Source organism: Streptomyces sp. NRRL F-5650 (assembly GCF_000721365.1).
Classification (GTDB): domain Bacteria; phylum Actinomycetota; class Actinomycetes; order Streptomycetales; family Streptomycetaceae; genus Streptomyces; species Streptomyces ardesiacus.
This window is the reverse complement of sequence record NZ_JOGV01000035.1, coordinates 1-110,369: the sequence shown is the minus strand read 5'-3', so window position 1 is coordinate 110,369 and position 110,369 is coordinate 1. Positions and strand designations below refer to the sequence as shown.

At 74.0% G+C, this 110,369-nt stretch carries 111 protein-coding genes, 4 pseudogenes and 2 riboswitches (1 of these 117 running past the window's edge); of the genes and pseudogenes, 55 read left to right on the top strand and 60 right to left on the bottom strand.

The features are described 5' to 3' along the window. A protein-coding gene (locus IG88_RS0127250) for a glycoside hydrolase family 2 TIM barrel-domain containing protein (RefSeq protein WP_031046568.1) crosses the window boundary here: on the bottom strand, positions 1-680 show its start. Its footprint begins 2,407 nt before the window's first position; the window shows 680 of its 3,087 coding nt (coding positions 1-680); it begins with the start codon at positions 678-680; the stop codon falls past the left edge of the window. Between the two features lie 380 nt (positions 681-1,060). Between IG88_RS0127250 and IG88_RS0127245 the strand changes: the two genes are divergently transcribed. Both IG88_RS0127245 and IG88_RS0127240 read left to right on the top strand, forming a co-directional pair. After that, positions 1,061-3,442: a SpoIIE family protein phosphatase gene (locus IG88_RS0127245; RefSeq protein ID WP_031046566.1), complete on the top strand. Its 2,382-nt coding sequence runs from the start codon at positions 1,061-1,063 to the stop codon at positions 3,440-3,442. Positions 3,443-3,635: 193 nt separating this feature from the next. Continuing rightward, positions 3,636-4,301 (top strand): DUF4232 domain-containing protein, encoded by a 666-nt coding sequence (locus tag IG88_RS0127240; RefSeq protein ID WP_031046563.1) that lies wholly within the window; start codon positions 3,636-3,638, stop codon positions 4,299-4,301. Between the two features lie 48 nt (positions 4,302-4,349). On the opposite strand, the gene IG88_RS0127235 is transcribed toward IG88_RS0127240, so the two are convergent. The 4 genes and pseudogenes from IG88_RS0127235 to IG88_RS0127225 all read right to left on the bottom strand — a co-directional run bounded on the left by IG88_RS0127235 (position 4,350) and on the right by IG88_RS0127225 (position 7,309). After that, a complete protein-coding gene (locus IG88_RS0127235) occupies positions 4,350-5,318 on the bottom strand; it encodes an aldo/keto reductase (RefSeq protein ID WP_031046560.1) in 969 nt (322 codons plus the stop codon). Positions 5,319-5,403: 85 nt separating this feature from the next. Continuing rightward, a pseudogene (locus tag IG88_RS44505) lies at positions 5,404-5,688 on the bottom strand (hypothetical protein); the annotation flags it as partial. A gap of 145 nt (positions 5,689-5,833) precedes the next feature. Beyond that, complete coding sequence (locus IG88_RS0127230; RefSeq protein WP_031046557.1) at positions 5,834-6,034, bottom strand: ferredoxin; 201 nt, start codon at positions 6,032-6,034, stop codon at positions 5,834-5,836. Positions 6,035-6,046: 12 nt separating this feature from the next. Next, positions 6,047-7,309, bottom strand: coding sequence for a cytochrome P450 (locus tag IG88_RS0127225; RefSeq protein WP_051852079.1), 1,263 nt, complete (start codon positions 7,307-7,309; stop codon positions 6,047-6,049). Positions 7,310-7,686: 377 nt separating this feature from the next. Between IG88_RS0127225 and IG88_RS0127220 the strand changes: the two genes are divergently transcribed. Then, positions 7,687-8,136 carry a nitroreductase family deazaflavin-dependent oxidoreductase gene (locus IG88_RS0127220; protein ID WP_031046551.1) on the top strand — a complete coding sequence of 150 codons (450 nt, stop codon included), beginning with the start codon at positions 7,687-7,689 and terminating at the stop codon, positions 8,134-8,136. Positions 8,137-8,200: 64 nt separating this feature from the next. On the opposite strand, the gene IG88_RS0127215 is transcribed toward IG88_RS0127220, so the two are convergent. Next, a complete protein-coding gene (locus IG88_RS0127215) occupies positions 8,201-9,145 on the bottom strand; it encodes a cation diffusion facilitator family transporter (protein ID WP_031046549.1) in 945 nt (314 codons plus the stop codon). A gap of 217 nt (positions 9,146-9,362) precedes the next feature. Between IG88_RS0127215 and IG88_RS0127210 the strand changes: the two genes are divergently transcribed. Next, on the top strand, positions 9,363-10,388 hold the full coding sequence (locus IG88_RS0127210; protein ID WP_031046545.1) for a glutathione S-transferase family protein: 1,026 nt from the start codon (positions 9,363-9,365) through the stop codon (positions 10,386-10,388). 92 nt (positions 10,389-10,480) lie between these two features. Next, entirely contained in the window at positions 10,481-10,789 is a 309-nt protein-coding gene (locus IG88_RS0127205) for a DUF4235 domain-containing protein (protein ID WP_030399619.1), read from the top strand. A gap of 27 nt (positions 10,790-10,816) precedes the next feature. Here the strand turns inward: IG88_RS0127205 and IG88_RS0127200 are convergent, their stop codons facing one another. Then, complete coding sequence (locus IG88_RS0127200; protein WP_031046542.1) at positions 10,817-11,212, bottom strand: VOC family protein; 396 nt, start codon at positions 11,210-11,212, stop codon at positions 10,817-10,819. Between the two features lie 210 nt (positions 11,213-11,422). Here IG88_RS0127200 and IG88_RS0127195 point away from each other — a divergent pair, with 210 nt between their 5' ends. The 4 genes from IG88_RS0127195 to IG88_RS0127180 all read left to right on the top strand — a co-directional run bounded on the left by IG88_RS0127195 (position 11,423) and on the right by IG88_RS0127180 (position 15,982). Beyond that, positions 11,423-12,364, top strand: coding sequence for an NADP-dependent oxidoreductase (locus IG88_RS0127195; protein ID WP_031046538.1), 942 nt, complete (start codon positions 11,423-11,425; stop codon positions 12,362-12,364). A 130-nt stretch (positions 12,365-12,494) separates the two neighbouring features. Then, positions 12,495-12,881 (top strand): anti-sigma factor antagonist, encoded by a 387-nt coding sequence (locus tag IG88_RS0127190; RefSeq protein ID WP_031046535.1) that lies wholly within the window; start codon positions 12,495-12,497, stop codon positions 12,879-12,881. 422 nt (positions 12,882-13,303) lie between these two features. Then, entirely contained in the window at positions 13,304-15,169 is a 1,866-nt protein-coding gene (gene otr(A), locus IG88_RS0127185) for a tetracycline resistance ribosomal protection protein Otr(A) (protein WP_031046532.1), read from the top strand. 129 nt (positions 15,170-15,298) lie between these two features. After that, positions 15,299-15,982 carry a DUF4230 domain-containing protein gene (locus IG88_RS0127180; RefSeq protein ID WP_031046530.1) on the top strand — a complete coding sequence of 228 codons (684 nt, stop codon included), beginning with the start codon at positions 15,299-15,301 and terminating at the stop codon, positions 15,980-15,982. 22 nt (positions 15,983-16,004) lie between these two features. Here IG88_RS0127180 and IG88_RS0127175 read toward each other — a convergent pair whose 3' ends face one another. The 6 genes from IG88_RS0127175 to IG88_RS0127150 are packed head-to-tail and all read right to left on the bottom strand — an operon-like array spanning position 16,005 to position 19,927. Then, positions 16,005-17,786, bottom strand: coding sequence for a complex I subunit 5 family protein (locus tag IG88_RS0127175; RefSeq protein WP_031046529.1), 1,782 nt, complete (start codon positions 17,784-17,786; stop codon positions 16,005-16,007). Then, positions 17,786-18,145: a sodium:proton antiporter gene (locus IG88_RS0127170; RefSeq protein ID WP_031046527.1), complete on the bottom strand. Its 360-nt coding sequence runs from the start codon at positions 18,143-18,145 to the stop codon at positions 17,786-17,788. The genes IG88_RS0127175 and IG88_RS0127170 overlap by 1 nt, the downstream gene beginning before the upstream one ends. Positions 18,146-18,152: 7 nt before the next feature. Beyond that, the gene (locus tag IG88_RS0127165; RefSeq protein WP_078861627.1) at positions 18,153-19,019 is read right to left on the bottom strand and encodes an MnhB domain-containing protein; all 867 of its coding nucleotides are present in this window, start codon (positions 19,017-19,019) and stop codon (positions 18,153-18,155) included. Then, complete coding sequence (locus IG88_RS0127160) at positions 19,016-19,303, bottom strand: hydrogenase subunit MbhD domain-containing protein (protein ID WP_031046521.1); 288 nt, start codon at positions 19,301-19,303, stop codon at positions 19,016-19,018. The genes IG88_RS0127165 and IG88_RS0127160 overlap by 4 nt, the downstream gene beginning before the upstream one ends. Beyond that, entirely contained in the window at positions 19,296-19,748 is a 453-nt protein-coding gene (locus tag IG88_RS0127155) for a monovalent cation/H+ antiporter complex subunit F (RefSeq protein ID WP_031046511.1), read from the bottom strand. Before IG88_RS0127155 ends, IG88_RS0127160 begins: the two co-directional genes overlap by 8 nt. Next, positions 19,745-19,927, bottom strand: a complete 183-nt coding sequence (locus IG88_RS0127150) for a hypothetical protein (RefSeq protein WP_031046510.1) — start codon at positions 19,925-19,927, stop codon at positions 19,745-19,747. Before IG88_RS0127150 ends, IG88_RS0127155 begins: the two co-directional genes overlap by 4 nt. 350 nt (positions 19,928-20,277) lie before the next feature. Here IG88_RS0127150 and IG88_RS0127145 point away from each other — a divergent pair, with 350 nt between their 5' ends. Beyond that, positions 20,278-20,829, top strand: a complete 552-nt coding sequence (locus IG88_RS0127145) for a VanZ family protein (RefSeq protein WP_031046507.1) — start codon at positions 20,278-20,280, stop codon at positions 20,827-20,829. Positions 20,830-20,938: 109 nt separating this feature from the next. Here IG88_RS0127145 and IG88_RS0127140 read toward each other — a convergent pair whose 3' ends face one another. Beyond that, the gene (locus tag IG88_RS0127140; RefSeq protein WP_031046504.1) at positions 20,939-21,175 is read right to left on the bottom strand and encodes a hypothetical protein; all 237 of its coding nucleotides are present in this window, start codon (positions 21,173-21,175) and stop codon (positions 20,939-20,941) included. 167 nt (positions 21,176-21,342) lie between these two features. Between IG88_RS0127140 and IG88_RS0127135 the strand changes: the two genes are divergently transcribed. The 4 genes from IG88_RS0127135 to IG88_RS0127120 all read left to right on the top strand — a co-directional run bounded on the left by IG88_RS0127135 (position 21,343) and on the right by IG88_RS0127120 (position 25,689). After that, on the top strand, positions 21,343-22,374 hold the full coding sequence (locus IG88_RS0127135; protein ID WP_031046502.1) for a PHP domain-containing protein: 1,032 nt from the start codon (positions 21,343-21,345) through the stop codon (positions 22,372-22,374). A gap of 49 nt (positions 22,375-22,423) precedes the next feature. Next, positions 22,424-23,080, top strand: coding sequence for an HAD family hydrolase (locus IG88_RS0127130; RefSeq protein ID WP_031046499.1), 657 nt, complete (start codon positions 22,424-22,426; stop codon positions 23,078-23,080). Between the two features lie 34 nt (positions 23,081-23,114). After that, positions 23,115-24,323, top strand: a complete 1,209-nt coding sequence (locus tag IG88_RS0127125; protein WP_199807503.1) for an FUSC family protein — start codon at positions 23,115-23,117, stop codon at positions 24,321-24,323. 334 nt (positions 24,324-24,657) lie between these two features. Further along, positions 24,658-25,689, top strand: a complete 1,032-nt coding sequence (locus tag IG88_RS0127120) for an SDR family oxidoreductase (protein ID WP_031046495.1) — start codon at positions 24,658-24,660, stop codon at positions 25,687-25,689. A gap of 434 nt (positions 25,690-26,123) precedes the next feature. Here the strand turns inward: IG88_RS0127120 and IG88_RS0127115 are convergent, their stop codons facing one another. Beyond that, positions 26,124-26,432 (bottom strand): hypothetical protein, encoded by a 309-nt coding sequence (locus IG88_RS0127115; RefSeq protein ID WP_031046493.1) that lies wholly within the window; start codon positions 26,430-26,432, stop codon positions 26,124-26,126. Positions 26,433-26,660: 228 nt separating this feature from the next. Between IG88_RS0127115 and IG88_RS0127110 the strand changes: the two genes are divergently transcribed. The 3 genes from IG88_RS0127110 (at position 26,661) to IG88_RS0127100 (ending at position 29,611) form a co-directional block, all read left to right on the top strand. Continuing rightward, a complete protein-coding gene (locus IG88_RS0127110) occupies positions 26,661-27,155 on the top strand; it encodes an FBP domain-containing protein (RefSeq protein ID WP_031046491.1) in 495 nt (164 codons plus the stop codon). A gap of 106 nt (positions 27,156-27,261) precedes the next feature. Further along, a complete protein-coding gene (locus tag IG88_RS0127105) occupies positions 27,262-28,518 on the top strand; it encodes an FUSC family protein (protein WP_031046489.1) in 1,257 nt (418 codons plus the stop codon). Positions 28,519-28,558: 40 nt separating this feature from the next. Next, positions 28,559-29,611 (top strand): hypothetical protein, encoded by a 1,053-nt coding sequence (locus tag IG88_RS0127100; RefSeq protein ID WP_031046487.1) that lies wholly within the window; start codon positions 28,559-28,561, stop codon positions 29,609-29,611. A gap of 84 nt (positions 29,612-29,695) precedes the next feature. Here the strand turns inward: IG88_RS0127100 and IG88_RS0127095 are convergent, their stop codons facing one another. Continuing rightward, complete coding sequence (locus IG88_RS0127095) at positions 29,696-30,421, bottom strand: DUF2470 domain-containing protein (protein ID WP_031046485.1); 726 nt, start codon at positions 30,419-30,421, stop codon at positions 29,696-29,698. Between the two features lie 97 nt (positions 30,422-30,518). After that, positions 30,519-31,127, bottom strand: coding sequence for a TetR/AcrR family transcriptional regulator (locus IG88_RS0127090; protein ID WP_031046482.1), 609 nt, complete (start codon positions 31,125-31,127; stop codon positions 30,519-30,521). Between the two features lie 121 nt (positions 31,128-31,248). On the opposite strand from IG88_RS0127090, the gene IG88_RS0127085 reads away from it, so the two are divergent. Next, entirely contained in the window at positions 31,249-32,814 is a 1,566-nt protein-coding gene (locus tag IG88_RS0127085) for a cytochrome P450 (RefSeq protein ID WP_031046481.1), read from the top strand. Here the strand turns inward: IG88_RS0127085 and IG88_RS0127080 are convergent. From IG88_RS0127080 to IG88_RS0127035, 10 genes are all read right to left on the bottom strand, one after another. Next, positions 32,776-33,624 (bottom strand): pentapeptide repeat-containing protein, encoded by an 849-nt coding sequence (locus tag IG88_RS0127080; RefSeq protein WP_051852078.1) that lies wholly within the window; start codon positions 33,622-33,624, stop codon positions 32,776-32,778. The two genes, IG88_RS0127085 and IG88_RS0127080, sit on opposite strands and share 39 nt — an antisense overlap. Before the next feature lie 54 nt (positions 33,625-33,678). After that, positions 33,679-34,617 (bottom strand): RNA polymerase sigma factor SigJ, encoded by a 939-nt coding sequence (gene sigJ, locus IG88_RS0127075; protein ID WP_051852077.1) that lies wholly within the window; start codon positions 34,615-34,617, stop codon positions 33,679-33,681. Between the two features lie 25 nt (positions 34,618-34,642). Then, positions 34,643-35,386 carry a PIG-L deacetylase family protein gene (locus tag IG88_RS0127070; RefSeq protein ID WP_031046473.1) on the bottom strand — a complete coding sequence of 248 codons (744 nt, stop codon included), beginning with the start codon at positions 35,384-35,386 and terminating at the stop codon, positions 34,643-34,645. Between the two features lie 42 nt (positions 35,387-35,428). Continuing rightward, entirely contained in the window at positions 35,429-36,730 is a 1,302-nt protein-coding gene (locus tag IG88_RS0127065; RefSeq protein ID WP_031046469.1) for an alpha/beta fold hydrolase, read from the bottom strand. 126 nt (positions 36,731-36,856) lie between these two features. Next, on the bottom strand, positions 36,857-37,882 hold the full coding sequence (locus IG88_RS0127060; protein ID WP_031046466.1) for a LacI family DNA-binding transcriptional regulator: 1,026 nt from the start codon (positions 37,880-37,882) through the stop codon (positions 36,857-36,859). Between the two features lie 87 nt (positions 37,883-37,969). Beyond that, positions 37,970-38,290 (bottom strand): L-rhamnose mutarotase, encoded by a 321-nt coding sequence (locus tag IG88_RS0127055; protein ID WP_030185674.1) that lies wholly within the window; start codon positions 38,288-38,290, stop codon positions 37,970-37,972. Between the two features lie 66 nt (positions 38,291-38,356). After that, on the bottom strand, positions 38,357-39,439 hold the full coding sequence (gene rhaS, locus IG88_RS0127050; RefSeq protein WP_031046464.1) for a rhamnose ABC transporter substrate-binding protein: 1,083 nt from the start codon (positions 39,437-39,439) through the stop codon (positions 38,357-38,359). 41 nt (positions 39,440-39,480) lie between these two features. After that, on the bottom strand, positions 39,481-40,494 hold the full coding sequence (locus IG88_RS0127045) for an ABC transporter permease (protein WP_031046462.1): 1,014 nt from the start codon (positions 40,492-40,494) through the stop codon (positions 39,481-39,483). Continuing rightward, positions 40,487-41,527, bottom strand: coding sequence for an ABC transporter permease (locus tag IG88_RS0127040; protein ID WP_031046460.1), 1,041 nt, complete (start codon positions 41,525-41,527; stop codon positions 40,487-40,489). The genes IG88_RS0127045 and IG88_RS0127040 overlap by 8 nt, the downstream gene beginning before the upstream one ends. After that, the gene (locus IG88_RS0127035; protein ID WP_031046458.1) at positions 41,524-43,041 is read right to left on the bottom strand and encodes a sugar ABC transporter ATP-binding protein; all 1,518 of its coding nucleotides are present in this window, start codon (positions 43,039-43,041) and stop codon (positions 41,524-41,526) included. The genes IG88_RS0127040 and IG88_RS0127035 overlap by 4 nt, the downstream gene beginning before the upstream one ends. Before the next feature lie 277 nt (positions 43,042-43,318). Between IG88_RS0127035 and rhaI the strand changes: the two genes are divergently transcribed. From rhaI to IG88_RS0126995, 8 genes and pseudogenes are all read left to right on the top strand, one after another. Beyond that, complete coding sequence (gene rhaI / locus IG88_RS0127030) at positions 43,319-44,479, top strand: L-rhamnose isomerase (RefSeq protein ID WP_031046455.1); 1,161 nt, start codon at positions 43,319-43,321, stop codon at positions 44,477-44,479. Positions 44,480-44,612: 133 nt separating this feature from the next. After that, the gene (locus IG88_RS0127025; protein ID WP_031046452.1) at positions 44,613-46,652 is read left to right on the top strand and encodes a bifunctional rhamnulose-1-phosphate aldolase/short-chain dehydrogenase; all 2,040 of its coding nucleotides are present in this window, start codon (positions 44,613-44,615) and stop codon (positions 46,650-46,652) included. Beyond that, on the top strand, positions 46,649-48,103 hold the full coding sequence (locus IG88_RS0127020; RefSeq protein WP_031046450.1) for a rhamnulokinase: 1,455 nt from the start codon (positions 46,649-46,651) through the stop codon (positions 48,101-48,103). Before IG88_RS0127025 ends, IG88_RS0127020 begins: the two co-directional genes overlap by 4 nt. A gap of 77 nt (positions 48,104-48,180) precedes the next feature. After that, positions 48,181-48,936 carry a (Fe-S)-binding protein gene (locus tag IG88_RS0127015; RefSeq protein WP_031046447.1) on the top strand — a complete coding sequence of 252 codons (756 nt, stop codon included), beginning with the start codon at positions 48,181-48,183 and terminating at the stop codon, positions 48,934-48,936. Continuing rightward, a complete protein-coding gene (locus IG88_RS0127010) occupies positions 48,933-50,411 on the top strand; it encodes a LutB/LldF family L-lactate oxidation iron-sulfur protein (RefSeq protein ID WP_031046444.1) in 1,479 nt (492 codons plus the stop codon). Before IG88_RS0127015 ends, IG88_RS0127010 begins: the two co-directional genes overlap by 4 nt. Then, complete coding sequence (locus IG88_RS0127005) at positions 50,408-51,055, top strand: LutC/YkgG family protein (RefSeq protein ID WP_031046442.1); 648 nt, start codon at positions 50,408-50,410, stop codon at positions 51,053-51,055. Before IG88_RS0127010 ends, IG88_RS0127005 begins: the two co-directional genes overlap by 4 nt. A gap of 120 nt (positions 51,056-51,175) precedes the next feature. Then, positions 51,176-51,967 carry an ABC transporter ATP-binding protein gene (locus IG88_RS0127000; protein ID WP_037836774.1) on the top strand — a complete coding sequence of 264 codons (792 nt, stop codon included), beginning with the start codon at positions 51,176-51,178 and terminating at the stop codon, positions 51,965-51,967. A gap of 3 nt (positions 51,968-51,970) precedes the next feature. Next, positions 51,971-53,071 (top strand): annotated as a pseudogene (locus IG88_RS0126995) (FtsX-like permease family protein); the annotation flags it as partial. Positions 53,072-53,202: 131 nt separating this feature from the next. On the opposite strand, the gene IG88_RS0126990 reads toward IG88_RS0126995, so the two are convergent. From IG88_RS0126990 to IG88_RS0126980, 3 genes are read right to left on the bottom strand one after another with little or no spacing between them, the layout of a single operon-like run. Further along, complete coding sequence (locus IG88_RS0126990; RefSeq protein WP_031046435.1) at positions 53,203-53,562, bottom strand: cupin domain-containing protein; 360 nt, start codon at positions 53,560-53,562, stop codon at positions 53,203-53,205. 44 nt (positions 53,563-53,606) lie between these two features. Then, on the bottom strand, positions 53,607-54,614 hold the full coding sequence (locus IG88_RS0126985) for a pyridoxal-phosphate dependent enzyme (protein WP_051852076.1): 1,008 nt from the start codon (positions 54,612-54,614) through the stop codon (positions 53,607-53,609). An 8-nt stretch (positions 54,615-54,622) separates the two neighbouring features. Next, positions 54,623-55,303: a helix-turn-helix transcriptional regulator gene (locus IG88_RS0126980; protein WP_031046429.1), complete on the bottom strand. Its 681-nt coding sequence runs from the start codon at positions 55,301-55,303 to the stop codon at positions 54,623-54,625. A 130-nt stretch (positions 55,304-55,433) separates the two neighbouring features. On the opposite strand from IG88_RS0126980, the gene IG88_RS0126975 reads away from it, so the two are divergent. From IG88_RS0126975 to IG88_RS0126960, 4 genes are all read left to right on the top strand, one after another. Continuing rightward, on the top strand, positions 55,434-55,910 hold the full coding sequence (locus IG88_RS0126975) for a GntR family transcriptional regulator (protein ID WP_031046426.1): 477 nt from the start codon (positions 55,434-55,436) through the stop codon (positions 55,908-55,910). Next, positions 55,907-56,797, top strand: coding sequence for an ATP-binding cassette domain-containing protein (locus IG88_RS0126970; RefSeq protein WP_031046423.1), 891 nt, complete (start codon positions 55,907-55,909; stop codon positions 56,795-56,797). The genes IG88_RS0126975 and IG88_RS0126970 overlap by 4 nt, the downstream gene beginning before the upstream one ends. Next, on the top strand, positions 56,794-57,750 hold the full coding sequence (locus IG88_RS0126965) for a hypothetical protein (protein WP_031046421.1): 957 nt from the start codon (positions 56,794-56,796) through the stop codon (positions 57,748-57,750). The genes IG88_RS0126970 and IG88_RS0126965 overlap by 4 nt, the downstream gene beginning before the upstream one ends. A 69-nt stretch (positions 57,751-57,819) precedes the next feature. Continuing rightward, a complete protein-coding gene (locus IG88_RS0126960; RefSeq protein WP_031046418.1) occupies positions 57,820-58,617 on the top strand; it encodes a class I SAM-dependent methyltransferase in 798 nt (265 codons plus the stop codon). Between the two features lie 48 nt (positions 58,618-58,665). Here IG88_RS0126960 and IG88_RS0126955 read toward each other — a convergent pair whose 3' ends face one another. After that, positions 58,666-58,971, bottom strand: a complete 306-nt coding sequence (locus tag IG88_RS0126955; protein WP_031046416.1) for a hypothetical protein — start codon at positions 58,969-58,971, stop codon at positions 58,666-58,668. 145 nt (positions 58,972-59,116) lie between these two features. Between IG88_RS0126955 and IG88_RS0126950 the strand changes: the two genes are divergently transcribed. Next, positions 59,117-60,778 (top strand): alkaline phosphatase D family protein, encoded by a 1,662-nt coding sequence (locus IG88_RS0126950; protein ID WP_031046404.1) that lies wholly within the window; start codon positions 59,117-59,119, stop codon positions 60,776-60,778. A 199-nt stretch (positions 60,779-60,977) separates the two neighbouring features. Further along, positions 60,978-62,354: an alpha-lytic protease prodomain-containing protein gene (locus IG88_RS0126945; protein WP_031046402.1), complete on the top strand. Its 1,377-nt coding sequence runs from the start codon at positions 60,978-60,980 to the stop codon at positions 62,352-62,354. A gap of 133 nt (positions 62,355-62,487) precedes the next feature. Here IG88_RS0126945 and IG88_RS0126940 read toward each other — a convergent pair whose 3' ends face one another. The 7 genes from IG88_RS0126940 to IG88_RS0126910 all read right to left on the bottom strand — a co-directional run bounded on the left by IG88_RS0126940 (position 62,488) and on the right by IG88_RS0126910 (position 68,286). Further along, positions 62,488-63,582, bottom strand: coding sequence for a serine hydrolase domain-containing protein (locus tag IG88_RS0126940; protein ID WP_031046400.1), 1,095 nt, complete (start codon positions 63,580-63,582; stop codon positions 62,488-62,490). Beyond that, complete coding sequence (locus IG88_RS0126935) at positions 63,579-64,499, bottom strand: DUF6895 family protein (RefSeq protein WP_031046398.1); 921 nt, start codon at positions 64,497-64,499, stop codon at positions 63,579-63,581. The genes IG88_RS0126940 and IG88_RS0126935 overlap by 4 nt, the downstream gene beginning before the upstream one ends. Further along, entirely contained in the window at positions 64,496-65,473 is a 978-nt protein-coding gene (locus IG88_RS0126930) for a DUF6895 family protein (protein ID WP_031046396.1), read from the bottom strand. The genes IG88_RS0126935 and IG88_RS0126930 overlap by 4 nt, the downstream gene beginning before the upstream one ends. After that, positions 65,470-66,177 carry a hypothetical protein gene (locus IG88_RS0126925; RefSeq protein WP_031046394.1) on the bottom strand — a complete coding sequence of 236 codons (708 nt, stop codon included), beginning with the start codon at positions 66,175-66,177 and terminating at the stop codon, positions 65,470-65,472. The genes IG88_RS0126930 and IG88_RS0126925 overlap by 4 nt, the downstream gene beginning before the upstream one ends. A 20-nt stretch (positions 66,178-66,197) precedes the next feature. Then, entirely contained in the window at positions 66,198-66,386 is a 189-nt protein-coding gene (locus IG88_RS0126920) for a hypothetical protein (RefSeq protein ID WP_031046391.1), read from the bottom strand. Positions 66,387-66,495: 109 nt separating this feature from the next. Further along, positions 66,496-67,143 (bottom strand): class I SAM-dependent methyltransferase, encoded by a 648-nt coding sequence (locus IG88_RS0126915; RefSeq protein ID WP_031046388.1) that lies wholly within the window; start codon positions 67,141-67,143, stop codon positions 66,496-66,498. Positions 67,144-67,284: 141 nt separating this feature from the next. Next, positions 67,285-68,286, bottom strand: a complete 1,002-nt coding sequence (locus IG88_RS0126910; RefSeq protein ID WP_031046385.1) for a mechanosensitive ion channel family protein — start codon at positions 68,284-68,286, stop codon at positions 67,285-67,287. Positions 68,287-68,502: 216 nt separating this feature from the next. Between IG88_RS0126910 and IG88_RS0126905 the strand changes: the two genes are divergently transcribed. Together IG88_RS0126905 and IG88_RS0126900 are read left to right on the top strand one after the other, a co-directional pair. After that, positions 68,503-68,715, top strand: coding sequence for a hypothetical protein (locus tag IG88_RS0126905; protein ID WP_031046382.1), 213 nt, complete (start codon positions 68,503-68,505; stop codon positions 68,713-68,715). Positions 68,716-68,818: 103 nt separating this feature from the next. After that, entirely contained in the window at positions 68,819-69,244 is a 426-nt protein-coding gene (locus IG88_RS0126900; protein WP_031046379.1) for a PPOX class F420-dependent oxidoreductase, read from the top strand. 24 nt (positions 69,245-69,268) lie between these two features. Here the strand turns inward: IG88_RS0126900 and IG88_RS0126895 are convergent, their stop codons facing one another. Continuing rightward, positions 69,269-71,386, bottom strand: coding sequence for an MMPL family transporter (locus tag IG88_RS0126895; RefSeq protein ID WP_031046377.1), 2,118 nt, complete (start codon positions 71,384-71,386; stop codon positions 69,269-69,271). A 215-nt stretch (positions 71,387-71,601) separates the two neighbouring features. Continuing rightward, the gene (locus IG88_RS0126890) at positions 71,602-72,108 is read right to left on the bottom strand and encodes a MarR family winged helix-turn-helix transcriptional regulator (protein ID WP_031046371.1); all 507 of its coding nucleotides are present in this window, start codon (positions 72,106-72,108) and stop codon (positions 71,602-71,604) included. Between the two features lie 105 nt (positions 72,109-72,213). On the opposite strand from IG88_RS0126890, the gene IG88_RS0126885 reads away from it, so the two are divergent. Then, entirely contained in the window at positions 72,214-73,776 is a 1,563-nt protein-coding gene (locus IG88_RS0126885) for an SDR family oxidoreductase (protein WP_031046368.1), read from the top strand. A 488-nt stretch (positions 73,777-74,264) separates the two neighbouring features. Then, a complete protein-coding gene (locus tag IG88_RS0126880; RefSeq protein WP_031046366.1) occupies positions 74,265-75,641 on the top strand; it encodes a cryptochrome/photolyase family protein in 1,377 nt (458 codons plus the stop codon). 25 nt (positions 75,642-75,666) lie between these two features. Here the strand turns inward: IG88_RS0126880 and IG88_RS0126875 are convergent, their stop codons facing one another. Together IG88_RS0126875 and IG88_RS0126870 are read right to left on the bottom strand one after the other, a co-directional pair. Next, positions 75,667-76,098, bottom strand: a complete 432-nt coding sequence (locus IG88_RS0126875; protein WP_031046364.1) for a hypothetical protein — start codon at positions 76,096-76,098, stop codon at positions 75,667-75,669. After that, entirely contained in the window at positions 76,091-76,432 is a 342-nt protein-coding gene (locus tag IG88_RS0126870; protein ID WP_031046362.1) for a DUF3140 domain-containing protein, read from the bottom strand. Before IG88_RS0126870 ends, IG88_RS0126875 begins: the two co-directional genes overlap by 8 nt. A 179-nt stretch (positions 76,433-76,611) precedes the next feature. On the opposite strand from IG88_RS0126870, the gene IG88_RS0126865 reads away from it, so the two are divergent. Further along, positions 76,612-77,421, top strand: coding sequence for a thioesterase family protein (locus IG88_RS0126865; protein WP_031046360.1), 810 nt, complete (start codon positions 76,612-76,614; stop codon positions 77,419-77,421). On the opposite strand, the gene IG88_RS0126860 is transcribed toward IG88_RS0126865, so the two are convergent. Beyond that, positions 77,393-78,409 carry a zinc-binding dehydrogenase gene (locus IG88_RS0126860; protein WP_037836768.1) on the bottom strand — a complete coding sequence of 339 codons (1,017 nt, stop codon included), beginning with the start codon at positions 78,407-78,409 and terminating at the stop codon, positions 77,393-77,395. The two genes, IG88_RS0126865 and IG88_RS0126860, sit on opposite strands and share 29 nt — an antisense overlap. Positions 78,410-78,622: 213 nt before the next feature. Here IG88_RS0126860 and IG88_RS0126855 point away from each other — a divergent pair, with 213 nt between their 5' ends. After that, positions 78,623-79,048, top strand: coding sequence for a hypothetical protein (locus IG88_RS0126855; protein ID WP_031046357.1), 426 nt, complete (start codon positions 78,623-78,625; stop codon positions 79,046-79,048). Positions 79,049-79,097: 49 nt separating this feature from the next. On the opposite strand, the gene IG88_RS0126850 is transcribed toward IG88_RS0126855, so the two are convergent. After that, the gene (locus IG88_RS0126850; RefSeq protein ID WP_037836783.1) at positions 79,098-80,048 is read right to left on the bottom strand and encodes a sugar kinase; all 951 of its coding nucleotides are present in this window, start codon (positions 80,046-80,048) and stop codon (positions 79,098-79,100) included. A gap of 95 nt (positions 80,049-80,143) precedes the next feature. Further along, a complete protein-coding gene (locus IG88_RS0126845) occupies positions 80,144-80,776 on the bottom strand; it encodes a bifunctional 4-hydroxy-2-oxoglutarate aldolase/2-dehydro-3-deoxy-phosphogluconate aldolase (protein WP_031046353.1) in 633 nt (210 codons plus the stop codon). Positions 80,777-81,025: 249 nt separating this feature from the next. Here IG88_RS0126845 and IG88_RS0126840 point away from each other — a divergent pair, with 249 nt between their 5' ends. The 4 genes from IG88_RS0126840 (at position 81,026) to IG88_RS0126825 (ending at position 85,027) form a co-directional block, all read left to right on the top strand. Continuing rightward, entirely contained in the window at positions 81,026-81,427 is a 402-nt protein-coding gene (locus IG88_RS0126840; protein WP_031046352.1) for a hypothetical protein, read from the top strand. Positions 81,428-81,527: 100 nt separating this feature from the next. Next, positions 81,528-81,737, top strand: coding sequence for a DUF2945 domain-containing protein (locus tag IG88_RS0126835; RefSeq protein ID WP_031046350.1), 210 nt, complete (start codon positions 81,528-81,530; stop codon positions 81,735-81,737). A gap of 232 nt (positions 81,738-81,969) precedes the next feature. Further along, the gene (locus IG88_RS0126830) at positions 81,970-83,079 is read left to right on the top strand and encodes a PP2C family protein-serine/threonine phosphatase (RefSeq protein WP_234332317.1); all 1,110 of its coding nucleotides are present in this window, start codon (positions 81,970-81,972) and stop codon (positions 83,077-83,079) included. A gap of 55 nt (positions 83,080-83,134) precedes the next feature. Beyond that, positions 83,135-85,027 carry an alkyl/aryl-sulfatase gene (locus IG88_RS0126825; RefSeq protein ID WP_031046345.1) on the top strand — a complete coding sequence of 631 codons (1,893 nt, stop codon included), beginning with the start codon at positions 83,135-83,137 and terminating at the stop codon, positions 85,025-85,027. A 24-nt stretch (positions 85,028-85,051) separates the two neighbouring features. Here the strand turns inward: IG88_RS0126825 and IG88_RS0126820 are convergent, their stop codons facing one another. The 6 genes from IG88_RS0126820 to IG88_RS0126795 all read right to left on the bottom strand — a co-directional run bounded on the left by IG88_RS0126820 (position 85,052) and on the right by IG88_RS0126795 (position 91,681). Next, positions 85,052-86,131 carry a peptidase C39 family protein gene (locus IG88_RS0126820; RefSeq protein ID WP_031046343.1) on the bottom strand — a complete coding sequence of 360 codons (1,080 nt, stop codon included), beginning with the start codon at positions 86,129-86,131 and terminating at the stop codon, positions 85,052-85,054. A 61-nt stretch (positions 86,132-86,192) separates the two neighbouring features. Then, positions 86,193-88,313, bottom strand: a complete 2,121-nt coding sequence (locus tag IG88_RS0126815; RefSeq protein ID WP_420712103.1) for an iron ABC transporter permease — start codon at positions 88,311-88,313, stop codon at positions 86,193-86,195. 14 nt (positions 88,314-88,327) lie between these two features. After that, positions 88,328-89,392: an iron-siderophore ABC transporter substrate-binding protein gene (locus tag IG88_RS0126810; protein WP_031046339.1), complete on the bottom strand. Its 1,065-nt coding sequence runs from the start codon at positions 89,390-89,392 to the stop codon at positions 88,328-88,330. A 98-nt stretch (positions 89,393-89,490) separates the two neighbouring features. Further along, positions 89,491-90,153, bottom strand: coding sequence for an ABC transporter ATP-binding protein (locus IG88_RS0126805; protein WP_031046335.1), 663 nt, complete (start codon positions 90,151-90,153; stop codon positions 89,491-89,493). 161 nt (positions 90,154-90,314) lie between these two features. Then, positions 90,315-91,187: an AraC family transcriptional regulator gene (locus IG88_RS0126800; protein WP_063760647.1), complete on the bottom strand. Its 873-nt coding sequence runs from the start codon at positions 91,185-91,187 to the stop codon at positions 90,315-90,317. A gap of 80 nt (positions 91,188-91,267) precedes the next feature. After that, a complete protein-coding gene (locus IG88_RS0126795; RefSeq protein WP_031046315.1) occupies positions 91,268-91,681 on the bottom strand; it encodes a winged helix-turn-helix transcriptional regulator in 414 nt (137 codons plus the stop codon). Between the two features lie 122 nt (positions 91,682-91,803). Between IG88_RS0126795 and IG88_RS0126790 the strand changes: the two genes are divergently transcribed. Continuing rightward, entirely contained in the window at positions 91,804-92,655 is an 852-nt protein-coding gene (locus IG88_RS0126790; protein WP_031046312.1) for an alpha/beta fold hydrolase, read from the top strand. A 55-nt stretch (positions 92,656-92,710) separates the two neighbouring features. Here IG88_RS0126790 and IG88_RS0126785 read toward each other — a convergent pair whose 3' ends face one another. The 4 genes from IG88_RS0126785 to IG88_RS0126770 all read right to left on the bottom strand — a co-directional run bounded on the left by IG88_RS0126785 (position 92,711) and on the right by IG88_RS0126770 (position 96,439). Next, complete coding sequence (locus tag IG88_RS0126785; RefSeq protein WP_031046309.1) at positions 92,711-93,868, bottom strand: Cmx/CmrA family chloramphenicol efflux MFS transporter; 1,158 nt, start codon at positions 93,866-93,868, stop codon at positions 92,711-92,713. A gap of 240 nt (positions 93,869-94,108) precedes the next feature. Further along, positions 94,109-94,444 (bottom strand): MerR family transcriptional regulator, encoded by a 336-nt coding sequence (locus tag IG88_RS0126780; RefSeq protein ID WP_031046306.1) that lies wholly within the window; start codon positions 94,442-94,444, stop codon positions 94,109-94,111. Between the two features lie 779 nt (positions 94,445-95,223). Continuing rightward, complete coding sequence (locus IG88_RS44500) at positions 95,224-96,057, bottom strand: hypothetical protein (protein ID WP_234332315.1); 834 nt, start codon at positions 96,055-96,057, stop codon at positions 95,224-95,226. A gap of 211 nt (positions 96,058-96,268) precedes the next feature. Continuing rightward, complete coding sequence (locus IG88_RS0126770; RefSeq protein WP_030399537.1) at positions 96,269-96,439, bottom strand: hypothetical protein; 171 nt, start codon at positions 96,437-96,439, stop codon at positions 96,269-96,271. Positions 96,440-96,745: 306 nt separating this feature from the next. On the opposite strand from IG88_RS0126770, the gene uppS reads away from it, so the two are divergent. The 4 genes from uppS to IG88_RS0126750 all read left to right on the top strand — a co-directional run bounded on the left by uppS (position 96,746) and on the right by IG88_RS0126750 (position 99,726). After that, on the top strand, positions 96,746-97,492 hold the full coding sequence (gene uppS, locus IG88_RS0126765) for a polyprenyl diphosphate synthase (protein WP_267884670.1): 747 nt from the start codon (positions 96,746-96,748) through the stop codon (positions 97,490-97,492). Next, entirely contained in the window at positions 97,489-98,958 is a 1,470-nt protein-coding gene (locus tag IG88_RS0126760; RefSeq protein WP_031046303.1) for an oxygenase MpaB family protein, read from the top strand. The genes uppS and IG88_RS0126760 overlap by 4 nt, the downstream gene beginning before the upstream one ends. Positions 98,959-99,034: 76 nt before the next feature. Continuing rightward, the gene (locus IG88_RS0126755) at positions 99,035-99,337 is read left to right on the top strand and encodes an ArsR/SmtB family transcription factor (protein WP_031046300.1); all 303 of its coding nucleotides are present in this window, start codon (positions 99,035-99,037) and stop codon (positions 99,335-99,337) included. Beyond that, positions 99,334-99,726, top strand: a complete 393-nt coding sequence (locus IG88_RS0126750; protein ID WP_031046297.1) for a VOC family protein — start codon at positions 99,334-99,336, stop codon at positions 99,724-99,726. Before IG88_RS0126755 ends, IG88_RS0126750 begins: the two co-directional genes overlap by 4 nt. Positions 99,727-99,860: 134 nt before the next feature. Here IG88_RS0126750 and IG88_RS0126745 read toward each other — a convergent pair whose 3' ends face one another. Then, entirely contained in the window at positions 99,861-100,721 is an 861-nt protein-coding gene (locus IG88_RS0126745; protein WP_037836763.1) for a UbiA family prenyltransferase, read from the bottom strand. A 45-nt stretch (positions 100,722-100,766) separates the two neighbouring features. On the opposite strand from IG88_RS0126745, the gene IG88_RS0126740 reads away from it, so the two are divergent. From IG88_RS0126740 to IG88_RS0126710, 7 genes and pseudogenes are all read left to right on the top strand, one after another. Beyond that, positions 100,767-101,951: a type III polyketide synthase gene (locus tag IG88_RS0126740; protein WP_420712104.1), complete on the top strand. Its 1,185-nt coding sequence runs from the start codon at positions 100,767-100,769 to the stop codon at positions 101,949-101,951. 9 nt (positions 101,952-101,960) lie between these two features. Continuing rightward, on the top strand, positions 101,961-102,476 hold the full coding sequence (locus tag IG88_RS0126735; RefSeq protein ID WP_031046291.1) for an isoprenylcysteine carboxyl methyltransferase family protein: 516 nt from the start codon (positions 101,961-101,963) through the stop codon (positions 102,474-102,476). Then, entirely contained in the window at positions 102,473-103,504 is a 1,032-nt protein-coding gene (locus IG88_RS0126730) for an NAD(P)/FAD-dependent oxidoreductase (protein ID WP_031046289.1), read from the top strand. Before IG88_RS0126735 ends, IG88_RS0126730 begins: the two co-directional genes overlap by 4 nt. 82 nt (positions 103,505-103,586) lie before the next feature. Then, complete coding sequence (locus IG88_RS0126725) at positions 103,587-103,964, top strand: hypothetical protein (RefSeq protein ID WP_031046286.1); 378 nt, start codon at positions 103,587-103,589, stop codon at positions 103,962-103,964. An 836-nt stretch (positions 103,965-104,800) separates the two neighbouring features. Next, a complete protein-coding gene (locus IG88_RS45325; protein WP_051852074.1) occupies positions 104,801-105,043 on the top strand; it encodes a hypothetical protein in 243 nt (80 codons plus the stop codon). Continuing rightward, entirely contained in the window at positions 105,040-105,702 is a 663-nt protein-coding gene (locus IG88_RS0126715) for a precorrin-8X methylmutase (RefSeq protein WP_031046283.1), read from the top strand. The genes IG88_RS45325 and IG88_RS0126715 overlap by 4 nt, the downstream gene beginning before the upstream one ends. Positions 105,703-105,751: 49 nt before the next feature. Further along, a pseudogene (locus IG88_RS0126710) lies at positions 105,752-106,192 on the top strand (SAM-dependent methyltransferase); the annotation flags it as partial. Here the strand turns inward: IG88_RS0126710 and IG88_RS0126705 are convergent. Further along, positions 106,177-106,965 carry a cobalt-precorrin-6A reductase gene (locus IG88_RS0126705; RefSeq protein ID WP_031046276.1) on the bottom strand — a complete coding sequence of 263 codons (789 nt, stop codon included), beginning with the start codon at positions 106,963-106,965 and terminating at the stop codon, positions 106,177-106,179. The pseudogene IG88_RS0126710 and the gene IG88_RS0126705 sit on opposite strands and share 16 nt — an antisense overlap. A 44-nt stretch (positions 106,966-107,009) precedes the next feature. Between IG88_RS0126705 and IG88_RS0126700 the strand changes: the two genes are divergently transcribed. Beyond that, complete coding sequence (locus IG88_RS0126700) at positions 107,010-108,128, top strand: cobalt-precorrin-5B (C(1))-methyltransferase (protein ID WP_031046274.1); 1,119 nt, start codon at positions 107,010-107,012, stop codon at positions 108,126-108,128. A gap of 214 nt (positions 108,129-108,342) precedes the next feature. Here the strand turns inward: IG88_RS0126700 and IG88_RS0126695 are convergent, their stop codons facing one another. The 3 genes and pseudogenes from IG88_RS0126695 to IG88_RS39115 form a co-directional block, all read right to left on the bottom strand. Then, entirely contained in the window at positions 108,343-109,053 is a 711-nt protein-coding gene (locus IG88_RS0126695) for a (2Fe-2S)-binding protein (RefSeq protein ID WP_031046272.1), read from the bottom strand. 36 nt (positions 109,054-109,089) lie between these two features. After that, positions 109,090-109,494, bottom strand: coding sequence for a hypothetical protein (locus IG88_RS0126690; protein ID WP_063760646.1), 405 nt, complete (start codon positions 109,492-109,494; stop codon positions 109,090-109,092). Between the two features lie 62 nt (positions 109,495-109,556). After that, a riboswitch (cobalamin riboswitch) is annotated at positions 109,557-109,683 on the bottom strand. Between the two features lie 68 nt (positions 109,684-109,751). Then, a pseudogene (locus IG88_RS39115) lies at positions 109,752-110,150 on the bottom strand (hypothetical protein); the annotation flags it as partial. Positions 110,151-110,189: 39 nt separating this feature from the next. Next, a riboswitch (cobalamin riboswitch) is annotated at positions 110,190-110,311 on the top strand. The last annotated feature ends 58 nt before the right edge of the window (positions 110,312-110,369 follow it).

Here is a 110,369-nt window from a genome sequence, read left to right as displayed (position 1 = left end):
ACCCGGACGACGGCGCTGTCCTCGCCCACCCGGGGCGTGGTGACGTACGTGCCCCAGCGCCGTACGTGCACCGGCTCGGTGACGACGAGGCGGGCCTCGCGGTAGATGCCGCTGCCCGAGTACCAGCGGCTGCTGGGCAGGCGGTTGCGCACCTGGACCGCGAGGACGTTCCCGGTGCGGCCGTCGGTGTGCACCAGGTCGGTGAGGTCGAGGGCGAAACCCGTGTAGCCGTAGGGGTGGTGGCCCACCTCCCGGCCGTTGCAGTGGACGCGGGCGTCCATGTAGACGCCGTCGAACTCGACCGATATCCGCTTGCCCGCGTACTCGCGCGGCAGCGTGAAGGCGAGGCGGTACCAGCCGAGGCCGCCCGGCAGGAAGCCGGTGCCGCTGGTGGTGCCGTGCTCGGTGGTGGGCGTCTGCTCGATGCTCCAGTCGTGCGGGACGGCGACCTCGCGCCACGCCGAGTCGTCGTGGGCGGGATCGGCGGCGTCCGTGGTGTCCTCGGCGGCCCCGTCGGGGTCGACCAGCCGGAAGCGCCAGCCGTCGCGCAGGGCGAGGGTGCTGCGGCCCGCGGAGCCTCCGGTCGCCTCGGCGGCCCGCGCCGAGGGGGCGGCGAGCGCGATTCCGGCCGCCGGGGTGGCGGCGGAGGCGATCAGAACCGATCTACGCGTGACCGTCATGGCGGATCTCCCTCGTCTTTCCCTCATACAGGACTCATCGGATTCGTCAGCCTCGTCGGACTCGTCGGACTCGTCGGACTCGTCGGACTCGTCAGCAGGACTCATCAACGGGACTCATCAGGGCTCATGGAGGCACAGCAGAGCCCAGAAGTACTCACAAGTGATCGCGAACAAACAGATTCTGACGCCGGGGCCCGCGCACCCGTCAAGGGCACGGAAAGCACTTTCTGCCCTGTGCCGCCCGGAGGACCCCGGTCGGGAGCGCATCGGCCCGGGCCGATGCGCCCGCCGGGTCCGGGTCCGCGCGGAGCCCGGACCCACTAGGCTGGGAACAAGGTGACGCGCTGATCACTGTGGGTGTGCGCAATGGAGTGGCGACGATGAGTCCGGTCAACCCGTTCGACGATGCCGCCACGGCCCGCGCCGTCGTCGACGGCTCCGGCACCCTGCGCGAGTGGAACGAGGGCGCCCGCCTGCTGCTCGGCCACCCGGCCGCCGACGTCGTCGGACGCCCCGCCGCCGACCTGCTCGCGGACCGCGGTGACGGCACACCTCCCCATCACGAGGACGACCGCTGGAGCGGCACCCTGGCCCTGCGGCACCGCGACGGTCACACCGTGTCGGTGTGGGTGCTCGCCCACCGCCGGCCGGGGGCGGACGGCGCACCGGCCACGTGGCTCGCCGTCACCCCACTGGAATCCGGTCCCGAACCGGAGGACGACCCCCTCGTCAGAGCCGCCCTCACCCAGTCGCCCTGCGCCATGATGGTCTTCGACGACCGGCTCCTGCTGCGCGGGGCCAACGACGCCATGGCGCGGCTGATCGGCCTCCCGCCGGACCGGATGCGCGGTCTGCGGGCCACCGACTTCAGCGGCCGGCCCCAGAACGCGGAGCTGGAACGGCTGATGCGGCGCGTGCTCGCCACCGGCCGCCGGCACGACATGCAGAGCCGCTTCAAGGCCGTCGGCGAGAGCCGCGCCCACGCGTGGAACGCCCGGATCGCGCCGCTCACCGACACCGACGGCCGGGTGCTCGGCGTCTGCGTGAGCGCGCACGACTTCACGGAGCAGCACCGCGCCCGGGAGCGGCTGCAACTGGTCAACGAGGCCAGTGTCCGCATCGGCACCACCCTCGACGTCACCCGTACGGCGCAGGAGCTGGCCGACGTGTGCGTGCCCGCGCTCGCCGACTTCGTCAGCGTCGACCTGCTGGATCCGCGGGAGCACGGCGGCGAGCCCGCCACCGTGGCCGAGCCGCCGTTCGGCCTGCGCCGCACGGCGCACCAGTCGGTCACGGAGGAATGCCCGCAGACCGTGTCCGAACTCGGCCGCCTGGACGTCTACCCGGCCGGATCGCCCCAGGCCGCGTGCCTGCTCTCCGGGCAGGCGATCGTGGCCTCGGTGGCCTACGGCGACCTCGAACGCTGGCTGCGGTGGGACCCCGACCGCCTGCGCCGGGTGGCGGAGTACGGCATCCACTCCACGATGTCGGTGCCCTTGCAGGCCCGCGGCACCACCCTCGGTGTCGCCGTCTTCACCCGCTTCCGGCGCCCCGACCCCTTCACCCACGACGACGTGCTGCTGGCCGAGGAGGTCAGCGCCCGCGCCGCCGTCTGCATCGACAACGCCCGCCGCTACTCGCGCGAGCGCGAGGCCACCCTGACCCTGCAGCGCAGCCTGCTGCCGCGGTGGCTGCCGCCCACGGCCGCGGTGCAGGCGGCCTCCCGCTACCTTCCGGCGGCCCGTTCGGGCGTCGGCGGCGACTGGTTCGACGTCATCCCGCTGTCCGGGATGCGCGTCGCCATGGTCGCCGGGGACGTCGTCGGGCACGGCATCCCGGCCTCGGCCACCATGGGCCGGCTGCGCACCGCCGTACGCACCCTCGCCGACATCGACCTGACGCCGGAGGAACTGCTCACCCACCTCGACGACCTGGTGGTGCGGCTGTCCGAGGAGTCCGGCGACGACCGGGCGGGCGAGGTCGGCGCGACGTGCCTGTACGTGGTGTACGACCCGGTGTCGCGGCACTGCTCCATGGCCCGCGCCGGCCACCCGGCGCCCGTGCTGATCCCGCCGGACGGACCCCCCGAGCAGGTCGAACTGCCCTCCGGGCCGCCCCTGGGCGTGGGCGGGCTGCCGTTCGAGTCGGCCGAGATGGAGCTGCGCGAGGGCAGCGTGCTGGCCCTCTACACCGACGGCCTGGTCGAGAGCCGCGAGCGGGACACCGACGCGGGCCAGGCGCTGCTGCGCGAGGCGCTGGCCGCCCCCGCCGAGTCCCTGGACGCCGCCTGCGACCGGGTGCTGGCCACCCTCCTCCCCTCGGGCAACGCCGCCGACGACGTGGCCCTGCTGCTGGCCCGGACCCGTGGACTGCCCGCCGGACAGGTCGCCACCTGGGACATCCCCGCCGACCCGGCCCTGGTCGCGCCGGTGCGCAAGCAGGTCCTCGACCGGCTCGCCGACTGGGGCCTGATGGAGGCGACGTTCACCGCCGAGCTGGTCGTGAGCGAACTGGTCACCAACGCCATCCGGTACGGCTCCCCGCCGATCCGGCTCCGGCTGATCCACGACACGGCGACGCTGATCTGCGAGGTCTCCGACACCAGTCACACCGCGCCGCACCTGCGCCGGGCCAGGACCTGGGACGAGGGCGGGCGCGGTCTGCTGCTGGTCGCCCAGCTCACCCAGCGCTGGGGCAGCCGGCACACGGCCGAGGGCAAGACCATCTGGGCCGAACTGGGACTGCTCGACGACGCCGAGTGAGCGGGCGTGAGCGCCCCCGCGCGCACCTCGCCGCGGCACCCGGCTTCACCACCCCGCTCCGAATGCCACCTCCCCCGCGGAGTGCGCCCCCTCGTTTCCCGGGGCCCGCGGCGGGACACTCGACAGGACGGAGAACCCGGTTCCGGTCCGAAGGGGGCCGGGTGCCGGAACCTGACGGGAGTGTGGAGTAGCGATGGCTGACACGTCCCAGCCGGTACGCCGGGCGGCCCTGTTCGCGAGCGGGGTCGCGTTGCTCGGTCTGCTGACCGCCTGCGGCAGCGAGAGCGCCACCTCGAACGGCACGCCGGAGCCCGGCGAGACCGCCCGCAGCAGCAGCGCGGAGCCGGGCGGCGGCACCGCGGCGCCCGACGACACCACCACGGCGGCCGGTGCCGTGCCCAGCGACACGGCGGGCTCGGCCTCCGCCTCGGCCCGCACCGACGGCCGCTGCCACACCGGCGAACTGCGGGCCTCGGTGGGCCGCGTGGACCCGGGGGCGGGCCAGCGCAACTTCCCCGTCGTGCTGACCAACACCTCCGAGCGCACCTGCACGGTGTACGGCTATCCCGGCGCCGCCTTCGTGGACGCTTCCGGCAAGCAGCTCGGCCCGGATCCCGGGCGGGCCCCCGGCTCCCCCCGGACGGTCACGCTGACGCCGGGCGGGAGTGCGTGGGCCGGGCTGTCGTTCTCCAGCCCCGAGATCAGCGGTGCCCGTACGGCCACTCCGGCGGCGCTGCTCGTCACCCCGCCGGACGAGCGGCAGCCCCTGAAGGTGCCGTGGACGGCCGGCGAGGTGCCGGTAGGCGGCAACGCGTCGTCGATGTCCCTGACCACCCTGGAGGCGGGCACCGGCCCGTGAGGCACCGGTCCCCTGCCGCACCGGTGCCCCGCCGTACCGGTCCCCCGCTCAGTGACCGGCGATCGGGTGCGGGGCGTAGGGCCGCTCCAGTTCCTCGATCTCCTTCTCGCCGAGCGTCAGTTCCACCGCCGCCACGGCGTCCTGGAGGTGTCCCGGCCTGGAGGCGCCGACGATGGGCGCGGTCACGGTGCCCTGGTGCAGCAGCCAGGCCAGGGCCACCTGGGCGCGCGGGACGCCGCGCTCGGCGGCGATGCGGGTGACGGCCTCGACCACGGCGCGGTCGCCCTCCTGGTAGAGGGTGCTGCCGAAGTCGTCGGTGGCGCTGCGCCCGGTGGCGGTGTCCCAGTCGCGGGTGAGGCGGCCGCGGGCGAGCGGGCTCCAGGGCAGCACGCCGACGCCCTGGTCGGCGCAGAGGGGGAGCATCTCGCGCTCCTCCTCGCGGTAGAGGAGGTTGTAGTGGTTCTGCATGGACACGAACTTGGTCCAGCCGTGCCGCTCGGCGGTGTACTGCATCTTGGAGAACTGCCAGGCGTACATCGAACTGGCCCCGATGTAGCGGACCTTGCCCGCCTTCACCAGGTCGTGCAGCGCCTCCATCGTCTCCTCGACCGGGGTGTGCGGGTCGAAGCGGTGGATCTGGTAGAGGTCGACGTAGTCGGTGCCCAGGCGCCGCAGGCTGTGCTCGATCTCGGTCATGACCGCCTTGCGGGACAGTCCCCCGCCGTTCGGCCCGGGCCGCATCCGTCCGTGCACCTTGGTCGCCAGCACGATGTCGTCACGGCGGGCGAAGTCGGCCAGCGCCTTGCCGACGATCTCCTCGCTGGTGCCGTCGGAGTAGACGTTGGCCGTGTCGAAGAAGGTGATCCCGGCCTCCAGGGCCTGCCGGATCAGCGGGCGCGAGGCCTCCTCGTCGAGGGTCCACTCGTGCGTGCCGCGGTCGGGAACGCCGTAGGTCATGCAGCCCAGGCAGATCCGCGACACGTCCAGGCCCGTCGAACCGAGCTTCACGTACTGCATCGTTGCCGCTCCTGTCTTCGCCGGTCATCGGTACGAGGGCGAGCGTACGTCCTGGGGCGGTCCCGGACTCCGTGCGGGGTCGGTGCCGTTCGACCAGGTCCGGCGCCCGCTCCCGGCCGGACCGCGGACGCCTGCCGTCCTCCCCCGGGTCCCCGGTGTACCGGTCGCCGAAGCGCACGCCCATGCCACGCAGCCCGGCCAGGCTCTCCCGGTAGGCGGGGTGGCAGGCCGGCGCGTCGGAGACGCACGGCAGGACGGCCAGGGGGATGGGGACGCCCGGTCCGGACGCCTCGCACAGCGTGGCCACGGCCCCGGTGTCCCAGCCGCGTTCCCGCGCCGCGCCGATCGGTCCGCCCACGCCGTCGGCCACGCCCGCGGCGCAGACGACGACGTGGAGGAAGGGCCGTGCGGTCCTGTCGCTCCCGGTCTGTTCCCTCGTCCGCGAACCCCTGCCGGGCCGCCTCCGGACGCGGACCGACTCCGGCGGGTGCGGGTGCGGTGCGGGTGCCGGGCGGTCAGCCCGCCCGCTCCGGAACGGTGATCGCGCCCACCGGGCAGGCACGGGCCGCCTCCCGTACCAGCGCGCTGCCGCCGCCGTCCTCCCGGCCGGGCCGGAGCGTGCTGTAGCCGTCGTCGTCCTGGGTGAAGACGTCGGGGGCGGTCAGGGCGCACTGGCCCGCGCCGATGCAGGTGTCCTTGTCGATGCCGATCCGCATGTCCGCACCCTCCTACCAGGTCACGGGGAGTTCCAGCATCCCCTGGATCGTGTCGCCGGGCTTGAAGGGGATCTCCTCCGGCGGTGCGGCCAGGCTCAGCGTGGGCAGCCGGTCGAAGAGGGCGCGCAGGGCGATCTCCAGTTCGGCGCGGGCCAGGTTCTGGCCGAGGCACTGGTGGATGCCGAACCCGAAGGCGACGTGGTGGCGGGCGGGGCGGTGCCAGTCGAGGGCGTCCGGGTCGGGGTAGACGGACTCGTCGCGGTTGATGACCGAGGTCGAGAAGACGACCCCGTCGCCGGCCCGGATGGTCTGCCCGTCCACCTCGATGTCCTCGACGGCCAGGCGCAGCAGCCCGTCCGCGATCGACAGGACCCGCATCAGCTCCTCCACGGCGTCGGGCAGCAGCCCGGGGTCCGCGCGCAGTTCGGCCAGCCTGCCGGGGTTGGTCAGGAGGGTGTAGGTACCCAGCGAGATCATGTTGGCGGTGGTCTCGTGGCCGGCGACCAGCAGGACCACCGCGAAGGCGATGAGCTGTTCGCGGTCGGTCGTGCCCTCGCTGTGCTGCTGCCGCACCAGGTCGTCCAGCAGACCGTCGCCGGGCGCCCTGCGCTTGCGGTCGATCAGCTCCCCGAGATACGCCTCCAGTCGGTCCCGGGCGTCGACGGTGTCGGCGGGCAGCGGGCCGCGCAGCAGCCGGCGGGACTGCTCCTCGAAGAACTCGTGGTCGGCGTAGGGCACCCCGAGCAGTGCGCAGATCACCATCGAGGGCACGGGCAGCGCGAAGGCCCGCACGAGGTCGGCGGGCGGGCCCCCGGCGATCATCGTGTCGAGCCGTTCGCCGACGATCCGCCGGATGTGGGGACGCAGCGCGGCGGCGCGCCGCAGGGTGAACTCGGGGAGCACCATCCTGCGCTGGGTGCGGTGCTCGGGGTCGTCGACGCCGACCAGGGCGGTCTTGCGGCCGCGTACGCCCGCCAGGCGCGCCGAGGCGACGGGGAAGCCGTCGCGGGTGCGGTCGCTCGACAGGCGCCGGTCGGCGAGCAGTTGACGGGCGGCGGTGTGTCCCGTCACTAGCCACGCCGGTCGGCCGTCGAAGAGGGTGACCCGGGCCAGCGGCCGGGTGGCGCGCAGCGGGTCGTAGCCGGCGGGCGGGTGGTAGGGACAGGTCCGGTCCTGCGGGAAGGCGACGGCGGCCGCCGTGCCCCGGTCCGCCGCCGTGTCGGTGTCGGTCGTCGTGTCGGTGTCGGTGTCCGCCGTCGTGTCGGTGTCCGTCATGGAAGACCTCGCAGACGAAGAGTGCGTCCTGCCGATCTTCATTAGATGCCTCGGGCATCTATGGAGCGACGGCAAGTTCGGCCAGATCACCGGCGTCGGCAGACTGGCCGGGGACCACCGGTCGGGGACCGGCGGAACCCCGCCGCGCCGCTCGGACCGGCGGCGCGAGTGGCGCGATCGGGACCTCCGGCACCCCCTGCCGCGCCCCGGAACTGGCCGAGCGGCACGGTGTGCGGGGCGGCGGCCGGAGCAGCGGCCTCCGGATGTTCTCGCGACCACAGGGGTACGAGGGGCAGGATGCGGTAAGGATGCTCAGACGCCGGCCGTCGGTGCCCACCCGGCCGGCCACACGCCACGACGCATACGGACGGAGACCCATGCCTCTTGACGGCGAGTACGAACCCAGCCCTACGCAGTGGGTGCGCGAACAGGTCGAGCTGTACGAGAGCTCGGGCGGCACCAAGGGCACGACCCTGCGGGACACCGGCCTGCCCGTGATCGTGCTGACCACCCGGGGCGCGCGGAGCGGCAAGCTGCGCAAGACGCCGCTGATGCGCGTCGAGCACGAGGGCCGCTACGCCGCGGTCGCCTCCCTGGGCGGGGCTCCCAAGCACCCGGTCTGGTACTTCAACGTGCTCGCCGATCCCCACGTGGAGCTCCAGGACGGCCCCGTGAAGCAGGACATGACGGCCCGTGAGGTCACGGGCGCGGAGAAGGCCGAGTGGTGGGAGCGCGCGGTCGCGGCGTTCCCGTCGTACGCGGACTACCAGGAGAAGACGGACCGGGAGATCCCGGTCTTCGTCCTGGAGCCGGCCGACGCGGGCTGAACCGGGCGCGCGGAGGTTTCCCGGACCGGCGTGCATGGAGCGGCGGGCACCGGGAACACGTCGTTCAGGCCCCGCCGCGTTCCCCCGTCGCGGCGGGGCCTTCCGCCGTCGTCGCGGCCGGGCTTCCCGCCGCCTCCCGCGCGGGTCGGTCCGTTACGTCGAGGAAGACCTGCCGCGCCTCGGGGACGGTGCGCCTGATCGACCTCTTGATGCGCACGGCCACCTCCTCCACCTGTTCGCTGTCCAGGCCCGGCACGAGGTCGACGCGTGCGGCCACCAGGGCGGAGTCGAGGCCGGTCTTCATGGTGAACAGCGCCTCGACGCTGTCGATCTCCGGCTGGGCCGCCAGCAGCGCCCGGATCCGTCCGCTGGCCTCGGGGTCGGCGGCCTCGCCGATGAGCTGGTCGCGGGCCTCGCGGCCCAGCCGGTAGGCCACGTGGACGAGCAGGGCGCCGATGGCGAGCGAGGCGCAGGCCTCCCACACCACCTGCCCGGTGGCCATGTGCAGCGCCATGCCGGTCATGGCGAGGGTGACGCCGAGCACCGCGGTGCCGTCCTCGGCGACCACAGTGCGCAGCGCGGGGTCCCGCAGCCCCTCGGCGAGCCCGCCCTGGCCGCGCACCTGGTGCAGGGCCCGCAGCAGGGAGCCGCCCTCCGCGAGCAGGGCGATTCCGAGCACGATCAGGCCGGCCACGTAGCCGCCGAGGCTCTCGTCCGCTCCGTTGCGCAGGGCCTCGGCACCCTGGAAGAAGGAGAAGCAGCCGCCCATGACGAAGATGCCCACGGCCGCGAGCAGCGACCAGAAGAAGCGTTCCTTGCCGTAGCCGAAGGGGTGCTTGCGGTCGGCGGGGCGGCGGCTGCGGCGCAGCGCGGCGAGGAGGAAGATCTCGTTCATGCTGTCCGCGACGGAGTGCGCCGCCTCCGACAGCAGCGCGGGCGACCCCGCGACGAATCCGCCGACGGCCTTGGCCACCGCGATCACCAGGTTGGCCGCGAGGGCCACGAGCACGGTGACGCGTGTCCTGCGGTCGGCCTTGCGGCCCCGTTCCTCTTCTCCTGCTGTCCCGCTCACGAAGCCCCGACTGCCCCGGCCGGCGCGGCTCACACCCGCCTTGCGGGTGGCCGCCCGTGCCGACGGGCGAAAACGGGGAACGCCTACACAGGGGGCACACGGAACGACGGGGAGCGCCCGCACAAGGACACACGGACGGCGGAAAGGCAGGGCCATGAGCGGTGACGACGGCACCCCGGGCAACAGCGGCTACGGGAGGAAGGCGTTCAAACGGTCCCGGAGCCATTTCGCGGACCGGATCACGGCGGACGGCCGGGACGGCTGGCCGGTCGAGGCCGGCCGCTACCGGCTGGTGGTGAGCCGCGCCTGTCCGTGGGCGAGCCGGGCCCTGGTGTCCCGGCGGCTGCTCGGTCTGGAGGACGCCCTGTCCCTCGCGGTCGCCGACCCGGTCCAGGACGACCGGAGCTGGCGGTTCACGCTCGACCCGGACGGCCGGGACCCCGTCCTCGGCATCCGCTACCTCAGCGAGGCCTACGACCGGCGGGAGACCGGCTACCCGGGCGGGGTGAGCGTTCCGGCGGTCGTGGACGTGCCCAGCGGGGCGCTGGTCACCAACGACTACCAGCAGATCACCCTCGACCTCGCGACCGAGTGGACCGCCCTGCACCGGCCGGGCGCCCCCGACCTGTATCCGCAGGCCCTGCGCGACGAGATCGACGAGGTGATGGCCGGGGTCTACGAGGACGTCAACAACGGGGTCTACCGGGCGGGTTTCGCCACCGGGCAGGAGGAGTACGAGGCCGCGTGCGCCGGGGTGTTCCGGCGGCTGGAGCAACTGACGCCCCGGCTGGAGCGGCAGCGCTACCTGGTCGGCGACACGATCACGGAGGCGGACATCCGGCTGTTCACGACGCTGGTCCGCTTCGACGCGGTCTACCACGGCCACTTCAAGTGCAACCGCTGGAAGCTGACGGAGAACCCGGTGCTGTGGGGGTACGTCCGCGACCTGTTCCAGACGCCGGGATTCGGGGACACGGTCGACTTCGACCACATCAAACGCCACTACTACCAGGTGCACACCGGCATCAACCCGACGGGCATCGTCCCCCTCGGCCCGGACCTGGCCGGCTGGCTCACGCCCCATCACCGGGAGGAGCTGGGCGGCCGTCCGTTCGGCGACGGCACCCCGCCGGGGCCGGTCCGGGCCGAGGAGGAGGTACCGGTGCCCGGCAGGCCCTGACCCGTCACGCGTACGTACCGTCCGGCGCGCCCGACCGACCGGCGCGCGCGAGGCCGCACACGAGGCCGCAACGAGCACAAGGAGAGATTTCCATGGCGAAGAAGGCGAAGAAGAAGCAGAAGCTGCCCCTCGCCTACAAGCCCGTCGGGTTCGCGCTCGGCTGGCTGGGCGGGACGCTGGCCGGGATGACGTTCCAGAAGACCTGGAAGCTGCTCAGGCACGAGGACGACGCGCCCGACGCCCTGGACCCGGACCGTGGCTGGGGCGAGATCCTGCTGGCCGCGGCGATCCAGGGCGCCATCTTCGCCGCGGTGCGCAGCGCCGTGGACCGCACGGGCGCCAAGGCCATCCAGCGCTCCACGGGGACCTGGCCGGTCGCCGGCAAGGGCGGCCGGGACTGATCCCGCGGACGGGTGTCAGGACATCCCCTAGCCCTGCTTGGGTGCCGTCGGCGCGAGGGCGTGGCGGAGGGTGAAGGAGTGGCCGGCCGGGTCGGAGAAGCCGCGCTCCTCGTGCGGGCCGACCGGGTCCTTCGCCTCCACCGGGCGTCCGCCGAGCCCCACGATCTCACGCTCGGCCTCGTCCAGGTCCGCCACCACGAAATCCAGGTGGACCTGGAGGGAGTTCTCCGGGCGGGGCCAGCTCGGCGGGGTCGCGTTCACGTCCCGCCGGAAGGCCATGCGGAAGCCGCCGGGGCCCTCGATCTCGATCCGGTTGGCGCTCACGTCGCACTCCCGCGCGCCCAGCAGGCCCTTGTAGAACTCGGCGAGCCGCTCGGGTTCGGCGCAGTCGAGCACCACGACGCCCGCGTTGACCAGTGCCATGTCTCCTCCGAAGGTTCCGGGCGTGGGACGCCGTGTCCCGTGCCCCCTGCCTTGCGCATATCCCGGCCCGGCCGAATCAGTCGGCGGACGCCCCGCCCGGCCGCCACCCGCCGGGGCGGCTCCCGGTGCCGGACGGCGCGGGGAATGGCACGATCACGTCGGAGGTTGCAGACCGTGTCCCCCGTTCCCTCCCTGAGTTGCGAGGTCCCGATGAACACCATGCGCGCCGTCGGCCAGGACGTCCTCGGCGGTCCCGAGGTCCTGAAGGAGGTGCGGCTGGAGCGCCCCGAGCCGCGTCCCAACGAAGTGCTGGTACGGGTGCGTGCCGCCGGGGTGAATCCGACCGACTGGAAGCACCGGGCGAACGGCGGCTTCCTCGGCGAGCCTCCCTTCGTGCTGGGCTGGGACGTGTCGGGCGTGGTGGAGTCGGTGGGGATCGGCGTGGCGGCGTTCCGGCCCGGCGACGAGGTCTTCGGCATGCTGTCCTACCCGTTCGGCCACGGGTCCCACGCGGAGTACGTCACCGCTCCGGCGCGCGTGTTCACCCACAAGCCGGCCGGGATCGACCACGTCCAGGCGGGCGCGCTCCCGCTGGTGTCGCTGACGGCGTGGCAGGCCCTGGTGGAGCGGGCGGACGTGCAGCCGGGGCAGCGGGTGCTCGTCCACGCGGCGGCCGGCGGCGTGGGCCACGTGGCGGTGCAGATCGCCAAGGCCCGGGGCGCCCACGTGATCGGTACGGCCAGCGCGGGCAAGCACGCCTTCCTGCGCTCGCTCGGTGCGGACGAGACGGTGGACTACCGGGAGACGGACTTCGCCGAGGCCGTCAAGGACGTCGACGTGGTCCTGGACACGATCGGCGGCGACACGTCCCTGCGGTCCCTGCGGGTGCTGCGGCCGGGCGGGGTGGTGGTGTCGATCCTGCCGGTCGGGTCGGACGAGTTCTTCGAGGAGGCAGACCGGCTGGGCGTCCGTGCGGTGCGGATGCTGGTCGACGCGGACCGGGCGGACATGAAGGAGATCGCCCGTCTGGCCGAGTCCGGGAAGCTGCGGGCCGAGATCGCGGAGACGTTCCCGCTGGCGGAGGCGGCGCGGGCGCACACGCAGGGCGAGACGGGCCGTACGACGGGCAAGCTCGTCCTCGTGGTCGACTGAGATTCCGATGACATATGTCAATCGAACATGCTCAAACTCGCTCGATCAGGGTAACTTTCCGAGCGGACTGGGTAGTTGAGCCCCCGGGAAGCAGGCCGTAAGCGGCCGGGACAGGCTGGAGGCAAGGTTCGTGCGGCAGGAATCGGCGTCGCCCACCCGGCACCTCCGTGTGCGCCGGCACCAGGGGCACACGGTGCTGGAGTTCCGGGGTGAGATCGACATCGCCTCGGCGGCGGAGATCGCCCCGCACCTGGACCGGGAGACACGGCGCCCCGGCGCCCGGGTGGTCCTGGACCTCGGCGGCATCGAGTTCTTCGACTGCTCCGGACTGCGCCTGCTGTACCGGGCCCGCAGCCAGGTACTGGAGCAGGGCGGGCAGCTCCACCTGGTGTGCGCCCACCCGCTGACCCTGCGCATGCTGCGCATCACCGGCCTGGGGCGGCTGCTGCCACCGCGGCCGACCCTGGACGAGGCGCTCGGCCTCAGCCCGCCGGCCGGGCGTCGGACAGGGCGCTGACCGACTCTCCGTCCTCGATGCGGCACACCGCCTGGGCCCGCGCCGGGCGATGGACAGGACCCGCGGTTCGTGCGCCCCGCTGACGCCAGTCGGCCATGAGCCGCGCTTCGAGTCAGTGGCCGGCGAACCGGCCGGCCCGGGTGGGGCCGAGCGGCACTCCCGGGTGGGCGCGGACCTCCTCGGCCGTTCCGGGGCGGGTGCCACGCTCAACACGGCGATGTCCCGCACGGACCGCTCCTCGCGTGATCCTGTCTGGCCGGGAGCCCCGGCTCCCGGAAATCAGGTTGCGCCACGCCCGGGGTCCCGGGCCATGATGACGCCGTCCGTGCTCCTCCTCGCGTCAGGAAGCCCCAGTATGCGCCGACTCCTCCGAAACCCCCAGCGCCCCTTCCGGCCCACGGCTTTCGAGGACTCCTCCACGCATGCACACCCTGAACATCGGCATCCTGGCCCACGTCGACGCCGGTAAGACCAGCCTCACCGAGCGGCTCCTGTTCGATCACGGCGCCGTGGACCGGCTCGGCAGCGTCGACACCGGCGACACCGTCACCGACGACGACGGCATCGAGCGCCGCCGCGGCATCACCATCCGCTCCGCCGTCGCCTCCTTCACGGCCGGCGGCACACGGGTCAACCTGATCGACACCCCGGGACACTCCGACTTCGTCGCGGAGGTCGAGCGCGCCCTGGAGGTGCTCGACGGCGCGGTGCTGCTGCTGTCCGCCGTCGAGGGCGTACAGGCGCGGACCCGCGTCCTGATGCGCACCCTGAGGCGGCTGCGGCTGCCCACCGTGGTGTTCGTCAACAAGATCGACCGGACCGGCGCGCGCACCGACGCCCTGCTCGACGACGTCCGGCGCCTGCTGACACCGCACGTCGCACCGCTGACCGAGGTGGCGGACGCCGGGACCGCGCACGCCCGGGTGGTCCGCCGCCCGCTCGACGACCGGACCGCCCAGGCACTCGCCGAGGTGGACCCTAACGTCCTGGCCGCGCTGGTCGACGGGCCCGAACCGACCGCGGGGGACCTGGCGGCCGCCCTGGCCTCGCGGACCGCGGACGGCTCGTTCCACCCGCTGTTCCACGGCTCCGCGCTCGGCGGCCAGGGCGTCGCGGAGCTGGCCGAGGGCCTGGTCGCGCTGGTCCCGGCCGCGCCCGCCACCCCCGGGACCGGGCAGCCGCGCGGCACGGTGTTCGCCGTTCGCCCGGGACCCGGCGGCGAGCACCGGGCGTACCTGAGGCTGTACGCCGGCGAGGTCCGCCCGCGCCGGCGGCTGACGTTCCTGCGGCGCGGGTCGGACGGGCACACCACCGAGGTCTGCGGCCGGGTGACCCGCCTCGACGTGGTCGGCGGGGACGCCACGCTCACCGCCGGGAACATCGCCGCGCTCACCGTCCCCGGCGGCCTGCGCGTCGGCGACCGGCTCGGCGAACCCTCCGACCGCGCACCGCAGTTCGCGCCGCCGACCCTGCAGACGCTGGTCCGGGCCCGGCGCCCGGAGCAGGCGGCGCCGCTGCGCGCGGCCCTGCTGGCGCTCGCCGACCGGGATCCGCTGCTGCACGCCCGCCCAGCGGCGGCCGGTGCCACCGCGCTGCTGCTGTACGGCGAGGTCCAGATGGAGGTGCTCGCGGCGACGCTGGCCGAGGAGTTCGGCATCGAGGCGGAGTTCACGCCGGGCCGCGTCCGGCTCCTGGAGCGCCCGGCCGGCACCGGTGAGGCGGCGGAGGAGATGCCGTGGCTCGACCACACCCGGTACTTCGCGACGGTCGGACTGCGCGTGGAGCCGGGGCCCCGCGGTTCGGGCGGGGTGTTCGCCCACGAGACGGAACTCGGCGCGCTGCCGCGGGCCTTCCACCAGGCCGTCGAGGAGACGGTCCACACCACGCTGCTGGCCGGGCCGTCCGGGGCCCCGGTCACCGACTGCCGGGTGACGCTGATCCGGTCGGGTTTCAGCTCGGTGCTCAGCACCGCGGCCGACTTCCGGGGGCTGACGCCGGTCGTGCTGCGCCGCGCGCTGGCCCGGGCGGGAACCGTTCTGTACGAGCCCTACCTGGCCTTCGAGGCGGAGGTCCCGGCTGACGCGCTGGCGGCCGTGACGGCCCTGTTGGGCTCGCTGGGCGCGCACTTCACCGGTACGGCGGGCGGCGACCCCGCGTGGATCGTCACCGGCGAGCTGCCGGCCCGGCGGGCCCGGGAGGCGGAGCTGCGGCTGCCGGGGGTCACGCGCGGGGAGGCGGTCTGGTCCTCGCGTCCGGCCGCCGACCGGCCGGTCGTGCCGGGACGCTGAGCCGCCGTACGTCCCCGCGCGCCTCATATGTGCCGCCTCCCGTGCTGGAGCCCGGACCAGCTCGTCAACTCACCTGTCTGGCGCGGGAGATGGCGGGCATCCGGGTCAGTAGGAAGGAGGGCCGTCGCCATGACGACTCCCGTCAGGAAGCCCACCCGTTCCACCGAGCGGCCCGCGCGGCGCATGCCCGGCTGGGCGAAGGCGCTCACCGCCGTGGTGCTGGTGCTCGTCGTGCTCTTCGCGGGGCTGCGGCTGAGTGTCCTGCCCGGGCTGAAGGACTTCTTCGGCTCCGAGACCCGGGACCGTTCCGGCCCGGCGCTGCTGAAGTCCGTCCAGGACCTCAGCCGTTACGAAGCCGCGTCCGGCAACTTCCAGGTCGTCGTGGACCTGGAGAAGGACGCCAGGTTCCTGCCGGACGCGATCCGCGGCACCCGCACCCTGTACGTCGGCGCCGGCACGGTCGACGCCTACGTCGACCTCGGGAAGGTGGGCGAGGACGACGTGCGGGTCGACGAGGACCGGACGTCGGCCACGCTGCGGCTGCCGCACGCCGCGCTGGGCGATCCGGCCCTCGACCCCGACCGCTCCTACGCCGTCTCCAAGAAGCGCGGCCTGCTCGACCGGCTCGGCGACCTCTTCTCGGACAACCCGAACAGCGAGCAGGCCGTGCGCAAGCTCGCGGCCCGGCACATCGGCGACGCCGCGAAGGACAGTGAGCTGACGGCGCGTGCCGAGAGCAACACCACCGCCATGCTCCGTGGCCTGCTGACGTCCCTCGGCTTCGAGGAGGTCCGGGTGACGTACGGGACCTGAGGCCCGCGTGGGCACGGCCCCGTCACCCGGACAGGACCGCCGGGAGGGCCAGCGCCCCGAGGACGGTGGTGCCCACCAGCAGCCACGCCACGTAGTCACCGATGTGCCCGGACTGGAGCCTCCGCAGCGGCAGGGTGCGGCCGGGCACCGCGAGCAGCCCCGGCCGGGCCACGGCGACGGCCGCCATGGCCACGGCCAGGAGACTGGAGAGCAGGCCCAGGCCGACGCCCAGGGGCGTCCAGCGCACGGAGGTGTGGACCAGCCCGGCGGTGGTGGCCCCGCTCACGGCACGGGCCACCGCGGTGCCGAAGCCGGGGACGGCACCGGCGGCGAGGGCCCCGGCGAGCAGGAGCGCCGGGACCGCGGTCATGGTGTCGGGGATCCGGCCCAGTCGCCGCCCGGTCTCGGGTTCCTCCCCCGAGCCGGTGGTCTCGTACGCGTCGTCGGCGCCCTCCCCGCCCGCCTCCCGGGGGGACGGGCCCAGGCCCAGGAAGACCCTCGCGGCCACCCGCAGGACGGCCGCCGCGGTCACGGCGCTCGTCAGGACGTAGAGCACGGTGAACGGGCCGCCCGCCGCCTCCTCGGCGGCCGACTTGCCCAGTGCCGTGCCGAACGGCGGCAGACCGGCGAGGCCCAGTGCGCCGGCGACGACCATCACGGCGACGCCGCGCAGGGGGCGGGCGCGTCCGTGCAGGACGTGTTCGTCGACGCTGCCGTAGCGGTCCAGGAGGATGCCCGCGCAGGCGAACAGCGCCGCCTTGACCCCGGCGTGCCCGACGACGTAGAGCGCGACCCCGTCGTCGCCCCCGGGGGTGAGGGTGCCGAGGCCGATCAGGAACAGGCCGGTGTGGGCGATCGTCGAGTACGCGAGGAGCCGCTTGATGTGCCGCTGGTGCCAGCACATCACCGCGCCGGTCACCGCCGTCGCCGTGCCCAGCACCGTCAGCACCCGCTCCGCGTCGGCGGCGGGCAGTCCGCCGGGGCCGGAGAAGACGGTGTCGTAGACGCGCCAGACGCCGAAGACGCCCAGTTCGACCATGACGCCGGACAACAGCATGCACACCGGGGTGGGAGCGACCGCGTGCGCGTCCGGCAGCCAGAACTGGAAGGGCACCGCCGCCGCCTTGACCAGCAGCCCGGTCAGGACGAGGACGAACCCGGCCAGCACCAGTGCGTCGGGCGGCCCGTGGGCGTCGAGCGCGTCGCCGATGCGGGCCAGGGCGAGTTCGCCGGTGCGGGCGTACAGCAGGGCGATGCCCATCAGCAGGGCGTAGGCGCCCAGCGAGTTGACCACGGCGAAGGCGAGCGCGCCCTGGACGGCCCTGGCCTCCTCGACGCGGTGCCCGGTCAGGGCGTAGGCGACGACGCTCATCAGCTCGAACCAGACGAAGGCGTTGAACAGGTCGCCGGCGGTCGCGAAGCCGCACATGCCGGCCTGGAAGACCAGTACGAGCGCCGGGAACGCCCCCGCGTGGCCGTGCGGCGGCTCGTCGAGGGAGCGCCGGGAGTAGGCGAGGGCGGCGAGGGTGAGCACGCAGACGAGTGCGGCCATGCCGAGGCCGGGGCCGTCGCCGGTCAGGACGATGCCGACGCTGTGTCCCGCCACGGGCTCCCAGCCACCCGCCCACTCGGTCAGCGGCGGCGAGGAGTGCGTCAGCAGGAGGAGGGCGAGCGCCGCGGTGCCGGCCGAGACCGCGCAGGCGGCGCCGTCCGCGACGGCACGGGGCAGGTGCCGGCCCGTGGCGGCGAGCAGGGCGGCACCGAGCAGCGGTACGGCGACGAGGAGGGGCAGCAGGTGGTGCATCAGCCGCGCAGCTCGCTCAGTTCGTCCGGGTCCACCGTGCCGTGCCGCTTGGCGACCTGCACGACCAGGGCGAGCAGGAGGGCGGTGACGGTGGCGCCGACGACGACGTCGGTCAGGGCGAGGGCCTGGACGACAGGGTCCACCACCGGCCGGGAGCCCGGCGTGACGTCGGAGAAGACCGGCGCGGTGCCCGCCTCGCGGTAGCCGACGGCGAGCAGCAGGACGTAGGTGGCGGCCTGGCACACGGACAGACAGCCGACGGCGTGGATGAGGTCGCGGCTGGTGGCCAGGCCGTAGCAGCCGGCCAGGAAGACCCAGACGGCCACCAGGTAGGGCAGTACGTGTGTCAGGGCGGTCATGGGGCTCTCACTTCCCGCGCTTGCCGGAGTCGTCGTGGTCCCCGCCGTCCGCGGCGATTCCGTCGTTCGCGGCGTTTCCGTCGTTCGCGGCGTTTCCGTCGTTCGCGGCGGTCCCGCCGGTCCTGCCGCTCCCGTCGTTCTCGCCCTCGTCCACGATCTCCACGGCCTGGTCCAGGAACCCCGCGAGCAGCACGACGACCGCGCAGGCCACCTCCATGCCGATCGCGGCGTTCAGCAGCGGGACGGTGCCCGCGGAGGCGAGTGTGTTGAACGTGCCGTACGGCAGCAGGGTGTTGGCGAGGAAGGCGGAGCCCGCGAGCAGGGCGGCGAGGCCGGTGACGAGGTAGGAGGAGGCGGCGAGCGCGTCGGCCGCCTCGTAGGGGGCGAGGGGCCGCAGGCGTTCGAGGGCCCGGTAGTCGGCGCCCAGGTAGAGCAGGTGCAGGGCCGTGGCGGCGACGACGCCGCCCTGGAAACCGCCGCCGGGGCTGACCTGGCCGTGGGCGATGACGTACAGGCCGGTCAGCAGGGCCACGGGCAGGACGAGCAGGGCGTAGCGCCGCACGGGCCGGGAGACGGCGGCGGGTTCCGGGCGGGCCCGGTGCTCGTCGCGGGTCTGGCGCAGCAGGACCACGCTGCCGAGGACCGCCGCGAACAGGATGCTCATCTCGCCGAGCGTGTCGAAGCCCCGCTGGTCGAAGGTGACGGAGGAGACGGTGTTGGCCGTGTGCCGGCTCAGGGCCGCCCCTACGGCCCGGTCGCCGTAGGGGTGCCGGTCGCCGCCGAAGCCGGGCAGCCGCAGGCAGGCGGCCGCGAGCAGAGCGGCGAGTCCGGCACCGCCCAGGGCCACCAGCCACCGTCGCACGCGTGAGCTCACGGCCCTCCTCCCCCTCTTCCTCCGCTCCGCCCGCGCTCGGGGCGCCGGCCGCGCCGCTTCACCTTGCGGACCGTCAGCAGCAGCAACAGGGGCGTCAGGGGGGAGCCCACCGCCAGTTGCGACAGGCCCACGTCGGGCGCCTGGAGCACGGTGAAGAGCACGGCGAGCACGACACCGAGGACGGCGAGGACCAGGGACTGGCGCACGGGGTCGCGGACGGCCACCGCCGCCGTGGCGGACGCGGCGACCAGCAGCAGCGCGACGACGATCACGGTCTCAGTCACCGCGGCCCTCCTGCATGCCGCCGGCGAGCGCCCGGGAGGCGATCAGGTTGCCGCCGACCAGCAGCACCCCGATCACCAGCAGCTTGACCAGGGCCCTGCCCGGCCCGGTGGCCACGGCGACCGCCACCACGACCGCGGCGCCGAGGGCCGCGGCCGTCCAGGTGGGGCCGCCGGCGTGCGGCGGGTCGTCGGCCAGTTCGTCGGCGAGCAGCCGGGCGAAGACGAGGGTGCCGACCGGCCCGAGAACGGCGAGCACCAGGGCGAGGTCGACGTAGGCGGGACGGCCGTAACCCTGGGCGAGCAGCAGGAGGGCCGGACAGGCCAGGGCGGTGCAGAGGTTCTGGGCGGTGGCACGGCGGCGCAGGGGCCCGGTCGTCACCCCCCACAGGGTGGCGCCGACTCCGCCGGCCAGGACGAGGACGGCGGCGAGGATCCAGCCGTTCACCGCCCGCTCACCGCCCGCCGCGCGCCACGCGCCACGAACGCCGTCAGCGCCGACGCCCCGGCGCCCACGGCGAGTTCCAGAGGGTCGACGCCACTGATGAGGACCAGCCACAGCGCCGCGAGCGGGACCCACCACGCGGCCACCTCGACCAGGGCGAGGAGTGTCCTACGGCCCTTCACACGCCACCTCCACGGCCCTTCGCGGGCTTGACTGGCTCAACGGGCTTGACGGGCTTTCACGGCCGGGCAGTCCGGTGCCTCACGTCCCGCATTCCCGGCATGCCGCTTTCATTGCGGTTCCTTCCGGTCCGGCCGCCATCCAAGCACCGCGCGAGGGGCGGCCGACGGCGGCGCGCGGTGTCACCACCGGCCGGAGTGCCCCGGCCGGGCGAGCGGAATCCGGGCGCGGGAGCACCGCACAGCGGGCCGGGACGGGTGCGCGGGCACGCTGTGCCGCGCGCCGGGCATCCTCGGCGGTTCGGCGGGTAACCGCGCTACCACGCGGGGAAGTTGACGACTGGAGGACCGACATGGTTCGTGCCGCCTCAGGACTGCGTATGTGGCCGCGCCCCCGCGCCGCCAAGACGCGGGAGACCGGAACCGGGACCGGGACCCGCGAACGGCACGCACTCGCCCTGCCGTTGCGGCTGCTGGCGACGGCGTGCGCCTTCGTCTTCATGGTGGCGTTCGCGGTGGTGCTGGCGCGGCTGACCCTGCACCCCTCCCCCGCGTCCGAGACCCTCGTACACAGCAACCTGCACCCCGGGCGCTCCCTGAGGGCCTATCTCGACCAGCCCGCGCTGCGCGACGCCGTCAAGCAGATCGGCGGGAACATCCTGCTGGGCGTGCCGTTCGGCGTGCTGGTCCCGGTCGTCGCCCCGCGCACGCGCGGTGTGCTGCGCGTGCTGCTGCTGACGGCGGCCGTGATGCTGCTGGTGGAGTTGGCGCAGGGCGCTCTGGTCACCGGGCGGGCCTTCGACGTCGACGACGTCATCCTCAACACGACTGGTGCACTGGCCGGTTACCTGCTCCTCGGCCGGCGGATGAGCCGCGCGGTGCACGCGCGGCGGGCCCGCACCTGAGACCGGGACGTCCGGTGCCACGGCGGCGCGGACACCCGCGCACCACCTGCGGGGCGGCCCGGCGCCTTCCTGGTGCGGGGTCCGGGTGACCAGTGCGAGGCCCGGGTGACTAGTGCGGATTCCAGGTGAACTTGTCGCCGCCCACCCAGCGGACGACGGCCGGGTCGTCCAGGTCCTGGACGGTGATGCCGTAGGCGGCGGCGGCCTCCAGCACGTCGACGACGCTCCTGGCCTCGCCGACCACCTCGCCGTCGATCTCCACGATCCGGAACGGGGGCGGACCTGCCTGCACCCCGAAGACGAGGATCCGCGGATTGCCGATGTACGGGCTGTCGATCTCGGTCATGCATCGAGGGTAGGCCGGAATCCGTGGAAGCGAGGAACCCGGCAGGGCCGAGCGCGCCGGGTGCGAGGTCCCGCGTTCGTGGTGCGGGTCCCGGCGCCCTGGGGAACCCTGGACATGCCGGTGGAGGCCGGCGGGAGGGCCGGCCGAGGTGGGACGAGGAGGCGGCGATGGACCCCGTCGAGGCGCTGGAGCGGATCGCGTTCCTCCTGGAGCGGGCCCAGGCACCGACGTACCGCGTCCGCGCCTTCCGCACCGCGGCGGGCGTGCTCGGCGGGCTCCCGGCCGCCGAGCTGCGCGAGCGGGCCGGGTCGTTGGAGTCGCTCAAGGGCGTCGGGCCCAAGACCGCGCAGGTGGCGCGCGAGGCGCTGGCCGGGCAGGTGCCCGGCTACCTGGCGAAACTGCAGGACGAGGCGGACACCCCGCTCACCCGGGGCGGCGAGGGGCTGCGGGCGCTGCTGCGCGGCGACTGCCACCTGCACTCGGACTGGTCCGACGGCGGCAGCCCGGTCGAGGAGATGGGCCGGACGGCCGCGGCCCTCGGGCACGAGTGGGCGGCCCTGACCGACCACTCGCCGCGGCTGACGGTGGCCCGCGGGCTTTCCCCCGCGCGGCTGCGCGAGCAGCTCGACCTGGTGGCGGAGCTCAACGAGACCTGGGCCCCCTTCCGCCTGCTGACCGGCATCGAGTGCGACATCCTCGAGGACGGCTCGCTGGACCAGGAGCCGGAGCTGCTGGAGCGGCTCGACGTGGTGGTCGTGTCCGTGCACTCCAAGCTGCGCATGGACGCCCGCTCGATGACCCGCCGCATGGTGACCGCCGTCCGCGACCCGCACGCCGACGTCCTCGGGCACTGCACCGGCCGGCTGCTGACCGGGCGGGGACGGCCGGAGTCGGAGTTCGACGCGGACGAGGTGTTCGCCGCCTGCGCGGAGTCCGGTACGGCCGTGGAGATCAACAGCCGTCCGGAGCGGCTCGACCCGCCCCGGCGGCTGCTGCGCCGGGCGGTGGCGGCCGGGGTGCTGCTCGCGATCGACACCGACGCGCACGCGCCCGGTCAGCTCGACTGGCAGATCCACGGCTGCGCGCGGGCCGAGGAGTGCGGGGTGCCGCCGGAGCGCGTGGTCACCACGTGGTCCCTGGACGAGCTGCTGGCCTGGACGCGCGAGGGCCGCACGCCGGCCGGAGTGGGGCGGCGCTGACGTGGTACCCGGTCCCGAGCCGGGCTCCACGGACGGGAAAGGACAGTGCATGCGACGGGCGGCCGTGTTCGACGTCGACGGGACTCTCGTCGACACCAATCACCTGCATGTGACCACCTGGTGGGAGGCGTTGCGGCAGGCGGGCCACCAGGTGCCGATGCACGCGGTCCACCGGGCGGTGGGGCTCGCCTCCACCGACCTGATCGCCCACCTGCTGGGCGAGGACCGGGACACCGGCCGGGACGCCGCGCTGAGCGCCGCCCACAAGGCGCTGTACGGCCAGTACTTCGACCGGCTGCCCGCGCTGCCGGGCGCCGGGGACCTGCTGCGCCGGCTCGCCCGTGACGGCTGGACGGTGGTCCTCGCCACCTCCGCGGGCGGCTCGGAGCTGGGCGCGCTGCGGCGGGCGATCGACGCGGACGACGCCATCTCCGCCACCGCCGGCGCCGACGACGTGCAGGCGGGCAAACCGGCCCCGGAGCCGGTCGAGCACGCCCTGGAACTGGCCGGGGTGCCGGCCGAACGGGCCGTGTTCGTCGGCGACACCGTGTGGGACATGCGCGCGGGCAGCCGGGCCGGGGTGCGCTGCGTGGGCGTGTTGTGCGGCGGTCTGCCCCGCGCCGACCTGGAGGAGGCGGGCGCCCGGGAGGTGTACGCCGACCCGGCCGACCTGCTGGCCTCGCTGGACGGGAGCCCGTTCGCGTGAACCATGCGTTCCTGTCGCGGACGGCCGGCACCGCATGACCGCTGTGTTCCACGGTTTCCGGGAAACGCTCCGGGGCAGGCGGCCCCTGGCCGCCGTGTGGTGGGAGGCGTGTGCCGTCGGACGGGCCGCCCGGGCCGCCTGGCGGGGGCCGGGACGCGAACGCGACCTGGTCACGCAGTCGCTGAAGGCCGCGGGCGCGGCGCTGATCGCCTGGGCCGTGGCGGGGGTCTGGCTGGGCGACCCGATGGCGCTGATGGCGCCCTGGGTGGCGCTGGTCCTGGTGCAGGCCACCGTCTACAGCTCGGTGCGCCAGGCCGGCCAGCAGTTCACGGCGATCTGCCTCGGCGCGCTGGTGGCGTCGGCGGCCCAGGCGATCACCGACGACAACACGGGTGCGCTGGCGCTGTCCCTGCCGGTGCTGATGCTGGTGGCGAACTGGTCCCGCTTCGGCCGGCAGGGCATCTACGCGGCCACCACGGCGGTGTTCGTCCTGGCCTCCGGCACGCCGGTGTCCGCCGCCGCGGTCGGCCACCGGGTGGGGCAGGCGGCGCTGGGCGCGGTCGTCGGCGTGGCCGTCAACGCGCTGGTGCTGCCGCCGATCCACCTGAGAGACGTACGGGAGAACCTCGCGGCGCTGGCCCGGGAGGCGGGTGACCTGCTGTGCACCGTCGCCGACGGCCTGCGGGAGGACCAGTGGGACGCGCAGACCGCGGCCGGCTGGTCCGACGGCGCCGCACGGCTCGAACGGCGGCTGGAGGCGTTGCACTCGGCCCGGTCGTGGAGCCGGGAGAGCCTGCGGCTGACCTCGGGCCCGCTGCGCCTGCTGCGCCGCGGCCCGACGGCGGCACCGCCGGAGGACGAGGACCGGCGGTGGAGCCGCGTCACCGCGAACGTCGGCGCGCTGACCCGGACGCTGGCCGTGGCCGCCGACGAGCACCGGACACCCGCACCGCCCCAGGGACCGGTCGTGGACCTGTACGCGCGCCTGCTGGGGCTGATCGGCGACGCCTGCCACGCCGAGGCGCGCCGGCTGGTGGGCGAGCGGGCCGACGGCGGCACGGAGGCGGCCACCGAGGAGACGATGGAGGAACTGCACGGCCGGTTGCAGGAAGGGCTGCGGGAACACGCCGGGCGGGAGGCCGCGAGGACCGCGGTCCTCGGCACACTGCTCCTGCAGGCGGAGAACCTGTGGGCCGAGATCGTGCCGGAGCCCCACAGGTCGGCCGGCCCGCACGAGCAGTGACGCACATCACCCCAAACCGCGACAGACGGTGGAACACCGGCAGGCCCTTCTCCGTTGAACAGACCGTGGGTACGGATGGGACAGTGTCCCCGGGCCTCACCTATTGCCCACAGGGACGATCGTTCGGCTGAAGCCCTGTGGAGCCTTTCGCCGAGAGGCGACCGCCATCCGTATCCGCAAGAGCCGCCCCGGCCGTGATTCCCCCGTCGCGGTCGGGGCTTCCCCTTTGCGCACCCTCCTCTTTCCGCCGCCCGGCTTCCCGCGCGCGTGCCCTTCCCCCGGTACGGGTACCCGGTGCTCCCCGTACGGGCCGGGCGGCCGAGAGGAGCACAGGGTGAGCAGCGCAACGGGCAGCAGGATCGTCGTCACGGGCGCCACGGGCAACGTGGGCACCAGCGTGGTGCGGCTCCTCTCCGAGGACCCGGAGGTGGGGTCCGTCCTGGGGCTGGCCCGGCGGGTCCCCGGATGGTCGCCCGCGAAGACGGAGTGGGCGGCGGTCGACCTCTCCTCGGAGCAGACCGATCTGACCGGGCACTTCGCCGGTGCCGACGCCGTGATCCATCTGGCCTGGGCCTTCCAGCCGACGCACGATCCGGCGACGACCTGGCGCACGAACGTGCTCGGTTCCCTGCGGGTCTTCGAGGCGGTGGCCGCGGCCGGGGTGCCGGCGCTGGCGCACGCCTCGTCGGTCGGCGCGTACTCCCCGGGGCCCAAGAACCACGCCGTGGACGAGTCGTGGCCGACGCACGGCTGGCCGGACGCCGCGTACTGCCGGGAGAAGGCCTATCTGGAACGAACCCTGGACACCTTCGAACGCGACCACCCGGGGATCCGGGTGGTGCGGATGCGGCCCGCCTTCCTCTTCAAGCGGGAGTCGGCCAGTGAGCAGCGCCGGATCTTCGGCGGCCGGTTCCTGCCAGGTCCGGCGGCGCGTCCGGAGCTGCTGCCGTTCCTGCCGGACATCCCCGGTCTGCGCGTGCAGGTGCTGCACACCGACGACGCGGCGCACGCCTACCGGCTCGCGGCCCGCTCCGAGGACGCCCGGGGCGCGTTCAACCTCGCGGCCGACCCTCCGGTGGACGCCGGGCTGCTGGGTGAGCTGACCGGGGGGCGTCCCGTGCGGCTGCCGCGCACCGCGGCCCGCTCGGCGATCGCCGCCGCGTGGGGGCTGCGGCTGCTGCCCGCCTCGCCGCACCTGTTCGACGCGGTCCTGCGGCTGCCGCTCATGGACTGCACGCGGGCGCGGGTGGAACTGGGCTGGCGCGCGACGCGTACGGCGCCCGAGGTGCTGGAGGAGTTCCTGCGGGGGCTGCGGCAGGGCGCGGGGGCGGACACGGAGCCGATGCGCGGGCGGAAGGCCGGCTGAGGACGGGTCCCCTCCTCGGACCCACACCGCCCCTGCGCACTACGGGCCTGCGCCGCCCCTGGGGGCTGCGCCGGTACGGGAGACCGGTCCGGGCGGGGCCGGTCCGGGCGACGGCCGGGAGACCGGTCCGGGCGGGGCCGGTCCGAGCGATGGCCGGGAGACTCGTCCGGGCAAGGGCCGGGAGACCCGTCCGGGCAAGGGCCGGGAGGCCCGTCCGGGAGGCCGGACGGGGCAAGGGCGGGAAGGCCCGTCCGGGGCGGGGCCCGGAAGCCGGTCCGGGAGGCGGGACCGGGCGAGGGCCGGATAGGCCCATCCGGGCGAGGGCCGGAAGGCCCGTCCGGGGCGGGGCCGGTCCGGGCGACGGCCGGGAGGCCGTTCCGATCCGTTCGTCCTCGTGCGGGCGGCTCCAGCGACCGCCTCGTTCAGCGCCCCGTTCAGCCGGAGGACTCGTCGGGCACCGGGTGCTCGGGGTGGACGGCACCGGAGTGCGGTGCGCCGCGTCGGCCCGTGCCCGCCTCGTCGGTGTCGGGCACGTCGGCCGCGGGCCCGGTCTCCGCGTCGCCGGCGGCCTCCTCGTCGTCCTCGGGCCCGTCCGTCGCCGGGCCCTGACGGCCCTCGCGCTGCTCGCGGGTGGGCGAGGCGGCCTCCCACGGGTCCTCGTGGTCCCCGGCCTGCTGGTCCGGCATGTCGCGCGGAACGGGGGCACCGTTCTCCCCCGGCCCTTCGTGGCGGTGGTCGGACACGGCGCGCTCCTTCCCGTGGTTCTCCGTTCGCCCGAGGCCGCCCGCCAGTCTTCCGGCGGCCGTCGGAGCGGCGACGGGTACCTCCTCCGCGACCGGGGAAACCTCGGCGCGGTGCACACTCCCCCGAAATTCGCTGGCGACCCGCCCCCCGGGCTATTTACGCTAGGCGTAAACCTAGAGCCCCTAGGCGATGCCTGGGACACGTATTCGAACCAAGGAGAGGCTCCCATGAGAGCACTCGACGAGCGCACCGTCCGCGCCTCGTTCATCAACTGCTCCAAGGGCGAGGCCAAGCGCCTGACCGTGCCCCGCGACCTCGACCAGCGGCCGTGGGACGACCTCGACTTCCTCGGCTGGCGGGATCCCGGGGCGCCCGACCGCAGTTACCTGGTCGTCGAGCACGAGGGCCGCCCCACCGGTGTGGCGCTGCGGTTCCAGCAGTCCCGGGGCGGCTTCTTCCAGCGCAGCATGTGCGGACTGTGCCTGACCACCCATCCCCGGGGCGGCGTGTCCCTGATGACGGCGCGCAGGGCGGGGGCGGCCGGCCGCGAGGGCAACTCGGTCGGCCTGTACATGTGCACCGATCTCGCCTGCTCCCTCTACCTGCGGGGCAAGAAGGTGCCGGAGAGCGGCGGGCGGTTCGAGGAGAGCCTCACCCTGGAGCAGCAGATCGCCCGTACGCTGGGCAATCTGTCCGCGTTCGTCGCCAAGGTGACCGGCTGACCCGTCCGGCGGCGCCCGGCGCGTGAGAGGGGGCCCGGCCGCCCGCCTCCGGCTACCGTCCTGATCGGACACGTTCGAGGCGCCTGCGGAAGGGAACAGCCCGAGGATGCGGGATGTGCTTGAGGCCGCGAGGACGGCTCTGCGTCGGGTGAAGTGGCTGAAGGACCCGGTGGTCGTGCAGGCCCTGCGCTCCGCCGCCGCGGCTTCGATCGCCTACGTCATCGCGGTCCGGCTGACCCCCGACAAGTCGGCGGCGCCGCTCACCGCGCCCCTGACCGCCCTGCTGGTCGTCCAGGTCACCCTGTACGCCACGCTGAAGATGAGCTTCCGCCGGGTCAACGCGGTGGTCGCCGGTGTCCTGGTCGCCATCGCCTTCAGCCAGCTCGTGGGACTGAGCTGGTGGAGCCTGGCGCTGATCATCGTGGCGGCGCTGGGCGTCGGGCACCTGGTGCGCGCCGAGGAGTTCACCGCCGAGGTGGCGATCAGCGCGATGCTCGTGCTCGGCGTGACCTCGCACGGGAGCCTGGCGTGGGCACGGGTGGTGGAGACGCTGATCGGGGCGATCGTCGGCCTCGTCTTCAACCTGATCCTCGCGCCCCCGGTGTGGGTGGAGCAGGCCGGCGAGTCCGTCGTGGGGCTGGCCCGGCAGGTGCGCCAACTGATGCTGCGCATGGGCGAGGAGGCCGCCGGCAGCACACCGTTCCACGAGGCGGCGGCCCGGCTGCACGAGGCACGCCGGCTCGACCACGACATCGGCGAGGTGGACGAGGACCTGCGCCAGGCCGAGGACAGCCTGCGGCTCAACCCCCGGGTGCGCGAGGGGCTGCTGCACCGGGTCGTACTGCGCACCGGCCTGGACACCCTGGAGATCTGCACGGTGGTCATGCGGGTCCTCGCGCGCAGCTTCACCGACCTGGCCAAGGAGCGGGAGCCGGAGCCCCTGTTCGCGCCGGAGACGGGGGCCGCCGTCCAGCAGCTCCTGTCCGAGATCGCCGACGCCGTGGTGAGCTTCTCGGTGCTGGTCACCAGCAGCGTGAGCGAGAACGCCGAGTCCGCGGAGGAACGGCTGGCCGCCGAGCTGCGCCAGGCCGCCGCCACCCGGGACCGGCTGGCCGACCTGCTGCTGGACGAGGTCCGGCGGGACGCGAGGCAGTGGCAGTTGCGGGGCGCGGTGCTCGCCGAGGTGAACCGGATCATCGACGAGATGGACACCGAGCACCGCTCCCGCCGGCTCCTGGAGGAACTGGACCGCCACACGCGCGAGCAGCGCGAACGCATGCCGCGGCTGACCCGGCTGCGGGACCGGGCACGGGCCGCGCTGCGCCGGCGGAACCGCGGCACCGCCGGCCGGCGTTCCTCCTGAGGGACGAGGAAGAGTTCACGGCGGATGAGGGGGCGTTCGGATGACCGACACCAGTGTGCGGATCGACGGGAACCGGCTGTCGTTGCCGGGCGGTGCGACGGTGAGTTTCGTCCGCACCCTGCGGCTGCCCGAGACGGGGACGCATCCGCTGCCGCCGGGGCTCGGCGAGTTCCCGCTCCGCCGGGTCACCGACTACCCCGACACCGTGCCCGAGCAGTGGCGGGCGCGCGGCGGCGTGATGCTGCCGGTGTACCTGCGTGAGGCCATGTGGCTGAGTTTCGCGGGCACGAGGGAGCCCGCCGCCCTCCAGGTGGGGGCGGGCAAGGTGTGCGCGGTCTCGGGCAGGCCGTGGAGCGACCGGCTGTCGCGCGATCCGCAGAACTACGTGGTCCTGCCCCGCCAGCCCTGGCTGGACGGCATCAACTCCGGGACGGGCACGGTCCGTCAGTTCGTGGCGGTGCCGCTCGGCATGGGTGCGACCGTCGAGGGCCAGGTCACCGGTGAGGAGGTCTGGGGAGGCGTCCAGTTGCAGGCGTTCACCCTGAGCGCCCCCGCGTTGCGGCGCTGGCGCGAGGAGGAGCGGCGCCGCAGTCGGCCGGCACGCCGGGGAGCCCTCTCGGCCGGGGCCCTCGGAGCCCCGGCGCCCGCGTCGGCCCCCGCCGCCCCGGGTGCGGCTCCGGGCTACGGCGGGGCGGTGAGGCGCCGGTCCGCGCCGGCGATGGGGCTCGGCGCCGGCGGCTCGATGCGCCAGGAGGTCTACCGCGACGAACGGCCGCTGACGGACTGGGCGGAGCAGCCGGCCGGCCGGGTCTTCGTGCACCTGGTGACGCCGCCGCAGTGGCGCCGCATCACCGGCGAGGCACCGCCGCCCTCCCCGGTGGACCGGGCCGCGTACACCCGGGCCGGTCTGCCCTGGTACGACTACTACGACCAGGACGCCCACGACCTCGCCCCCGCCGAGCCGCTCCAGGACGTCAAGCCGGTCGGGGACTGGATCGGCGACGACCACGAGCCGTGGCAGCCGCCCGCGCCCCACCAGGTCCAGCCCCTCAAGGACGCCCCGGGCCAACCGGTGCGGGACGGGGACTGGTAGCGGCACAGCGGGCAGGCCGGCGAAGGCGTCGCGTCGGGGAAGGTCGCGGCGGGGAAGACGCTGCGTCGGGGAGAGCCGTTCGCCTCACCCGTCGCCCTCCGCGCGCTGCCGCTGCAGGGCCCGGGGACGGGAGGCGGCGGCCGCCTGCCCGAGGAGTACGTGCACCCGCTCCGTGAGCTGGGCGACCTCGTCGGCGGGCGCGTGGAAGGGCAGGCGTACGTCGCCGTGGTCGCGGACGCGTTCGATGCGCAGGGTCAGTCCGTGCCGGTCCACGGCGAGCGGCCGCACCCGGACCGTTCCGTGCAGGCTGTCCGGGTCCACGAGCCGGGTCAGCCGCTGGACGGCGTCGTCGTGGCAGTCGGCGAGGTGGGTCAGCAGCCGCGCCTCGGCCAGGGCCAGCGGATCGGGCGCGGCGGCGGTGAACTCGTCGACGTCGACCACCACGGCCCCGGACGGCCGCCGCAGCACCACGCGGGTGGGCCGGAAGGCCAGGTGCCCGTCCTCCACGGCCATCCATCCGGCGAGCCAGAGCCGGGCCCTGATCCGGCCCCGTACCGGGACGGGCGCCACGTCGGCGAACTCCAGCACGGCGGACGGCTCCCCGCGGGGCGCGCACACGACCGTGGCGAGCAGGGCGCTGTCCCCGGGCACGTGCAGGAGCACCCGGCCGTCGTCGGCGACGGTGTGCGCGCCGACGAACTCCTCACGGCCGCTCTCCGCGGTCACCGCGCAGGACCAGGCGGCGGCGAGCACGGACCGGGCCTGTTCCGCCGCGGCAGGCGCGGCCGTCCAGGCGTGGCTGTCACCCATCCCAACCTCCGTTCGGGCATTCATTAGGTAAGGCTCACCTAACCTATCGGAGTCCGGGGAGCGCGCCAACCACAACGCGTGGTCCGCAGGCGCGTCCTCAGCGCGCGATGGCCCCCAGCAGCGCCCGTGCGCACAGGTCGCGGACCTGCTCGTGGGCGGGCTCCGGGTCCCGCAGCCACTCCAGGCAGACCGCGGTGGTGAAGGCCAGCCAGCCGCGCACCGCCAGCCGCACGTCAGCGCGTTCCCCGAAGGCCGGACCGAACTCCGGGTCGGCGGCCAGGGCCGCGAGGATCTGCCGCTCCTGCGCCGCGAGCGCCTTCCGGTACACGCGGCGCACCGCCTGGTCGCCGGTCGCGTCGGCGCGGTGGAAGGCGCGGTAGCCGTGCGCGTGGGCCCGGACGTACTCCAGGTACGCGTCGAGACCCGCGGTGAGCTGCTCGCGGACCGGGACGCCGGGCACGGCCGCCGTCATGCGCAGCATGCGCTCGCTCTCCCGCTCGACGACCGCGGCGAAGAAGTCCCGCTTGTTCGGGAAGTAGTGGTAGAGCAGCCCGCGGGAGACCCCGGCGATCTCGGCGACCTGCTCGATCCAGACCTCGTCGTAGGGACTGTCCGAGAAGAGCCGCGCGCCCACCGAGAGCAACTGCTCCCGGCGCTCGGCGGTGCCGAGCCGGCGGCGGGTGCGTGCGCCCTGGTTCGCGGCCATGCCCGCACCTTACTTGACGCCGGTTCAACAACGGGACGAGACTGGGCGCGTTATTGAATCCATGTACAACACGAGTGCCCCGGCTCGTGCAACACGCCGCTGCGTCAAGGGAGATCGCGTCATGGCCCGGACTGCGAGGGCAACGGCCCCGGACGGACTGCCCAAGGGTTTCCGCAGCGCCGAGCAGGGCTGGCCCGACCTGCACCGCATCCCGCACCCCCCGTACCGGCTGCCCCTGCTCGGAGACGTGGTGGGGGCGAGCAGGCGCACCCCCATGCAGGACTCCCTGCGCTACGCACGCAGGCTGGGGCCGATATTCAGGCGGCGGGCCTTCGGCAAGGAGTTCGTGTTCGTGTGGGGCGGGTCGCTCGCCGCCGACCTGGCGGACGAGACGCGGTTCGCCAAGCACGTGGGCCTGGGGGTGGCCAACCTGCGCCCGGTCGCCGGGGACGGGCTGTTCACGGCGTACAACCACGAGCCCAACTGGCAGCTCGCCCACGACGTGCTGGCGCCCGGGTTCAGCCGCGAGGCCATGGCCGGGTACCACGTGATGATGCTGGACGTCGCCGCGCGGCTCACCGGCCACTGGGACCTGGCCGAGGCGTCCGGGCGGGCGGTGGACGTGCCCGGTGACATGACCAAGCTGACGCTGGAGACCATCGCGCGCACCGGTTTCGGACACGACTTCGGCTCCTTCGAACGCTCCCGCCCCCACCCGTTCGTCACCGCGATGGTGGGCACGCTCGGCTACGCGCAGCGCCTCAACACGGTGCCCGCGCCGCTCGCCCCGTGGCTGCTGCGCGACGCGACCCGCCGCAACGCCGCCGACATCGCCCACCTCAACCGCACGGTCGACGACCTCGTACGGGACCGCAGGGCGGCCGGCGGTGCGGGCGGTGACGGCGACCTGCTCGACCGGATGCTGGAGACGGCCCACCCGGAGACCGGTGAGCGGCTGTCGGCGCAGAACGTGCGCCGGCAGGTCATCACCTTCCTGGTCGCCGGGCACGAGACCACCTCCGGCGCGCTCTCCTTCGCCCTGCACTACCTCGCCCAGCACCCCGAGGTCGCGGCCCGGGCGCGCGCCGAGGTGGACCGCGTGTGGGGCGGGACCGAGCGGCCCGGCTACGACCAGGTGGCCAAGCTGCGCTACGTGCGCCGGGTGCTCGACGAGTCGCTGCGGCTGTGGCCGACCGCGCCCGCCTTCGCGCGGGAGGCGCGGCAGGACACGGTGCTCGGTGGCACGCATCCGATGCGGCGCGGGGCCTGGGCGCTGGTGCTCACCGGCATGCTGCACCGCGATCCGCGGGTCTGGGGGCCGGACGCGGAGCGGTTCGACCCGGACCGCTTCGAGGCGAAGGCCGTGCGGTCGCGCGCCCCGCACACCTACAAGCCGTTCGGGACGGGGGCACGGGCGTGCATCGGACGGCAGTTCGCGCTGCACGAGGCCACCCTCGTCCTCGGGCTGCTCCTGCGCCGCTACGAACTGCGGCCGGACCCCGGCTACCGGCTGCGGGTGACCGAGCGGCTGACCCTGATGCCCCAGGGACTGCGTCTCCACCTGGACCGGCGGACCCCGCCGCCGTCGGACCCGGGGCCGGCGGCCGACGCCGGGGAGACACGGCAGGAAGGCGACCGGGACGGCCTGTCAGCGCCCCGCTGTCCAGTGCACCGGGCGGGTGACTGAGTCCGGCAGCCCGGTGCCGGGGCCGCCCCGGGCCGCGTTGACCTGGAGCTGGGTCAGGAAGAGGGCGCCCGTCAGGTCCGCGTCGGTCAGGTCGGCGTCGCGCAGGTCGGCACCGATCAGGTCGGCGCCCCGCAGGTCGGCACCGGTGAGGTCCGCGGCGATGAGGCAGGCCCCGCGCAGATCGGCGCCCGCGAGGTCGGCGCCCTTCAGGCGGGCACCCATCAGGTCGGCGTTGCGGCGGTTCTTCTTCCGGCCGCGGGTGCCCGACCGGACCAGCTCGCTGGTGCGCAGCAGGAGCGCGTTGACGTGCTGCCGGTGCGGCCCCACGTCGAGGGCGGCCAGTTCCCCGGGGGTGCCCCCGGCGAGGCGTTCGGTCTCGTCGAGGGCCCGGCGCAGGTCGGCGTGGACCGGGTGGGCAGCGGGCAGCGTCAGTGCCTCGGTCAGGTACCGGAGCAGCTCGTGCAGGTGGCGGACGACCGGAAACACCTCGAACATGCGGCGCCCGTGCTCCGGCGGACCGCCGCGCCAGTCCTCGCCGCCGAAGGTGACCTGGGAGACCCGCTGCCCGGCGCCGAAGCAGTCGTAGACCGTGCAGCCGGGGAAACCGCGTTCCCGCAGCGTCGTGTGGATGCCGCACCGGTGGTCGGTGCGCAGGTTGGCGCAGGGCGTGCCGGCGTCCTTGTCCAGCGCGAAGTCCGCCGAGCGGGCGAACGGCAGGGCCACGCAGCACAGGCCGAAGCAGCTACCGCAGTCGCCGCGCAGGTCCTCGGGGGCCGGGAGGTCCGTCCGGCCCGCCGTGTGTTCTCGCATGGCGTCGAGGATACGGGCCCCGGCGTGCGGGACCGAGGGCGGTCCCGCACGCGGTCAGGTTCCCAGCGCGGACAGGTCGAGGCGGGCCAGCCGCTCCGGGTCGGACAGGATGTACAGACCCGTGATGAGGCCGTCGGCCACGGTGACGCAGGTGACCGACCGCGGCCGTCCCTCGGAGACGGCGACGGTGCCGACCGCGCCGTTGACCAGGACGACGCGGGCGAGCCCTGCCAGATGGCGGAAGTGGAACGCCCCGGTGGCGACCGTCCGCGCTCCCCGCACCACCTTCGACGCCGCCACGCCCCGGGCGAGGGCGCCGGCGTCGGCCCGCAGCACCACGTCCGGGTGGAGGACGGCCACCAGGGCCTCGAAGTCACCGGCGCGGCTCGCGGCCAGGAACGCCTCGACCGCTTGGCGCTGGCGGCCGAGGTCCGGATCGGCGACGGGGGTCGCCTCCCGCACCCGGCGCCGGGCCCGGCTGGCGAGCTGTCTGGTCGCGGCCGGGCTGCGCTCGACGACCGGGGCGATGTCGTCGAAGGGCACGGCGAACATGTCGTGCAGGACGAACGCCAGCCGCTCGGCCGGTTCCAGGGTCTCCAGGACCACCAGCAGGGCGATGCCCACCGAGTCGGTGTGCAGGGCCTCCTGCTCCGGGTCGGTCCGGGGCAGGGCACTCACCACGGGGTCCGGCACGAAGGTGTCGAAGCCCTCGGTCATCGGCTCCTCGCGGCGCGCGGTGCGCGAGCGCAGCAGGTCCAGGCAGATCCGGCCGGTCACGGTGGTCAGCCAGGCGCCGAGGTTGTCGACGCCCTCCCCGCCCGAGCGGTCCAGGCGCAGCCAGGCCTCCTGCACGGCGTCCTCGGCCTCGGCCAGGGAGCCGAGCATCCGGTAGGCCACCGCCTTGAGCTGCCCGCGGTGCTCCTCGAAGCGCTCCGCCAGCCGCTGCTGTCGCCGCACGTCCTGTTCCCCGTACACGTCCTGCTCCCCCCGCACGCCCCGCTCCCCCGTCGTCACGCCGTTACCGTCCGAAGAGTTCGAAGGTCACCGCAGGCCTTCCGCCGAACCGCTCCCCGGCGGCCCGCGTGAAGCCGGTGAGGAAGCCGCGCACGTACGTCTCCGGGTCCTGGTCGGTCAGCACCTCGATGTACGTGCGGTGCTCCAGCAGCGAGCGCACCGCGCGCTCGAAGCCCGGGGCGGCGTCCACGGCGTGGGTGGGCGAGGAGGAACCGGCGACCGCGACCCACCGCACGCCGTTCCACGGTTCGAGGCCCTGTTCGGTCAGCTCCGGGAAGATCCACCGGTTGCCCGCGTCGGCCGCCGCGTCGAGCGTGGCACGGCCGACGGCGACGTGGTCCGGGGTGTTCCAGGCGACGCCGCCCCAGGTGTCCCGGTGGTTGAGGGTGACGACCAGCTCGGGGCGGTGCCGGCGGATCGCGGCGGCGATGTCGCGGCGCAGCGCGGTGCCGTACTCGACGACACCGTCGCGGTGGCCGAGGAACTCCACCTCGCTCACCCCGACGACGGCGGCGCTCGCCCGCTGCTCCCGCTCCCGCAGCGGCGCGCACTCCTCGGGCGGCAGGGTGTCGATGCCCGCCTCGCCCCGGGTCGCGAGCACGTAGGCGACCTCGCGGCCCTCGTCGGTCCAGGCCGCGATCGCCGCCGAACAGCCGTACTCCAGGTCGTCGGGGTGGGCCACGACGGCGAGGGCGCGGCGCCAGTCCCCCGGCATGGGCTCCAGTTGCGTGATCGTCGGCTCGGTCATGCCCCGCACACTAACCCGGCCCGCCGGCGTTCCACCCGGAATTCAGACCTCGTCGCGGGCGAGCGCCAGCAGCCGGTCCAGGACCCTCGGGCCGCCGGCCCGCACGCCGTCGTGCTCGAACTCGTCGGTCACCCAGGTGCGCAGGCCCCGGATCGCACGGGCGGTGGTCAGCGCGTGGGCGGTGTCGACGTACATGTCGTCGTGGTAGACGGCCGCGGCGGCCGGCACCTCGTTGGCGGCGAGGCGGTCGGGGTCGTACAGCGGGGTCCAGTCGGTGCGGGCGGCGAGCAGGTCCGCCGTCTCGCGCAGCGGGCGCAGGGCCGGGTCGCAGTCGAACATCCAGGGGTGGATCGTCTCGCCGGTGAAGAGCAGCGGTTCGTCGCCCGCGAGGGACTTGGCCGCGTCGAAGCGCGGGAACTCGGCGCGGACCCGCTCGGCGGACCAGGCGGTGGGGCGCGCGTCCTGGCCGTAGATGGCCTCGTGGACGAGGGCGTACAGCGGGCGGCCCGCGTACGACAGCAGGCTCTGGGCCTGTTCCTGGAAGGCGTCGGACAGCTCGTGCCCGCCCGGGGTGCGGACGAAGGCGTCCTCCAGGAGGAAGTGCAACTGGTGGCTGCCCTCGCCGCTGCCGAGCATGATGCCCAGCGACTGGAATGCCTCCACGGTGAGCCGGTAGCCGTTGGGCAGGACCACGTCGTGGGTGAGGAGGTGGTCGGCGATGCGGCGGGCGCGCTCGACGTCCTGCGGGTAGCGGGCGTAGTGCGCGGCGACCTTGCGCTCGACGCGGGGGTAGGCGGCCCGGTAGACGTCGTCGGCGTGGGCGTCGAGGGAGGGCAGGCCGCCGGTGATCAGCGCGGTGTCCAGGCCCTCGGGGGCCAGGGAGAGGTAGGTGACGGTGCAGAAGCCGCCGAAGCTCTGGCCGAGCACGGTCCAGGGGGCGCCGCCGGTGACCTGGGAGCGGATGGCCTCGCAGTCCCGGACGATGGAGTCGGCGCGGAAGTGGGCGAGGTAGTCGGCCTGCTCGGCGGGGCCGCCGCGCAGCGGGAGGGTCTGCCGGTTGGCGGGCGTGGAGGCGCCGGTGCCGCGCTGGTCCAGGAGCAGGACGCGGTACTCCTCCAGGGCGCGGCCGAACCAGGCGGGGCGGCCGACGAAACGGTTCGCCTTGCCGCCGGGGCCGCCCTGGAGGTAGAGCAGCCACGGCAGGTTCTTGTCCGCCTTGTCGCTCGCGACGGCCTCGCGGGCGTACAGCTCGATCGTCTCCCCGGTGGGGTCGGCGTGGTCGAGGGGCACGGTGAAACGGCGGTCGGTGAGGACGACGCCTGGCTGGCGGTAGCTGACGCTCAACGGGGCTCCCGGGGCGGACGGACGCGACGGCCGATTCTTTCGGCCGTGTCCCAGTTCAGCACACGGTCCTGCGGCCGCCGACCCCCGGGATCATGAAATCATGCCGCGGGCCTGCTGAACGGCCGGTCAGCGGGCGGCGAGGCTGGAGCGCCGCACCACCAGTTCCGGCTGGAGCACGACCCGTCGGTGCGGGTGCTCCCCGTCCGCGCCCTCCAGCTCGGTCTCCTCCAGGAGCAGCTCGGCGGCCATGGCGCCCATGGTGACGGCGGGCTGGCGCACGGAGGTGAGCGGGACGGCCGCGGCGGCGGCGAACTCGATGTCGTCGTAGCCCACGATCGCGAGGTCGTCGGGGACGCCGACCCCGGCGGCGTACATCGCCTGCAGGACGCCGAGGGCGAGCAGGTCGTTGGCGCAGAACACCGCGGTGGGGCGCTCGGCGAGGCCCAGCAGGCGGGCGCCGGCGTCGCGGCCGGCGGCGACGTCGAGGCGCTCGGTGGGCAGCTCCCGCAGCGCGTCGGGGCCGAGCCCGGCCTCGGCGAGCGCGGCGAGGGCGCCGGTGCGGCGGTCGCGGACCTGGTTGAGGCCGGGCGGGCCGCTGACGTAGGCGATGGAGCGGTGTCCGGCGTCCACGAGGTGGCGCACGGCCAGCGCGCCGCCGGCGACGTCGTCGACGGAGACCGAGCACTCGGTGGTGCCCTCGGCGACCCGGTCGACGAGGACGAAGGGGATGTGGTGGCGCCGGAAGCCCTCGATGTTGCGGCCGGTGGCGTCGGCGGGGGTGAGCAGGACGCCGCGGACCCGCTGCTCGGCGAAGAGCGAGAGGTACTCCGCCTCCTCGGCCGGGTTCTGGGCGCTGTTGCAGACCATCACGCCGAGCCCGGCCTCGCGGGCGGCCCGCTCGGCGCCGCGTGCGACGTCGACGAAGAAGGGGTTGCCCATGTCCAGGACGAGCAGCCCCATGATCCGGCTGCGGCCCGCGCGCAACTGGCGGGCGGACTCGCTGCGGACGTAGCCCAGCCGGTCGATGGCCGACAGCACGCGCGCGCGGGTCTCGGCCGCGACGGTGTCGGGGCGGTTGATGACGTTGGAGACCGTGCCCACGGAAACTCCGGCGGCGCGGGCGACATCCTTGATACCCACGGAATGGGCCATCGGGCAGGGACCTCCGAGGTCGGGGTGGATGTGGGGGGCGGCCGCAGGACCTTCACACAGTACCCGGGCCGCCCCTGCGGACCCCCGTCAGGCGAGGTGGAACACCTCGGTCAGCGGCTTCATCGCCTCGTCGGGGCGGGCCCCGTCCAGGGACTCGAAGAGCGGGCCCATCTCCGCCTGCCAGCGTGCGTTGACCTCGGTGGCCTCCATGCCGGCCTGGGCGGCGGCGAAGTCCTCGGTCTCCAGGTAGCCGACGAGCAGGCCGTCGTCACGCAGGAAGAGCGAGTAGTTGTGCCAGCCGGTGGCGGAGAGTGCCTCGCACATCTCCGGCCACACGGCGGCGTGGCGTTCGCGGTACTCCGCGATGCGGTCCTGGCGGACCTTGAGCAGGAAACAGACGCGCTGCATGAAGTACCGCTCCCGTACGAAAGGTAACGACTGTACGAAGGATGGGGGACGGACGACGGGTGGGGACTAGAAGTTGAACTGGTCGACGTTGTCGGCCGTGAACACGGTCGGCTTGCCGAGGTCGATCACGCCGTCCTTGCCGATGGTGTACTCGCCCATGGCACCGGCCTTGAAGGTCTCGCCCTCCTTGCCGGTGATCTGCCCGGAGGCCAGGGCGACGGCGGTGCGCGCGGCCAGCTCGCCGAGCTTGGCCGGGTCCCACAGCTCGAACGCCTCGACGGTGCCGTTCTTGACGTACTTGCGCATGTCGTTGGGGGTGCCGAGGCCGGTCAGCTTGACCTTGCCCTTGTACTTGGAGCCGGACAGGTACTGGGCGGCGGCCTTGATGCCGACGGTGGTCGGGGAGATGATCCCCTTCAGGTTCGGGTGCTCCTGGAGCAGGCCCTGGGTCTGCTGGAAGGACTTCTGGGCGTCGTCGTCGCCGTAGGCGACCTTGACCAGCTTGACGTCCTTGTACTTCGGGTCCTTCAGCTCGTCCTTCATGATCTCGATCCAGGCGTTCTGGTTCGTCGCGGTCTGCGCGGCGGACAGGATCGCGATCTCGCCCTTGTTGCCGATCTGCTCGGCCATCTGCTGCACCTGGGTGCGGCCGATGTCGTCGGCGGACGCCTGGGAGATGAAGGCGTTGCGGCAGTCGGGGTTGGTGTCGGAGTCGTAGGTGACGATCTTGATGTCGTTCTTCATGGCCTGCTTGAGCGCGGTGCACAGCGCGCCCGGGTCCTGCGCGGAGACGGCCATGGCGTCGACCTGCTGCTGGGTGAGCGTGTTGACGTAGGAGACCTGGCCGGCGGTGTCGGTGCCGCTGGAGGTGCCGACCTCCTTGTAGCTGGAGCCCAGCTCCTTGAGGGCCTTCTCGCCGCCCTTGTCGGCGACGGTGAAGTAGGGGTTGTTGACCTGCTTGGGCAGGAAGCCGACGGTCAGCCCCTTCTTCGTCTCGGCGTTCGGGTCGGCCTTGCCCGCCGCGGCGGCCTTGCCGCCCTCGTCCTTGACGTCCTCCTTCGTGGTGCCGCCGCAGGCGGTGGCCGCCAGGGCGAGGGAGGTGACGGCGGCGAGCGCCGCGCAGGTGCGGCGGATGGACGACTTGCGCATGGTGGGTTCCTTCTGAGGGTGGACGGAGCCGGTGAACAGGGTTACGGGGTGGGGGCGGGCGCCTTGGACGGGGGCGGCGCTGCTGCCCTGCGTCCGGCCCTCGCGAGGGAGACCTGCCGTGCGACCCGGGGGCCGAGGACGGACAGGACGAGCAGGACGCCGGTGACGACGATCTGGGACTGCGCGGAGACGTCCTGGAGGCTCATCACGTTCTGCAGCGCGCCGAGCAGGAACACGCCGGCGATCGCCCCGCCGAGGGTGCCCTTGCCGCCGTCGAAGTCGATGCCGCCCAGCAGTACGGCGGCGACGACGGACAGTTCCAGTCCGGTCGCGTTGTCGTAGCGCGCGCTGGCGTAGTGCAGGGCCCAGAAGACGCCGGTCAGGGCGGACATCAGGCCGGTCAGCGTGAACAGGATCAGCTTCTGCCGCTTGACCCGGATGCCGGCGAAGCGGGCGGCCTCCTCGCTGGCCCCGATGGCGAACAGCGCCCGGCCGAACGGCATGGCGTGCAGGGCGAGGACGGCGAGGGCCAGCAGCACGAGGAAGGGCAGGAAGGCGTACGGCACGAAGGTGCCGTCGATGCGTCCGGCCGCGAAGTCCAGGTACTGCGCGGGGAAGTCGGTCACCGCGTCGGAGCCGAGCACGATCTGCGCGATGCCGCGGTAGGCGGCCATGGTGCCGATGGTGACGGCGAGGGAGGGCAGCCCGAGCCGGGTGACCAGCAGACCGTTGACCAGACCGCAGACCACGCCGAGCAGCAGGCAGATCGGGATGATCGTCTCGATGGTCATGCCCTGGTTCCACAGGGCGCCCATCACCGCGCCCGACAGGCCCGCGGTGGAGGCGACCGACAGGTCGATCTCGCCGGAGACGACCAGCAGGGTCATCGGCAGGGCGATGAGCGCGATCGGCAGGGTGTTGCCGATGAGGAAGGACAGGTTGAGGGAGTTGCCGAAGCCGTCGACGAAGCCGAAGGAGAGCAGCAGGACGACCACGAGGAGGGCGCCCACCACGGTGTCCCAGCGGACGGCGCGCGTCAGGGAGGTGTCAGCCATGGCGGGCGTTCCTCTTCTTCAGGGCGTCGGCCACGCGCAGGGCGACGATCCGGTCGACGGCGATGGCCAGGATGAGCAGGATGCCGTTGATGGCCAGCACCCACACGGAGCTGACGCCGAGGGCGGGCAGCACGCTGTTGATGGAGGTCAGCAGCAGCGCGCCGAGGGCCGCGCCGTAGACGCTGCCGGAGCCGCCGGTGAAGACGACGCCGCCGACCACCACGGCGCTGACGACGGTCAGTTCGTAGCCGTTGCCGGTGCCGGAGTCGACGTTGCCGAACCGGGCGAGGTAGAGGGCGCCGGCCAGTCCGGCGAGGGCGCCGCAGAAGGTGTAGGCGGCCAGGATCCGCTTGCGCACGGGGATGCCGGCCAGCCGGGCGGCCTCGGGATTGGAGCCGAGCGCGTACAGCTCGCGTCCGCTGCCGAACTGCTTGAGGTAGTAGGCGGTGGCGACGAGCACCGCCAGTGCGATCAGTGCCAGCCAGGGCACGGCGGAGATGCCGCCGGAGCCGAAGTCGACGAAGCCGCCGGGCAGGTCGGCCGCGGTGATCTGCCTGGAGCCGACCCAGATGGAGTCGATGCCGCGGATGATGTAGAGGGTGCCCAGGGTGACCACCAGGGCGGGCACCTGGCCGAGGCTGACCAGCAGGCCGTTGAGGAGCCCGAAGCCGACGCCCATGAGTACGGCGAGCAGCACGGCCACGACGGGGTTGCCGCCGTCCTGGAGGTAGATCCCGGCGGCGAAGGCGCTGATGCCGAGGGTGGAGCCGACGGACAGGTCGACGTTGCGGGTGATGACGACCAGGGACTGTCCGGTGGCGACCAGGACCAGGATGGTCGCGTTGAGCAGCAGGTCCTTGATGCCCTGTTCGGACAGGAACTCGCTGTTGCCCGCCTGGGTGAGGGCGATCATCACCAGGAAGACGAGCAGGATGGCCAGTTCGCGCACCTTGAAGATGCGGTCCACCAGCCGGGTGGCGCCGGTCCCCGGCACGTCGGCCGCGGGGGCCTTCTCGGGTGTGGTGACCGTCATGCGGCGGCCCTCCCCGTGGCTGCGGCCATCACGGTCTCCTCGGTGGCGTCGGTGCGGGATATCTCGGCGGTCAGGCGTCCCTCGTGCATCACCAGGACGCGGTCGGCCATGCCGAGGACCTCGGGCAGGTCGGAGGAGATCATCAGGACGGCCACGCCGTCGGCGGCGAGTTGGCTCAGCAGCCGGTGCACCTCGGCCTTGGTGCCGACGTCGATGCCGCGGGTGGGCTCGTCGACGATCAGCACCTTGGGGCCGGTGGCCAGCCACTTGGCCAGGACGACCTTCTGCTGGTTGCCGCCCGAGAGGGTGGCGACGGTGTCCGCGATCCGGGCGTACTTGACCTGGAGCTTGACGGCCCAGTCCAGCGAACGGCTGCGCTCGGCGCCGCGGTCCACGAGCCCGGCCCGGACCGTCGTGCGCAGGCCGGTGAGGCCGATGTTGCGCTCGATGGACATGTCCATCACGAGCCCCTGGGCGCGGCGGTCCTCCGGGACGAGGGCGAGCCCGGCGGCCATCGCGGTGGAGGGGGCGCCGTTGACGAGCGGCTTCCCGTCGACCTCGACCTCCCCGGCGTCCCAGCGGTCGACGCCGAAGACGGCCCGGGCGACCTCGGTGCGTCCGGCGCCGACCAGTCCGGCCAGCGCGACGATCTCGCCGCGCCGCACCTCGAAGGAGACGTCGGTGAAGACGCCCTCGCGGGTCAGCCTGCGCACACTCAGGGCGGTCTCGCCGGGCGCGACCTCCTGCTTGGGGTACAGCTCGTCGAGGTCGCGGCCGACCATGCGGCGCACCAGGTCGTCCTCGGTCATGCCCTCCAGGGGCTCGCTGGCGATCCAGGCCCCGTCGCGCAGGGCGGTGACCCGCGTGCAGATGCCGAAGATCTCCTCCAGGCGGTGGGAGATGAACAGCACCGCGGCGCCCTGGTCGCGCAGGGTGCGCACCACGCCGAAGAGGCGGGCCACCTCGCTGCCGGTGAGGGCGGCGGTCGGCTCGTCCATGATGAGCACGCGGGCGTCGAAGGAGAGCGCCTTGGCGATCTCGACGATCTGCTGGTCCGCGATGGACAGGCCGCGCGCGGGCCGGTCGGGGTCGAGCTCGACGCCCAGGCGCAGCATCAGTTCGGCGGTGGCGGCACGGGTGGCCTTGTGGTCGATGCGGCCGAGGGCGCGGCGCGGCTGGCGGCCCATGAAGATGTTCTCGGCGATCGACAGGTCGGGGAAGAGGGTGGGCTCCTGGTAGATCACTGCGATGCCGGCGTCGCGGGCGTCGCCGGGACCGTGGAAGGCGACCGGTGCGCCGTCGAGCAGCACCTGGCCGGCGTCCGGCCGGTGCACACCGGCCAGCGTCTTGATGAGGGTCGACTTTCCGGCGCCGTTCTCGCCGGCGAGGGCGTGCACCTCGCCGGGGAACAGCTCCAGGGAGACGTCCCGCAGCGCACGGACCGCGCCGAAGGACTTGGAGACGTCCTTGAGCGCCAGGACCGGGGCCGGACCCGTGTCGGACGGGTGGGTCATTTGGGGGCTCCTCGACGACGCCGGCGGGACGGCCCTCACGGCGTCGTGAAAGGTTTCAACTCGGTTGCCGGGGACGTTAGGCAGCGAGGGTATGTCACGTCAATGGTTCCGGGTCGAAAAAATTTCGATCTCCAAAGGTCACGACGGAGTCACGGAGTACCGGAGCCGCGCGAAGGGTTGACACCCCTTCAAGGGGCTCATAACTTCGCGTTCTGAATCGTTTCATCCATGGTCGTGCTCACAGCGGGCCACGACCCGATGCCACAGGAGCGCCGAAGTGACCGAGCTCGCCGCGGTGAAGGCCGCGCTCAAGACCCAGTCCGTCGAGACGCCGTCGTGGGCGTACGGCAACTCGGGCACCCGCTTCAAGGTGTTCGCCCAGGCCGGCGTTCCGCGCGACCCGTTCGAGAAGCTGGACGACGCGGCCAAGGTGCACGAGTTCACCGGCGTGGCCCCGACCGTGGCCCTGCACATCCCCTGGGACCGGGTCGAGGACTACGCCGCGCTGGCGGCGCACGCCGAGAAGCGGGGCGTGCGGATCGGCGCGATCAACTCCAACACCTTCCAGGACGACGACTACAAGCTGGGCAGCATCTGCCACCCCGACGCCGCGGTGCGCCGCAAGGCCGTCGACCACCTGCTGGAGTGCGTCGACATCATGGACGCAACCGGGTCGCGCGACCTGAAACTGTGGTTCGCCGACGGCACCAACTACCCCGGGCAGGACGACATCCGTTCCCGGCAGGACCGGCTGACCGAGGGGCTGGCCGAGGTGTACGAGCGGCTCGGCGAGGGGCAGCGGATGCTCCTGGAGTACAAGCTCTTCGAGCCGGCGTTCTACACGACCGACGTGCCGGACTGGGGCACGGCGTACGCCCACTGCCTGAAGCTGGGCGACAAGGCGCAGGTCGTGGTCGACACCGGACACCACGCCCCCGGCACCAACATCGAGTTCATCGTGGCGACGCTGCTGCGGGAGGGGAAGCTCGGCGGGTTCGACTTCAACTCGCGCTTCTACGCGGACGACGACCTGATGGTCGGGGCGGCCGACCCGTTCCAGCTCTTCCGCATCATGTACGAGGTGGTGCGCGGGGGCGGGTTCACCTCCGACGTGGCGTTCATGCTCGACCAGTGCCACAACATCGAGGCGAAGATCCCGGCGATCATCCGGTCGGTCATGAACGTGCAGGAGGCCACGGCCAAGGCGCTGCTGGTCGACGGTTCGGCCCTGGCCGAGGCACAGGCCGCGGGGGACGTTCTGGAGGCCAACGCGGTGCTGATGGACGCGTACGCCACGGACGTGCGTCCGCTTCTCCGGGAGGTGCGGGAGGAGTCGGGGCTGGACCCCGAGCCCCTGCGGGCGTACCGGGCGTCCGGTTGGGGCGAGAAGGTCGTCGCCGAGCGGGTTGGTGGGCAGCAGGCCGGGTGGGGGGCGTGAGCACCTGCCGGGTTCTGTTGTTCGCGGGCTGCGGGCCGTGTGCGACTGGTCGCGCCCGCGCGGCGAAGCCGTACACGGATGCAGCCCCGCGCCCCTGAGAAGTCAACCCTCGTTCAAGAAGGACTGAAGAGACATGGCGACCCATCCTGCGGCCGATGCCCTCCTGGCCCGTTCCCATCGGCTCGGCGCCGATCCGCGCAACACCAACTACGCCGGCGGCAACGCCTCCGCCAAGGGCACCGCGACCGACCCCGTCACCGGGGGTGAGGTGGAGCTGATGTGGGTCAAGGGGTCCGGCGGGGACCTCGGCACACTCACCGGGGCGGGGCTCGCCGTGCTGCGGCTGGACCGGATGCGGGCGCTCAAGGACGTCTACCCGGGCGTCGGGCGCGAGGACGAGATGGTCGCCGCCTTCGACTACTGCCTGCACGGCAAGGGCGGTGCCGCGCCCTCGATCGACACGGCGATGCACGGCCTGGTCGAGGCCGCCCACGTCGACCACCTCCACCCCGACTCGGGGATCGCGCTGGCGTGCGCCGCCGACGGGGAGAAGCTGACCGCCGAGTGCTTCGGCGACACCGTGGTGTGGGTGCCGTGGCGGCGGCCCGGGTTCCAGCTCGGGCTGGACATCGCGGCCGTCAAGGAGGCCAACCCGCAGGCGATCGGCTGTGTCCTGGGCGGGCACGGCATCACCGCCTGGGGCGACACCTCCGAGGAGTGCGAGCGCAACTCGCTGCACATCATCCGCACCGCCGAGGCGTTCCTGGCCGAGCGCGGCAAGGCCGAGCCGTTCGGTCCGGTGATCGAGGGGTACGAGGCGCTGCCCGAGGCCGAGCGGCGGGAGCGGGCGGCGGCGCTGGCGCCGTACGTGCGTGGTCTGGCCTCGCAGGACCGGGCTCAGGTCGGGCACTTCACGGACGCGGAGGTCGTCCTCGACTTCCTGGCACGCGCCGAACACCCGCGGCTCGCCGCGCTCGGCACCTCCTGCCCGGACCACTTCCTGCGCACGAAGGTGCGGCCGCTGGTCCTGGACGTGGCGCCGACCGCGCCGCTGGACGAGGCCGTCGCCCGCCTCAAGGAGCTGCACGCGGCCTACCGCGAGGAGTACGCCGCGTACTACGAGCGGCACGCCGAGCCGGACTCCCCCGCCATGCGCGGCGCGGACCCGGCGATCGTGCTGGTGCCGGGCGTGGGCATGTTCAGCTTCGGCAAGGACAAGCAGACGGCGCGCGTGGCCGGCGAGTTCTACGTCAACGCGATCAACGTGATGCGCGGTGCCGAGGCGGTGTCGACCTACGCGCCGATCGAGGAGTCGGAGAAGTTCCGCATCGAGTACTGGGCGCTGGAGGAGGCCAAGCTCCGGCGGATGCCGAAGCCCAAGCCGCTGGCCACCCGCGTCGCCCTCGTCACCGGCGCGGGCAGCGGGATCGGCAGGGCGATCGCGCGCCGGCTGGCCGACGAGGGCGCGTGCGTCGTCGTCGCCGACCTGAACGCCGAGAACGCGGCCGAGGTCGCCGGGGAGCTGGGCGGGGACGACAAGGCCGTCGCCGTGACCGTGGACGTCACCTCCGAGGAGCAGATCGCCGACGCCTTCAAGGCCGCCGTGCTCGCCTTCGGCGGGGTCGACCTGGTGGTCAACAACGCGGGGATCTCCATCTCGAAGCCGCTGCTGGAGACCACGGCAAAGGACTGGGACCTCCAGCACGACATCATGGCCCGGGGCTCCTTCCTCGTCTCGCGCGAGGCGGCCCGGGTGATGACCGCGCAGCAACTGGGCGGCGACATCGTCTACATCGCGTCGAAGAACGCCGTCTTCGCCGGCCCGAACAACATCGCCTACTCCGCCACCAAGGCCGACCAGGCCCACCAGGTGCGCCTGCTCGCCGCCGAGCTGGGCGAGCACGGCATCCGCGTCAACGGCGTCAACCCCGACGGCGTGGTGCGCGGTTCCGGGATCTTCGCGGGCGGCTGGGGCGCCAAGCGCGCCGCGGTGTACGGGGTGCCGGAGGAGAAGCTGGGCGAGTTCTACGCCCAGCGGACGCTGCTCAAGCGCGAGGTGCTGCCCGAGCACGTCGCGAACGCCGTGTTCGCGCTGACCGGGGGCGACCTGACCCACACCACCGGTCTGCACGTCCCGGTCGACGCCGGCGTCGCCGCCGCGTTCCTGCGATGAGGACCGCCGTGGACTCCGGGTCGTACGCCGCGGTCGACCTCGGCGCGTCCAGCGGGCGCGTCATGGTCGGCCGCGTCGGCCCCGGCCGGCTGGAGCTGACCGAGGCGCACCGCTTCCCCAACCGGCCCGTCCGCACCCCCGAGGGCCTGCGCTGGGACGTCCTCGCGCTCTACGCCGGTGTGCTGGACGGGCTGCGGGCGGCCGGGCCGGTGGACTCGGTGGGCGTGGACAGCTGGGCCGTCGACTACGGCCTGCTGGACGCGGACGGGGCCCTGCTCGGCAACCCCGTGCACTACCGCGACGCCCGCACCGAGGGCGTCGCGGAGCAGGTGTGGGCCTCGCTGCCCGCCGGGGAGCTGTACGCGGCGACCGGGCTGCAGTACGCGCCCTTCAACACCCTGTACCAGCTCGTCGCCGCCCGGGACACGGCCCAGTTCGCGGCGGCCCGGCGGCTGTTGCTCGTCCCGGACCTGCTGACGTACTGGCTGACCGGCGAGCAGGGCACGGAGCTGACCAACGCCTCCACCACCCAGCTCGTCGACCCCCGTACCCGGGACTGGTCGCGCGAGGTCGCGGACCGGCTGGGGATCGACCTCGGCCTGTTCGCGCCCCTGCGCCGGCCCGGCGACCCGGCCGGCCTGCTGCGGCCCGAGGTGCTGGAGGAGACGGGTCTGACGGGTCCGGTGCCGGTGACGGCGGTCGGTTCGCACGACACCGCCTCCGCGGTGGCCGCCGTTCCGGCCGTGGACGAGCGGTTCGCCTACATCTGCACCGGGACCTGGTCACTGGCCGGGCTGGAACTGACCTCTCCGGTGCTGACGGAGGAGAGCCGGGCCGCCAACTTCACCAACGAACTCGGTCTGGACGGCACGGTCCGCTACCTGCGCAACATCATGGGTCTGTGGCTGCTCCAGGAGTGCGTACGGGCCTGGGGCGACCCGGACCTGGGCGGGCTGCTGGACCGGGCGGCGCGGGTGCCGGCGCTGCGGTCGGTGGTCGACGCGGGGGACGCGGCGTTCCTGGCGCCCGGGCGGATGCCGGAGCGGATCGCCGAGGCGTGCCGCGCCTCGGGCCAGCCGGTGCCCGCGACACCCGCGGAGGTGACCCGGTGCATCCTCGACTCGCTGGCGCTGGCCCACCGCAGGGCCGTGACGGACGCCCAGCGGCTGGCCGGTCACCCCGTCGACGTGGTGCACGTGGTCGGCGGCGGCACCCGCAACGCGCTGCTGTGCCAGTTGACGGCCGACGCCTGCGGGCTGCCGGTGGTGGCGGGGCCGACGGAGGCCGCCGCGCTGGGCAACGTCCTCGTGCAGGCCCGCGCCCAAGGCCTGGTCGGCGACCTCGGCGGGATGCGCCGGCTGCTGGCCCGCACCCAGTCGCCCACCCGCTACGAACCGCGCGGCGGCACGGCGCGCTGGCGGGCGGCCGAGGCCCGACTCGCCGACCGGTGAACCGGGGCTCCCCCGTCCGGTCGGCCGACTAGCCTGCACTCATCATTCATCCGATGACCGAACCACAAGGAGCCGCGATGCGTGTCGCCCTGTTCCTGACCTGCGTCAACGACACGCTCTATCCGGACACCGGCCGCGCCGTGGTGAAGCTGCTCACCAGGCTCGGCGTCGAGGTCGACTTCCCGATGGCCCAGACGTGTTGCGGTCAGGCGCACTACAACACCGGTTACCGGCACGAGGCCGAGCCGCTGGCCCGGCACTTCGCCGACGTGTTCGCGGGCTACGACGCGATCGTGACCCCGTCGGGCTCCTGCGGTGCGATGGTGCGGGAGCTGTACCCGCGCATGGGCGAGCGGGCGCGGGCGGAGGGGCGCGGGGACGCGCTCGCGGCCGTGCTGGCGCCGGTGGTGCCCAAGACGTACGAGCTGACGGAGTTCCTCGTGGACGTGCTCGGGGTGACCGACGTGGGGGCGTACTACCCGCACACGGTGACGTACCACCCGACCTGCCACGGACTGCGGAGCCTGGGCCTGGGCGACCGGCCGCGGCGGCTGCTGGAGGCGGTGGCGGGGCTGGAACTGGTGGAACTGCCGGGCGCCGAGGAGTGCTGCGGTTTCGGCGGCACCTTCGCCGTGAAGAACTCCGACGTGTCGGCGGCGATGGGCGCGGACAAGGTGCGCAACGCAGAGTCCACCGGCGCGGACGTGCTGTGCGCGGCCGACAACTCCTGCCTGATGCACATCGGCGGCACCATGGCGCGGCTGCGCACGGGCATGCGGCCGGTGCACATCGCGGAGATCCTGGCGAGCACCGGGGAGGCGGTGGCCGCATGAGCGGGACCTTCGTCGGGATGCCGGCCTTTCCGCGGGCGGCACGGGAGGCGGTGCGCGACACGACGCTGCGCGGCAACCTGCGCCACGCCACCCACACCATCCGGGACAAGCGGGCACGCGCGGTCGCCGAGCTGGACGACTGGGCGGCGCTGCGCGAGGCGGGGAAGCAGATCAAGGACCACACGCTGCGCCATCTCGACCGGTACCTGGTGCAGGTGGAGGAGGCGGTCACCGCCGCCGGCGGCACGGTGCACTGGGCGGCCGACGCGGACGAGGCGAACGAGATCGTCGCCCGGCTGGTCGAGGAGACCGGCGAGTCGGAGGTCGTCAAGGTCAAGTCGATGGCGACGCAGGAGATCGCGCTCAACGAGGCGCTCCAGGCCCGGGGCATCCACGCCTACGAGACCGATCTCGCGGAGCTGATCGTGCAGTTGGGCAACGACCGGCCCTCGCACATCCTGGTGCCCGCCATCCACCGCAACCGGGGCGAGATCCGGGACATCTTCCGCTCCGAGATGAGCGGGTGGGGCCGTCCCGCGCCCGAGAACCTGACGGACACGCCCGCCGAACTGGCGGAGGCGGCCCGGCTGCACCTGCGGGAGAAGTTCCTGCGGGCCAAGGTCGGCATCTCCGGTGCCAACTTCGTGGTCGCCGAGACCGGCACGCTCGTGGTCGTGGAGTCCGAGGGCAACGGACGGATGTGCCTCACCCTGCCCGAGACGCTGATCTCGGTCGTCGGCATCGAGAAGATCGTGCCGAGGTGGCAGGACCTGGAGGTCTTCCTGCAGACCCTCCCCCGCTCCTCGACGGCCGAGCGGATGAACCCGTACACGTCCATGTGGACCGGCACCACCGACGAGGACGGCCCGCGCACCTTCCACCTGGTCCTGCTGGACAACGGCCGCACCGACACCCTCGCCGACGAGGTCGGCCGCCAGGCGCTGCGCTGCATCCGCTGCTCGGCCTGCCTGAACGTCTGCCCGGTGTACGAGCGGGCGGGCGGCCACGCCTACGGCTCGGTGTACCCGGGCCCGATCGGCGCGATCCTCAGCCCCCAACTGCGGGGCACCGGCAGCGAGATCGACGCCTCGCTGCCGTACGCGTCCTCGCTGTGCGGGGCCTGCTACGAGGTGTGCCCGGTCGCCATCGACATCCCCGAGGTGCTGGTGCACCTGCGCGAGCGGGTCGTGCAGGGCGGCCCGGCCGTCCGGGGCGGCAACCGGGTGGTGCTCAAGCCGGCCAAGGGGCATGCCGCCGAGCGGGCGGCGATGCGGGCTGCACAGTGGGCGTTCACCCACCCGGGCGCGCTGCGCACCGGGCAGCGCCTCGCCTCGCGCACCCGGCGCCTGCATCCGCGCACGCTGCCCGGTCCCGGCCGGGCGTGGAGCGGCACCCGGGACCTCCCGGCGGTGCCCGCGGAGCCGTTCCGGGACTGGTGGCAGCGCACGCACGGCGGAAGGGACGGGGCGAAGTGAGCAGCAGGGAACGCGTTCTGGGGCGGGTACGGCGGGCGCTGGCGGACGTGCCTGCCGACGCGGGGCCCTACGAGGAGGCCGTCGCCCGGGACTATCTGCGCGAGCACGGGCAGCGGTCCGTCGCGCAGACGGTGGACCTGCTCGCCGAGAACCTGGCGGACTACCGGGCGGCCGTGCACCGGTGCACGGAGGGGGAGTTGCCCGGGCTGCTCGCCCGTCTCCTGTCGGCGCACGGGTCGCGGACCGTGGTGGTGCCCCCGGGGCTGCCGGCCGGCTGGCTGAAGGCGGTCGACGCGACCCGCGTCCACGACCGCGTGGCGAACACCCCGCAGGAGCTCGACCGGGTCGACAGTGTCGTCACCGGCTGCGCGGTGGCCGTCGCCGAGACCGGCACGATCGTCCTGGACGGCTCCCCCGACCAGGGCCGCCGCCGCATCACCCTGGTCCCGGACCACCACGTCTGCGTCGTGCGCGTGCCGGACCAGGTGGTGTCGTCGGTCGCCCAGGCCCTCGAACGCCTCGATCCCGCCCGCCCGTTGACGTGGATCTCCGGGCCCTCCGCGACCAGTGACATCGAACTGGACCGGGTGGAGGGGGTGCACGGCCCGCGCACCCTGGAGGTGGTGCTGGTGAGCGGCTCCTAGCACCGCCGGGGTGTCACTGGGTACACCCTCCGACACGGGCCCTGCACCCAGTGTGGCGCCGCCCCGCTCTCCGTAGCGTCTTCCACGAGGCACCGCACAGGGCGGGCCGTACGGAAGGTGATGACGATGCTTCGTTCCGGAGCGCGGGACACGCGGCGGCCGGGCCCCTCCCCCGAGGCCCTCCGGCTCGTCAAGGTGAGGCGGACCTACGGCTCGGCGGAGAACGCCGTGACGGCGCTGGACGGGGTGACGCTGAGCCTCGCGCGCGGCACCTTCACGGCGGTGATGGGGCCGTCGGGTTCGGGCAAGTCCACGCTGCTCCAGTGCGCGGCGGGCCTCGACCGGCCTGACGGCGGCATCGTGTGCGTGGACGGCAAGGAGCTGACGGGGAGCGGCGAGGCGGAGCTGACCAGGTTCCGGCGCGGCCGGGTCGGGTTCGTGTTCCAGCAGTACAACCTGCTGGAGACGCTGACCGTCGCGCAGAACACGGTGCTGCCGCTGAAGCTGGCCGGGCGGCGCGTCGACCGGGACCGGGCACGGGAGATCCTGACGTCGGTCGGTCTCGGGGACCGGCTCGGCCACCTGCCCGACCAGCTCTCGGGCGGTCAGCGGCAGCGGGTGGCGATCGCGCGGGCGCTGGTCACCGAACCGCGGGTGATCTTCGCGGACGAGCCGACGGGCGCGCTGGACACGCGCAGCGCGCGGCAGGTGCTGCTCCTGCTCCAGGAGGCGGTGCGGGTGCACGGCCGGACGGTGGTGATGGTGACGCACGACCCGGTCGCCGCGTCGTACGCCGACTCGGTGGTCTTCCTCGCCGACGGCCGGCTGGCGGGGCGGATGGAGTCGCCGAGCCCGGACGCGGTCGCGGAGCGGCTCGCGCACCTGGGCGACGGCATGCCGGTGGGGGTGTGAGCGGTGTTCACACTGGCACTCCGGTCGATCCGGCGACGTCCCGGACGCTTCCTGGCGACGCTGCTGTCGGCCTTTCTGGGGGCGGCGGTCATCATGACGTTCAACTCGATGCACGACACGGCCGGGCAGGGCGGCGTCGACCCGGTCAGTTCCGAGACGCTGGGCACGGCGGCGGGGGTCGTGGGCGGCTACGGGACCCTGCTGGTGTTCTTCGCGGTGGCCTCGACGCTGACGGTCAACGTGCGTCAGCGCACCGCCGAGCTGGAGCTGCTGCGCTGCTCGGGTGCGACACCCGCGCAGCTCAGGCGGATGGTGGTGGGCGAGGCGGCGGTCGTGGCCCTCGTCGGCGCGGTCGCGGCGATCGGGCCGGCGATGCTCGGCGGGCGGGCGCTGCTGGGGATGTTCCAGGACGGCGGCCAGGTGGCGCGGTCCGTGGACTACTCCTTCGGGCCCGTCGCCCTGATGAGCGGCGTGGCCGTCACCCTGCTCGCCTCGGCGGGCGCGGCGTTCCTGGCGGTACGGCGTCTGGCGCGGGGTCGCCGGGAGCGGACCGGGGCGAAGCGGTTCCTGGCGTACGCGGCGCTGGCCGGCGGGGCCGCGGGGGCCTGCTCCACCTTCCTGTTCTCGGCGACGAACGAGGCGCTGATGGCGGCGCCGGCCTACGGGGCGATCCTGCTGTCGGCGGGTTTCGCGCTGCTGTCGCCGCGGCTGTTGAAGGGGGTGCTGGACCGGCTGCCGCTGAGCGGTGCGAGCGGCTGGCTGGCCGTGCGCAACCTGCGTGCCCGGACGGACCATCTGGGCGGGACCCTGGTGTCGCTGGTCATGTTCACCGCCGTGTCGACGGCGACGGTCACGATGCAGGCGGTGGAGAGCGACGCGGTGAAGGCCTCGGGGCTGGTGAAGTCGGTCGACGCCAAGAACCTGGAGACGCTCAACCTCACGGTGGTCGGCATCATCGCGGTGTTCGTCTGCGTGATGCTGGTCAACTCGTTGTACGCGGCGACGACGTACCGCGCGCGTGAATTCGGTCAACAGCGGCTGGCGGGTGCGACGCCGGGACAGGTGCTGGGTGTGGTGGCCGCCGAGGGCACGGTGGTCAGGCTCGTCCCCAGCGTCGCCGCGGCCGACACCGACACCATCGCGAGCCACACACCGAGGAACTGGTCCGGCAGCACCGCGTCGGTGCGGACCACCGTGGTGGTCGCCGCCTCCCCCGTCACCGGCCGGTCGCCGCGTCAGTCGGCCTTGGCGTACTCCTTCGCCATGCTGCCCGCGAAGTCGTACACGACGCACGGTCCGTCGCCCACGACCCATGCGTCGTGGCCGGGCGAGCAGACGAAGACGTCACCGGGGCCCACCTCGCTCTCGGTGCCGTCGTCCATGCGGACGTGCATGCGTCCCTCCACGACGTAGCAGTTGTGGTGGATCATGCAACTGTCGGTGCCGGCGATCGGCGCCACGGACTCCGACCAGCGCCAGCCCGGTTCGAAGGTGGCGACGGCGAAGTCGAGTCCTTCCATGTGGACGGCCTCGATGTGGCCGCGCGGGAAGTCGCGCCGCTCGTCCGGCTTGTCGAGCGTCTTTGCCTCCAGCATGGCGCTCCTCCTTTCCCTGGCTCCACCACTCCATCGTCCGCCTGTCAACTCGGCGGCGCCATCCGGGGCGCGCGGTCCCGGCGAGGCGTGCCGCAGAGTTCGGCGAAGCGGGTGGCGTCCACGTTGCCGCCGGAGAGGATCACGCCGACGCGGCGGGGCAGGGCGTCGATCCGGCCGCCGAGGAGGGCGGCCAGTGGGGTGGCGCCGCTGGGTTCGAGGACGGTCTTGAGGCGTTCGAAGGCGAACCTCATCGCGTCCCTGATCTCGTCGTCGGAGACCAGCACGACACCGTCGAGGAGACGCCGGTTGAGGGAGAACGTCAGCTCGCCGGGGGTGGGCAGCGCCTGGCCGTCGGCGATGGTGCGCGGGACCGGCACGCTGACCCGCCGGCCCGCCGCGAGGGAGCGCCTGGTGTCGTCGCCGGCCTCCGGCTCGACGCCGATCACCCGGGTGCCGGGATGCAGTGCCTTGACGGCGGTGGCGCTCCCGGCGATCAGTCCGCCGCCGCCGACGGGTGCGACCAGCGCGTCGAGCTCCCCCGTCTCCTCGACCAGTTCGAGGGCGGCGGTGCCCTGGCCGGCGATGACGTGCGGGTGCTCGTAGGGCGGGATCAGGGTCAGGCCCCGGTCGGCGGCCAGCGCCTCGGCGATCGCCACGCGGTCGCCGGTGTAGCGGTCGTAGGTGACGATCTCGGCGCCGTAGCCCGCGGTGGCGTCCCGTTTGGAGGGCGGGGCGTCCTCCGGCATGACGATCACGGCGGTGGTGCCCAGCTCGCGTGCGGCCAGGGCGACGGCCTGGGCGTGGTTGCCCGAGGAGTAGGCGGCGATGCCCCGGGCGAGCTGCTCCGGCGCGAGGCGGGAGGCCGCGTTGTAGGCGCCGCGGAACTTGAAGGCGCCGACCCGCTGGAGGTTCTCGCACTTGAGGTGGACCTCGGCGCCGACGAGGGCGTCCAGGGTGCGTGAGCGCAGGACCGGCGTGCGGTGGGCGACCCCCTCGATGCGGGCGGCGGCGGAGCGGACGTCGTCGAGAGTGACCGGCGGGGTGGGTGTCACGGGCGTCCTCAGGGGGTGTCGGCGGCCGGGCCCTCGGCGGCGCGGGCCTGGGAGAGGTAGTGGTAGGCGGAGGCGCGGGAGATGCCGAGCCGGGCGGCGACGTGCTCGACCGAGCGGCGTACGGCGAACACCCCGCGCCCGTCGAGGTCGCGGAAGAGTTCGAGGCGCCGTTCCCGGTCCAGCGCCGCCCAGCTTGTGTCCCGGCGCAGCGGGTGGTCGTCCACGATGGCGTCGACGACGGCGTCGATGTCGTCGCCGAAGGTGGTGGCGGGCACTTCGGCGGGGGTGCGCGCGGTGCCGGCGAGGGCGCCGAGGAGGGCGTGGGCACGGTCGACGGCGGTGACGTCCAGGTTGACGCACAGGGCACCGAATACGGAGCCCGTGGAGTCGCGCAGCACCATGGTCGAGGACTTGAGCAGCGTGCCGCCGGGGGTGCGCGTGACGTAGTTCAGCTCGTCGTGCGCTTCGTCGCCGCGGGCCAGTACGCGCATGCCGATCTCGCTCATCGCCCCGCCCACCGTCCGCCCGGTGACCGACCCGGCGACGGCCACGACCGAGTGCTCGGGGTTCCGGTAGTCGTGGAGCACGGCCTCGCAGACCGGTCCGAACGTCGCGGCGATGCCCTCGACGACGGGGCGCAGCGCGGCTAGGACGGCATCGCGTTCGGCGTCCAGTGCGGGCTCGTTCATGCGATTCAGACTACACGTCCAGACGCTGGACCAGGAGTCCATACGTCGACGAGTCCATGAGTCCGTCGAGGGCGCCGTTTGACATCCCGGCGCGATGTGATCATGCTTCTACTAATGAATTAATGAAAGCATGGAAGGTGACGTGGTCGAGTACCGAATCGATCGGCAGAGCGGCATCCCGGCCTACGTGCAGATCGTGCGGCAGACGGAGCAGGCGCTCCGGATGGGTGTGCTGCGGGTCGGGGACAAACTCCCGACGGCCAAGGAGGTCGTCGCCGCCACCGCCATCAACCCCAACACCGTGTTCCGGGCGTACCGCGACATGGAGCAGGCCGGCCTGGTCCGCTCCCGGCGCGGGCTCGGCACCTTCGTGACGCGGTCGCTGGCCCGGCCCGGCGCGGAGGACGACTCGCCCCTGCGGACGGACCTCGCCGCGTGGGTCGCCCGGGCCCGGTCGGCCGGGCTGGAGCGGGACGACGTACTCGCCCTGGTCACGGCGGCCCTCGACGCGCACGAGCGGAGCGGGCGGGACGACCGGGGGCACGAGCACCACCGGCAGGACGAGAACGACCCGGGTGACCGGGGACGGAAACAGGAGGACGCATGACCGGGCCTGACGAGCCCGCCGCGCTGCACGCCACGGGGCTGGGGTTCCGCTACCGGGCGCGCGGCGAGTGGGCGCTGCGGGAGTGCGGGTTCACGGTGCCCCGCGGGCGCATCACCGCGCTGGTCGGACGCAACGGCGCCGGCAAGAGCACGCTGCTGCACCTGGCCGGCGGGCTGCTGTGCCCCGTGCACGGGGAGATACGCGTCCTGGGCGACGCGCCGGGCGACGGCGCGGCCCGCACCCGGGTCGCCCTGCTGACGCAGGACAAGCCGCTGTACCCGCGCTTTACCGTGGCCGACACCCTGCGCATGGGCGGCAGGCTGAACGCCTCGTGGGACCAGCCGGTCGCCGAGCGGGTCGTGCGCGAGGGCGGCATCGCCCTGTCCGCCAGGGTGGGCGAGCTGTCGCCGGGGCGGCGCACCCGCGTGGCGCTCGCCCTGGCGCTCGGCAAGCGGCCGGAACTGCTCCTGCTGGACGAGCCGCTGGCCGACCTGGACCCGGTGGTGCGCGGCGAGATCATGTCGACGCTGATGGCCGAGGCGGCGGAGCGCGAGATGAGCATCGTGCTCTCCTCGCACGTCCTGCCCGATCTGGAGCAGACGTGCGACTGGGTGGTGCTGCTGCGGGCCGGCCGGGTGGAGCTGAGCGAGGACGCCGACGCGCTGCGCGAGGGCCACGCCCTGCTCACCGGTCACGTCGATGGGGAACCCGCGCTGCGGGAGCACACCGTGGTGCACCGCCGCACCCACGGGCGGCAACTGACCGCCCTGGTCCGGCCCCGCGGTCCGGTCGGCGGCACCTGGCACGTCGAGCGGCCCGGCCTGGAGGAGATCCTGCTCGGCCACCTCCAGGACGGTGCCCGCGGTGCGAAGGGAGCGGCGGCGTGAAGGGGACGCTGTGGCTGGCCTGGCGCCAGCAACGGACGCTGGTGGCCTGCTCCGTCGCGGTCCTGCTGGCCGCCGCCGCGCTCGCCGCGCACTTCCGCGCGGGCATGCTCGACGATCTGCGCAGCGGGGTGTTCGACCACTGCGACCCGGGGCCGCTGTACTGCTCCCGGGCCACGGACGGGCTGCCCCAGTTCCTGGACGTCGAGCCGCTCAGGCTGCTCGGCGCGCTCAACCTCGCGCTGCCCGTCCTGGTCGGCATGTTCTGGGGCGCCCCGCTGCTGGGCCGGGACCGGGAACTGGGCACCCACCGCATGGTCCTGTCCCAGGGCGTCGGCCGCGCCCAGTGGTTCGCCTCCCGGTTCGCCCTGGCGGCGCTGGGGACGGTGGCGTTGTCCGGAGGGCTCGCCCTGCTGTTCCGGTGGTGGTGGGAGCCTGCCGTCAACCGCAGCTACGGCGTGTTCTGGTACGAGGCCACCGCGCTCACCGGCTCGGGCCCCTCCCTGGTCGCCGCCGCGCTGTTCGGGCTGGCGGCGGGCACCCTCGCCGGTCTGCTGACGCGCCGGGTGCTGTCCGCCGCGGCCTGGACGCTGCTGGTCACCGGCGCGGTGGCGGTGCTGGTGCAGTGGACGCACCGGGCCCGTCTGCTGGTCCCGCCGCACCGGTACGTCAGCGACGGCTGGCAGCCCAAGGAACCGATGGGCGACAAGTGGTCCACGGGGCACTACGGCCTGATCACCGGCTCCGGCCGCCGGGACTCCGTGGCGGAGTGCCCCTTCCCCTCCGGCCGGGAGCTGCGGGAGTGCATGACCGGTCACGGGTATGTCTCCCGCTACTACGAGGCCAATCCGGCCGGCGACTACTGGGCCTTCCAGTGGGCCGACACGGCGCTGCTGGGCGGCCTCGCCCTCGTCCTCCTCCTCGTCACGGTCCTTCTGCTGCGCCGCCGGGTCTGACCCGGCCCGCCGGATCCGGCCCTGTCCACCGTCTCCCACTGTCCGAGTCATCCGTACGGAGGTCCACCCATGCCCAAGGACGCCAAGTCCCCCAAGAAACTGCGCAGCAACCGCGCCGCCCTCACCCACAAGGTCGGGTACGCGCTGCGCCACCCCGAGCGTGTCGCCCCCTACGTCCGCCGGGCCGGCCGCGACGCCTGGCTGCGGGTCAAGCACCCCGACCACGTCGGCTACTACCGGGCGGTGATGGCCTCCGACACCCGGCGCAACCCCGAGGCCGCCGTCGGCAGCCGGACCCACGACCGCTGGCTGGCGCTCGGGCAGATGCAGTTCGACTACCTGATCGAGCACGGGCTGCGTCCCGAGCACCGCATGCTCGACATCGGCTGCGGCAACCTGCGCGGCGGCTGGCGCTTCATCGACCACCTCGACACCGGGCACTACTACGGCATCGACATCTCGCCGGACATCCTGATCGCCGCCAAGAAGACCCTGACCGAGCGCGGTCTCCAGGCGAAGCTGCCCCACCTGACCATCACCGGGGACCTGCGGCTGGAGTTCCTGCCCGACGACCACTTCGACGTCATCCACGCGCACAGCGTCTTCTCCCACTCACCGCTGAGCGTCATCGACGAGTGCCTCGCGCACGTCGGCCGCGTCCTGACCGGCACGGGGTTCTTCGACTTCACCTTCGACCGGACGGAGGGCACCGAGCACCAGGTGCTGCGCGAGGACTTCTACTACCGCACGGACACCCTGCTCACCCTCGCCGCCCAGCACAACCTGCACGCGCGGTTCATGGACGACTGGGAGAAGCGGCCGCACGGCCAGTCCAAGATCCGGGTGAGCCGCTCGCCGCTGTCCTGAGCAGCGCACGCTCGCAGGCGCCCAGGGGCCGGACCGCGCGTCCGGCCCCTACGGGCGCGGGTTGACGCGCCGCCAGGCGGGCCGGGAGTCCGCGCCCCGGCGGCCGGCCGCGGCTGCGCAGCGCGGGCAGACCCGGCGGACGGCGTCGGCCGCTCCGCCGGACTCGGGCAGTACGTCCGTCCAGAGGACCGCCGGGAAACGGGAGAGCCCCGAGCGGTGCAGGGACAGCCCGCACACGGTCTCGTTCCGGCCCCGCTCCCAGGCGTGCACCTCGCCGGCCGGCAGCAGGCGGCCGTCGTCCTCGTCCCACCAGCGGCCGGAGGCCGCCACCTCGTAGCGCCGTGTCCTGGCCATGGCTCCCGGGTGCCCCGTGGGGTCCGCGCCCACACGCGCGTACCTCCTCCTGTGTGATCACTCCGCAAGCCCTGCCCGATTGAGGCGTTTTGTCTGCTTAGCATGCGGGGTCCGCGCATCGCCCCGCTGTACGAGAGGACACCAGATGGCGCCCACGGGCCGTCCCCGCGCACTCGCCGAGCACGCCTTCTCCCCGCACGACGCCGTGCTGGGCGCCGCCGTCCGGCACCTCGGCCGCCGGCGCTTCCTCACCGTGACCGCGGCCGCCGCCGCGCTCGCCTTCACCACCAACCTGCCGGCCCGCGGCGCGGTCGCCGCCCCCGAGCGCGCCGCCCGGATCAGCAAGGACCCCTTCACCCTCGGGGTCGCCTCCGGGGACCCGCTGCCGGACTCGGTGCTGCTGTGGACCCGGCTGGCGCCCGAGCCGTTCCTGGAGGACGGCGGAATGGGCACGGAGCGGGTTTCGGTCGAGTGGGAGGTGGCCGTGGACGAGCACTTCGCGGGTGTCCTGTTCCGGGGCACCGCCGACGCCCACGCCGAGTACAACCACAGCGTCCACGTGGACGTGAAGGGCCTGACGCCCGGGACCGTCTACTACTACCGCTTCCGCGCCGGCACCTGGCTCAGCCCGGCCGGCCGTACCCGCACCGCCCCGGCGGCGGACAGCGCCGCAGCGTCGCTGAAGCTCGCGGCGGTCGCCTGCCAGGCCTACATGGACGGCTACTACACCGTGCTCCGGCACGTCGCCCAGGACGACGTGGACGTGGTGTTCCACCTCGGCGACTACCTGTACGAGTACGCGGTGAACTCCGAGGGCGGACAGCGCCACTACACCGACGTCACGCTGCCCGACGTGTTCAACCGCGAGACGATGACCCTCGCGGACTACCGGCTGCGCTACTCCCTCTACAAGACCGACGAGGACCTGCGGGCCGCGCACGCCGCGCACCCCTTCGTCGTCGCCTGGGACGACCACGAGACCGAGAACAACTACGCCGGCAGCATCCCCGAGAACGACATCCCGCCGGCCGAGTTCCTGCTGCGCCGGGCCGCCGCCTACCGCGCGTACTGGGAGAACCAGCCACTGCGCGCGGCCCAGTTGCCGCAGGGTCCCGACGCCCGCCTGTACCGCCGGCTGCACTGGGGCACCCTCGCCCAGTTCGACATCCTCGACACCCGCCAGTACCGCTCCGACCAGGCCTACGACGACCGGCCGCACGCGCCCGGCGCCGAGTCGGACGACCCTGCGCGCACCATCACCGGCGCCGAGCAGGAGCAGTGGCTGCTCGACGGCTGGAAGGGCTCGACCGCGCTGTGGAACGTGATGCCCCAGCAGGTGTGCTTCTCCCAGCGCAAGTTCGACGTGACCGCGGACGCCGCGCTCTCCATGGACGCCTGGGACGGCTACCGGGCCTCGCGCGACCGGGTGGTCGCCGGGGCGAAGGCCGCCGGGGTGGACAACTGGCTGATCCTCACCGGGGACGTGCACGTGGGCTACGCGCTCGACGTCAAGGAGGACTTCGACGACCCGGCCTCCGCCACCGTCGGCACCGAGGTCACCTGCACCTCGGTGGCCAGCGGCCGGGACGGCGTGGAGAAGCCCGCCAACTGGGACCTGTACATGCAGGCCAATCCGCACATGAAGTTCTACAACGGCAAGCGCGGTTACGTCCGGGCCGAACTCGGCCGGCAGGCCACCCGCCTCGACTTCAGGACGGTCTCCGCCATCAGCACGCCCGGCGCCGCCGTCACCACCGCCGCGTCCTTCGTCACCGAGGCCGGCGAGCCGGGGCTCAAGCCCGCCTGATCCCCCTGTGCCCGCGCGGTGCGGGTCGGCGTACTGCACATGGCACCCGTCGCGTCCCCCATAGCGCGAAACCGACCGGCGCCGGGCATCCCCGCGGATCTTTGCGGCAAGGCCTGTGACTTCGCCGCAGGGGCACCGTGGCCCACGGTCGCCCACCGAACACCGCTGTCCCGCACAGCACCCGAAGGAGGCACATCGCATGGTCGGCAGACATGCCGCGCGCAGCCGCCGCGCAGCCCTCACCGCGCTCGGCGCCCTGGTCCTGACCGCACTCCCCTCGGCCGCGTCGGCCGCGCCGCCGCCCGCCCCGGCACCGCGGCCCGCGGTGGCCCGCACGCCCGACGCCGCCGTGGCCCCGGCGCGCATGCTGAGCGCGATGGAGCGCGACCTCAGACTGGCGCCCGGACAGGCGGCGGCCCGGCTGGTCAACGAGGCGGAGGCGGGCACCCGCGCGGGCATGCTGCGCAACACGCTGGGCGACCGGTTCGCCGGGGCCTGGGTGAGCGGTGCGACCTCCGCCGAGCTGACCGTGGCCACCACCGACGCCGCGGACACCGCGGCCATCGAGGCACAGGGCGCCAAGGCGGCGGTCGTCGGCAGGAACCTGGCCGAGCTGCGCGCCGTCAAGGCGAAGCTGGACACCGCCGCCGCGCGGACCCCGTCCCGGCAGACGCCGGTGTGGTACGTCGACGTGACGACCAACCGGGTCACCCTCCAGGCCACCAGCGAGTCGGCGGCGGCCTCCTTCCTGACGGCCGCCGGGGTGCCGGCCCAGGACGTGAAGGTCCAGGTCTCGCCCGACCAGCCGAGGGTCCTGGAGGACCTCGTGGGCGGCGACGCCTTCTACATCGACGAGCGGGCCCGCTGTTCCGTCGGGTTCTCCGTCACCAAGGACGACCAGCAGGGCTTCGCCACGGCCGGGCACTGCGGCAGTCCGGGCGCCACCACCACCGGCTTCAACGAGGCCGCCCAGGGCACCTTCCAGGCCTCGTCCTTCCCCGGCAAGGACATGGCCTGGGTGGGCGTCAACTCCGGCTGGACCGCGACGCCGGACGTCAAGGCGCAGGACGGCGAGAAGATCCAGCTCGCCGGTTCGGTGGAGGCGCTCGTGGGGGCCTCCGTGTGCCGTTCCGGCTCGACCACGGGCTGGCACTGCGGCACGGTGCAGCAGCACGACACGAGCGTCACCTACCCGGAGGGCACGGTCGACGGGCTGACCCGGACGACGGTGTGCGCCGAGGGCGGGGACTCCGGCGGTCCCTTCGTGTCGGGCACCCAGGCGCAGGGCACCACGTCGGGCGGCTCGGGCGACTGCACGAAGGACGGGACGACGTTCTACCAGCCGGTCAACCCGCTGCTCAGCGAGTTCGGCCTCACCCTGAAGACCACGTCCTCCGCGTCGCAGACGCCCGCACCGCAGGACAACGCGGCGGCGGACGCGTGGTCCGCGGGCCGGGTCTACGAGGCCGGCACCACCGTGTCCTTCGACGGCGCGCGGTACCGGTGTCTGCAGAGCCACCAGGCGCAGGGCGCCGGGTCGCCGGCCGACGCTCCGGCCCTGTGGCAGCGGGTCTGACCGGCGGAAGACTTCCGCGGAAGACTTTTGAAAAAGGCTTTTGAGAAAGGCTTTGAGAAAAGCTTCTTCCGGCGCACGGAACACGGAACACGGCGCGGGGTCGCTCGACGCGGCCCCGCGCCCGCGCGTTTCGCTATCCCTCCGCGAGCAGGCCGTAGGCGGTGGCGATGAACGGGTCCCGGGCACGGAACCGCCGGGTGCACACCGCCGCCAGGGCGGTGTCCGTGTCGGGCCGGAAGCCGAGGAACGCCTGCTGGCCCAGGGTGGCACCGCTGTGGAAGTACATCGGCCCGCCGTCGGTGGGGTGCCGGAACCAGCCCACGGTGTGCACGTGCCGGTGGCCCAGCCCCCTGCGCAGCACCGGCACCCGGACCGCACGCAGCGCGCTGGCGGCCGGTGAGCGGTCCGGCTCCAGGTGGGCCTCCAGGAAGGTGAGCAGGTCGCCCGGGGTGGACCGGACGGCCCCGGCCGCCTGGAAGCCGCCGGCGTCGAAGGCCGGTACCGGGGTGCGGCCGTCCTTGCGGTGGCCGACGGCGTCGGTCTCCGGTCCCTCCGCGCGCAGGGCCGTACCGCTGAGGCCGAGGGCGCGCAGCACCTGCTCGGTGATCAGGTGGTCCCAGGGGGTGCCGACGGTCGCGGCGACGGCGTGGCCGAGCACGGAGACTCCGTAGTTGGAGTAGTGCCAGCGGGTTCCCGGGCGGTGCCTGGGCCGGTGGCGCAGGAAGGTGTCCGTCAGCCGCTCGGCGGAGTAGCGGGCGTAGGGGTTGGTGCGCCAGGCGGGCAGGCCCCGGCGCACGAAGTCGGCGGGCAGGGCCGGCAGGCCCGAGGTGTGGGTGATGAGGTGGGCGAGTGTGACGGGGTGCGGGCCGGTCCTCGCGCCCGGGTCCAGGCAGGTGGCGGCCGGCTCGCCGCCGGTGAGCACACCCCGCCGGATCAGACGGGTGAGCAGCAGCGCGGTGAAGGTCTTGGACGCCGACCCGGTCTCGTAGCGCAGGTTCTCGCGGGGGACGTCGGGGGGCGGGGCGGTGCCGCCGCCGAGCAGGGTGCGCCGGCCGCGCCGGGAGACGGCGAAGACGACGTCGGGGGCGTCGCTCGCCTCCACGGCCGCGGCCAGTCGCTCGCGCAGGGCCGCCTCGTCGGCCGGTGCGGGTCCGTCGGGGACGTCCGCTTCGGGGGCCCGTTCGTCGGTGGCGGGCAGTCCCGGCCAGGGCGTGCGGCGGGCGGTCATGACGCGGAGTGCGCCAGCTCGGTGAGGGCGCGTGAGGTGGCCAGCAGGGAGGCGAAGGCGGCGACCAGGGTCGGGTGGTAGACCACGTCGAACACCGCGTCGGGTGTGCCCTCGGGCATGGCGCGTACGGCCGGCATGGCGCCGTCGGGCTGCTGTGCGGCGGCGAAGCCCTGCCAGGCGGCCTCGTCCAGGGTGGGCCGGGGCAGACAGGCGTCAACGACGAGGAGTTCGCCGAGCAGGTCCCAGCGTTCGAGGTCCAGCCAGTCGTCGATCCAGACCGGGAGCCAGGTGGCGAGGTAGTCCGCGACGTCGGGCGGCAGCCCGCCCGGGTTCTCGCCCCAGTCGGTGAGGTGGAAGACGGTGTGCGTGATGTCGTACGCGGTGTGGCCCTCGACCGTCCACGGCTCGGGGGTGCCGGCCAGCCAGGTGGTGGCGGCCGGGCCGGCCTCGGGCGGCCGTGCGGCCAGGCCGAAGCGGCGCTGGAAGGCGGACAGGCCCAGGCGCCTGGTGGGGGTCACCGGGAGACGCGCCCAGCCGTCCAGCCGGTGGTTGAGGACCGTGGCCCGCTCGATCTCGGGCTGGCTGTAGCCCAGCTCCTTGAACGGCAGGTAGACCTCGAAGGGGACGGGTGAGAAGGGCTCGATGCGCTGGCCCCGCACCAGCATCCGGCCACCGTCGAGGGTCTCGCGCCAGGTGTGGTCGAGGAGTTGGCGCGCGAGCCGGGCCTGCCGGGAGCCGGCGACGCCCTCGCGGAAGAGCACCTTGCAGATGAGGGCGAGTTCGCCGATCGGCTTGAAGCGTTCCAGGAAGCCGATCTCCGGGTCCACGTCCGGTTCCAGGCGGAATCCGTCGCGGTGGGCCCACAGCCACTCCAGGGCACCGGCTCCGACGCGGTGGATCAGGCGGGTGTCGGTCATCCCGGCGCTCCTTGTCCGGCGTGCTGTCCCGTGCGGGGCGCGGCGTGCCGCACGGGGGGCGGGGGTGCGGTCGCCGCGGTGGTGAGGGCCGCCGCGAACACGGCCATGAGGGTGGAGTGGTAGCAGTCGGTGAAGGCGTACGGGTCCGGTCCCGGGTCGGTCCCGGCGGCGTCCCGGGCGGCGCCCTCCTCGGGGATCGCGCCGGAGCCGGACTGGGCCGCGGCGAGGCGTTGCCAGGCGTCCGCCAGGACGGCCGGCTCCGGCGGTCTCGGCAGGCTCGCCGCGACCGCGAGCAGTTCGCAGCTCAGGTCGTACATGCGGGCGTCCAGGCAGGTGTCGAGCCAGGGCGGCAGCCAGTGCAGCAGGTAGCCGGCCAGGTCCGCCGGCACGCCCCGGGGGACGCGGCCCCAGTCGGTGAGGTGGAAGACGACGTGGGTGAGCGCGTATCCGGCGGCGCGTTCGAAGGCCCACGGTTCCGGCAGGCCGCCCAGCCAGGTGCGGTCCAGCGCCGGGGACACGGCCCCGTGCGGCCGGAGACCGCTGCGCCGCTCGGCCTCGAGCACGCCGAGCCTGCGGGTGGGGTACTGCTCGGTCAGCCGCCAGCTTCGGGTGCGGGCCACCACGGCCGCGGACGCCTCGTAGCCGGGGTGCCGCAGTCCCGCCGAGGCGAAGGCCGCGTACACCTCCAACGGGTAGGTGGCGAAGGGCTCCAGCGACTGCATGAGGGGGAAGAGTTCGCCCCGGCGGGTCTGCTGCCAGGCGAAGTCCAGCAGGTCCCGGACGCGGGTGTGCAGCGGGTCCCCGGGCGGGGTGCACCGGGACACGGACGCGCAGACCTGGGTCAGCTCGCCCAGGGGTTTCCACGTCCGGTTGACCTGGCCGTCCGCCGCCAGCGCGTCGTCGCCGAGCGCGAAGCGGTCGCGGTGGGCCCACACCCAGTCCAGCGCGGCCTCCTCGACGGCGCGCACGCTCACCGGAGGGCTCCGGCCGGCATCAGCCGCGCCGCCTCCAGTTGGAGGGCCACCCGCGGGTCGGAACCGCCCATGAGGCCGACGAAGTCCAGCCCGGCTTCGAGGCCGAGGGTGTCGGGCACTCCGTCCAGGAGTGTGAGCCAGCGTCCCGCCCCGGCCGCCTGCTGCCAGTCCCGGCGGCGTACCGCCCGGACGAAGCCGCGGGCGACGTCCACGGGCCGGCCGCGTGCCACGCGGGTCACGGCGCACTCCTCGCCGGGCAGCGCGAGCGGGGCGAGGACGGCGAGCTGGTGGGTCAGGAACTGCCAGGACGCGTCGTCGAGCCAGCCGGCGTCGGGTTCGGCGTCCGGGCTGTCGGCGAGCGGTCCGTCCAGGGGTTGTCCGGTACGGCGCAGGGCCCGGGTCATCGCCCAGTGGCTCCACACGACCGTGGGGGACGCGCCCCGGCGGGGCGGGTGGGCCGCCACCGCGTCCCGGAACACGGCGAGTTGCGCGGGCTCGGGCGGCAGGCTCAGCAGGAGGCTGGGCAACAGGGTGTCGGCGCCCAGGACGCGCACCGCCGCCCGTGCGACGCCCTCGCCGGCGCCGCCTCCCGTCAGGGTGCTCCCCGCTCGCACGTGGTCTCCGCTCCGAAGAGCGGAGACCACGTCGGAAGCGAGGTCAAGCACCGTTCCCTGCAGGAGGGCCGATGTGCTCGACTGCTCCATCTCGTTCTCCCGTCGGTCCGTCAGCCCTTCTTCGGGCGCGGGGTCGGCGGCGAGAGCAGGAGGCTGGTGCCTCCGGACTGCAGGGCGAGCGCGGCGCACTCGCGGCTGTCGCGGAAGACTCCGTCGGGCTCGGCGGGGTCGAGTACCGCGTCGATGTCGATGTTCTCGGTGCGGGTGACTTCCTCGAGCACCTTGTCCTTGGAAGGCATTTCACCATCTCCCTCTGGTAGCCAAATGGCCTTCACACCCCAGGGTGTCCGATAAGTCCCAGAACATGCCTTCCATCACAAAATTCCCAGAAGGTCACTCATTCATCACTCATTCAACAACAGCCACCCGCCTCAGCCGCCACACGTGGTCGTCCCGGAATCCTTCGGCCCCGTCGGGCGAGACACTGCGCCGACGGGCGGTCCGGCGGGTCTGCACGCTCCACTCCCCCGCGGGCAGGGCGAGTTCGCCGAGGACGCCGTCCAGGGTGGGGAACACGGCGTCGAAGGGGGGTTCCGTCTGCCAGGAGGGCCAGCCGGCGTGCAGGACGAGGAGCAGGGTGCCGCCGGGGGCCACGGCCCGCGCGGCGGCGCGCAGGACCGCCCGCTGGTCGAACTCGGCCGGGGACTGCAGGTACTGGGCGCTCACGAGGTCGAAGGAGCCCTCGGGGAACGAGGGACCCAACTCGTGGCGTTCCCAGGCGACACGGTCGCCGACCCCGGCCTCGGCGGCGTGCCCGGCCGCGCGCTCCAGGGCGGTGGCGGAGATGTCCACACCGGTGACCCGCCAGCCGCGCGAGGCCAGCCACACGGCGTCCGCCCCTTCGCCGCAGCCGAGGTCGAGCGCGGTGCCGGGGGCGAGGCCGGACGCCTCCTGGACCAGCAGGTCGTTGGGGCGTCCGCTCCAGACGCGGTCGGAGTCCCGGTAGCGGGCCTCCCAGAACTCCGCGGCGGACGGCGGCGCGGGGGTGTCGGTCATGGTGCCTCCTGAGGCGGGCGCGGGCATCTGCACACGGGGCGCGCGTCGCTCGCGCGCCCCGTGTGCAGGCTGCCCCGGCGGGGCGGGAGCCGCCAAAGGTGTTTGCCGTTACGGCAAGTCCGGCGCCGGCGGGCCCTACGGTCAGCCCGTCGGCGCCCGCGGCGCGTCCTCCGGGTCGTCGGCCCGCAGCAGGACCGTCCGCCGCGGGAAGGGCAGCTCGACGCCCGCGTCGTCCAGCGCCTCCTTGACCCGGCGGCGCAGCTCGCGGGTGACGCCCCACTGCTGGAGCGGCACGGTCCGCACGGCGAGGCGCACCTGCATGCCGTCGGCGTCCAGGGACTGCACGCCCCACACCGCCGGGTCCTCGAGCAGGACGTCCGCGAAGTCGGGGTCCTCGCGCAGCGCGCGGCCGGTGTCCTCCAGGACGCGGTAGACGGTGTCGAGGTCGGCGTCGTGGGCCACGGCGACGTCCAGGACGGCGCGGGCCCATTCCTGGCTGTCGTTGCGCACGCGCAGGATCTCGCCGTTGCGGATGTGCCACAGGCCGCCGTTGAGGTCGCGCACGTGGGTGAGGCGCAGGCCGACGTGCTCGACCTCGCCGACGGCCTCGCCGAGGTCGACGGAGTCGCCGACGCCGTACTGGTCCTCGACCATGATGAGCAGCCCCGACAGGTAGTCCGCGACCAGGCTCTGGGCGCCGAAACCGATCGCCAGGCCGACCACTCCGGCGCTGGCCAGCAGCGGGCCGAGGGCGATGCCCACCTGGTCGAGCACCATGGCCACGCCGACCATGAACAGCACGATGGTCACGGCGCTGCTGAGCACCGAGCCGATGGTGCGGGCCCGCTGCTCGCGGCGCTGCCGGGCCCTGGACCGGTCGCGGTGCAGTACGGCGGCGCCGCGGGCCGGCCTGCGGGGGCGGCTGTGCTCGGCCTCGCCGGCGGGCGGTTCCAGGACTCGCTGTACGACCCGGGTGATGGCCCGCTTCGCCACCGCGCGCAGCACGAGCAGGACCACGACGATGAGCGCGATGCGCAGGGGTATCCCGATCAGGGCGGCGGTGTGGTCGCCCGTCCAGTCCGACCACGAGGCCGCCAGTGGCGGGGGCGCGGCCGCCTCGGCGGGCGGGGAGGTGTGCGACATCGGCTCGGGTACTCCGTTCCTCGGGGACAGGTCTGCCGTCGGGGCCGCCTACCCGCCCGCGGCGGGAACATGATCCGGCCCGGTACACGGGCCACCCTTGCCACCATTTGCCCTTGATGCCCGAGAGTTGCGTCATCTTCACTCCCGGCGTGCCCATCACCGGCGCCGCCCCGGGCACCCGCACGGCGTCGTCCACAGTGGAGGGGGACCCGCGGCGTGGTTACCGTTGCCGTCCTGCTGCTGCCCGGGCTGGGGCTGCTGTTGTTCAGCATGACGTACCTGGAGGACCGGCTGTTCGGTGATCCCGGACCACCCCGCCACGCGCGGCGGCGGCATCTGCGCCTGGTTCCCGGTGGCCGCGGCCACCGCTCCCCGGCCCCGCGCCCGGAACCGGCGCAGGCCCGCGCGTCCGAACGGGACGCCGCCTGACCACGGATTCCCCGCCGTTCCTGCGGACCCCGCCGGGCGGGCGTCCGGCGCGCTGGGCGATGCTGGTGCGGACGCAACGCACGCGGCGCGGTGAGGAGAGCGGATGGACACCGGGGAACGGCACGACGCGGAGGACGAGTTCGTCCGCTTCTGGCAGGAGCGCCGGATCTGCTTCCTGGCGACGCGGCGGGCCGACGGGACACCCCACCTGGTCCCCGTCGGGGTGACGTACGACCACGCCACCCGCACGGCACGGGTCATCACGGGCCGGGACACCGCGAAGGCCCGCAACGTGCGGCGGGCCGCCGGCGCCGTCGTCGCCGTGAGCCAGGTGGAGGGCAGGCGCTGGTCCACGCTGGAGGGCGTGGCCACCGTACGGGACGACGCCGGGGCGGTCCGCGACGCGGAGGCCCGGTACGCCGCCCGTTACCGGCAGCCCCGGGTCAACCCGGAGCGGGTCGTCGTCGAGATCGACGTACGGCGCTTCCTCGGCACGGTGCGGCCCCCGGCGGGACGCCCGGAGGCGTGAGGCGCCCGGCGGGCCGGGGGCCCGTCACCCCTGGCCCGCCCCCGTCCGGCGTCCGAGCCTCCCCGGCCACCAGGCGACGGCGCCGATGTCGCGGGCGAGCGCCGGGACCAGCAGCGAGCGCACCACCAGCGTGTCCAGCAGGACGCCGAAGGCCACGATGAAGGCGATCTGCAGCAGGAAGGCCAGCGGAATCACCCCGAGCGCCGCGAAGGTGGCGGCGAGGACTACGCCGGCCGAGGTGATCACGCCGCCGGTGGCGGTCAGCCCGCGCAGGATGCCCTCGCGCACGCCGTGGCGCAGCGCTTCCTCCCGCACCCGGGACATGAGGAAGATGTTGTAGTCCACACCCAGGGCGACCAGGAAGACGAATCCGTACAGCGGGACGGAGGCGTCGGTGCCGCTGAAGCCGAACACGTGGGTGAAGACGAGCGAGGAGACGCCCAGGGTGGCCAGGAAGTTCAGCCCGACCGTGGCGACCAGCAGGAGGGGCGTCAGCAGGGAGCGCAGCAGCAGGACCAGGATGACCAGGATGATGGCGAGGACCACCGGCACGATGAGGGTGCGGTCCGCGCCCGCGGTCTCCTGGGTGTCGTACTGCTGGGCGGTGTAGCCGCCGACGAGGGCGTCCGCGCCGGGGACGCCGTGGACGGCCTCCCTGAGGCGGACCACCGTGCTCTTGGCGGCGTCGCTGTCGGCGGGCGCCTGGAGCGTCGCGTCGATGCGCACACGCCCGTCGACCACCAGGGGCGTCCCGCCGCCGGGGCGGCCCGAGGCGGTCACCGGGGCGGCCGAGGCGACGCCGGGGGTGTCGCGGGCGGCCCGGAGGACCGGGTCGAGACGGCCGGCCTCGGCGATGACGACGGCGGGGTTGCCGGAGCCGCCCGGAAAGTGCTCGGCCAGGGTCTGCTGGGCGGCGACCGAGGGGGTGTCGTTCACGAAGATCTCGTCGAGCGGGACGCCCTTGGAGCTGAGGGTGGGCGCGAAGGCCGCGCAGGCGAGCAGTGCGGCCAGCGAGACGGCCCAGATGCGGCGCGGAGCGCGGTCCACGAGGGCGGCGACACGGTGCCACACCCGGTGCTCGGCCTCCGGGGCGCCGGCCCGCACCGGCTTGGCCGGCCAGTAGGCGACGCGGCCGAGCAGCACCAGGACGGCGGGCAGGAAGGTGAGCGTGCTCAGCACCGAGCAGACGATGCCGATGGCACCGACGGGTCCCAGCGCGCGGTTGTTGGTCAGGTCGCTGAGCAGCAGCGCCAGCAGGCCGAGCGCGACAGTGGCCGCGCTGGCGACGACGGCGCCCCAGGAGTCGCGCAGCGCGGCGCGCACGGCGCCGAAGCGGTCCGGGTGGCGGGCGAGTTCCTCGCGGAACCGGGCGGTGAGCAGCAGTGCGTAGTCGGTGGCGGCGCCGATGACCAGGATGGAGAGGATGCCCTGGACCTGACCGTCGACGCGTACGACGCCGCGGTCGGCGAGCGCGTAGACGACGGCGCACGACAGGGCCAGTGCGAAGACCGCGCTCAGGATGATGACCAGGGGAAGCAGGACGCTGCGGTAGACGAGCAGCAGGATCACCAGGACCGTGATCAGCGCGACGGCGAGCAGCAGTCCGTCGATGCCCGCGAAGGCGTCGGAGAGGTCTGCCTGGGAGGCCGCGGGGCCGGCGAGCTGTGCCCGGGTGCCGGGGACCTGCCCGGCGGCGTCACCGATGTCCGCGAGCACGTCCGGGAGGCGTTCGCCGAGGTCCGGCTCGACCTGGACGACGGCCTGGAGCGCCCGGCCGTCGTCCGAGGGCAGGGCGGGGCTCGCGGGTCCGACGACGCCGGGGGCGCCTTCGAGGCCCGCGACCGAGCGGGTGGCCGCCTGCCGGTGTTCGGTGACCGCGGCCCCGCCGTCGCCGTCGGCGGTCCAGACGACGATCACGGGGAGCGTCTCGTCCTGCTGGAAGGCCTTCTGCGCCTCGGCGACCCGGGTGGACTCGGCGCTGCGGGGCAGGAAGGAGGCCTGGTCGTTGGTGGCGACCTCGCCCAGCTTGCCGGCGTAGGGGCCGAGCGCCCCGCCGACGACGAGCCAGACCAGGAGGAGCAGGACCGGGACGAGCCAACGGGCGCGCCGGGCACTTCGGGGCGGGCGGGAGGGGGTGGACATCGGTGTCGGGTCTCCAAGTCTCGGGGGGCGCGGGCACCAAATGAAGCTCGATCATAAACAATCTCAATTATCGAGTTAGTTTGGGGTGCCGTGGGGTGCCGTGGTGCCGCAGGGTGCCACAGGACTGCTCCGAGCCTGCCGCGGGGCTGCCGCGCGACGGCCGCCGGGTGCCACAGGGGCGGCACGCGCGGCCCGGCGTGGGGTGGCGGCCGGGGTCAGCGGTCGTCCGACGCCACGTGGCTCAGCTCCTCGTTCAGCGCCGCCAGGAAGCGGGCCACGACGGCCAGTTCGTCGTCGTCGAAGTGCGTGCGGGCGGCGACGGCGGCCTCGGCCAGCGGGCGGAAGTACCGGCGGGCCGCCTCCCGGGCCTCGGGCACGTAGTGCAGGTGGACGACCCGGCGGTCGGCGCTCTCCCGGACCCGGCGCACGTGTCCCGCGCGTTCGAGCCGGTCCACGCACGCCGTCACCGCGCCCGAGGTCAGCCCCAGGTGCCGGCGCAGCCGTCCCGGCGTCATGGGTTCGGGCGCGTCCAGGATCGCCGCGAGGGCCTGGATGTCGGTGGCGTGCAGCGTGTGGGCACCGGCGAAACCGTGCACGACGCGGTTGATCTCGCCGTTCATCCGCCTCAACTGGACGGCGAGCGCGTGCAGGTCGCTCCCCCCGGGGCCGGGGCCGGTCCGCCGCTCGTGCGCGTCGTGTCCGCGCTGGTTCGCTGTCGCCACGCGATCAGCGTATAGAAGGGGTCGACCGGGGCCGGGACGTGTCCAGCCCGGCCCCCTCCGGGGAAGGGGTCACGGTGACGACTGTCCCGCGAGCGACGGAGCCCCATGAGCCAGGAAAGCGCAGCATCCGACCGGACGAGCGACGAGAGCGGCGGAGCGGGCCCGCGCTGCCTGGTCACCGGCGCGACGGGGTACATCGGGGGCCGTCTCGTACCGGAGCTGCTCGACGCCGGACACCGGGTGCGGTGCCTGGCCCGCTCCCCGCACAAGCTGCGCGACCACCCGTGGGCCGGGCGGGCCGAGGTGGTGCGCGGCGACGTGACCGACCCCGACTCGGTGGCGGCGGCGCTGGAGGGCGTGGACGTGGCCTACTACCTGGTGCACGCGCTCGGCACCGGCGACGACTTCGAGGCGACCGACCGGCGGGCGGCCCGCACCTTCGCCGAGCGCGCCAGGGCGGCCGGTGTGCGGCGGATCGTGTACCTGGGCGGCCTCACCCCGTCCGGGGTGCCGGAACGCGAGCTGTCGCCCCACCTGCGCTCCCGAGCCGAGGTCGGCCGGATCCTGCTGGCCTCCGGCGTGCCCACGACGGTACTGCGCGCGGCGGTCGTCATCGGCTCCGGGTCGGCCTCCTTCGAGATGCTGCGCTACCTCACCGAGCGACTGCCGGTGATGGTCACGCCGAGCTGGGTCCACACCCGCATCCAGCCGGTGGCGGTCCGCGACGTGCTGCGTGCCCTGGCCGGCAGCGCGACCATGCCGCCCGAGGTGTCCCGGACCTTCGACGTCGGCGGTCCGGACGTCCTCACCTACCGCGAGATGATGGTCCGCTACGCCGAGGTCGCCGAACTGCCCAAGCGGCTGATCCTGCCGGTGCCGATGCTGACCCCGGGCCTGTCCAGTCACTGGGTCGGACTGGTCACGCCGGTCCCGGCGGGCATCGCGCGCCCGCTCACCGAGTCGCTGCGGCACGAGGTGGTGTGCGCCGAGAGCGACATCGTCCGGTACGTCCCGCCGCCCCCGGGATACCCCCTCGGCTTCGACGACGCGCTGCGGCTGGCCCTGCAACGGGTGCGCGAGGCCCGGGTCACGACCCGCTGGTCGTCCGCCTCCGTCCCGGGGGCGCCCAGCGACCCGCTGCCCACCGACCCCGACTGGGCCGGCGGGAGCCTCTACACCGACCACCGCGAGCGGACCGTCGACGCGTCGCCCGAGGCGCTGTGGCGGGTCATCGAGGGCATCGGCGGCGACAACGGCTGGTACTCGTTCCCGCTGGCCTGGGCGGTACGGGGCTGGCTGGACCGCCTGGCCGGCGGGGTCGGCCTGCGCCGGGGCCGCCGGGACGCCGCGCACCTGCGGGCCGGCGACTCCCTGGACTTCTGGCGGGTGGAGGAGATCGTCCCCGGCCGGATGCTGCGGCTGCGCGCCGAGATGCGGCTGCCGGGGCTCGCCTGGCTGGAGATGTACGCCGAGACGGACGACGCCGGGCGGACCCGGTACCGCCAGCGGGCCCTGTTCCATCCCCACGGGCTGGCGGGCCAGGCGTACTGGTGGAGCGTGGCGCCGTTCCACGCCGTGGTCTTCGGCGGCATGGCCCGCAACATCGCCCGCACCGCCGAACAGGCCCCGCGAGCGGCCGACGGCCCCCACGCCCCGCCCGCCCCGTGAAGCCGGACGCCCGCACCGGTCGGCGGCACCGGGGCGCGGTCCGGAGGTGCGCGTCATACCGTTCCCCGGAACCGCGTCTCCGGCACCGGCGCGAGGCCGGACGCCCGGCCCGGGCATCCCCACGTGCGCGTCGCCGGGCGAGGTGGCCGCGCTCGCGACGACCGCGCCCCCGGCCGGCTGACTGCCGGCCCCTCGACGATCGGCGAGCGGCCCGCCCTCGCCGATCAGCTCGGCCGACCGCGTCGCTCCGCCAGACGCATTCCGGAGTCGACGGCCACGCACAACCGCACCAACGACGCCAACACCACCCGCCCCACGACTCACCGCCGAGGCCCCGCCACCCCTCTCGGAACGTCTCGCCAGCCCCGCCAACCCCGGCCGACAGCATCCCACCGCTTCCTCCCCCGGCGCGGCGGCGTCCCCGCGCGTCCCCGTGGCCGGGTTCCTCCGGTCGGGTAGCGTCGCCCGGACCCCTCGCAAGGAGCGCCATGGTCACGTCGGTCGTCCTGTTCACCCGCGATCTGCGGCTGCACGACCATCCGCCGCTGCGGGCCGCCCTCGGGCGCTCCGCGGCCGTGGTGCCGCTGTTCGTCCGGGACCGGGCCGTGGACGCCGCCGGGTTCGCCGCGCCCAACCGGCTCGCCCTGCTCGCCGACTGCCTGCGGGACCTGGATGCGGGCCTGCGCGACCGGGGCGGGCGGCTCGTCGTCCGGTCCGGGGACCTGGTGACGCAGGTGTGCGCGGTGGCCGCGGAGGCGGACGCCGACGAGGTGCACATGGCGGCCGACGTCAGCGCGTACGCACACCGGCGCGAGGAGCACCTGCGGTCGGCGCTCGAGGCGCGGGGCCTTCGGTTGCACGTCCACGACACCGTGACGACCGTGCTGGCCCCGGGGGCCGTCACCCCGGCCGCCTCCGACCACTTCGCGGTGTTCACACCGTACTTCCGGCGCTGGAGCGAGCACTCCGTCCGCGAGCCGCTGGCCGCGCCGCGCAGCGTCCGTGTCCCGGACGGCGTCGGCTCCGAGCCGCTGCCGTCCCGCGACGGCCTGGCCGGGCTGTCCCCGGGGCTGGCGGCCGGCGGGGAACGGGCGGCCAGGAAGCGCCTGACGGCATGGCTGCGCGACGGCATCGCGGGATACGCCGACCACCACGACGACCTGGCCTCCGACGCGACCTCCCGGCTCTCCCCCGACCTGCACCTCGGTGCCCTCTCCCCCGTCGAGCTGGTCCACCGGGCCCGGCGCGTCGGCGGCCCCGGCCCGGATGCCTTCGTACGGCAACTGGCCTGGCGGGACTTCCACCACCAGGTACTGGCCGCCCGCCCGCACGCCTCGGCCGCCGACTACCGAACCCGGTACGACCACTGGCGCACCGGTGCCGCCGCCGAGGAGGACGCCGCCGCGTGGCGGGAGGGGCGCACGGGCTACCCGGTCGTGGACGCCGCGATGCGCCAGCTACGGCACGAGGGCTGGATGCACAACCGGGGCCGCCTGCTCGTCGCGAGCTTCCTCACCAAGACGCTGTACGTGGACTGGCGCGTCGGTGCCCGGCACTTCCTGGATCTGCTCGCCGACGGCGACGTGGCCAACAACCAGCTCAACTGGCAGTGGGCGGCGGGCACCGGCACGGACACCCGCCCGCACCGTGTCCTCAACCCCACGGCCCAGGCGCGGCGCTTCGACCCGGACGGGACGTACGTCCGGCGGTGGGTGCCCGAACTGGCCGGGGTGGAGGGCCGCGCCGTGCACGAGCCCTGGCGGCTGCCGAGGACACGGCGGTCCGCGTACACCGACTACGCGGACCCGGTCGTCGGCCTCTCCGAGGGCCTGGACCGCTTCCGACGGGCGCGGGGGCGCGACTGAGCCCGGGCGGGCCGCGGACGCCCGGTCAGGCGGGGCCGTCGGGCCGGGAGGTGTGGTCCGGGTGGTTCCGTGTCCGGCGGGCCTCCTTCAGCTCCGCCTCGTACAGGTGGTGGCGGCCCTGGGCGAGACGCGCCACCGCTTCCCGCTCCAGGTCGCGGAAGGGCTGGTAGTACGTCCGGTCGTACGCCTCGACGATCTGGAACGTCCAGTGGCCCGGGATGACGTTGCGGCCCAGGATCTCCGTGCGGACGCGCTCAGCCCAGTCCCCGTGCCCGGCGGCCCTCAGCAGCTCGACCGCCCGGTCGAGTTCGAAGTCGGCCGAGCCGGTGCACTGATGGAAGGCGAACAGGTGGCCGCGGGCGCACTCGGTCGTCTCCAGGGCCTTGGACAGGGACCCGAGGGCCTCGACCGTCGCGTCGCTCACGCCCTCGGGGCGCCGGTGGGCGTCGTCAGCCATGGCGCTCCAGGGGGTCGTGGCCCCAGTTCATGAGTGAGTACCGCCACCGGGTGTGCGCGACGTCGCCGGACGGGCGCTGGGCCAGGTGCCGGCGGACGTAGCCGACGACCTTGCGCATGTGCTCGTAGTCGTCGTCGGAGAGGTCGCTCTTCTTCTTCCGCAGGATCTCCACGATCCGGCGTCCGGAGGCGTGCCCGACGGACTCGCCGCCGTCCTGGTGGTGCCCGGCGTCGCGGGACTCGTCGCTGTCGAGCCACCGGTCCAGTGCGGCCGGTGTCATGTTCACCAGCTCGTGGAACGCGTCCCGGGTCTCGTCCTGCTCGTCGCCGTCCACGACACCTCACTCCTTCACCGCCGGCGGGTCCTCGACGGACATCTGGGTTCCCCGCCCGGGGGCACCCCACTCGGGCCGGGGCCGATTCGCCGCCGATCTATCCTGGTCGCGGCCCCGGCGCCGCCGTTTTGGCCCGCCCGCGCGCCGCCCCGCACCGCCGTCGTTCCAGGAGCAGCCCGTTGAACACCAGCACAGCGACCCCGGACAGCTACTACGAGCGGATCGACGAGCACCGCTACAAGCCCACCCCGCACGCGGGCGGCGCGTGGAGCCCGGACGAACAGCACTTCAGTCCGCTCGGGGGTCTGATCGTCCACGCCGTCGACGGCCACCTCGCGGGCCGTCCCGGCGCGGCGGACATGTCACTGAGCCGGATCAGCTTCGACATCCTGGGCCGCCCGGCGCTGGACGAGTGCGAGATACGGGTGGAGACGGTACGCCCGGGACGCACCATCGAGCTGGTCGAGGCGACCGTGCTCATAGCGGACCGGTCGGTGGCGCGGGCCAGGGCCTGGCTGCTCGCGGACGGGGACACGAGCGCTGTCGCCGGCGGCGGTGCGGAACCGCTCCCGGCGCCGGACACGCTCGCCCGCTGGCCGATGGACTCCGAGTGGCCCGGCGGTTACATCGCCTCCCTGGACGTGCGTCCGCTCGCACCGCCCTCCCCCGGCCGCACCACCGCCTGGGTCTCCACCGGCCTCGGCCTGGTCGCCGGGGAGACCGCGAGCCCGCTGGCCTCCTACGTCGCGCTGGTCGACACGGCCAACGGCATCGCCGTGCGCCAGTCGCCCCGGGAGTGGATGTTCCCGAACGTCGACCTGACCCTGCACCTGCACCGCGCGCCGCGGGGCCGCTGGACCGGCCTGGACACCACCGTCGTCTTCGGGCCCACCGGTCAGGGCATCACCAGCACCGTGCTGCACGACGTGGACGGCCCCGTGGGCCACGCCCAGCAGATGCTCACCGTCCGTCCTCAGCCCCGGGCGTGAGGACGAGGCGTCCCCGCACTCGTCCGGACTCCAGCTCGCGGTGTGCCTCGGCCGCCCGCGACAGCGGCAGGCGGCCGGCGATGCGCGGGCGCCACGGCGTGTCCCGGAGCACGCCGACGACGCCCCGGGCCGCGTCGGCGAGGTCGGCGACCGAGGCGTTGCTGATGGCGAAGCCCACGATGCTCGCGTCCCGGGTGTAGAGCCGGCCGAGCGGCAGTTCGGCGGCCCCCTGCCCGAGCCCGACCATCGCGACCAGGCGCCCGCCGTGGGCCAGCAGGTCCACGGCGTCGGCGAGCACCCCGTGTCCGGACGTGTCCAGGTGCACGTCGTAGCCGTCGGGAGCGGCCCGGCGCAGTCGCTCGCCGAGGTCGGGCGACCGGTAGTCGAGGACCTCGGCCGCGCCCAGCCGGCGTACCGCGGCGGCGTCCTCGGCCCGGGCCGTGGCGACGACCCGGGCGCCGGCCCGGGCGGCGAGGGCGACGGCGGCACCGCCCACGTTCCCGGCGCCGCCCCCGACGTGGACGGTCTCCCCCGCCCGCAGCCGGCCGTGCCGGAACAGCGCCAGCCAGGCCGACGCCGCCGGGTGCGCGGCGGCCACGAGTTCGTCGGCGGCGACGCCGGAGGGGGCGGGATAGAGCCGGTCGGCGGCGACCGTGGCGTATTCGGCGAAGGAGCCCTGCCGGCCCGCGTGCCCCAGGCTGTTGCACCACACCGGCTGTCCGGGGGCGAACCCGGCGGCCCCGGGCCCGGCCGCCGCCACCTCGCCCACCAGGTCCCGGCCGACGACGAAGGGCAGGGGCAGCGGGGTGGCGTACGCCCCGGACCGCACGAAGGTGTCCACCGGGTCGGCGGCGACGGCCCGGACCCGCACGAGCACGTCCGTGGGCCCGGTCGCGGGTACGGGAAGCTCGCCGTAGCGGATGGCGTCGGCCGGTCCGACGGCGTCGACGTACGCCGCGTGCATCGTGTGGGGGACGGTGGCGTTCATGCCCTCATGCTAGGAACCGGCCGGTGCCGTCGCGCCCGTGGACCGTCCGGCTGCCGTGCCCCGGTCGGAGCAGCCTCCGTACGCCCGCGCTGCGCGGGGCCCGCGCCCGCCGTAGCGTGGGCGCGTCTTGGTTTCCTCGTCTCTTCGCACGTCCGTGCTTCGCGTGTTGCGTCCGTGCCTCCCCCTGTTCCGGAATCGCCGCTAGGAGTTCCCATGCGCCTGCCCATCGAGCTCAGGCACGTCGCCCCGCGACTGGCCACCGGGGCCTTCATTCTCAACTCGGGTCTGGCCAAGCGCGGGGCCGACGAGCAGACCGCCGCCATGATGCACGGGATGGCGAAGAACACCTATCCGTTCCTCGGCCGACTGCGGCCCGCCACCTTCCTCCGTCTCCTCTCCGCCGGTGAGATCGCGCTCGGCACGGCGCTGCTCCTGCCGGTCGTACCGACGGCTCTGGCGGGCGCCGGTCTGACCGCCTTCTCGGCCGGACTGATGGGCCTGTACCTGCGCACTCCGGGCATGCGCGAGGAGGGCAGCCTGCGCCCGACGCAGGAGGGGACGGCCCTGGCGAAGGACACGTGGATGCTCGGCATCGGCGTCGGGTTCGTCGTCGACGGAGCCACGCGCAGGTCCTGCTGACCGCGCCCGCCGGGGGCCGACGCGGGACTCCGCCCGGCCGGCCGGCGCGCTACGGCATCCGCGCCCGGCACCAGTCCGGCCCGGTGAGGGCCAGCATGGCCGCGACGGTGTCCTGCCCGGGCAGGGGCCCGTGGTCCCCCACCACCTTCAGCGCGGAGGCGGCGGTGATGTGCCCCAGGCGCAGCGCACGGGTGAGGTCCGTGCCCCGCAGGAGCCCGGCGAGGAATCCGGCCGCGAACGCGTCGCCCGCGCCGACCGGCTCCACGACCTCCGTGGCCAGGGCGGGCACGTCGCACACCTCCCGCTCCGTGAACGCGGTGGCGCTCCGCCCGCCGTCCTTGACGACGAGGACGCGCGGTCCGCTCAGCAGCCCGCGGACGTCCGCTCCCGTCAGGCCCGCACCCCACAGGTCCTGTGCCTCGTCCAGGCCGACGAAGACGATGTCGGCGCGGTCGGCCAGGTCCCGCAGCACCCGGGGCGCCGTGCCCGGGGGCCACAGTGCGGGGCGGTGGTTGACGTCGAAGCTGACGGCGTGGGTGCGCCGGGCCGGCGGGGTGTGCAGGGCGTGTTCCACCAGGGCCCGGCAGGTCGGCGACAGGGCCGGGGTCACCCCGGTCAGGTGCAGGAGGGCGGCCCCGCCGAGCCGTTCGTCGTCCAGGACGTCGGGAGCGAGCGCCGAGGCCGCCGAGCCCGCGCGGTAGTAGTGCACGCGGGTCCCGGCGGCGCCCGGGTCCTTCAGGAGCAGCCCGGTCGGCCGTGCCGGGTCGGTGCGCACGCCGGAGACGTCCACGCCCGCCCGTGCGACGGCCGTCCGCACCCGGCGGCCGAGTGCGTCGTCACCGACCGCGGAGAGCCAGGAGACGGACACACCCAGGTCGGCGAGGTACATGGCCACGTTCGACTCGGCGCCGGCCACCGACAGCCGCAGCGAGTCCGCGCCGTCCAGCGAGTCGGGCGGCGCCGGGGCCAGGGCCGCCATGGTCTCCCCGAGGCACACCACGGGTCCCCGCGCCGGCCGCCAGGGGCCGGCGGCCCGCGGGCCGGTGCCGGGGGCCTCGCCCTCGTGCGTGCTCGGGGAGCCGTCCCCCTCGCAGGTCACGGCCGGGCCTCCGCCACGGCGGCGCGGAAGGCGCGGGCGCGGACCCGGAGGGCGTCGAGACTGCCTCCGTCGGCGGCGTCGCCGGTCAGCGGGGAGCCGACCCCGACGGCGGTGGCACCGGCCGCCAGGTGGGCGCGGGCCGCCGCCTCGTCGACGCCGCCGACGGGGACGAACACCTCGTGCGGGAAGGGTCCGCGCAGCGCCTTGACATACGCGGGCCCGCCGGCCTGCGCCGCCGGGAAGATCTTCAGCGCGGCGGCACCGAGCGTGCGCGCGGTGACGACGTCGGTGGGTGTCATGACACCGGCCAGGACGGGCATGCCCAGCTCGCGGGCGGCCACGACACCCTCCCCCAGGCCCGGGGTGACCGCGAAGTCGGCGCCGGCGCGGTGGGCGGCCAGGGCGTCGTCGGCGGTGAGGACCGTGCCGGCGCCCAGGGGACGGTCGGGTCCGAGGGCCGCTCTGGCCCGTTCGACGACCTGGAGCGCGTCCTTGCCGGTCAGGGACACCTCGATGAGCTCCAGACCCTCCTCGGCCAGGGTCAGTACGGTGCGCAGCGCGGCGTCGGCGTCGTCGCCGCGCACGATGGCGACGAGACGGTGGGCGGCGAGGGCGGCTCGCAGATCCACGGGCAGGGCTCCTTCTGGGGGTTCGGGGGCGGGCGGGGCCGGCCGGCGCGGGGCGGCACTCGGCGACCAGGGTAGAAGGCCATCGCCGCTGGTCCGCGGGCCGGGTCCGGAAGTCGCCGACGGGCAGGAGCGGCCGCGGCGCACCGGCGACGGGGCGTCAGACAGCCATCCATGTCCAGGTTGCGCGTTTTGCGGCATTCCTCATGGTGACCCGGGTGGAGGACATCCACGTGCGACGAGGTGAGAAACATGCTGGTGCTGGGTCTCCTGCTCATGGCGGGCGCCGCCGCCTTCGCAGGCCTGCTGATCGCGTACAACCTGTCCGGCGGTCCGGACTACACCGTGACACTGCTGGGGAGTCAGCCATTCACGATCAGTACGCTCGGGGCGTTCCTCGGCGGCATCGCCCTGACGCTGATCTTCGGCCTGGGCATGTGGATGCTCATGGCCGGGACCGTGCTGGCGCGCCACCGGGGCCGCAGGCGCCGCGGCGACCGCGAGGCCGCCAAGCAGGCCGCCGCCGAGCGCGACGCACTGGCCGGCCGGCTGGAGGGCCGGGGCAGCACGACGAGCGACACGTACGAGCCGGCCGCTCAACGCCGCCCGGCCTCCCACCGGCCGCAATGGCTGCGACCGCACGGCCACCACTGACGGCGGAAGACCTCCGACCGGTCCGGCCCGCCCGCCGGGCCGGTCGGCGTGCCGGCCGGCGGACGACGCGCCGGCCGGAGAACCGAGGGAGGCACCTCACATGGCGAGCGACTTCTCCGTGGGAGACCACGTGCGCTGGAACTCCGAGGCCGGGTACGTCGAGGGCGTCGTCGTCGAGAAGCACACGCACGACGTCGAGTTCAAGGGCCGCACGCGCCGCTGCTCCGCGGACGATCCGCAGTACGAGATCAAGAGCGACAGGACCGGCCGTCTCGCCATGCACAAGGGCGGAGCACTGACGAAGGCGTAGTGCGAGGCCGCCATGACCGCTTCTGCTGACGCGAGCATGCCCGGCAGGGCGGGTTGCTGCCGTCCCCTGCGTACCGGTTCGTGCATGATGCTCACCGAGGTCCCGGACCGGGGTCCGTGCGAAACGGGGTGACAGTGTGGGTGCCGGGCGTGCCGCCGCGGAGCACAGGCAGTGGGACAAGCAACACCCCTGGCCGCCGCGATGGCTCCGTTGGGTTCCGCCCGCCCTCGTCGTGGCGACCCTGGTCCTCGACCATGTGACACCGCCGCGCTACTTCTTCGGCGCGCTGCTGACGGCTTCGGTGGTGCTGGCCCTCTTCACGTACCCGCCGCTCGGCGTCCTCGCCGTCGGCGCCGCCGGGTGCGTGCTGCTCGTGGTCACCGAGACGGTCGAGGACTACGTCGGTCCGATGACCATCGTCGCCCTGACCGTCCTGGCCGCCGTCACCGTGCTGTCCGCGGCGCTGTGTGTGGTGCGCCAGCGGGCCGAGAGCCGCTTCCGCAGCGTGCAGGCGGTCGCCGAGGCCGTGCAACTGGCCCTGCTGCGTCCGCTGCCCGCCCGGATCGGCCCGTTGCGCCTGGCCGGCTTCTACCGGGCGGCCGACGACGAGGCACTCATCGGCGGGGACCTCTACAGCGTCCGCCCCACACCGTTCGGCATCCGGGTGATCGTCGGGGACGTCAAGGGCAAGGGCGTCAGCGCGACACAGACCGTGGCCACGGTGATCTCCTCGTTCCAGGAGGCGGCACTGCTCCAGCCGTCGCTGGACCAGGTGGCCGAGCGGATCGACGTGGCCCTCCAACTGGACCGCGACAACCCTCCGGCGGAGCCGATGGGCGGCGGCAGGCCGGCCTACGCCCGCGGTAAGGCACCGGGGCCGGCGGACGAGGTCTTCGCCACGGCCGTCCTGCTCGAATTCGCCGCGGACGCACGCGCCGTGCGGATCCTGGACCGGGGCCACCAGCCCCTGCTGACCGTCCGGCACGGCACGGCGTCCGTCCTGGAGATGGACCACAGCCTGCCGCTGGGCATGGGCGACCTGCTGACCGCTCCCCCACGCACCGTGACGCACGCCCTGGATCCTGGCGACATCCTCCTCGCCTACTCCGACGGGGTCACCGAGGCCCGCGACAGCTCCGGAACGTTCTATCCGCTGCGCGAACAGCTCCAGGCCCACTGCACCGACACCGGCAGGGCGGTCTCTCCGACCGGACTCGTCACCTTCCTCGAGGAGGACGTCGCCCGCTGGGCCCCGGCCCTGACCGACGACCTCGTCGCCATCGCCCTGCAGCCCGCACCGTCCCACGACGAGTCATCCACCGACCGCGCCACGGACGAGTGATCCACCGACCGCGCCACGGACGAGTGATCCACCGACCGCGCCACGAAGGAGCCGCATGACCTCAGCAGCGAAGCCGGCCCAGCCCTTCGTCGCCCGGCAGCAGGCCGTACTCCGGGAGCGCCTGCCGTTCGCCGACCGGCAGGACTTCGAGGACGCGGCCCGCGGGCTGATCACACGCCGGGAGCCGAACGCCGTCACCGACGAGGACGGGCGCGTCGTGTGGGACAACGACACCTACGCCTTCCTGGCGGGCGACGCTCCCGACACGGTCAACCCGAGCCTGTGGCGCCAGTGTCAACTCGTCGCCGAGCAGGGCCTCTTCGAGGTCGTCGAGGGCATCTACCAGGTGCGCGGCCTGGACCTGTCGAACGTGACGTTCGTCGAGGGGGCGACCGGCGTCGTGGTGATCGACCCCCTGCTGTCGGTGGAGACGGCCGCCGCCGCCCTCGCGCTGTACCGCGAGCACCGCGGCGACCGCCCCGTCACCGGCGTCGTCTACACGCACTCCCACATCGACCACTTCGCCGGTGTCAAGGGCGTCACCACCCAGGAGGACGTCGACGCCGGACGCGTGCCGGTCCTCGCACCCGAGGGCTTCACCGGGCACGCGGTGGCCGAGAACGTGTACGCGGGCACCGCGATGGCCCGCCGCGCCGCCTACATGTACGGGGCGGCCCTGCCCCGCGGCCCACGGGGGCAGGTCGGCGCCGGCCTCGGCCAGACCACCGCGACCGGCACCGTCAGCCTCATCGCGCCGACCGTGGAGATCACCACGACCGGGCAGGAGGAGACCGTCGACGGGGTGCGCATGGTCTTCCAGATGGCCCCGGACACCGAGGCCCCCTCGGAGATGCTCATCCACTTCCCCGGCCTGCGGGCCCTGTGTGCCGCCGAGGACGCCACCCACACCCTGCACAACCTGCTCACCCTGCGCGGCGCGGTGGTCCGCGACCCGCACAACTGGTCGCAGTACCTCACCGAGTGCATCGGCCTGTTCGGCGACACCACCGACGTCGCCTTCGCCTCCCACCACTGGCCCACCTGGGGCCAGGACCGCGTCAAGCACTTCCTGAGCGTCCAGCGCGACCTGTACGGCTACCTCCACGACCAGACCCTGCGCCTGATCAACAAGGGCTGGACGGGAACCGAGATCGCCGAGCACCTCCAGCTCCCGCCGGCGCTGGAGAAGGAGTGGTCCACCCACGGCTACTACGGATCGGTCAGCCACAACCTCAAGGCCGTCTACCAGCGCTACATGGGCTGGTTCGACGGCAACCCCGCCCACCTGTGGCAGCACACCCCCACCGAGGCCGGACGCCGCTACGTGGAGTTCATGGGCGGCGCCGACGCGGTGGTCGACAAGGCCCGCACCTGTTTCGAGGCCGGTGACCTGCGCTGGGCGGCGGAAGTCCTCAACCACGTCGTCTTCGCCCAGCCCGGCCACGCCGCGGCGCGCGAACTGCTCGCCGACACCTACGAGCAGCTCGGCTACGGCGCCGAGAACGGCACCTGGCGCAACTTCTACCTGTCCGGCGCCGTCGAACTGCGCGAGGGCCGGTTCGGCACCCCCACCGTCACCGCCTCCGCCGACATCATCGCCAACCTCAGTCCCCGGCTGCTGTTCGACGCCCTCGCCGTCCAGATCGACGGGCCCAAGGCATGGGACGAGCACATCGCCGTCGACGTCGTCCTCACCGACACCGGCGAGGAGTACCGGCTGCGCCTGGCCAACGGCGTCCTCACCCACACCGACGCACCCCAGCGGGACGCGGCCGACGTCACCCTCACCACGACCACCCGCCAACTGCCCGCCCTCGCCCTGGGCAGTCCGACGCCCGAGGCACTGGCCGAGGCGGGCATCCGGACCGACGGCGACACCACGGCCCTCGCGCGGCTCGCGGCCGTACTCGACCCCGGCGACCGCGACTTCCCCATCGTCACGCCCTGACCGTCGGCGGCGTACCGCAGCACGTCACGCGCTCCGCGGCGGGCGGCCGAGGGTGACGGCCCCCCGGAAGGGGTCGGGCGGGACGGCGGCCATGGTGTCGAGCGCCGCGTCGGCAACGGGCAGCAGATGGGCGTCGGCCCAGGTGTCCCCCGCCGACGTGGCGGCCCACGGGTCCTCGATCACGAGGGCGCCGGGCACGGCTCCGTGGCACAGCACCCAGTGCGGGACGTCGAAGCCCTGCATTCCGGCGAGGGAGATCAGCAGCAGCACGTGCTCCCCCCGGTCGACCGTGCTCCGGATCGTGGCCGTCGAGAGATGGCGCGGATCGACCGGGACACCGAGGTCCTCGGCCTGCGTACGGGACATCCGCTGGAACAGGGCACGCCATTCCCGCTCGTCCTCGGAGCAGTGGTCGAGCAGGACTGGGCGATCCACGTCGCGGTGGACCGTGACGGGGACCGACGGCCACGCGCGTCGCGCGGCGACACCCAGTCCGACGGGCTCGCAGGCGGGGAAGTTGGTGGCCCGGCGCCACAGGGACAGCTCCGACTCCCGGTCGAGCGCCGCCCGCGGCACCGTCCCCGCGTGCGCCGCCGCGACCAGGGCCGTGACGGCGCCGCAGGTGAAGTGCGTCGTCTGCCCGTAGTACGGCGGTTCGCTCACCGCATCCCCGTGCAGCCAGCGCACGTAGGCGGAAGCGGGCTCCGCCGCACCGACCGGCGTGAGCGGCGGGTTCAGCGGGGTGAAGCCCGCGGCAGCGGCGTCCTCGGCGCTCACCGTCCAGCCCTCCCACTTGACCTGCGCCAGCCCCTGGTCGCGTGCGTGGGCGACGACCGCGACGGCGGCCGCCCGGACGTCGCCGACGGCGTCGACGATCTTCAGGTAGGCGGTGTGCGGGCGGGCCGTCACGAGCGCGGCGCCGGTCCAGTCCTCGCCGTCGCCGTCCGGCACCGCCACGATCCGCGGACCGTGGGCCGAGCGGTCCACCGTCCGCCAGCGTTCGGGCACGGCATGGCGTTCGAGCCGCTGCCACAGCATCGGTGCGGTGTCGGGCGTCAACGGGACGACGGTGCCGCGCGAGGGTGTTTCCGTCCGGGACGGCATGCGAGAACTCCTGGGACCGGGCTGGGAGAGGGCGGGAGGGACGGGCACGCTGCGGCCCGGCTCACTCCCGGGACTGCCTGAGCAGCCAGACGAAGTAGGGGGCGCCGACCAGGGCGATCATGAGGCCCGCCGGGATCTGGGCCGGTGCCACGAGGGTCCGCCCCAGGGCGTCGGCGACGCAGACCAGCACGGCACCGAGCAGCATCGCGACCGGGACGGCACGGCTGTGCCGGGCGCCCACCAGCGACCGCGCGAGGTGCGGGGCGACGAGTCCCACGAAGCCGACGACGCCGACGGCGACCACGCCGAGCGCGGCGAGCACCGCGGCGATCCCGAGGGCGAGGAAGCGGGTGCGTACGACCCCGACACCGACGATGCGCGGGGTGTCCTCGTCGACGGCGAGCAGGTCCAGCCGGCCGCGCAGGGCGAACAGTGCGGGGAGCGCCAGCAGCAGCGCCACGGCGACCGGCACGACGTCGGGCAGGGTCCGGCCGTAGGTCGTGCCGGACAGCCACGTGAAGATGCGCGGGGTGTTGTACGGGTCGGCGCGCAGCAGCAGGAAGGTGGTGACCGAGCTGAGCCCGTAGCCGCAGCCGATGCCGATCAGCACGAACCGGTCGGGCAGGAAGCCGCCGCGCCAGGACAGCAGGGCGATCACCGCGAACGTGGCGAGCCCCGCCGCGACGGCCACGGCGACGAGGACCGGCTGCCCGCCGGGCACGCCCGCCGTGACCACGCCTGCCGCTCCCAGTCCGGCACCGGCCGTGATGCCGAGTACGCCGGGTTCCGCCAGCGGGTTGCGCACCACGCCCTGCACGACGCATCCGGCCAGTCCGAGGGCCGCTCCGGCCAGCACCGCGGCCGCCACCCGCGGGACCCTGTCGTCGAGTGCCTGGCCGATCAGGTCCGGCGCGCCGCCCCGGGCCCAGAGCACGAGGTCCCCGGTGCGCAGCCAGAGGCTTCCCGCCAGCACCGCCGCGAGGGCCGCCACCGCCAGGAGGACCAGCGCCGCGCACACCACGAGGAGGAACGCGCGGTGCGAACGCGCGGCGACCCGCGCGCTCGGAGGCCGCCGCACCTGTCCCGTGTCCCGCAGGCGCAGCGCGAGGACCACGATCACGACCGAGCCGAGCAGCGCGGTCGGTACGCCGGTGGGTATGGCGGCGGCCCCGTCCGCGCCCTGGACCGCGCGCAGCACCGCGTCCGCGAGCAGGATGAGCAGCGCGCCGGCCAGCCCGGCCGCGGGGACCGCGTACAGGTGCCGGCGCAGGGCCCGGACCCGCCCCGCGATCAGGCGGATCACGACGGGGGCGCCGAGGCCGACGAAGGAGATCGGTCCGGCGAGTGTGACCGCCGTGCTGGTCAGCAGCACCGCGCAGAGCACCACGGTCACGCGGGTGGTCCGGATCGGCACACCGAGACCGGCCGCGGTGTCGTCGCCGAGGTGCATCACGTCCAGGCGCCGGGACAGGGCCAGGGCCAGGCACAGCGCCACGGCCAGGACGGGCCAGGCACGGACCGAGGCGTCGATGTTCACCTGCGCGAGCGAGCCGCTGCCCCAGGCGAAGAGGCCGGTCGTGTTCTGGTCGAACAGGACGAGGAGCGATCCGGTCGCCGCGTCCAGGGCCATCGCCGTCGCCGATCCGGCGAGGATCAGGCGGGTACCGGCGGTGCCCGCGGCCCGTCCCGCCAGCAGCAGCACGAGCGCCGCCGCGGCCAGGCCGCCGGTGAGGGCGACGGCGCCCGAGGCCCACAGCGGGACGGCGAGTCCGAAGGCCGCGACCAGGGTCAGGGTGAAGTGGGCGCCGGCGGTGACCGCGAGGGTGTCGGGTGAGGCGAGCGCGTTGCGCGTGACGGACTGGAGCAGCGCCCCGGCCGCACCGAGGGCGAACCCGACCGCCACTCCCGCCAGCAGACGCGGCAGGCGCGAGCCGATGAGCACCTCACCGACCGGGTCCTGGCCGGCGTGTTCCCGTTGCCCGGTGAGGTGGCGCACCAGGTCGCCGGCGCCGACCTGCGAAGTCCCCTGCGTCAGGTGCCACATGCCCACCAGGGCGACAACGACGAGGAGGGCGAGGAGGACGGCGGCTCCGGCGGGCCCGGTGCGGCGCTCGCCGCGCGGCAGCGGGTGCCCGCCGGGTGCCGGCACCCGCGGTGTGGTGATCTCTCGCGACGTGCTCACTTGGCGCGGTGTGCTCACTTCTTGTCGAGTACGTCGACGTAGGCGTCGATCGCCTGCTCGCAGGAGCGCGGACCGCCTGCGCCCCACACGCGCGCCGGGAACGAGTGCGCGCGGCCCTCCTTGACGGCCGGGAGGGTCTTCCAGATCGGGTTCTTCCGCAACGCCGCGACGTAACCGCCGGCTCCCTCGTCGTTGGCGTAGAAGAGGTTGGCGTCGCCCACCGCGGTGAGACCTTCGACGTCGGTCTGGGCGAGGCCGTAGGAGGGGTCGACGCCTCCGTCGCCGTGGTCCTTGTTGACGGCGTCGGTCCAGGCGGGCTTCATGCCGAGTTCCTTGCCTATCTCGGTGAACAGGGCGCCGTCGCTGTAGGGGCGGACGGTGAGGTTGCCGCCCTGGAGCCAGCCGTCGAAGAAGAGGAAGTCCTTCGTGGGCAGGTCGGCGTCGGCGACCCGCTGCTTGGCGCTCGCGAGGTGCTCGTCGAACTCCTCGAGCACCTGGTCGGCCCGCTCGGTGCGGCCCGTCGCCTTGCCGATCATGGCGAAGACCTCCCGCATGTTCCCGATCGGGTCGTCCGGGTCCGCGCCGCGCGTGGCCATCACGGGTACGCCTCGCTTCTCCAGCCGTGCGACGGTCTCGTCCTCGGCGTCGAAGGCCTCCACGACGACGAGGTCCGGCTTGGCCGCGTAGAGGGTGTCGAGGTCGGGTTCCTCACGGGTGCCGATGTCGGTCACCCCGCTCGGCAGCTTCTCCGCGCTGACCCAGGTGCTGTATCCCTTCGCGTCGGAGACGGCGGTGGGCGTGACGCACAGCGTCAGCGCGTCCTCGACCTGCTGCCATTCCAGGACCGCGATCCGCTGGGCGGGCTTGTCCAGTTCGACCTGCCGGCCGACGCCGTCCTTGAAGGAGACCGGGCCGGTCGAGGTGGTCGTGGTGTCCGAGGCGCAGTCCTTGGACGCGGGCGACGCGCCGGTGCCGCCGCCGGCCTCGGCCTTGTCGACGTCGGTCGTGCCGCAGGCCGTTGCGGCGAGGAGGACGAGCCCCGTGGAGGCTGACGCCGCCAGGCGACGGACACGGTTCATGAAGGGGCCTCTTTCTTGTTCTTGTGCGGTGTCGCAGTGGTGTGGAGTGGGTGGGGGCCGTGTGCGAGGGCCCGGGTGCGGGCGGCCCGAGCCCTGCCTCAGGCGAGGTGCCGGCCGATGGGGTCGGTGCGCAGCCGGCCGGTGCGGGGGTCCGCGGCGGCCTCGACGCGCATGGCGTACACCTCGCCGATGTTGTCGGCGGTGAGGACGCCGGTGGGCGCGCCCGCCGCGTGGACGCGTCCGGAGCGCAGGAGGACCAGCGTGTCCGCGACGCGGGACGCCCGGTCGAGGTCGTGCAGCACGATCCCGACGGCGATGCCGTGCTCGTCGACGAGGTCGCGCACGAGGTCGAGGGTTTCGATCCGGTGGCGCAGGCCCAGGTGGTTGGTCGGTTCGTCGAGCAGTACGACGCCGGTCTCCCGGGCGAGGCAGGCGGCGAGCCGGACCCGCTGCTCACGGGCGAACTCGCGGGCGCTGAGCGGCGCCGCGTCGCGCTCGGGCCGGCCGCCGCGGCCGCCGAGCGCCACCCGGCCGCCGTCCGTCCGGTGCAGTCGGGACAGTGCGCGCAGGAGCGTGGACTTCCCGCTGCCGTTCGGCCCCACGGGGGCGGCCACGCGTCCGGCCGCCAGGTCCACCGAGACGCCGTGGACGACCGGTTTGCCGTCGTACCGCAGCTCCGGGCCGTACCCGTTGAGGGCGGCGGAGGGTGCGGCGGGGACGGCGGCCGGGCCACCGGTGTGGCGGGCGGGGCGTGTGATCATCGATGCGTCCGGAGGGTCGGAGGGGCGGGGTTGCGGCACCCCTGTCCGCCTGCACCGGACGGACCGGGCTCGCCCGTGTGCGGGCAGCACCGATCACGGCGAGCAACAACTAAGGGTTACCTAACTCCGAGAAGGCTATATTCCGCTTGCGGTGTCCACAATCAGGAGTTCTCGACACCCGATACGGGATTCCGGACATCACCGGATCCGTCCGCGGCGTCGAAGAACGCGCCGGGCGTGGTGCCCATGACGCGTCGGAAGGCGGCGATGAAGGAGCTGGGCTGTGCGTAGCCGAGCGTCTCGGAGACCGTCGTCACGTCGACGCCCTCGGACAGGAGCGTCAGCGCCCGATGCACCCGGAGCATCTGCCGCCACTGCGCGAAGGAAAGACCCGTCGCCTGCCGGAAGGCGCGGGTGACGGTGCGGTCGCTGAGGCCGAGCCGCAGGGCCCACTCCGCCAGCGAGCGGCAGTCGGCGGGGTCGTCCAGCAGGGTCTCGACGAGCGCGTCGATCCTGGCGTCGTCGGGCACCGGCAGCGCGAACTGGCGGTCGGCCGGCCGGAGCACGTCGAAGACGACCGCCTCCGCCCGTGTCCTGGCCGCCGCGTCGAGATCGGTACGGGACAGGTGGGTCAACAAGGATTCGAGCAGCGGCGTCATGGCGATCGCCTTCGGCTCCCCGAACGCGATCGGCGTGCGGTCGGGGGCGAAGAAGGCGTCGTGGAAGCGCGCCCCCGCCGTCGCCCTGCCCCCGTGCACCACTCCGGCGGGCATCCACAGCCCGTGCCCCTCGGACACGGTGAAGACCCGGTCCGCGACGCGTGACGTCAGTGTTCCGCCGCGCACCCAGACGAGTTCGTGCAGGGGGTGCGAGTGCGGCGCCCATTCGGTGGGGACGCGGGAGACCCGGAACCCGGCGGTGATGGCGAACGGGCCGCCCGGCTGCTCCGGGAGCGCCACGCTCCGGTGCACGACGGTGCCCGCTTCCCGGCGCCACATCCCGGGGCTCGCCTCACCACGGGACGATCGGACCATGCGGCCGAGCATATCCGGGGGCCGCCGACCGGCCCCGAAGGGCGGTGACCGGCACCTTCCACGCACGACCGACGCACGACCTAGCCGGAGGGCGCCTCGTCGGCGAGCCGATTGCTGCGGTCGATCTCCGGCATGTGTGTCTCGGCCCAGACCCGCAGGGCGGCGAGCGGCTGTTCCAGGGACAGGCCCAGCTCGGTGAGCCGGTAGTGGACGGCGGGCGGCACCGTGGGTTCCACCCGGCGCGCGACCAGGCCGTCCCGGGCCAGGCTCCGCATGGTGACGGAGAGCATCTTCTGCGAGATGCCGGGGATACGGCGGCGCAGTTCGGCGAACCGCAGCTCGTCCGGAGCCTCCTCGGCCAGCACCTTGACCGCCATCGACGTCCACTTGGTGCCGATGCGGTCGAGCAACTGGCGGGTCGGGCAGCGCGGGTCCAGCAGGTCGCCGCGCTCACCGGGCCGCCGGCCGGGTTCGCCGGTCCTCGGGGTGGTCACTCGGGGCTCACCACCTGAAGGGAAAGTGCCGTCTTGGAGGGGCCAGTTTAGTTCCCTAGCGTGACCTGGTCACCTTTCCTCACCCCTCCTCACCCCTCCCTCCCTCATCACCTGGAGCCCCCATGCCCGAACTGCGGCGCATCCCCGTCAACGGTGTCGAACTGAACGTCGCCCTCGCCGGTTCCGGCCCGGCCGTCCTGCTGCTGCACGGGTTCCCGCACACCTGGGAGCTGTGGACGGACGTCATGGCCGGCCTCTCGGGCCGCCACCGCGTCGTCGCGCCGGACCTGCGCGGGTTCGGCGCGAGCAGCCGGGCCGCCTCCGGGTACGACGCGGGCACGCTGGCCGAGGACGCCGCGGCGCTCCTCACCGCGCTCGGCGTCTCCTCGGCCGCGGTGGTGGGCATCGACGCGGGTTCCGCGCCGGCCTTCCTCCTCGCCCTGCGCCGCCCCGGTCTCGTCCGGCGCCTGGTCGTCATGGAGTCCCTCCTGGGCGGGTTGCCCGGCGCCGAGGACTTCCTCGCCGGCGGTCCGCCCTGGTGGTTCGGCTTCCATGCGGCCGGGCCCGGCCTCGCCGAGACCGTGCTGGAGGGCCACGAGGCCGCCTACGTCGACTGGTTCCTGCGCACCGGCACGCTCGGCGACGGGGTGCGCCCCGGGCTCCGCGACGCCTTCGTCCGGGCGTACACCGGGCGCCAGGCGTTGCGGAGCGCGTTCGCGTACTACCGGGCGCTGCCCGAGAGCGCGGCGCAGATCGAGCGCGCCGTCGCCACCGCCCGCCTGACGGTGCCGACGATGGCGCTGGGCGCCCGGCCTGTCGGTGCCGCGCTGGAACGCCAGCTCCGCCCGGTCACCGACGATCTCACCGGCCACCTCCTCGAGGACTGCGGCCACATCATCCCGCTGCACCGCCCGCGCGCCCTGCTCACACTGCTGCGCCCGTTCCTGGCCGGCGGGGACGGGAACGCGGCGTGATCGGAGGCCGGGACCCGGACGGGCCCTGCCCCCGGTTCCCGCGGGCGGGCAGGGATCACGCGATCATGCGGCTGGCGCGGCCGGCGAGGGCGACGAGCAGCGCCACCGCGACGAGGACACCGCTCGCCCAGAGCGGCCCGAGGGTCCCGGCTCCGCCGTCGAGGGTGGCCGCGGCGACGACGGGGCCGACGGCGGCGCCCACGTTGAGGGCCGCCGTCGCGTACGCGCCGGCCATGGTGGGGGCTCCCGCGGCCTCGTAGAGGACCCGGGTGATCAGCGTGCCGCCCAGCGCGAACGACAGCGCGCCCTGCACGAACACGAGGACGAACAGAGCGCCCGGCTCGGCGGCCAGCATCGCCAGGGCCGGCCAGCCGACGAGCAGCAACGGACCGCCGACGGCGAGGACCGTACCGGGTCGCCGGTCGGACAACCGCCCGGCGACGGTGACACCGGCGAAGGAACCGGCGCCGAAGAGCACCAGAGCGGCGGAGACCCACGACTCGTCCAGTCCGGCGCCGTCGGTCACCACGGGGGCGAGGAAGGTGAGGCTCCCGAAGGTGGCCGCGTTCACGAGCGCGCCGAGCAGCATGGCCAGGACCAGCCGCGGCCGTGCGAGCCGGGCCAGCTCGCTTCGCAACGCCGGTCCGCCGGTGGCCCGGTTGGCCGCGCGTCCCGCCGGGATCCCCGTCAGGATGCCGAGGGCGGCCGGCAGGCAGAGGGCGGCGACGGCCCAGAAGGCGGCCCGCCAGCCGAGCCATGTGCCGAGCACCGCGCCGCCGGGAACACCCGCGATCGTGGCCAGCGTCGTGCCCGCCAGCAGTACGGCCAGCGCGCGTCCCTTCCGGTCGGGCGGAACCAGGGCGGCGGTGGTCGTCAGGGCGACGGCGAGGAACCCCGCGTTCGCGAGCGCGGCGACGACGCGAGTGGCGAACAGGGTGGGGAAGCTGGTGGTGACGGCTGCCACGACATGGGCCGCCGCGAAGACGAGTACGAACACCAGAAGGGCGGCGCGGCGGGGCCAGTTGCGGGCGAGCGCGGCCACGAGAGGGGCACCGACGACCATGCCGATCGCGAAGGCCGAGGTGAGGGCCCCGGCCGTCGCGACGGTGACGTCGAGGTCCGAGGCGATGTCCGGCAGGAGGCCGGCGAGCATGAACTCCGAGGTGCCCATGGCGAAGACGGCCAGGGCGAGCAGGTACAGCGGGAGAGGCATCGAGTGGCTCCGAGGTGAGAGAAACACGAGAGGTCATCTCGTCACCGCGGCCGGCCCCGGGCACGGCGCACTCTCGTCGCACCGCGGAAGCGGTGCGGCGACAGGGCTGCGGACTCAGTGGTTCAGGGGGCCGACGGCGTGACCGCAAGCCCCCGACCTGTCCGACTCAGGACTCGACATGGCGCGCACGCTACCCGACCGATGCCCGTGGGAGCACGTCGGTTTCACGGGCGAGGAGGGTCAGGCCGAAGGTGCGGACCGACCGTGACCGCGGAGTTCCTCGTTGAGGCGCTGGGCCTCCTCGAGCTGGTCCTCAAGGATGATGATGCGGCAGGCGGCCTCGATGGGCGTGCCGGAGTCGACGAGTTCGCGAGCACGGCCGGCCATACGCAACTGATAGCGGGAGTAGCGGCGATGCCCGCCTTCGGACCGCAGCGGCGTGATCAGACGGTGCTCGCCCAACGCTCGCAGGAAGGCCGGCGTGGCACCGATCATCTCGGCAGCCCGGCCCATGGTGTAGGCGGGATAGTCGTCGTCGTCGAACTTGTCGGTGGGGCGGGTACTGCGAGGGGGCATAGACCTCTTCTTCCGGGAACGCGTCGAGGGGCCCGAGCGCCGTACGGCACCCGGGCCCCGAGCTTTCAACACCATCTGCCGGCTGACTGCACCGGCCTTCTCTTGTCGCAGGTCCACCCGCGAGGGCGGTACTGCGGGGATCGCGGCTGCGTGACCGGGGACCACCTTCCAATCCGGGGTCTGCGGTACCCGGGGGGACATCGTCCCGACCCCGGGCGATCCTGATGGCGTTCTGCTCCTTACCTCTTCCGTCAATCCGTACGGACCGGCGACAGGTACTGCTGCGCGACCCCTGGGGCCGCTCCTGTCGCCGGCCTGCTTGCGCGGCAGTCCGTCCCTGCCGCGCCTTACTGACTTTCGGCTACGTCCATGACACTAACCCCCGCGAGCCCGAATGTCTACTCCGGGCGCTACAGATTTTCTGCAATGGCGACTGCTTCGAATCTGCTTCTCCGGACTCCGGGCCGAACCCGTCACCGACCGTCCTCGTCCGACGGCGCCCCGTCCCGCGGGGTCCCGGTGAGGCGACTGGCGAGGCGGTACCTCACCGTCACGTCGCGATAGTCCCGCCCGGGCTCCACCCGTCGGGGCAGGTTGGTCCGCTCGGTGCGGGACACCGACGCGCGCGCTCCGCTCCCCGGAAAGGAGACGCGGGTCCGTGGCGACTCCGCGAAACGCAGCCGGTCGCCGCCGACGACGGCGTCGAAGGAGACTTCGGGGGCGGGACCCGCGGTACGCCCGGCGGGGGCCTCGGCGGCCGAGGGTCCGGACGGCCCCGTTCACGGCGGCTCTTCGCGCTTCCCGGCACTCCGGCGCGCGGTGGGGCGCGCCGCCCCTGACCCGTCATCGCGGATACGGCGCCGTCGGGGAGGGTTTCCGCCCCCGGCCGCCTCCGGGGTGCGTCGAACGCGTCGCCCGGCAGCCTGTCCGGCCTCCCGCGCCGCGTCGCCCGCGCCCGCGCCCGCGCCGGCCCTGTCCGCCACGCCTCCCACCTCGGCGACGGCTTCCCCCGCCCTCCCGCCGACGCCCTCGACGGCATCACCGACGTCCTGAGCGACCTCTCCCACAGCCTCACCCGCGGCGCCGCCGACGTCCTCGACCGCGCTGCCGGCCCCCTCCCCCACGTGCCGCACGGCGCTCCCGGCACCCCGGCCCACGTCGCCCGCGGCCGACCCGACGCCGCGGGCCAGTTCCTCCAGGATCTGCGGGTTGCGGTCGAGCGTGGTGAGAACCCGGTTGATGATCAGCGCGACGTTGTCCAGGCGGACCTCGAGCCGGGCCTGTGCCTCGACCCCCGAGATGCCGAGGTGGACCTGGCCGAGCGCGACGTCGGCGCCCACGTTCAGCTTGAGCAGGTCGAGCACCTCGGCCTGCAGGGACACCCGGGCCCGCAGGTCCTCGACGTCGAGGTCGATCTCGTCGACCTTCAGCCGGGGGACGTCCAGAAAGACGTCGGGCCCGCGCCCCGCCGGGCGCCCCGCCGCCGGATCGTCGCCCTGGACCGCGGCGTCCTCCTGCGCCGTCCCGTCGTCGTACACCCCGTCGTCGTACGGCTCAGGCTCCTCCGCGGCGTCCGTCGTGCGGTCGCTTCCGTCCTCGGCGTGCTGCTGCATCGCTGCGCCTCCAGGAACTCGCCGAACTGACCCTTCGGAATTTCATCCCATTTTGACCAGTATGGCGAGTTTGAGGCCCTATGCCGATCCCGGCGGCCGCGGTGGAGTCGCACCCGGTGAGGCAGCGGGTCCCGGCACGACGGCGGGCCCGGTCGAGCGACCGGGCCCGCCGTTCGGGCAGCCACGCGCGGCACGCACCTGGGCCTGCCGGCTACCAGCGGTACCAGCGGCCCCTGCGGCCTCCGCTGCCGGCGGGCCGGACGAGGAAGCCCAGCAGCCACACGACGAGCACGACGACCGCGATCCACCAGAGCGCCTTCAACGCGAAGCCCGCGCCGAAGAGGATCAGGGCCAGGAGAAGCACAAGAAGCAGGGGAACCATAGTTATCAACCTCCAGACCACCGAATGCCCTTGCCTCCGCAGGGCAAGCCACCAAAACGCACGTTAATTCCGTGGCGCGGCGGGCAGACGCGACAGTCGGCGCCGGCGCCGCAGGGACCTGCCGCATCGCCGGGGGGGGGACTCGGACATGTGAGCCAAGGATGACGGCGGGCCGTTTCCGCCTGCCGACGTCCCTGCCGCTGCCAGGATCCCGACAGGGAACGCGCCGGTGGGGGCGTGGGTGAGGCGGGGCGGGTGGGTGTGAACGAGCGCGCTACTGCCGGACGTGCGGCGACGCCCGGCACGGTGGACCAGGGCGGCGAGCCCGCCGCAGCACGCGCCGTGCCCAGGCACGTGGCCTGCGTGATGGACGGGAACGGCCGGTGGGCACAACGGCGTTCGCTGCCCCGTACGGCGGGTCACCGGGCTGCTGAGGCCACGGTCGTCGAGATCATCGAGACGGCCCGGTCGGCGGGTGTCGAGTGGCTGACCCTGTACGCGTTCTCCACCGAGAACTGGAAGCGGCCCGGGGCGGAAGTCGACTATCTGATGGGCCTGGTCCGCCGGGTGGTGCGCAAGCACGCACCGCTCCTGCTCGCCCGCGGCATCCGCTGCCGCTTCCTCGGGGTCACCGACCCCCGCATTCCCCTCGGACTGGCCCAGGACTTCGCCGACCTGACGACGCTGACCGACGGCAACCGGGGCATGACGCTGACCGTGGCGTTCGATCACGGCGGACGCAGGGACATCGTCGAGGCCGCGCGGTCGCTCATCCGGAGCGGGACGCCGGCGGACGAGGTGACCGAGGACCTCTTCGCCCAGCACCTGCCGTTCCCCGACACACCCGATGTGGACCTGGTCATCCGGACCTCCGGCGAGCAGCGCATCTCCAACTTCATGCTCTGGAAGGTCGCCTACGCCGAGTGGACGTTCCCCGACGTGCTCTGGCCGGACTTCCGGGCCCCCGACTTCCTGGCCTGCCTGGACACCTACCGGCGCCGCGACCGCCGCTTCGGCGACGTACCGCCCCCGACGAACGGAGACCCACGATGACGACCGACACGAGCCGCACGCACACCGGGCAGCCCGACGACGAACCCCCCTTGTTCGCGCCGGGTTCACGGTTCCACTCCTTCTTCGACGATCCGCGCTGGGCCCTCGGCATCATCCGTGCGACCGTGCTGGAGGCGGCCCACCCCCAGATCGGCGCGGCCCTCGCAGACAATTCCACCTTCGTCGCCCACCCCTGGCGCCGGCTCCGCAACACCTTCCTGAGCATGCGGCGCATGTACAGCGGCGACCCCGCGGTACGGGAGCGGGAGGCCGCCCGGCTCAACCGGCTGCACGCGCGCATGAGCGGCTCGGACTCCCGTGGCCGGCCCTACGACGCGATGGACCGCGCCACCCGCGCCTGGGTGGTCGCCACCCTTTTCGAGAGTGCCGTCACGATGTGCCGACTGAGCGGCCAGCCTCTCGAACAGGACACGATGGAACGGATGTACGCCGAGTACCGCGCGTTCCTCGCCGCCCTTGACGGCGACGCCGGAGAACTCCCCGAGAACGTCCAGGACTTCTGGACGTACTTCGACCGGGTCGTCGAGGAGGAACTGGAGAACACGGAGGCGGCCCGCATCATCCTGTACCGGCTGTTCGACCACTTGCCCGCCCCGGCGCTGCTCGGCGGCGCGCCGACCCTGTGGGCGGCGGGCCGGGCCGTCGCCGGGCCGCTCCTCGGCGCGATCACGGTCGCCTCCCTCCCCGAGCCGTACCGGCGGCGGGCCGGCCTGCCGGAGATGCCCGGCGCCGAGACCCTCATGCGGGGCGCCTACCTCACCGCCGGACTGGCCCGCTTCCTGCCCGAGGGCTGGCTCGACGCGGAGAAGGTCATCGAGTTGCTCACGCTCTCCCCCACGACCGACGACCCCAGCGCCCGGACCGTGACCGCCCTGCGCGGCCGTATGGAGCAGGCCGCGGCCCTGCTCCGCCTGATCACCCCCCTGGGCGGCTCCGACGGCCCGGTGCCCGCGGGCGCGCACGCGAGCCGACGCCCCGCGGAGGAGTTCTTCCGGCAGGTCCTGGACCAGACCGGCGACGGCCACCTCGACTGGCCGGACCTCGCGGCCATGGCGCGGGAACTGTCCACCCGGCTGGACCTGGACGAGCCCGAGGAGACCCGGCTCTACGACGCCTTCGCCGCCTGGTGGCGCGAACTCCAGGGCGCCCTCGACACCGACGGTGACGGCCGCGTCAGCGCCGCCGAGTACGCCGCCGCCGTCCCCGCCATGGCCGGGCCCGCGCTGATCCGCGTCGCCGAGGTGCTGTTCGACGCCACCGACAGGGACGGGAACGGCACCATCGACGCCGACGAGTACCGGGCGCTCTTCCGCACCGCCTTCCACCGCGACCTCGCCACCGGTGACTCGGCGTACGGCCGGAGCGCCTTCGTGGGCGACTTCGTCTCCTTCATGTCGGGAGGCCGCACGAGCGCCCCTTACGACCCCCTCTTCGCGGACTCGTAGGCGCCGGCCGACGGGCGGGCGGGCGGTGCCGGCCACCGCCTTGATAGGCAAGCAGCGACTTGCCTATAGTGCCGTGGTGGCCGACGAACTCTTCAAAGCCCTGAGCGACCGCACGCGGCGCATCATCCTCGACGAACTCGTGCGGAAGTCCGGACAGACCCTGTTCGAGATCTGCTCGCGGCTGAGCATGAACCACGGGCTGGCCATCTCCCGCCAGGGGGTCTCCCAGCACCTCGCCGTACTCGAGGCCGCCGGGCTCGTGAACTCCCGGCGCGAGGGCCGCTGCAAGTACCACGACCCGAACACCGCGCCACTGAGGCACATCACCGAGCGATGGCCGGTCCCCGGCACGTCGAAAGCGAAGGAGACCACCCCATGAGGATCCACCTGACCAGCGTCTTCGTCGACGACCAGGCCAAGGCGCTGCGGTTCTACACCGAGGTGCTCGGCTTCGTGAAGAAGCACGACGTGCCGGTGGGGGAACAGGACAGGTGGCTGACCGTCGTCTCCGCCGACGAGCCCGACGGCACCGAACTCCTGCTGGAGCCCGCGGGCCACCCGGCCGTCAAGCCCTACCGCGACGCCCTCACCGAGGACGGTATCCCCCTCGCCCAGTTCACCGTCGACGACGTCCACGCCGAGTACGAGCGCATGAGGGCCCTCGGCGTCCGCTTCACCCAGGAGCCGCTGGAGGCGGGCCCCGTCACCACCGCCGTCTTCGACGACACCTGCGGCAACCTGATCCAGATCTCCACCCGGCCGCGGTGACGGCCCCCACCACCCCACTCCGCGACGGCGGGCGACGCCTCCCGGCCGACCCGGCTCCCGTCGGTCCTGGACGTCCGCGGCCCCGGATTCCCCGTCGTCACTCCCTCTGCGGCGAGGGCCGGGGGGTGCCCAGCTCAGGTCATGTCGGGGGCGTGCAGCAGCAGTTGGGCCACCGCGATGCCGGCGACCACGATGGCCGCGCGGAAGGGCCACCGGCTGCGGGTTCCCGACCGCACCGCCGTGCCCGCCACGGCGGCGGCCACGGCCGCCCCCGCCAGCACCCGGTCCGCGGCCCCGGTCGAGCCGGGCGGTCCCACGACGAGCACTCCCACGGCGGCCGACATCACGACCGGCGCCAGCCGGCGGCAGGCAGGCCGGCGCAGCCGCTGGGGCAGCCCGCGCACCCCCGTGGCGAGGTCGTCCTCGATGTCCGGCAGCACATTCGCGAGGTGGGCTCCCACGCCCAGCAGGGCCCCGGCGGCCGTGGCCCACCAGGCGGGCCAGGCCGACAGCGGCGGGCCGAGGGTGACGAGGGCCGGCAGGGAGGCGAAGCCCACGGCGTACGGCAGCGGCGAGAGGACCGTCCGCTTCAGCCGCAGGTTGTACGCCCAGCCGGCGGCCACCCCCACCAGGTGGGCCGCTCCCGCGGCGAGCCCGCAGAACAGGGACAGCGGTACGCACAGGACAAGGGCCGTGCCCGCCGCGACGGCGGCAGCGGCACGCGGAAGCTGCCCGGTGCCCACCGGCTTGTCACCGCGTCCGCAGGCCGTGTCGCGCCGTGCGTCGACCGCGTCGTTGCACCAGCCGATCGAGAGCTGGCCGGACAGTACGGCGAGGGACACCGCCACCGACCCGCCCGGCCCGCGGCCGGCTCCGGCCGCCAGGGCCGCCACGAAGACGGTGACGGCGGCCGTCGGTTCCGGATGGCAGGCGCGCAGCAGCGCCACGACCGTGCCGGACGAGCGCGGGAGAACCCCGGACGGGTGGAGTGACACATAGGCACGGTAGTGGGAGCGCCGGCCGAGGAAGGCATGGGCGACATGCGTGTCCCCGTGATCGTCGAGCCTGCTCCCGCCCCGTCCACTCCCCCTGCCACCGCGCGCCGCCCTTCGCCCCCGGCCGCGACGGGCCCCCGCATCGCCGCCGTGCGGTGCGCGCTGCCCCCGCACCGGTACGCCCAGGACGAACTCACCGGGCTCATCGGCGACCTGTGCCTGCCACCCGGTGCGGACCGCGCCCTGCTGCACCGGGTGCACGCGGCCGCGGGGGTGCGCACGCGTCACCTCGCCCTGCCGATCGAGCGGTACGCCCGGCTCGGTGACTTCGGGCGCCGCAACGACGCGTGGATCGAGGCGGGTCTCGAACTGGGCGAGGAGGCCCTTTCGGGCGCGCTGCGGGACGCGGGACTGGCACCGGCCGACGTCGACCTGCTGGTGTTCGCCTCGATCACGGGCGTGGCCACGCCGTCGCTCGACGCCCGGCTGGCCGGACGCATGGGGCTGCGCCCCGACGTCAAACGGCTTCCGCTGTTCGGGCTCGGCTGCGTCGCGGGCGCCGCCGGTCTGGCCCGGGTGCACGACCACCTGCTCGGGCATCCGGGCGACACCGCCGTACTGCTCACCGTCGAGCTGTGCTCGCTGACGCTCCAGCGCGGTGACGGCTCGCGTGCCAACCTCGTGGCCGGGGCGCTCTTCGGCGACGGCGCGGCCGCACTCGTCGCGCACGGCGGCGACGGCAGCGGCAGCGGCAGCGGCAGCGGCAGCGGCAGCGGCACGGTCGAACCAGCGGCCGGTCCCCGCGTGGTCGCCACGCGCAGCCGGCTGTACCCGGGGACCGAGCATCTGCTCGGATGGGAGATCGGTGCCACCGGCTTCCGCGTCGTGATCGACGCCGGTGTCCCGGACATCGTCCGGGGCCGCTTCGGCCGGCACCTGCGCGCCTTCCTGGCCGAGCACGAGTTGACCGTCGACGACATCGGAACCTGGATCTGCCACCCGGGTGGCCCGCGGGTCCTGTCGGCGGTGAGCGAGAGCCTGGGCCTGGCCGACGACGCCCTGGACTCCTCGCGGCGCTCCCTCGCCGCGGTGGGGAACATGTCGTCCGTGTCCGTGCTGCACATTCTCGAGGACGTCCGGGCCCGTCGTGAACCGGAGCACGGCACGTGGGGCCTGCTCCTGGCGATGGGCCCGGGGTTCTGCTCGGAACTCGTCCTCCTGCGCTGGTGAGGTGCTCTCATGCCGTGGTACACGCTCCTGGTCCTCGCCGTCGCCGCCGAACGCGTGGCCGAACTCGTCGTCGCCCGCCGCAACGCGGCGTGGACGCTCGCCCGCGCCGGCATCGAGCACGGCCGCGGCCACTACCCCGTGATGGTCGCCCTGCACACCGGGCTGCTCGTGTGCTGTCTGCTCGAAACCCTGCTCGCCGACCGTCCGTTCCTGCCCGCCCTGGGATGGCCCATGCTGGCCCTGGCGCTCCTGGCGCAGATCCTGCGCTGGTGGTGCGTCGCGACGCTCGGGCCCTACTGGAACACCCGGGTGATCGTCGTCCCGGGAGCGCGTCTGGTCGGTGCCGGACCCTACCGCTTCCTGCGGCATCCGAACTACGTCGCGGTCGTGGTGGAGGTGGCCGCCCTGCCCCTGGTGCACTCGGCGTGGCTGACCGCGACCGTCTTCACCGCGGCCAACGCGTTCCTGCTCTCCGTCCGCCTGCGCTGTGAGAACACGGCCCTGGCCCAGGCGGCGCCCGCGTGAGTGCCCGCCACGACCTGGTGATCGTCGGAGGCGGACCCGCCGGTCTCGCCACCGCCCTGCACGCCGCGCGCGCCGGTCTCGACACGGTCGTCGTCGAGCCGCGACCCGCCCCGGTCGACAAGGCCTGCGGCGAGGGGCTGATGCCCGGCGCGGTCCGCTCGCTCGCCGCACTCGGCCTGGAGGTCCCCGGCGTCCCCGTCGGCGGCATCCGCTACGTCCAGGGCGCCCGCCGGGTCGAGGCCGCGTTCCGCCGGGGCTCCGGCATGGGCGTGCGCCGCACCGACCTGCACGGCGTGCTGCACCGCGCCGTGCTGGCAGCCGGGGTGCCCGTGCTGCCGCTGCGCGTGGGAGAGGTACGGCAGGACGGTACGGGCGTGACCGTGCCCGGCACGGGGCTGCGCTGCCGGTGGCTGGTCGCGGCGGACGGCCTGCACTCACCGGTGCGCCGCGCCCTCGGCCTGGAGGTGCGAACCCGTGCCGCCCCCCGCTACGGGCTGCGCCGGCACTACGCGGTGACGCCCTGGTCGCCGTACGTGGAAGTGCACTGGGGCGGGGACGCGGAGGCGTACGTCACCCCGGTCGGTCCCCGGCTCGTCGGCATCGCCGTGCTGACCACCCGGCGAGCCTCCTTCACCGCCCACTTGGAGGGCTTTCCGGGCCTGGTGGCCCGCCTGCCGCGGGACCGGGCCGTCACCCCGGTGCGGGGCGCCGGGCCCCTGCGGCAGCGGGCCCGCACCCGGGCCCACGGCAGGATCCTGTTCGTCGGCGACGCCGCCGGCTACGTCGACGCCCTGACCGGTGAAGGCATCGCCCTCGCGCTCGTCGGCGCCGAGGCCCTGGTCGCCAACCTGCGCCGGGGCACACCGGGCCGTTACGAGACCGACTGGCTCCGGGCCACGCGCCGGCACCGACTGCTGACCGACCTCCTGCTCCGAGCCCGCCTCCAGCCCGCGCTCGCGCCCCGCATCATGCCCACGGCCGCCCGTCTGCCCCGCGTGTTCTCGGCAGCGGTCAACGCGCTGGCCTGAGCCGCGGTCTACGGCGTCGTCAGTCAGGCGCTGAGGCGTTCGCCTTCCGGTTCACGGGTCGTTCGACGCGTATCGTCCAGACATGGACACCCCTGATTCACCCCGCGTCCTCGTCATCGGGCTCGATCCGCACCGGGTTCCCGGGCCGTGGGATCCCGAGCCGGCGGCCAAGGCGATCGAGGCGGGGCTGACGAAGTTCGCGCGGCATGGCGTGGGCGTGGAGACCTGCCTGATCGGCCTTGACGGAAGTGACGACGTGGCGGTGGTCGTCGGGACGGCGCTGCGGTCCCGTCCGTGGGAGTGCGTCACCATCGGCGGTGGCCTGCGGCACTCGGACGATCAGGTCGAACTCCTGGAGCAGGTGGTCAACCTGGTCCGGCGGTACGCACCCGACGCGGCCATCGCGTTCAACAGCACCCCCGACACGACCTACGAAGCCGCTGCCCGCTGGATCGAGTGACGACGGCGAACACGCGACTCGTCCACGGCCTGTGCGCCGGCTGCGCCGCCCGGGTCCTCGGTGCTTCTCACCCTCCAGGTCGCCTTTCGTCTTCAGGTACACCTGGCGGAGCGCCTCCAGCAGGCGTTCGGCGATGCCGTGCAGGGCCCAGGGGTTGGCGTCGTAGCCGAAGAGAGAGCCACCGGGAAGCACAGTAAGGGTCACCGCAAGAGGGCGGGACATACATCCGGTGTGATGGTCGGTATGCTCGCCGCCATGCCCACGCCCCCTGCGCCTTCGTCGTCCCAGGCCACCGAGGCCTCACGGGAGCGCGATGACGCCTGCCCGGGCGCGCTGCGGCTGCACGCCGCCGGAGACGGTCGGGATCTTCGTCTCACCTCACGGGGCAATGTGCAGCTCCGGGGGCTCCTCGACGGCTGCGGAGCGGAACTGGCCGGCCTGCTCGACGGCGTGGGCCTGCTCCGTTCGCACGCGCACGACCGGGTGCGAAGCATCGTCGCCTCGCCGTTGTCCGGTCTGGACGGGGGCCGCGAGCGGGATGTACGGCCCCGGTTGGAGTCCCTCGACAGCGCGCTGTGTACGAGCGAGGCGGTGCGGGAGCTGTCGGGCCGGTTCCTGTTCGCACCCGACGACCGACGCGGGGACGTGGCCGCGCTCGGAGCCGACGTGGCCGTGTGGCGCGAGCTGATCCGGACCGCCACCGCCACCGCCGGCACCCGGCCCGGCGAACTGCGCCTGACCCCGCGGACACCGGCCTGGTCACCGAAGCCTCTCCACCCTGGCCGCGCGTCGGCACCCCCGTCGGTCGGCCGGGGTGCGGCAGGACCCGGTCCGGCGTGCGGACCGACGCGGCGCGCGCCCTGGCCGCCGCGGGCCACTCGCGCCTGCCGCTGTACTGGTCGGGCCGCGAACGGCGTTGCGGCCGGCCGCAGGGCGACCGGATCGACGTGGTGGCCGCGCCGGGCGGCGGCTGCCGCCTCACCGAGACCGTCCGGGACCGGCCGCCGCGCACTGTCCCGCTGGACGCCACCGCCTGCCTCGGCACAGCCTTGGCGGCCCTCCCCTCATCCGCCGTATGACGACCGAGAGCAGCGAGAAGAACATCGTGACCACGTACGACTACGAGAAGGACGGGCCGGCCATCTACCGCCAGTCCTTCGCCACCATCCGCGCGGAGGCCGACCTCACGGCCCTGCCCGCCGACGTCGGCCGGGTCGCGGTCCGGATGATCCACGCCTGCGGGATGGTCGACCTCGTCCGCGACCTGTCCTGGTCCCCCGGGGTGGTCGGCCGCGCCCGTGAAGCCCTCCGCGCCGGCGCGCCGATCCTCTGCGACGTGCAGATGGTCGCCAGCGGTGTCACGCGCAAGCGGCTGCCCGCGCACAACGACGTCCTGTGCACCCTGTCCGACCCGGCCGTGCCCGAGCTGGCCGCCAGGCTCGGCACCACCCGCAGCGCCGCTGCCCTGGAGCTGTGGCGCGACCGGCTGGAGGGCGCGGTGGTCGCCGTCGGCAACGCGCCGACCGCGCTCTTCCGCCTCCTGGAGATGATCGAGGAGGGGGCGCCCCGGCCGGCCGCCGTCATCGGCGTGCCCGTCGGCTTCGTCGGAGCAGCCGAGTCCAAGGACGCGCTGGCCGCCCACCCCTCGGGCCTGGAGCACCTGGTCGTGCGGGGCCGTCGCGGCGGCAGCGCCATCGCCGCCGCCGCGCTCAACGCGATCGCGAGCGAGGAAGAATGAGCGGCAAGCCGTACGGGGTCGGGCCCGGTCCCGGCGATCCGAGGTGCGCCGGGTCCTGGAGGGTCCGGGCCGGCCGGCGGCGGAGCGCGCCGAGCTCGCGCTGCAACTCGCCTGCCGGGGACGGCGGGTGGCCGTCGTGCCGGGCGGCGGCCCCGGGGTCTTGGCCATGGCCACCGCCGTACTGGAGGCCGCGTCCACGCCGGAGTACGCGGACGTGCGCGTGCTGCCCGGGGTGACCGCCGCCCATGCCACCGCCGCCCGCGCGGGCGCCCCGCTCGGCCACGAGTACGCCGCGGTCTCCCTGTCCGACCGGCTCAGGCCATGGGAGGTCGTCGCGGAGCGGCTGCGCGCGGCGGCCTCGGCGGACCCGGACCGGGCCGAGGTCGGCATGCGCACGATCCTCCTGATCGGCTCCTCGCAGACACAGGTCGTACGGCGCGGAGACGGTGAAGTGGTCGTCCGGACCCCCCGCCGCTACCCGGCGACGTGAGGTCCTCCTCGCCCCGGGGGCAGGCGGCGCGCGTGTGCCTCCCGGACGCACCGCGCCGCCTCCTCGGGCGTGGCGACGACCGGCACCCCTTCGGGCACCGGTGGTCGGCGCACCACGACCACGGGCACCCCGGCCTCACGGGCGGCCGCCAGTTTCGGCGCCGTGGCCGCTCCCCCGCTGTCCTTGGTGACCAGCACGTCGATCCGGTGCCGGAGCAGCAGCTCCCGCTCCCCGTCAAGGGTGAACGGGCCGCGGTCGAGCAGCACTTCCGTGCGGGGCGGACAGGGTGCCTCGGGTGCGTCGACGGACCGTACGAGGAACCACAGTCCGTCCAGGCCGGCGAAGGCCGCGAGGCCCGTCCGGCCGGTGGTCAGGAAGACACGCCGGCCCAGGGAGGGCAGCAGCGCGGCGGCCTCCGCCGGCGAGCCGGCCTCGTGCCAGTCGTCCCCCTCGCCCGGCGTCCAGCCGGGGCGGCGCAGCGCGAGCATGGGGACGCGGGCGGTGGCGGCGGCGCCCGCCGCGTGGAAGCTGATCGTGCCGGCGAACGGGTGCGTGGCGTCGACGAGCAGGTCGACCGCGTGCCCGCCGAGCCAGGCGGCGAGGCCCTCGGCGCCGCCGAAGCCGCCGACACGCACCTCGCCGGGCGGTGTCCGGGGCGCGGACACCCGCCCCGCCAGGGAGGTCGTCACTCTCAGCCCCGGGAGCGGCTCGGCCGCCAGCACCTCGGCGAGACGGCGGGCCTCCGTGGTGCCACCGAGGATCAGCACGTGCACGACAGACAGCTCCCCTTCATACGATCCCGTCCCGTGAGTGAGACATGAGCAGCGAGGCCAAGGGCGGTCGCAGCGCCCAACTCAAGCACACCGGTCTGCGGCCCGGCTGGACGACCGGTGCCTGTGCCACCGCGGCGACTACGGCCGCGTACACCGCCCTTCTCACCGGCGACTTCCCCGACCCGGTGACGATCACGCTGCCCAAGGGGCAGACGCCGTCGTTCGCGCTGGCGGCCGAGGAGCTGACGGACGGGCACGCGACGGCGGGGATCGTGAAGGATGCCGGTGACGACCCGGACGTCACCCACGGGGCGCTGGTCCGGGCGACGGTACGGCGGCTGCCGGCGGGGGCCGGGGTCGTCTTCCGGGCGGGTCCCGGCGTGGGCACGGTGACCCGGCCCGGTCTGCCTCTGCCGGTCGGCGAGCCCGCCGTGAACCCGGTGCCCCGCCGGATGATGCGGGACCACGTCGCCCTCGTCGCCGAGCGGCACGGCGGCAGCGGCGACGTGGAGATCACCCTCTCCGTCGACCACGGCGAGGAGATCGCCCGCTCCACCTGGAACCCGCGGCTCGGTATCCTCGGCGGGCTCTCCGTCCTCGGTACGACCGGGATCGTCGTGCCGTACTCGTGCTCGGCGTGGATCGACTCGATCCGGCGCGGGGTGGACGTGGCGCGGGCGGCGGGCCGGACGCACGTCGCCGGGTGCACCGGCTCGACGTCGGAGAAGACGGTCGTCGCCGAGTACGGTCTGCCCGAGGACGCCCTGCTCGACATGGGGGACTTCGCGGGCGCCGTGCTGAAGTACGTCCGGCGCCACCCCGTGGACCGTCTGACCGTCTGCGGCGGCTTCGCCAAGCTTTCCAAGCTCGCCGCGGGCCATCTCGACCTGCACTCCGCCCGTTCCCAGGTGGACAAGGGCTTCCTCGCCGAACTGGCCCGGCGCGGCGGCGCGGACGAGGCGCTGGCCGGCGAGGTGGCCGGGGCCGGCACCGGGCTCGCCGCGCTCCAGCTCTGCCGGGCCGCCGGAGTACCGCTCGGCGACCTGGTCGCGACGGCGGCCCGCGACGAGGCCCTCGCGGTGCTGCGCGGTGCGCCGGTCACGGTGGACGTGATCTGCATCGACCGGGCCGGCACGGTGGTGGGCCGCAGCGCCCCGGCCTGAGCACGCGGGCCCGCCTGCGTGGCGACCGGGCCCACCCGGAGGCGGTTGCCGTCCGGGTCCCTGAGTCCGAGCTCCCGGCTCCAGGGGGCTTCCTCGGTCCGGAGGCCGGACTCGAGGACCTCGGGGTCGTGGGAGGCGGCCGAGGGCGCCGGGGAGCGCACTTCACGGGCTGCCACCTGTGCAAAGCCGGTCGGGTGCACATCACCGCAGATCCTCACCGCGGGACCCGGCGGGGCACATCGTCGGCCAGCCCGCAGTCACCGCACTTCGAGCCGTTCGGCGCGCGGTAGTAGAGGCAGCAACTCCGGCGGCGGAACGCGAGGTCGGGGCCGGTGAGCACTCCGGTGCCCGCCAGGCATCCCGTGTCCAGCAGCGCGGTCGTGAGGCCGGTGAGCGGGCCGCGGACGGCGGGACGGAGTGCGAGCAGGGCGTGGGCCGCACCGGCGAGTGCCGAGGCCGAGTTGCCGTCCAGCAGGCGTGGGGCGACCTTGACGCGCAGTCCGTCGGCCAGTGCCGACAGATGGCGTGTCACCTGCTGGTACAGGGCGCGGGCGGGGCCGTCGTCGAGCCGGTCGGCGTACCAGCCGGCCGGGCGGGGCAGCCGGAGGGCCGGTCCGTCGTCGGCCCGCTCCAGCCCCTCCAGGTCGGGGACGATGCCGTGCAGGACGACGCAGGCCAGGGCCGGTGACCAGAGGCGGGCGGCGTGACCGAGCTGGGCGATGGAGACGTCGACGCGCGGTTCCGGGGTGCGGTGCCGGCGGGCGACGGCTTCGGCGAGGTCGGTGAAACCCGCCGCGTACGAGCGGACGATCGGATGCCAGCCGTCGTCCCGGCCGCCGACCCGCAGGGCGAAGAAGCCGCCGAGGCCGGCCACGTCGTGCAGGGCGGCGGTGACGGACGCGGTCGAGGCACGGGCTTCGTGCATGCTTCGGGTCCTCCCTTGGGCTCTCTGTCCGTAGGGTCAGGAGGCCGTACGCCGTCGGGGCGGCGTGATGGCGTACAGGTCGAGGATGTCCGGCGGGGGTGCGACGCCCGGTCCGCCGGCACGTGCCCAGGTGACGATGTCCTCGGTCGCGTCCGGGTCGTTGACCAGCCCCAGCCAGACGGGCCGGGCGCCTTGGGCCCGGCCTTCGGCAGAGGGCTGGACGACGATGACGTTGGCGTGTTCGCAGACGTCGAGGCAGTCGGAGACGCGTACCGGTGCGGCGGCACGCAGGCGTTCGGTCTGGGCCGCGTGGTCGACGCCGGTCACCTTGGGGCTGCCGCAGCAGCAGTCTCGGCACACGACGATGCGGCACGGCACGGGGCCGGTGGCCGTCGCGGGCCCCTCGTCGTCCGTCGTCGGTCCGGTCGGCGTTGCGGGCATGCGGTGCCGTTCCTCTCTCCGGGGAGATCCGCCCCGGTGGTCCGTCGAGGAGGCGACCGCGTGAGTCTCCTGGCTCTCGGGTCAATGCTGGTCCCGGCCTTCCCACCCGGGCCCGGGCAGTGGCCTGTCGGGACTCGCTCGCCGATCACAGTGGCGGGACCGCGCCGGATTCACACCGGCTTCCTCGTTCCGCCGTCGCCCTGTCGTCGGTCATCATCCCATCCCGGTGCACCCTCCGGTCCGCGCGGTGCCGGCCGTCAGTCCGTCTCCTGGGCGTGGGGGGCCGTCGCGGGCGGACGGGTCGGCCGGTCCCACTCGCCGTCGCGGCCGGACACCGCGACGGCGACCGGCCCGAGGACGACCCCCGCGACGACGCCCCGTCCCGCCGCCCGCGCCCACCAGCCCGGCCGGGTCGCGCGCCCGCCGGGTGGCCCCAGCCGTTCGGCCCGCCGGGCGGGCCGCGGCAGGCGGACCAACAGCATTACCGCGAACGGGAGTTGCAGCAGTCACAGGACGGTGCGCGGCCACTCCCCGTACCGGACGTTGGTTCCGTGGAGCAGGGTGTGCCACACGCTCAACACGTAGACGACGATCACGCGGCGGTGCAGCCGTCGCCTTGTGTTCGCTCCGATGCGGTGCCGGACGTAGAACAGCAGTCACAGCGTAGGATCATCTGGTCATCGCCGCGACGGGAGACAGGAAGCCGGTGCGAATCCGGCACGGTCCCGCCACTGTGACCGGGGAGCGCCCCTCCGACATGCCACTGCGCGCCGCGCGGGAAGGCGGAGGGAACGTCGATCCGGGAGTCAGGACACTGGTCCGTCGCGGGCCCGTCCCAAGGAGCGCGGACTCCAGGAGGCTTCACGTGTCCCCTT

Coding starts and splice junctions, on each gene's coding strand:
- IG88_RS0126860 (WP_037836768.1), bottom strand. CDS start 78,409: ATGAACGCCACCGTCCCCCACACGATGCACGCGGCGTACGTCGACGCC.
- IG88_RS0126920 (WP_031046391.1), bottom strand. CDS start 66,386: ATGCCTTCCAAGGACAAGGTGCTCGAGGAAGTCACCCGCACCGAGAAC.
- IG88_RS0127085 (WP_031046481.1), top strand. CDS start 31,249: ATGGCCCGGACTGCGAGGGCAACGGCCCCGGACGGACTGCCCAAGGGT.
- IG88_RS0126785 (WP_031046309.1), bottom strand. CDS start 93,868: ATGCCTCTCCCGCTGTACCTGCTCGCCCTGGCCGTCTTCGCCATGGGC.
- IG88_RS0126925 (WP_031046394.1), bottom strand. CDS start 66,177: ATGGAGCAGTCGAGCACATCGGCCCTCCTGCAGGGAACGGTGCTTGAC.
- IG88_RS0126855 (WP_031046357.1), top strand. CDS start 78,623: ATGCGCCTGCCCATCGAGCTCAGGCACGTCGCCCCGCGACTGGCCACC.
- IG88_RS0127125 (WP_199807503.1), top strand. CDS start 23,115: ATGACCGCTGTGTTCCACGGTTTCCGGGAAACGCTCCGGGGCAGGCGG.
- IG88_RS0127220 (WP_031046551.1), top strand. CDS start 7,687: ATGCCTCTTGACGGCGAGTACGAACCCAGCCCTACGCAGTGGGTGCGC.
- IG88_RS0127070 (WP_031046473.1), bottom strand. CDS start 35,386: ATGACCGAGCCGACGATCACGCAACTGGAGCCCATGCCGGGGGACTGG.
- IG88_RS0127245 (WP_031046566.1), top strand. CDS start 1,061: ATGAGTCCGGTCAACCCGTTCGACGATGCCGCCACGGCCCGCGCCGTC.
- IG88_RS0127015 (WP_031046447.1), top strand. CDS start 48,181: ATGCGTGTCGCCCTGTTCCTGACCTGCGTCAACGACACGCTCTATCCG.
- IG88_RS0127080 (WP_051852078.1), bottom strand. CDS start 33,624: ATGCGAGAACACACGGCGGGCCGGACGGACCTCCCGGCCCCCGAGGAC.
- IG88_RS0126735 (WP_031046291.1), top strand. CDS start 101,961: ATGCCGTGGTACACGCTCCTGGTCCTCGCCGTCGCCGCCGAACGCGTG.
- IG88_RS0127195 (WP_031046538.1), top strand. CDS start 11,423: ATGAACACCATGCGCGCCGTCGGCCAGGACGTCCTCGGCGGTCCCGAG.
- IG88_RS0126880 (WP_031046366.1), top strand. CDS start 74,265: ATGGTCACGTCGGTCGTCCTGTTCACCCGCGATCTGCGGCTGCACGAC.
- IG88_RS0127145 (WP_031046507.1), top strand. CDS start 20,278: ATGGTTCGTGCCGCCTCAGGACTGCGTATGTGGCCGCGCCCCCGCGCC.
- IG88_RS0127010 (WP_031046444.1), top strand. CDS start 48,933: ATGAGCGGGACCTTCGTCGGGATGCCGGCCTTTCCGCGGGCGGCACGG.
- IG88_RS0127205 (WP_030399619.1), top strand. CDS start 10,481: ATGGCGAAGAAGGCGAAGAAGAAGCAGAAGCTGCCCCTCGCCTACAAG.
- IG88_RS0126940 (WP_031046400.1), bottom strand. CDS start 63,582: ATGACCGCCCGCCGCACGCCCTGGCCGGGACTGCCCGCCACCGACGAA.
- IG88_RS0126935 (WP_031046398.1), bottom strand. CDS start 64,499: ATGACCGACACCCGCCTGATCCACCGCGTCGGAGCCGGTGCCCTGGAG.
- IG88_RS0127025 (WP_031046452.1), top strand. CDS start 44,613: ATGGCGACCCATCCTGCGGCCGATGCCCTCCTGGCCCGTTCCCATCGG.
- IG88_RS0126960 (WP_031046418.1), top strand. CDS start 57,820: ATGCCCAAGGACGCCAAGTCCCCCAAGAAACTGCGCAGCAACCGCGCC.
- IG88_RS0127170 (WP_031046527.1), bottom strand. CDS start 18,145: ATGACCGCCCTGACACACGTACTGCCCTACCTGGTGGCCGTCTGGGTC.
- IG88_RS0127225 (WP_051852079.1), bottom strand. CDS start 7,309: ATGACGGACACCGACACGACGGCGGACACCGACACCGACACGACGACC.
- IG88_RS0127180 (WP_031046530.1), top strand. CDS start 15,299: ATGACGACTCCCGTCAGGAAGCCCACCCGTTCCACCGAGCGGCCCGCG.
- IG88_RS0127090 (WP_031046482.1), bottom strand. CDS start 31,127: ATGGCCGCGAACCAGGGCGCACGCACCCGCCGCCGGCTCGGCACCGCC.
- IG88_RS0126750 (WP_031046297.1), top strand. CDS start 99,334: ATGAGGATCCACCTGACCAGCGTCTTCGTCGACGACCAGGCCAAGGCG.
- IG88_RS0126895 (WP_031046377.1), bottom strand. CDS start 71,386: ATGTCCACCCCCTCCCGCCCGCCCCGAAGTGCCCGGCGCGCCCGTTGG.
- IG88_RS0127110 (WP_031046491.1), top strand. CDS start 26,661: ATGAGAGCACTCGACGAGCGCACCGTCCGCGCCTCGTTCATCAACTGC.
- IG88_RS0126945 (WP_031046402.1), top strand. CDS start 60,978: ATGGTCGGCAGACATGCCGCGCGCAGCCGCCGCGCAGCCCTCACCGCG.
- IG88_RS0127135 (WP_031046502.1), top strand. CDS start 21,343: ATGGACCCCGTCGAGGCGCTGGAGCGGATCGCGTTCCTCCTGGAGCGG.
- IG88_RS0126810 (WP_031046339.1), bottom strand. CDS start 89,392: ATGAACCGTGTCCGTCGCCTGGCGGCGTCAGCCTCCACGGGGCTCGTC.
- IG88_RS0127060 (WP_031046466.1), bottom strand. CDS start 37,882: ATGGCCCATTCCGTGGGTATCAAGGATGTCGCCCGCGCCGCCGGAGTT.
- IG88_RS0126970 (WP_031046423.1), top strand. CDS start 55,907: ATGACCGGGCCTGACGAGCCCGCCGCGCTGCACGCCACGGGGCTGGGG.
- IG88_RS0126885 (WP_031046368.1), top strand. CDS start 72,214: ATGAGCCAGGAAAGCGCAGCATCCGACCGGACGAGCGACGAGAGCGGC.
- IG88_RS0127230 (WP_031046557.1), bottom strand. CDS start 6,034: ATGCGGATCGGCATCGACAAGGACACCTGCATCGGCGCGGGCCAGTGC.
- IG88_RS0126800 (WP_063760647.1), bottom strand. CDS start 91,187: ATGGTCCGATCGTCCCGTGGTGAGGCGAGCCCCGGGATGTGGCGCCGG.
- IG88_RS0127175 (WP_031046529.1), bottom strand. CDS start 17,786: ATGCACCACCTGCTGCCCCTCCTCGTCGCCGTACCGCTGCTCGGTGCC.
- rhaS (WP_031046464.1), bottom strand. CDS start 39,439: ATGCGCAAGTCGTCCATCCGCCGCACCTGCGCGGCGCTCGCCGCCGTC.
- IG88_RS0126825 (WP_031046345.1), top strand. CDS start 83,135: ATGACCTCAGCAGCGAAGCCGGCCCAGCCCTTCGTCGCCCGGCAGCAG.
- IG88_RS0126760 (WP_031046303.1), top strand. CDS start 97,489: ATGACGACCGACACGAGCCGCACGCACACCGGGCAGCCCGACGACGAA.
- IG88_RS0126780 (WP_031046306.1), bottom strand. CDS start 94,444: ATGCCCCCTCGCAGTACCCGCCCCACCGACAAGTTCGACGACGACGAC.
- IG88_RS0127095 (WP_031046485.1), bottom strand. CDS start 30,421: ATGGGTGACAGCCACGCCTGGACGGCCGCGCCTGCCGCGGCGGAACAG.
- IG88_RS0126915 (WP_031046388.1), bottom strand. CDS start 67,143: ATGACCGACACCCCCGCGCCGCCGTCCGCCGCGGAGTTCTGGGAGGCC.
- IG88_RS0126900 (WP_031046379.1), top strand. CDS start 68,819: ATGGACACCGGGGAACGGCACGACGCGGAGGACGAGTTCGTCCGCTTC.
- IG88_RS0127105 (WP_031046489.1), top strand. CDS start 27,262: ATGCGGGATGTGCTTGAGGCCGCGAGGACGGCTCTGCGTCGGGTGAAG.
- IG88_RS0126950 (WP_031046404.1), top strand. CDS start 59,117: ATGGCGCCCACGGGCCGTCCCCGCGCACTCGCCGAGCACGCCTTCTCC.
- IG88_RS0127140 (WP_031046504.1), bottom strand. CDS start 21,175: ATGACCGAGATCGACAGCCCGTACATCGGCAATCCGCGGATCCTCGTC.
- IG88_RS0126955 (WP_031046416.1), bottom strand. CDS start 58,971: ATGGCCAGGACACGGCGCTACGAGGTGGCGGCCTCCGGCCGCTGGTGG.
- IG88_RS0126770 (WP_030399537.1), bottom strand. CDS start 96,439: ATGGTTCCCCTGCTTCTTGTGCTTCTCCTGGCCCTGATCCTCTTCGGC.
- IG88_RS0127130 (WP_031046499.1), top strand. CDS start 22,424: ATGCGACGGGCGGCCGTGTTCGACGTCGACGGGACTCTCGTCGACACC.
- IG88_RS0126910 (WP_031046385.1), bottom strand. CDS start 68,286: ATGTCGCACACCTCCCCGCCCGCCGAGGCGGCCGCGCCCCCGCCACTG.
- IG88_RS0126840 (WP_031046352.1), top strand. CDS start 81,026: ATGCTGGTGCTGGGTCTCCTGCTCATGGCGGGCGCCGCCGCCTTCGCA.
- IG88_RS0127240 (WP_031046563.1), top strand. CDS start 3,636: ATGGCTGACACGTCCCAGCCGGTACGCCGGGCGGCCCTGTTCGCGAGC.
- IG88_RS0127040 (WP_031046460.1), bottom strand. CDS start 41,527: ATGACGGTCACCACACCCGAGAAGGCCCCCGCGGCCGACGTGCCGGGG.
- IG88_RS0127210 (WP_031046545.1), top strand. CDS start 9,363: ATGAGCGGTGACGACGGCACCCCGGGCAACAGCGGCTACGGGAGGAAG.
- IG88_RS0127200 (WP_031046542.1), bottom strand. CDS start 11,212: ATGGCACTGGTCAACGCGGGCGTCGTGGTGCTCGACTGCGCCGAACCC.
- IG88_RS0127100 (WP_031046487.1), top strand. CDS start 28,559: ATGACCGACACCAGTGTGCGGATCGACGGGAACCGGCTGTCGTTGCCG.
- IG88_RS0126875 (WP_031046364.1), bottom strand. CDS start 76,098: ATGGCTGACGACGCCCACCGGCGCCCCGAGGGCGTGAGCGACGCGACG.
- IG88_RS0126975 (WP_031046426.1), top strand. CDS start 55,434: ATGGAAGGTGACGTGGTCGAGTACCGAATCGATCGGCAGAGCGGCATC.
- IG88_RS0126725 (WP_031046286.1), top strand. CDS start 103,587: ATGGACACCCCTGATTCACCCCGCGTCCTCGTCATCGGGCTCGATCCG.
- IG88_RS0126695 (WP_031046272.1), bottom strand. CDS start 109,053: ATGCACGAAGCCCGTGCCTCGACCGCGTCCGTCACCGCCGCCCTGCAC.
- IG88_RS0126715 (WP_031046283.1), top strand. CDS start 105,040: ATGACGACCGAGAGCAGCGAGAAGAACATCGTGACCACGTACGACTAC.
- IG88_RS0127055 (WP_030185674.1), bottom strand. CDS start 38,290: ATGCAGCGCGTCTGTTTCCTGCTCAAGGTCCGCCAGGACCGCATCGCG.
- IG88_RS0126805 (WP_031046335.1), bottom strand. CDS start 90,153: ATGATCACACGCCCCGCCCGCCACACCGGTGGCCCGGCCGCCGTCCCC.
- IG88_RS44500 (WP_234332315.1), bottom strand. CDS start 96,057: ATGCAGCAGCACGCCGAGGACGGAAGCGACCGCACGACGGACGCCGCG.
- IG88_RS0126790 (WP_031046312.1), top strand. CDS start 91,804: ATGCCCGAACTGCGGCGCATCCCCGTCAACGGTGTCGAACTGAACGTC.
- IG88_RS0126820 (WP_031046343.1), bottom strand. CDS start 86,131: ATGCCGTCCCGGACGGAAACACCCTCGCGCGGCACCGTCGTCCCGTTG.
- IG88_RS0126990 (WP_031046435.1), bottom strand. CDS start 53,562: ATGCTGGAGGCAAAGACGCTCGACAAGCCGGACGAGCGGCGCGACTTC.
- IG88_RS0126980 (WP_031046429.1), bottom strand. CDS start 55,303: ATGAACGAGCCCGCACTGGACGCCGAACGCGATGCCGTCCTAGCCGCG.
- IG88_RS0127035 (WP_031046458.1), bottom strand. CDS start 43,041: ATGACCCACCCGTCCGACACGGGTCCGGCCCCGGTCCTGGCGCTCAAG.
- IG88_RS0126700 (WP_031046274.1), top strand. CDS start 107,010: ATGAGCAGCGAGGCCAAGGGCGGTCGCAGCGCCCAACTCAAGCACACC.
- IG88_RS0126740 (WP_420712104.1), top strand. CDS start 100,767: ATGCGTGTCCCCGTGATCGTCGAGCCTGCTCCCGCCCCGTCCACTCCC.
- IG88_RS0127235 (WP_031046560.1), bottom strand. CDS start 5,318: ATGCAGTACGTGAAGCTCGGTTCGACGGGCCTGGACGTGTCGCGGATC.
- IG88_RS0127000 (WP_037836774.1), top strand. CDS start 51,176: ATGACGATGCTTCGTTCCGGAGCGCGGGACACGCGGCGGCCGGGCCCC.
- IG88_RS0127020 (WP_031046450.1), top strand. CDS start 46,649: ATGAGGACCGCCGTGGACTCCGGGTCGTACGCCGCGGTCGACCTCGGC.
- IG88_RS0126690 (WP_063760646.1), bottom strand. CDS start 109,494: ATGCCCGCAACGCCGACCGGACCGACGACGGACGACGAGGGGCCCGCG.
- IG88_RS0127045 (WP_031046462.1), bottom strand. CDS start 40,494: ATGGCTGACACCTCCCTGACGCGCGCCGTCCGCTGGGACACCGTGGTG.
- IG88_RS0126835 (WP_031046350.1), top strand. CDS start 81,528: ATGGCGAGCGACTTCTCCGTGGGAGACCACGTGCGCTGGAACTCCGAG.